Origin of the sequence: Rhodanobacter sp. 7MK24, assembly GCF_014842995.1 — a bacterium.
In the GTDB taxonomy this organism is placed as follows: Bacteria; Pseudomonadota; Gammaproteobacteria; order Xanthomonadales; family Rhodanobacteraceae; genus Rhodanobacter_A.
Window position 1 is genome coordinate 1 of record NZ_JACYXL010000006.1, and the last position, 115343, is coordinate 115343.

Annotated in this window: 90 protein-coding genes, 1 other RNA gene and 1 pseudogene (1 of these 92 running past the window's edge); 53 read left to right on the forward strand and 39 right to left on the reverse strand. The window is 65.7% G+C overall.

Going from position 1 to position 115343, the window contains the following annotated elements; translation table 11 throughout:
- Positions 1-195, forward strand: a 195-nt coding sequence (locus IHE49_RS18485; protein ID WP_225578382.1) for a hypothetical protein, incomplete at its 5' end; no start/stop codon positions are given.
- Positions 196-492: 297 nt separating this feature from the next.
- Positions 493-1098, forward strand: coding sequence for a DUF6159 family protein (locus tag IHE49_RS11120; RefSeq protein ID WP_343227572.1), 606 nt, complete (start codon positions 493-495; stop codon positions 1096-1098).
- Between the two features lies 1 nt (position 1099).
- Here IHE49_RS11120 and IHE49_RS11125 read toward each other — a convergent pair whose 3' ends face one another.
- Together IHE49_RS11125 and IHE49_RS11130 are read right to left on the reverse strand one after the other, a co-directional pair.
- Positions 1100-1846, reverse strand: a complete 747-nt coding sequence (locus IHE49_RS11125) for a pteridine reductase (RefSeq protein ID WP_192157841.1) — start codon at positions 1844-1846, stop codon at positions 1100-1102.
- 62 nt (positions 1847-1908) lie between these two features.
- Positions 1909-2649, reverse strand: a complete 741-nt coding sequence (locus IHE49_RS11130) for a hypothetical protein (RefSeq protein WP_192157844.1) — start codon at positions 2647-2649, stop codon at positions 1909-1911.
- Between the two features lie 208 nt (positions 2650-2857).
- Here IHE49_RS11130 and IHE49_RS11135 point away from each other — a divergent pair, with 208 nt between their 5' ends.
- Together IHE49_RS11135 and IHE49_RS11140 are read left to right on the forward strand one after the other, a co-directional pair.
- Positions 2858-5086, forward strand: coding sequence for a TonB-dependent receptor (locus IHE49_RS11135; protein ID WP_192157846.1), 2229 nt, complete (start codon positions 2858-2860; stop codon positions 5084-5086).
- A 59-nt stretch (positions 5087-5145) separates the two neighbouring features.
- On the forward strand, positions 5146-6339 hold the full coding sequence (locus IHE49_RS11140; protein WP_192157848.1) for an SAM-dependent methyltransferase: 1194 nt from the start codon (positions 5146-5148) through the stop codon (positions 6337-6339).
- A gap of 39 nt (positions 6340-6378) precedes the next feature.
- Here the strand turns inward: IHE49_RS11140 and IHE49_RS11145 are convergent, their stop codons facing one another.
- From IHE49_RS11145 to IHE49_RS11165, 5 genes are all read right to left on the reverse strand, one after another.
- Entirely contained in the window at positions 6379-6867 is a 489-nt protein-coding gene (locus IHE49_RS11145; protein WP_192157850.1) for a hypothetical protein, read from the reverse strand.
- Positions 6868-6888: 21 nt separating this feature from the next.
- Entirely contained in the window at positions 6889-8259 is a 1371-nt protein-coding gene (locus IHE49_RS11150; RefSeq protein WP_192157852.1) for a S41 family peptidase, read from the reverse strand.
- Between the two features lie 106 nt (positions 8260-8365).
- The gene (locus IHE49_RS11155) at positions 8366-9571 is read right to left on the reverse strand and encodes a peptidoglycan DD-metalloendopeptidase family protein (protein ID WP_192157854.1); all 1206 of its coding nucleotides are present in this window, start codon (positions 9569-9571) and stop codon (positions 8366-8368) included.
- A 55-nt stretch (positions 9572-9626) separates the two neighbouring features.
- Positions 9627-10328 (reverse strand): phosphatase PAP2 family protein, encoded by a 702-nt coding sequence (locus tag IHE49_RS11160; RefSeq protein ID WP_192157856.1) that lies wholly within the window; start codon positions 10326-10328, stop codon positions 9627-9629.
- Positions 10328-12580 carry a TonB-dependent receptor gene (locus tag IHE49_RS11165; RefSeq protein ID WP_192157858.1) on the reverse strand — a complete coding sequence of 751 codons (2253 nt, stop codon included), beginning with the start codon at positions 12578-12580 and terminating at the stop codon, positions 10328-10330. Before IHE49_RS11165 ends, IHE49_RS11160 begins: the two co-directional genes overlap by 1 nt.
- Before the next feature lie 1046 nt (positions 12581-13626).
- Here IHE49_RS11165 and gltB point away from each other — a divergent pair.
- The 3 genes from gltB (at position 13627) to IHE49_RS11180 (ending at position 20638) form a co-directional block, all read left to right on the forward strand.
- Positions 13627-18072: a glutamate synthase large subunit gene (gltB, locus tag IHE49_RS11170; RefSeq protein ID WP_192157860.1), complete on the forward strand. Its 4446-nt coding sequence runs from the start codon at positions 13627-13629 to the stop codon at positions 18070-18072.
- Entirely contained in the window at positions 18069-19511 is a 1443-nt protein-coding gene (locus IHE49_RS11175) for an FAD-dependent oxidoreductase (protein WP_192157861.1), read from the forward strand. The genes gltB and IHE49_RS11175 overlap by 4 nt, the downstream gene beginning before the upstream one ends.
- 242 nt (positions 19512-19753) lie before the next feature.
- On the forward strand, positions 19754-20638 hold the full coding sequence (locus IHE49_RS11180) for a methylglyoxal synthase (RefSeq protein WP_192157863.1): 885 nt from the start codon (positions 19754-19756) through the stop codon (positions 20636-20638).
- 288 nt (positions 20639-20926) lie between these two features.
- Here IHE49_RS11180 and IHE49_RS11185 read toward each other — a convergent pair whose 3' ends face one another.
- Positions 20927-22165 (reverse strand): oxidoreductase, encoded by a 1239-nt coding sequence (locus IHE49_RS11185; protein WP_192157865.1) that lies wholly within the window; start codon positions 22163-22165, stop codon positions 20927-20929.
- A gap of 46 nt (positions 22166-22211) precedes the next feature.
- Here IHE49_RS11185 and IHE49_RS11190 point away from each other — a divergent pair.
- Positions 22212-22397, forward strand: a pseudogene (locus IHE49_RS11190) (methylglyoxal synthase); the annotation flags it as partial.
- A 179-nt stretch (positions 22398-22576) separates the two neighbouring features.
- Complete coding sequence (locus tag IHE49_RS11195; protein ID WP_192157869.1) at positions 22577-23050, forward strand: hypothetical protein; 474 nt, start codon at positions 22577-22579, stop codon at positions 23048-23050.
- Positions 23051-23178: 128 nt separating this feature from the next.
- On the opposite strand, the gene IHE49_RS11200 is transcribed toward IHE49_RS11195, so the two are convergent.
- From IHE49_RS11200 to IHE49_RS11210, 3 genes are all read right to left on the reverse strand, one after another.
- The gene (locus IHE49_RS11200) at positions 23179-23559 is read right to left on the reverse strand and encodes a hypothetical protein (RefSeq protein WP_192157871.1); all 381 of its coding nucleotides are present in this window, start codon (positions 23557-23559) and stop codon (positions 23179-23181) included.
- A gap of 139 nt (positions 23560-23698) precedes the next feature.
- A complete protein-coding gene (locus IHE49_RS11205; RefSeq protein ID WP_192157873.1) occupies positions 23699-24367 on the reverse strand; it encodes a MarC family protein in 669 nt (222 codons plus the stop codon).
- A gap of 241 nt (positions 24368-24608) precedes the next feature.
- Positions 24609-26738, reverse strand: coding sequence for a beta-galactosidase (locus IHE49_RS11210; protein WP_192157875.1), 2130 nt, complete (start codon positions 26736-26738; stop codon positions 24609-24611).
- Positions 26739-26809: 71 nt separating this feature from the next.
- On the opposite strand from IHE49_RS11210, the gene IHE49_RS11215 reads away from it, so the two are divergent.
- From IHE49_RS11215 to IHE49_RS11240, 6 genes are all read left to right on the forward strand, one after another.
- Complete coding sequence (locus IHE49_RS11215; RefSeq protein ID WP_192157877.1) at positions 26810-27832, forward strand: phosphotransferase; 1023 nt, start codon at positions 26810-26812, stop codon at positions 27830-27832.
- Complete coding sequence (locus IHE49_RS11220) at positions 27825-29159, forward strand: aminotransferase class III-fold pyridoxal phosphate-dependent enzyme (protein ID WP_192157879.1); 1335 nt, start codon at positions 27825-27827, stop codon at positions 29157-29159. Before IHE49_RS11215 ends, IHE49_RS11220 begins: the two co-directional genes overlap by 8 nt.
- A 335-nt stretch (positions 29160-29494) precedes the next feature.
- Positions 29495-32050 (forward strand): TonB-dependent receptor, encoded by a 2556-nt coding sequence (locus IHE49_RS11225; RefSeq protein WP_192157880.1) that lies wholly within the window; start codon positions 29495-29497, stop codon positions 32048-32050.
- A 137-nt stretch (positions 32051-32187) separates the two neighbouring features.
- The gene (locus IHE49_RS11230; RefSeq protein ID WP_192157883.1) at positions 32188-34188 is read left to right on the forward strand and encodes a trehalase family glycosidase; all 2001 of its coding nucleotides are present in this window, start codon (positions 32188-32190) and stop codon (positions 34186-34188) included.
- A gap of 239 nt (positions 34189-34427) precedes the next feature.
- A complete protein-coding gene (locus IHE49_RS11235; protein ID WP_192157885.1) occupies positions 34428-35729 on the forward strand; it encodes an amino acid permease in 1302 nt (433 codons plus the stop codon).
- A gap of 195 nt (positions 35730-35924) precedes the next feature.
- Positions 35925-37073, forward strand: coding sequence for an aldose epimerase family protein (locus IHE49_RS11240; RefSeq protein ID WP_225578383.1), 1149 nt, complete (start codon positions 35925-35927; stop codon positions 37071-37073).
- 96 nt (positions 37074-37169) lie between these two features.
- On the opposite strand, the gene IHE49_RS11245 is transcribed toward IHE49_RS11240, so the two are convergent.
- The 9 genes from IHE49_RS11245 to IHE49_RS11285 form a co-directional block, all read right to left on the reverse strand.
- Positions 37170-38561, reverse strand: coding sequence for a sugar porter family MFS transporter (locus IHE49_RS11245; protein WP_192157889.1), 1392 nt, complete (start codon positions 38559-38561; stop codon positions 37170-37172).
- A gap of 156 nt (positions 38562-38717) precedes the next feature.
- Positions 38718-39611 (reverse strand): SMP-30/gluconolactonase/LRE family protein, encoded by an 894-nt coding sequence (locus tag IHE49_RS11250; RefSeq protein WP_225578384.1) that lies wholly within the window; start codon positions 39609-39611, stop codon positions 38718-38720.
- Positions 39612-39631: 20 nt separating this feature from the next.
- Entirely contained in the window at positions 39632-40399 is a 768-nt protein-coding gene (locus IHE49_RS11255) for an SDR family oxidoreductase (protein ID WP_192157891.1), read from the reverse strand.
- A gap of 5 nt (positions 40400-40404) precedes the next feature.
- Entirely contained in the window at positions 40405-41553 is a 1149-nt protein-coding gene (gene dgoD / locus IHE49_RS11260; protein WP_192157892.1) for a galactonate dehydratase, read from the reverse strand.
- The gene (locus IHE49_RS11265; RefSeq protein WP_192157894.1) at positions 41550-42179 is read right to left on the reverse strand and encodes a 2-dehydro-3-deoxy-6-phosphogalactonate aldolase; all 630 of its coding nucleotides are present in this window, start codon (positions 42177-42179) and stop codon (positions 41550-41552) included. The genes dgoD and IHE49_RS11265 overlap by 4 nt, the downstream gene beginning before the upstream one ends.
- On the reverse strand, positions 42173-43105 hold the full coding sequence (locus IHE49_RS11270) for a 2-dehydro-3-deoxygalactonokinase (RefSeq protein ID WP_192157896.1): 933 nt from the start codon (positions 43103-43105) through the stop codon (positions 42173-42175). Before IHE49_RS11270 ends, IHE49_RS11265 begins: the two co-directional genes overlap by 7 nt.
- Complete coding sequence (locus tag IHE49_RS11275) at positions 43102-43809, reverse strand: FadR/GntR family transcriptional regulator (protein ID WP_192157898.1); 708 nt, start codon at positions 43807-43809, stop codon at positions 43102-43104. The genes IHE49_RS11270 and IHE49_RS11275 overlap by 4 nt, the downstream gene beginning before the upstream one ends.
- Before the next feature lie 205 nt (positions 43810-44014).
- Positions 44015-45415 (reverse strand): cytochrome c peroxidase, encoded by a 1401-nt coding sequence (locus IHE49_RS11280; protein ID WP_225578385.1) that lies wholly within the window; start codon positions 45413-45415, stop codon positions 44015-44017.
- 83 nt (positions 45416-45498) lie between these two features.
- Positions 45499-47241 carry an alkaline phosphatase family protein gene (locus IHE49_RS11285; RefSeq protein WP_192157900.1) on the reverse strand — a complete coding sequence of 581 codons (1743 nt, stop codon included), beginning with the start codon at positions 47239-47241 and terminating at the stop codon, positions 45499-45501.
- Between the two features lie 248 nt (positions 47242-47489).
- Here IHE49_RS11285 and IHE49_RS11290 point away from each other — a divergent pair, with 248 nt between their 5' ends.
- The 5 genes from IHE49_RS11290 to IHE49_RS11310 all read left to right on the forward strand — a co-directional run bounded on the left by IHE49_RS11290 (position 47490) and on the right by IHE49_RS11310 (position 56432).
- Positions 47490-47906, forward strand: a complete 417-nt coding sequence (locus IHE49_RS11290; protein ID WP_225578386.1) for a hypothetical protein — start codon at positions 47490-47492, stop codon at positions 47904-47906.
- A 173-nt stretch (positions 47907-48079) separates the two neighbouring features.
- Complete coding sequence (locus IHE49_RS11295; RefSeq protein ID WP_192157902.1) at positions 48080-49996, forward strand: chloride channel protein; 1917 nt, start codon at positions 48080-48082, stop codon at positions 49994-49996.
- A gap of 235 nt (positions 49997-50231) precedes the next feature.
- Positions 50232-53189 carry a TonB-dependent receptor gene (locus tag IHE49_RS11300; RefSeq protein ID WP_225578387.1) on the forward strand — a complete coding sequence of 986 codons (2958 nt, stop codon included), beginning with the start codon at positions 50232-50234 and terminating at the stop codon, positions 53187-53189.
- 260 nt (positions 53190-53449) lie between these two features.
- A complete protein-coding gene (locus IHE49_RS11305; protein WP_192157904.1) occupies positions 53450-55018 on the forward strand; it encodes a glycoside hydrolase family 30 beta sandwich domain-containing protein in 1569 nt (522 codons plus the stop codon).
- Between the two features lie 55 nt (positions 55019-55073).
- A complete protein-coding gene (locus IHE49_RS11310; protein ID WP_192157906.1) occupies positions 55074-56432 on the forward strand; it encodes an alkaline phosphatase family protein in 1359 nt (452 codons plus the stop codon).
- A gap of 485 nt (positions 56433-56917) precedes the next feature.
- On the opposite strand, the gene rpiA is transcribed toward IHE49_RS11310, so the two are convergent.
- From rpiA to IHE49_RS11340, 6 genes are all read right to left on the reverse strand, one after another.
- Positions 56918-57559 carry a ribose-5-phosphate isomerase RpiA gene (gene rpiA, locus IHE49_RS11315; protein ID WP_192157908.1) on the reverse strand — a complete coding sequence of 214 codons (642 nt, stop codon included), beginning with the start codon at positions 57557-57559 and terminating at the stop codon, positions 56918-56920.
- Between the two features lie 34 nt (positions 57560-57593).
- The gene (locus IHE49_RS11320) at positions 57594-58049 is read right to left on the reverse strand and encodes an EVE domain-containing protein (protein ID WP_192157909.1); all 456 of its coding nucleotides are present in this window, start codon (positions 58047-58049) and stop codon (positions 57594-57596) included.
- Positions 58046-58654 (reverse strand): 5-formyltetrahydrofolate cyclo-ligase, encoded by a 609-nt coding sequence (locus IHE49_RS11325; protein ID WP_192157911.1) that lies wholly within the window; start codon positions 58652-58654, stop codon positions 58046-58048. Before IHE49_RS11325 ends, IHE49_RS11320 begins: the two co-directional genes overlap by 4 nt.
- A 61-nt stretch (positions 58655-58715) precedes the next feature.
- Positions 58716-58902: non-coding RNA, 6S RNA (gene ssrS / locus IHE49_RS11330), on the reverse strand.
- Positions 58903-58914: 12 nt separating this feature from the next.
- Positions 58915-59265 (reverse strand): cell division protein ZapA, encoded by a 351-nt coding sequence (locus IHE49_RS11335; protein ID WP_192157913.1) that lies wholly within the window; start codon positions 59263-59265, stop codon positions 58915-58917.
- 4 nt (positions 59266-59269) lie between these two features.
- Entirely contained in the window at positions 59270-59509 is a 240-nt protein-coding gene (locus IHE49_RS11340; RefSeq protein WP_192157915.1) for a TIGR02449 family protein, read from the reverse strand.
- A gap of 77 nt (positions 59510-59586) precedes the next feature.
- On the opposite strand from IHE49_RS11340, the gene IHE49_RS11345 reads away from it, so the two are divergent.
- Positions 59587-60153: a UPF0149 family protein gene (locus IHE49_RS11345; protein ID WP_192157917.1), complete on the forward strand. Its 567-nt coding sequence runs from the start codon at positions 59587-59589 to the stop codon at positions 60151-60153.
- A gap of 20 nt (positions 60154-60173) precedes the next feature.
- Positions 60174-61490, forward strand: coding sequence for an aminopeptidase P N-terminal domain-containing protein (locus IHE49_RS11350; protein WP_343227573.1), 1317 nt, complete (start codon positions 60174-60176; stop codon positions 61488-61490).
- 37 nt (positions 61491-61527) lie between these two features.
- Here the strand turns inward: IHE49_RS11350 and IHE49_RS11355 are convergent, their stop codons facing one another.
- The 3 genes from IHE49_RS11355 to pepQ form a co-directional block, all read right to left on the reverse strand.
- Entirely contained in the window at positions 61528-67551 is a 6024-nt protein-coding gene (locus IHE49_RS11355; RefSeq protein WP_192157919.1) for an ESPR-type extended signal peptide-containing protein, read from the reverse strand.
- A gap of 238 nt (positions 67552-67789) precedes the next feature.
- Positions 67790-67987 carry a hypothetical protein gene (locus IHE49_RS11360; protein ID WP_192157921.1) on the reverse strand — a complete coding sequence of 66 codons (198 nt, stop codon included), beginning with the start codon at positions 67985-67987 and terminating at the stop codon, positions 67790-67792.
- A 92-nt stretch (positions 67988-68079) separates the two neighbouring features.
- Positions 68080-69399 (reverse strand): Xaa-Pro dipeptidase, encoded by a 1320-nt coding sequence (gene pepQ / locus IHE49_RS11365; protein ID WP_192157923.1) that lies wholly within the window; start codon positions 69397-69399, stop codon positions 68080-68082.
- Between the two features lie 153 nt (positions 69400-69552).
- On the opposite strand from pepQ, the gene IHE49_RS11370 reads away from it, so the two are divergent.
- Positions 69553-71175, forward strand: coding sequence for a tryptophan halogenase family protein (locus IHE49_RS11370; RefSeq protein WP_192157925.1), 1623 nt, complete (start codon positions 69553-69555; stop codon positions 71173-71175).
- Positions 71176-71209: 34 nt separating this feature from the next.
- On the opposite strand, the gene IHE49_RS11375 is transcribed toward IHE49_RS11370, so the two are convergent.
- The 6 genes from IHE49_RS11375 to rph form a co-directional block, all read right to left on the reverse strand.
- Positions 71210-71539 carry a PilZ domain-containing protein gene (locus tag IHE49_RS11375; protein ID WP_192157927.1) on the reverse strand — a complete coding sequence of 110 codons (330 nt, stop codon included), beginning with the start codon at positions 71537-71539 and terminating at the stop codon, positions 71210-71212.
- A complete protein-coding gene (locus IHE49_RS11380) occupies positions 71536-73932 on the reverse strand; it encodes a DUF1631 family protein (RefSeq protein WP_192157929.1) in 2397 nt (798 codons plus the stop codon). The genes IHE49_RS11375 and IHE49_RS11380 overlap by 4 nt, the downstream gene beginning before the upstream one ends.
- A 62-nt stretch (positions 73933-73994) precedes the next feature.
- The gene (gene hemW / locus IHE49_RS11385; protein WP_192157931.1) at positions 73995-75161 is read right to left on the reverse strand and encodes a radical SAM family heme chaperone HemW; all 1167 of its coding nucleotides are present in this window, start codon (positions 75159-75161) and stop codon (positions 73995-73997) included.
- The gene (rdgB, locus tag IHE49_RS11390; RefSeq protein ID WP_192157933.1) at positions 75158-75757 is read right to left on the reverse strand and encodes an RdgB/HAM1 family non-canonical purine NTP pyrophosphatase; all 600 of its coding nucleotides are present in this window, start codon (positions 75755-75757) and stop codon (positions 75158-75160) included. The genes hemW and rdgB overlap by 4 nt, the downstream gene beginning before the upstream one ends.
- Positions 75754-76143 carry a VOC family protein gene (locus IHE49_RS11395; protein ID WP_192157935.1) on the reverse strand — a complete coding sequence of 130 codons (390 nt, stop codon included), beginning with the start codon at positions 76141-76143 and terminating at the stop codon, positions 75754-75756. Before IHE49_RS11395 ends, rdgB begins: the two co-directional genes overlap by 4 nt.
- 21 nt (positions 76144-76164) lie before the next feature.
- Positions 76165-76905, reverse strand: a complete 741-nt coding sequence (gene rph, locus IHE49_RS11400; protein ID WP_192157937.1) for a ribonuclease PH — start codon at positions 76903-76905, stop codon at positions 76165-76167.
- 70 nt (positions 76906-76975) lie between these two features.
- On the opposite strand from rph, the gene IHE49_RS11405 reads away from it, so the two are divergent.
- The 8 genes from IHE49_RS11405 (at position 76976) to IHE49_RS11440 (ending at position 84436) form a co-directional block, all read left to right on the forward strand.
- The gene (locus tag IHE49_RS11405) at positions 76976-77836 is read left to right on the forward strand and encodes a YicC/YloC family endoribonuclease (protein ID WP_192157939.1); all 861 of its coding nucleotides are present in this window, start codon (positions 76976-76978) and stop codon (positions 77834-77836) included.
- Between the two features lie 298 nt (positions 77837-78134).
- Positions 78135-79820 (forward strand): hypothetical protein, encoded by a 1686-nt coding sequence (locus IHE49_RS11410; RefSeq protein ID WP_192157941.1) that lies wholly within the window; start codon positions 78135-78137, stop codon positions 79818-79820.
- 247 nt (positions 79821-80067) lie between these two features.
- Entirely contained in the window at positions 80068-80706 is a 639-nt protein-coding gene (gene gmk / locus IHE49_RS11415; protein ID WP_192157943.1) for a guanylate kinase, read from the forward strand.
- 70 nt (positions 80707-80776) lie between these two features.
- Positions 80777-81604: an ATP-binding cassette domain-containing protein gene (locus tag IHE49_RS11420; protein ID WP_192157944.1), complete on the forward strand. Its 828-nt coding sequence runs from the start codon at positions 80777-80779 to the stop codon at positions 81602-81604.
- Positions 81601-82374 carry a lipid asymmetry maintenance ABC transporter permease subunit MlaE gene (mlaE, locus tag IHE49_RS11425; protein ID WP_192157946.1) on the forward strand — a complete coding sequence of 258 codons (774 nt, stop codon included), beginning with the start codon at positions 81601-81603 and terminating at the stop codon, positions 82372-82374. The genes IHE49_RS11420 and mlaE overlap by 4 nt, the downstream gene beginning before the upstream one ends.
- A 180-nt stretch (positions 82375-82554) precedes the next feature.
- The gene (mlaD, locus tag IHE49_RS11430) at positions 82555-83424 is read left to right on the forward strand and encodes an outer membrane lipid asymmetry maintenance protein MlaD (RefSeq protein ID WP_192157948.1); all 870 of its coding nucleotides are present in this window, start codon (positions 82555-82557) and stop codon (positions 83422-83424) included.
- 33 nt (positions 83425-83457) lie between these two features.
- Entirely contained in the window at positions 83458-84144 is a 687-nt protein-coding gene (locus tag IHE49_RS11435) for an ABC transporter substrate-binding protein (protein WP_192157950.1), read from the forward strand.
- Positions 84134-84436, forward strand: coding sequence for an STAS domain-containing protein (locus IHE49_RS11440; protein WP_192157952.1), 303 nt, complete (start codon positions 84134-84136; stop codon positions 84434-84436). The genes IHE49_RS11435 and IHE49_RS11440 overlap by 11 nt, the downstream gene beginning before the upstream one ends.
- Before the next feature lie 72 nt (positions 84437-84508).
- On the opposite strand, the gene IHE49_RS11445 is transcribed toward IHE49_RS11440, so the two are convergent.
- Positions 84509-85366 (reverse strand): VacJ family lipoprotein, encoded by an 858-nt coding sequence (locus IHE49_RS11445; protein WP_192157954.1) that lies wholly within the window; start codon positions 85364-85366, stop codon positions 84509-84511.
- Positions 85367-85579: 213 nt separating this feature from the next.
- Between IHE49_RS11445 and rpoZ the strand changes: the two genes are divergently transcribed.
- From rpoZ to IHE49_RS11485, 8 genes are all read left to right on the forward strand, one after another.
- Positions 85580-85867, forward strand: coding sequence for a DNA-directed RNA polymerase subunit omega (rpoZ, locus tag IHE49_RS11450; RefSeq protein WP_192105389.1), 288 nt, complete (start codon positions 85580-85582; stop codon positions 85865-85867).
- Between the two features lie 127 nt (positions 85868-85994).
- Positions 85995-88163 (forward strand): bifunctional (p)ppGpp synthetase/guanosine-3',5'-bis(diphosphate) 3'-pyrophosphohydrolase, encoded by a 2169-nt coding sequence (locus IHE49_RS11455; RefSeq protein ID WP_192157956.1) that lies wholly within the window; start codon positions 85995-85997, stop codon positions 88161-88163.
- An 11-nt stretch (positions 88164-88174) separates the two neighbouring features.
- Positions 88175-88714, forward strand: a complete 540-nt coding sequence (locus IHE49_RS11460) for an isochorismatase family protein (protein WP_192157958.1) — start codon at positions 88175-88177, stop codon at positions 88712-88714.
- A gap of 65 nt (positions 88715-88779) precedes the next feature.
- A complete protein-coding gene (locus IHE49_RS11465; protein WP_192157960.1) occupies positions 88780-89166 on the forward strand; it encodes a RidA family protein in 387 nt (128 codons plus the stop codon).
- Positions 89167-89182: 16 nt separating this feature from the next.
- The gene (recG, locus tag IHE49_RS11470) at positions 89183-91282 is read left to right on the forward strand and encodes an ATP-dependent DNA helicase RecG (RefSeq protein ID WP_192157962.1); all 2100 of its coding nucleotides are present in this window, start codon (positions 89183-89185) and stop codon (positions 91280-91282) included.
- Positions 91283-91503: 221 nt separating this feature from the next.
- A complete protein-coding gene (locus IHE49_RS11475; protein ID WP_192157964.1) occupies positions 91504-92436 on the forward strand; it encodes a nucleoside hydrolase in 933 nt (310 codons plus the stop codon).
- 58 nt (positions 92437-92494) lie between these two features.
- Positions 92495-92740 (forward strand): type B 50S ribosomal protein L31, encoded by a 246-nt coding sequence (locus IHE49_RS11480; protein ID WP_192157966.1) that lies wholly within the window; start codon positions 92495-92497, stop codon positions 92738-92740.
- 311 nt (positions 92741-93051) lie between these two features.
- Positions 93052-94347, forward strand: coding sequence for a citrate synthase (locus tag IHE49_RS11485; RefSeq protein WP_192157968.1), 1296 nt, complete (start codon positions 93052-93054; stop codon positions 94345-94347).
- Between the two features lie 140 nt (positions 94348-94487).
- Here IHE49_RS11485 and IHE49_RS11490 read toward each other — a convergent pair whose 3' ends face one another.
- The gene (locus tag IHE49_RS11490) at positions 94488-95168 is read right to left on the reverse strand and encodes a hypothetical protein (protein WP_192157970.1); all 681 of its coding nucleotides are present in this window, start codon (positions 95166-95168) and stop codon (positions 94488-94490) included.
- A gap of 76 nt (positions 95169-95244) precedes the next feature.
- A complete protein-coding gene (locus IHE49_RS11495; RefSeq protein ID WP_192157972.1) occupies positions 95245-97764 on the reverse strand; it encodes a penicillin-binding protein 1A in 2520 nt (839 codons plus the stop codon).
- 296 nt (positions 97765-98060) lie between these two features.
- Between IHE49_RS11495 and IHE49_RS11500 the strand changes: the two genes are divergently transcribed.
- The 11 genes from IHE49_RS11500 to IHE49_RS11550 all read left to right on the forward strand — a co-directional run bounded on the left by IHE49_RS11500 (position 98061) and on the right by IHE49_RS11550 (position 110819).
- Complete coding sequence (locus tag IHE49_RS11500; RefSeq protein ID WP_343227574.1) at positions 98061-99119, forward strand: pilus assembly protein PilM; 1059 nt, start codon at positions 98061-98063, stop codon at positions 99117-99119.
- Positions 99119-99952: a PilN domain-containing protein gene (locus tag IHE49_RS11505; protein ID WP_192157974.1), complete on the forward strand. Its 834-nt coding sequence runs from the start codon at positions 99119-99121 to the stop codon at positions 99950-99952. Before IHE49_RS11500 ends, IHE49_RS11505 begins: the two co-directional genes overlap by 1 nt.
- Positions 99952-100614, forward strand: a complete 663-nt coding sequence (gene pilO / locus IHE49_RS11510; RefSeq protein ID WP_192157975.1) for a type 4a pilus biogenesis protein PilO — start codon at positions 99952-99954, stop codon at positions 100612-100614. The genes IHE49_RS11505 and pilO overlap by 1 nt, the downstream gene beginning before the upstream one ends.
- Entirely contained in the window at positions 100614-101153 is a 540-nt protein-coding gene (locus tag IHE49_RS11515) for a pilus assembly protein PilP (RefSeq protein ID WP_192157977.1), read from the forward strand. Before pilO ends, IHE49_RS11515 begins: the two co-directional genes overlap by 1 nt.
- Positions 101154-101173: 20 nt before the next feature.
- Entirely contained in the window at positions 101174-103435 is a 2262-nt protein-coding gene (gene pilQ / locus IHE49_RS11520) for a type IV pilus secretin PilQ (protein WP_225578389.1), read from the forward strand.
- A gap of 142 nt (positions 103436-103577) precedes the next feature.
- Complete coding sequence (locus IHE49_RS11525) at positions 103578-104573, forward strand: MoxR family ATPase (protein ID WP_192158209.1); 996 nt, start codon at positions 103578-103580, stop codon at positions 104571-104573.
- Positions 104570-105505, forward strand: a complete 936-nt coding sequence (locus IHE49_RS11530; RefSeq protein WP_192157979.1) for a DUF58 domain-containing protein — start codon at positions 104570-104572, stop codon at positions 105503-105505. Before IHE49_RS11525 ends, IHE49_RS11530 begins: the two co-directional genes overlap by 4 nt.
- A complete protein-coding gene (locus IHE49_RS11535; protein WP_225578390.1) occupies positions 105505-106020 on the forward strand; it encodes a DUF4381 domain-containing protein in 516 nt (171 codons plus the stop codon). The genes IHE49_RS11530 and IHE49_RS11535 overlap by 1 nt, the downstream gene beginning before the upstream one ends.
- A complete protein-coding gene (locus IHE49_RS11540) occupies positions 106013-106993 on the forward strand; it encodes a VWA domain-containing protein (RefSeq protein ID WP_192157983.1) in 981 nt (326 codons plus the stop codon). The genes IHE49_RS11535 and IHE49_RS11540 overlap by 8 nt, the downstream gene beginning before the upstream one ends.
- On the forward strand, positions 106990-109059 hold the full coding sequence (locus IHE49_RS11545) for a tetratricopeptide repeat protein (RefSeq protein WP_192157985.1): 2070 nt from the start codon (positions 106990-106992) through the stop codon (positions 109057-109059). The genes IHE49_RS11540 and IHE49_RS11545 overlap by 4 nt, the downstream gene beginning before the upstream one ends.
- A gap of 92 nt (positions 109060-109151) precedes the next feature.
- On the forward strand, positions 109152-110819 hold the full coding sequence (locus tag IHE49_RS11550) for a BatD family protein (RefSeq protein ID WP_343227575.1): 1668 nt from the start codon (positions 109152-109154) through the stop codon (positions 110817-110819).
- Here IHE49_RS11550 and IHE49_RS11555 read toward each other — a convergent pair.
- The gene (locus IHE49_RS11555) at positions 110806-111327 is read right to left on the reverse strand and encodes an O-acetyl-ADP-ribose deacetylase (RefSeq protein WP_192157989.1); all 522 of its coding nucleotides are present in this window, start codon (positions 111325-111327) and stop codon (positions 110806-110808) included. The genes IHE49_RS11550 and IHE49_RS11555 overlap by 14 nt on opposite strands.
- A gap of 40 nt (positions 111328-111367) precedes the next feature.
- On the opposite strand from IHE49_RS11555, the gene IHE49_RS11560 reads away from it, so the two are divergent.
- From IHE49_RS11560 to IHE49_RS11570, 3 genes are all read left to right on the forward strand, one after another.
- The gene (locus IHE49_RS11560) at positions 111368-111835 is read left to right on the forward strand and encodes a MarR family transcriptional regulator (protein WP_192157991.1); all 468 of its coding nucleotides are present in this window, start codon (positions 111368-111370) and stop codon (positions 111833-111835) included.
- A 174-nt stretch (positions 111836-112009) separates the two neighbouring features.
- Positions 112010-113116 carry an efflux RND transporter periplasmic adaptor subunit gene (locus IHE49_RS11565; RefSeq protein ID WP_225578391.1) on the forward strand — a complete coding sequence of 369 codons (1107 nt, stop codon included), beginning with the start codon at positions 112010-112012 and terminating at the stop codon, positions 113114-113116.
- A 124-nt stretch (positions 113117-113240) separates the two neighbouring features.
- Positions 113241-115343, forward strand: the 5' portion of a protein-coding gene (locus tag IHE49_RS11570; RefSeq protein ID WP_192157995.1) for an efflux RND transporter permease subunit. It continues 1002 nt past the right edge of the window; only the first 2103 of its 3105 coding nucleotides appear in the window; its start codon is at positions 113241-113243; its stop codon lies off the right edge, out of view.

Consider the following 115343-nt stretch of genomic DNA (forward strand, 5'->3'; position numbering starts at 1 on the left):
TCAGCCACCTTCGCGCCGGCCTCGACCTCCTTGAGGATCCGGACGATCTGTTCCTCGCTGAACTTCGACTTCTTCATGCAGAGCTCCTTGGTGGGGAAACTCTACTTCCGACTGGCTCGAATCAACGAGGACGCTTCAACTTCGTTCGGTGCTCCCGGCCCTTTGCGCTACCGGGCGCTTGGCTCTCCCGGATAGTACCGCACCGGTCGATATGCCCCTCGCGTTTGCGTCTCTGTTCGCTGGCGTCAACGGCTTCATGTTCCTTCTACGGGCGGGGGCGTCGACTTCGACGCCCTCCGCTTTCTGAATAAGCGTCGAATTGATCAATTCGTTGCCTCGGTCTCTGGGTCTTTGCCGTCGACCTTCGCCAAGATTACATATTGCGACGGGCGTCGGCAGCGTCCTGTGGAGATACAACGGAACGTGTATCGCCACGAGTGTTGGCTTACTATGAGCTGTCACTATATAAAAAGCATGTAATTAGACAGGATCGTGTTCTTCAACACCGCACTGGCTGGCGTGGCCCTGCAGCGCCTGCGTGGCGAACCGGCCGGACTGGCCGATGGCTTCGCGCTGGCGCGCTCGCGCTTGGGCAGCATTTTCGGCTACGCGCTGATCGCGGCCACCGTGGGCCTGTTCCTGCGCGCATTGCAGGAGCGACTGGGTCTGATCGGACGTTTCGTGGTGAGCCTGCTCGGCCTGGCATGGACGGTGGCCACCTTCCTGGTGGTGCCGGTGCTGGCCAGCGAAGGCATCGGCCCGGTCGATGCGGTGAAGCGCAGCGCGGAGCTGCTCAAGCGGACCTGGGGCGAGAACCTCATCGGCAACGCGGGCCTGGGCGCGGTGTTCGGCCTGGTATTCGTCCTCGCAGCCCTGCTTGCAGCCGTGCTGGTGTTCGGTGCGGTCGCTACCCAGTCCATCGCTGTCATCGCGCCGGTGCTCGTGCTGGTGGTGATCGCCTTCATCCTGCTTGGGCTGGCGCAATCCACGCTGCAGGGCATCTACGCCGCTGCGCTGTACCGCTACGCGGAAGCGGGCGAGGTGGGCGGCGGTTTCGACCAGGCGCTCCTGGAGTCGGCGTTCCGCCCCAAGCGTTGATTCACACCGCCAGGGTGCGGCCGCCGTCCACGCGGATGATCTGGCCGGTCACGTAAGGCGCATCGCGAAGCAACCACAGCACGGCGCCGGCCACGTCTTCGGGCGAGCCGGCACGTTGCAGCGGGGTGCGGGCGAGCATCGCCTGCTGGTCGTCGTAGGGCTTGCCGTCGCTGGGCCACAGCACGGCACCGGGCGCCACGCCGTTGACGCGGATGTCGGGAGCCAGGTCCAGCGCCAGTGCGCGCGTCATCGCCGCCAGTGCGGCCTTGGCCATGCAGTAGATCGGATGATCCGCCAGCGCGCGTTCGGCGTAGATGTCCACGAGATTGACGATGGCACCGTGCGCCGCGCGCAACGCAGGCGTGGCAGCTTGCGCGAGGAAGAACGGCGCCTGCGCATTTGATGCGAACAAGGCGTTCCACTGTTCGACGCTGGCTGTGCCGATGGGTGTGGGGAAGAAGGCCGAAGCGTTGTTGATCAATGCGTCGAGCCGGCCGAAGTGCGCAAGCGTGCCGTCCACCAGCGCATTCGGCGCCTGCGGATCGATCAGTTCGGCTTGCAGCACCAGGGTGCTGCCGGCGCGGGCATGTTCGAGTCCGGCTGCCAGCGCCTTGGCTTCTGCCACCGAATGGCGGCAGTGCAGGACGAGGTCGTGGCCGGCGGCGTGCAGGGTGCGCGCGATCACCGCGCCCACGCGTTTGCCGGCACCGGTGATCAGGGCGACGGGGCGTTCATGGGCGGCCGGCATGCGGTGATTCCTGCGCAATTCGTGATGGCGAGAGCTTGCCGGATCGGTGTGGGCGCGTCATCTCAAGCCTTGTCTGGCGGTGGTCGACGCTTGCGCGTGGCCACCTTGCGTGCGGCGCCAGCCAGCTTGCGCACGCGTGAAGTCGTGCGCGTCGTGGGCACTGCATCCGATGCCTCGCCGCCTTCGTGCTCGATGCCATGGCTGAACAGTTCGAGGGTGGTGGCGGCCACCTGTCCGGTGTCGTAGTAGGCGTAGGCGCCCACGCCCAATGCGCCGATCACCGGCAGCCAGCGCGACAGGCCTTCGCCCACTGCGCGCTGGCTGAGCTTCATGCCGAGCTGTTTGGCGATGCGCTCCACCACGGCGAACGACATGCGGCGGAACAGCAGACGGTCGCCCATGCGTACCACCAGGTCGCGGAAGGCCTGTGCCGCGGTATGGCGGAACAGGCAATACAACATCTGCTCGCGCCCAAGTTCGGCGTGGCGGCCGTAGGCGGCGGCGATGTCGCTGACCATCTGCGCCTGGATTTTCCAGATCGCCATCAGCTCCGGCAGCACGGTGAGCCAACCCAACGGCCCCGGCGGCAGTGCCAGCGTGCCGGAAGTCAGCGCCGCGCGCTGTGCGGCACGGCTGGCGATCTGGCGGGCCTTCGCCTGGGGATCGTCGGCGCCTTCCACCTTGCTGGCCGGGATGCGGCTGATGAAGTCGAGGATGGCCTGGGTGACCCGGTTCGTTTCCTCCTGTCCACCGATCACGGCGGGTACCTGGCGACTGCCGTTGGATGGGTCGGGCTGGCTCATGGCGGACTCCGCGGAATGCCGGCGAGGCATCTGGAATGGCCAGTCTAGAGCCGAGGTATGAAGCCCGGGTCAATGGCGGCGCGATCTCGCGACCATGACTTGTGGCCCGTGCCGGGTTGGGTTCAGTGAAGGTAATGTTATAACATTACAGTTCATGACCCGGTCGCTGCGCCGGATCGCTGTCTCCCAGGAATCGGAATCCCGACCCATGAAGCTTTCCCCGCTTGCCCTGAGTCTCGCCGCAGCGTTGTGCGCGGTCTCCGTCCATGCATATGCCGCCGACGTCACGCCTGTCCCTGCTTCTCCTTCGACCGGGGCGGCGAGCACCGGCGGCGGGACCACGGATGGCGATGACAGCCAGCCGGCCTCGCGCAACAAGCGCTCGCCGAATGTGAAGGACCTCGGCGGGGTCAGCGTTACGGCAGCGCTGGATCAGGCGCGCAACGCGCTGTCGCCAGACACGGGCTCCAGCCAGTACGTGATCGACTCGAAGGACATCCAGGCCTTGCCGCTGGGCGCCTCCACGCCGCTGAACCAGGTCGTGCTGCAGGCGCCGGGCGTGGTACAGGATTCCTACGGCCAGCTGCACGTACGCGGCGACCACGCGAACCTGCAGTACCGCATCGACGGCGTGATCATTCCGGAGTCCATCTCCGGTTTCGGCCAGACACTGGACGCGCGCGCGATCCAGAGCGTGAGCCTGCTCGACGGCGCGCTGCCCGCGCAGTACGGCCTGCGCACCGCGGCGGTGGTGGACATCACCACCAAGACAGGCGCCGACCTCGGCAATGGCGGCAGCATCGGCGTCACCGGCGGTTCGTTCGGCAGCTTCAACCCGAACGTCTCGCTGTGGGGCAACAGCGGCAACTGGAGCGGTTTCTTCACCGCCAATTACCTGCAAAGCGACATTGGCATCGAAAACCCCACCGCCAGCCGCACGCCGATCCACGACCACACCAACCAGGTCAAGGGTTTTGGCGATATCACCTATCTGATCAACAACGACACGCGGCTGAGCTTCATGTTCGGCTTCACCAACAACCGTTTCGAGATCCCAGACCGGCAAGATGTTTCTCCGCAGTTCGGCTACCTCGACGTCACCCATTTCAACTCCGCCGACTTGAACGAGCAGCAGGACGAGCAGACCCGTTTCGGCGTGCTGTCGCTGCAGGGCAAGCTGGGCAGCACCGACTACCAGGTCTCGCTGGGCCAGCGTTACAGCGGCCTGCAATACCTGCCCGACGTGATCGGCGACCTGATGTTCAACGGCGTGGCCGGCACCATCAACCAGTCCGACCGCGCCAGCACGCTGCAGGCGGATTTCGCCATGCCGCTGGGCGACAGCAACACCCTGCGCTACGGCGTCTACGGCGAATTCGACCGCGCCGGCACCAATACCAACTCGCTGGTGTTTCCGGCCGATGCCGACGGCAGCCAGACCAGCACGGTGCCATTCAACATCTTCACCAGCGCGCCCGTGTTGGCCAAGACGTGGTCGGCCTACGTGCAGGACGAATGGAGCATCGGTGAAAACTGGACGGTGAACTACGGCCTGCGCGGCGACCAGTACTCCGCCTTCAACACCACCCAGAGCCAGCTCAGCCCGCGCATCGGCATGGTCTGGCAGGCCGGCGAGAACACCACCGTGCACGCCGGCTATTCGCGCTACTTCACGCCCCCGCAGACCGAGCTGATCTCCGACGCGGACATCGCGGCCTTCGCCAACACCACCAACGCGGTGAAGAACTACGGCAACAACACGCCGCTGGCCGAGCGCTCCAACTATTTCGACGCGGGCATCTCGCAGAACTTCGGCAGTTCGTGGACGCTGGGCCTGGACGGCTATTACCGCCAGGTGCACGACCTGCAGGACGAAGGCCAATTCGGCACCGCGCTGGTCTACTCCACCTTCAACTATCGCCAGGGCCGCGTAACCGGTACGGAGTTCACCGCCAACTTCAACAACGGCCCGTGGACCGCCTACTTCAACTTCGCCTGGAGCAAGGCGATGGGCAAGGACGTGGTCACCAGCCAGTACAACTTCGCTCCCGCCGAACTGGCGTACATTGCGAACAATTACATCTATCTCGACCACGACCAGAAATACACCTCCTCCGGCGGCATCAGCTATGCCCTGGACGACGGCACCAAGTTCGGCGCCGACTACCTGTTCGGCTCCGGCCTGCGTCGCGACTACGTGCTGCCGGACGGCAGCAACATCCCGAACGGCGCCAGCATGCCTGTCTACTTCCAGCTGAATCTCGACGTCTCGCACGACTTTACGTTCGATCATTTCGGCAAGCTGCATACCCAGCTCGCGCTGATCAACGCGCTGGATCGCACCTACGAGCTGCGCGACGGCACTGGCGTGGGCGTGGGCGCGCCGCAATACGGTCCGCGCCGCGGTTTGTATCTCAGCTTGCAGAAGGACTTCTGACGCGGCTGCGCGGCGGCATCCGTTATCCTTGCCGCGCTTCCACCTAACCGGCCGACGCCATGCATTCCCGCCTTCCAGAACCGAGCGCCGAAGAGCGTGCGCATTCCGATCTGTTGCTGCAGCACGTGCGGGAACACATCGCCGCGCACGGGCCGATGCCGTTCTCGCAATTCATGGAGCGCTGCCTGTATGCGCCGGGGTTGGGTTACTACAGCGCGGGCAAGACCAAGTTTGGCGAGGCGGGCGATTTCGTCACCGCGCCTGAACTGGGCGAACTGTTTGCGTGCTGCGTGGCGAACACAGTGGCGCCCGTGCTGGACATGCTGGGCGAGCAGGCGAATTTCCTCGAACTCGGCGGCGGCAGCGGCGCGTTCGCGGAAGTGGTGCTCAAGGCTCTCGCCGCGGCCGGCAGCCTGCCGCATCGTTATCTGATACTCGAGCCCAGCGCCGACCTGCGTGAACGCCAGCGCGAACGCCTGGCTGCCGCGCTGCCCGCCGAGATCAACGAGCGTGTCAGGTGGCTGGACGGGCCGCCCGACCACGGCTGGCGCGGCGTGCTGTTCGCCAACGAGGTGATCGACGCGTTGCCCAACACGCGCATCGCGATGAAGGGCGGCGAGGTCTATGAGGAATACGTGGCGCTGGACGGCGAAGGTCGGCTGATGCGCGTGGATCGCCCCGCCGATGCGCTGGTGGCCGGCGCGGTGCGCCACGTCGAGCGTGATCTCGGCGAGGAATTCGCCGACGGCTACCGCAGCGAGATCCTGCCGCAGTTGCCGTACTGGATGCAGGCGGTGGCCGGCACGCTGGAAGTCGGCATGCTGCTGTTCGTCGACTACGGTTACGTACGCCGCGAGTTCTATCAGCCCGAGCGCCGCGACGGCACGCTGATGGCGCACTACCGCCACCACGCGCACGGTGATCCGTTGTGGTTGCCCGGCCTCAACGACCTCACCGCCTCGGTGGATTTCACCGCGCTGGCCGAGGCGGGCAACAGTGCCGGTTTCGGCGTGGCCGCTTACCTTCCGCAGGCGCAGTTCCTGATCGCCAGCGGTTTGCAGGAAGCTTTCGGGAACGCCCACGCGCGGACCGACGACGAGGCGGTGCGTTATCGCCTGGCGCAGGAAGTGAAACGGCTCACCCTGCCGGACCGCATGGGTGAGCGTTTCCAGGCGATGCTGTTCGCACGCGGGCTGGACATGCTGCCGCTGCCGGCGGAATTGCTGGAAGCGGATCAAGGTGAGCGATTGTAAGAGCGGCGTTCAGTCGAGATGGTTTGTTGCGGAAATTTATTAGGCAGCTACTCGCTGAACCAGCACGACATGCTGTTTGGGTGAAGTTTGCGATTTTGAAAGCGTGGCAGCGTTCTGGAAATGAAGATACGACCGACTGCCGGCAGAAACTACATGCCGGGCGATCGATACACGACCGAGAGAGCCCAAGTAGGCGCGGTAAACCACAAACTGTTGCTGGCGGACAGCAAGGTGTGGCTCTTTGTCTATGGCTACGAACTCACTGATCGCGAATGAAAGGGCTGATTTGGCAACGGCGGGTGAGACGCTGATTGGCAGCGAGAGTACGGCCAGGTACGACATAGGCATGAATGTGCAGAGTTGATGCCCAAGACCACACTCCACATCGCAGTTCAGAAGTCGAACGGGAAGGCGGGAATCGTAGCTGTGCAAGGAAAACGGAAGATCGGCGACACGCGATGCCACCTCGGCAAATGGCAGAGGAAAGTACCGGCCGTTTGCTTCTTTTGATTCCAGATCCCGCGACATGGCTGCAAAAATTGTCTGTGGTTACTTCGCCACCGGCGCGCCGCGCCCCAGCGCCATGCCCTTCAGCACGTTCAACGCCTGCGCCAGCGCATAGTCGCTGGTGGCAAGCTTGGCTTCGGCGGCGCTGCCGTCGTTGTCGATATTGCCGCCGGCCTTGGTGTTCTCGTTCGCGAGGTGGTTGGGCAGGTCGGCTTCCGAGCTGATCAGTTCCGGCGCACTGTCGGCCTTCTGCACACTGAGGTCGGCCAGCGGGATGTCGGGCTTGATGCCCTCGGCCTGGATCGAGGTGCCGTTGGGCGTGTAGTAGCGCGCGGTGGTGAGCTTCACTGCGTGGTCGGCATCCAGCGGCAGCACGGTCTGCACCACGCCCTTGCCGAAGGTGCGCTGGCCCATCAGCAGGGCACGGTGGTTGTCCTTCAGCGCGCCGGAGACGATCTCGGCGGCGGAGGCGGTGCCATGGTTCACCAGCACCACCAGCGGTGCGCCCTTGAGCAGGTCGCCGTGGTGCGCGCTGAAGCTCATGTTGGAGTCGGGCAGGCGCCCGCGCGTGGTGACGATGGTGCCGGAGTCGAGGAGGTCGTCGCTCACGCCCACCGCGGCGGTCAGCAGGCCGCCAGGGTTGTTGCGCAGGTCGAGCACGGCGCCCTTGGGTGCACCGTTCTTGGCGATCAGGTCGCCGAGCTTGTGTTCGAGGTCGGGTGCGGTGTCGCTCTGGAACTGGGTGATGCGGATGTAGTCGTAGCCGGGCTCGAGCTGGCGCACCTTGATGCTGGTGACGTCGATGTTCTCGCGTACCAGGTGCATGTCCACCGGCTTGTCGCTGTCCTTGTGCAGGATGGTCAGCGTGATCTTGCTGCCGGGCTTGCCGCGCAGCTTGTTGAACATGTCGTCCACGTTCTGCCCGTCGACCAGCACGCCGTCGATCTTCACGATGCTGTCGCCGGGCTTGATGCCTGCGCGCGAAGCGGGCGTGTCGTCGATGGGCGTGACGATCAGCAGGCCGCCGTCCTGTTCCTCCACCTGGATGCCCAGCCCGCTGTACTGGCCGGTGGTGTCCTCGTTGAGCTGAGCCAGGCCGTCCTTGTCGAGGTATTCGCTGTGCGGATCGAGGCCGGCAAGCATGCCGGTGATTGCGTCGTTCATCAGTTCCTTGTTGCCCACCGGCTCGACGTAGGCCTGGCGCACGATGTCGTAGACGCGGCTGAAGCGGCGGATGTCGTCCAGGCTGGGCTGGCCGTCGGCAGCCTTGGCCGGGGCGTCGGCGCGCACGTGGGTGGGCGCCAGATCGGTGGGTGGTTCGGGCGCGCTCGTGGCGGGCGCTGGCACGTTCTGCGCATGCACGAACGGCGCCGCCAGCAGCAGGGCGCACAGGCTGTAGGTTGGAAACCGCATGGAACGACTCCGGGGAAGGGGGCGGAGCCGCCGAGCGGACGGCAAGCTCCAACGCTACCAGCCTGCGACGACAAGGCGTTGCCGTCAACGCCGGCGGATCGGGCGATCAGTGTGACTTCAGCCAACTGCGTGGATCCACGGGCTGGCCATTCTGGCGCAGCTCGAAATACACGCCGGTGTTGGTGCCGGTAGGGGCGCTGGCGGTGCCCACGGCCTGGCCGGCGGTCACCGCGTCGCCCACGCCGTGCAGCAGGGTCTCGTTGTTGCCGTACATGCTCATCCAGCCGTTGCCATGGTTGAGGATCAGCAGCATGCCGTAGCCGCGCAGGAAGCCGGCGTAGACCACGCGGCCGTTTGCCACGGCATGCACCTCGCTGCCGCCGGGCGCGCGGATCAGCACGCCGTTGCCGTAGCTGTGTACCTCGCCGGAGGCCGGCCAGGGCAGGTTGCCGCGGATGTCGGCGCCGGCGCCGCCCACTTCCAGCGGCGGCGGTGCCTTGCCGCCGTGCTTGCGCGCGGCGGCCTGCTGGGCGGCGGCGCGGGCGGCGGCCTCGCGCATGGCCTGGTCGATCTGTTTCTGCAGCCGATCCACCAGACTATTGAGCGATTGCTCGTCCTGTTTCAGCGCGGCCAGCCGCTGGGCCTGATCCTGATAGGTAGCGTCGGCTTCGGCGGCCAGCTTCTGCTGCGCGGTGCGCTGCTGCGCCAGTTGCCTGCTTTGCTTCTCGCGCTGGTCGCGCTGGACCTGCAAGGCTTGCTGTTCGGCGGTGATCTGTTGTTCCAGCGTTTGCAACTGGGCAAGGCCGGCCACCAGCTGCTGCACCTTCTGCAAGCGGTCCTGCTGGAAGTATTTCGAATAGACCAGGGCGCGCGCGATGCGATCCATGTCGTCGTTGTCCAGCAGCAGGCGCAGGTCGGAACCGTGGCCCAGCGCATAGCTGGCGCGCAGCAGGTCGGCGATGGCGGCACGCTGGCTGGCCAGTTTCTGCTTGAGATCGGCGCGTTGCTGCTGCAGCTGTTCAAGCTGCTGTTGCCTGGCGGCGATCTCGGCGTCGGTCTGGCGCAAGGCGCGCGCGGCCGCGTCCAGTGCGGCGGCCTGCTTCGCCAGTTCTGCGTTGAGCTGGTCGCGGTGCGCGGCGGTGGCGGCCTGCTGCTTGTCCAGCGCCTGCACTTCCTGGTGCACGTTGCTCAGTTTTTGCTTGGCCGCGGCCTGTTCGGACTGGCTCTTGTCCTGCGCGTGAGGGGACGCGGTGACGAGCGCGGCGGCGAGCGCGATGACGGACAGGGCAGGGACGCGGGCGAGGCTGGGCATCGACCGATTATCGCCGAGCCGGCGAACCGGAGCGAGCCGGCGGCGCGCCACCCGTTCACATGGCCGGCTCATCGGGCAAGGCGAGCGCCTTGCGCAGCTCCGTGCGCGCAGCCGCATAGTCGGCCTGCCAGGAAGGATCGTCCAGCAGCCGCTCGCCGAGCACGGTGCCGGCAAGCCGGCCGGCCTCCACGTCGCTGGGGAAATGCGCGCCCATCACGATACGGTGCCGGGCGTAGAGATCCGCACGGGCGAAGATCGCGGCGCGCTTCTCCGGCAGCATATTGGCCAGCAGTACCGCCGCGGTGTAGCCGAACGTGGCGTGCCCACTGGGGTAACTCCAGTCGTCGGGCTTTTCCGCCGCGAGCGGCTGCACCTGCGCGGATACCGCCGCCGGACGCGGATGACGCCAGTAATTCTTGGCCTGCTTCACTTCGGCCTTGTCCAGCGCGGCCACGCGTTTGAAAAAGGCGGCCGTGCTGGGCAGCCGCTCGGCTTGCAGGTTCACGCCCAGTGCGTCCGCAAAGCGGAACACGGATCGCTCCGCGTCCGCCTTGGCCGCCGCCGCTTCGGCGGCGGTTCGTGCGTGTTGCGTGGCCAGCACCACATCCAGGTCCTGCCGTGCTTCGGGCGAATCTGTTGCCGGTGGCGGCGGCAACAGGCGGGTCAGTTCGACCGGCAGGGCGGCAGCGTTGCCGTCGGCGGCCAGTACGTTCTGGCCGGCCAGCAGCAGCACCACCAGCAACAGCGCGTGCTTCATCAGAACAGGTCCGCGGAGAACGTGACGTTGTAGTTGCGCGACGGGATGGTGAAGTACAGCGGCGTGCCATCGGCCACGGTGGTGCCGGCCAGCGCATTGATGTTGGTGTTGTTGAACAGGTTGTTGATCTGGAAGCCGATCTTGATGTCCTTCACGTCCGTCCGGTGCAGGTCGAAGCGGTAGCTGGCGGCGAAGTTGGTCACCGCGTAGCCGCCGATCGGCGTGTCATCGTTGGCGTTGGCGGTGTAGTAGGTCTTGCCGACGAACTTGTCCATCAGCGACGCATACACCGGGCCGTTGCGGTAGATCAGGCCCAGCGCGGCGGTCTTGTGCGGCGTGTTCGGATTCCAGGTGTTGCTCTCGGTCTGGATCGCGCGGTTGAGCGAGCCGTTGGCGTAGATGCTGAAGCCGCCGCCGATCATGTAGGTGCCTTCCAGCTCGAGGCCGGTGTAGTGCACGCCGCCGCCGTTGTAGAAGTAGGTGACGCCGCCGATCTTCTGGCTCTGGATGAAGTTGTTGAAATTGATCTTGTAGACGTCGCCGGACAGCGTCAGGTCGTCGCTGTTCCAGGTGGTGCCGACCTGCCAGTTCGTGGTTTTTTCAGGCTGGAGGCTGCCGTCGGAGATGGCCGGGTCGGCTACGTAGAGCAGGTTGAGGTTGGGTGCCAGGAAGCCCTTGGCCCACTGCGCATAAGCCGTCCAGTCCGAAGTGAATGAATAGTGGAAGGCCGCCGAGGGCAGCGTAGCGTTCCATTTCGCCGAATAATCCAGTGGCGTACCCGTCTTCTGGTTGTACTCGGCGTCGAGGTTGCGCTTGAAGTCGTCATACTTCAGGCCGCCCACCAGCCACGCGTTGTCGGTGATGTTCCACTGGTATTCGAGGAACGGCTGGAAGGTGGTCAGCGAATCGGTCATCACGCGGTCGACCGGGCTGTCGCTGCCCTTGGTCGGCGCGCCGGTGGTGTTGATGGCCGGTACGTCCAGCGTGTCGTCGAACTCGTATTCCCAGCGCAGATTGTCCTGGTGGTCGAACCAGGCGCCGGTGCGGATTTCGCCCGGGCCCAGTTCCTTGCTCACGCGGAGAATGTCGCCGAACGAGCGGTACCAGTTGCGCATGTGCTGGCCGGGCACGTCGTCCGGATCGAGACAGTTGTTGCCCTTCTTGTCGCAGAACGTGCCGTTCGGCGTCTCACCGTTCGGGTCCAGGCCGTTGAAGCCGAAGTGGTTGTAAGCGTAGGTGTAAGCCTTGTTGTCGACCGTCCAGCCGTCGAACTCGGAGTGCAGGCCGATGTAGGCCATGTACGTGGTGATCTGGTCATTGTTGTAGCGGTAGTACGACTGGCTGGTCGGATCGTTGTTCAGGGCATAGTTCGGGCCGTACTCGGCGATCTGCGCCTTGCTGGCGCCGAATGGCACGTACTGGTTGATCTTGTTCCACATGCCGCCGAAGGTCAGCGTGGTGTTGTCGCCCAGCGGTTGCACGATCTTGGCGAAGATGTTCTGGCGGCGCTGGCCGGCGTAGGTGAGGTAGCCGTCCGAGCTGCCGTTCTGCACGTTGATCACGGCGGCGGTGCCGCTGTCGTTGAGCTTGCCGGTGTCGATGCGCGCACCTTCCACTGCCGTCGCCCAGCTGCCGTAGCTGAGGTAGGGGTGCAGGTTGAAGTCGGCCGAGGGATCGATGGATTCCACCGACACGGTGCCGCCGAAGGTGGCGTCGCCCAGCGTGCTGGCGGTGCCCGGGCCGCGGTCCACCGTGACGCTGCTGGTGTCCTGGTTGGTGAAGTACGACGTGGAGTGGTGCGTGAAGTCGTTCGAGTCGCCCCACGGAATGCCGTCGAAGGTGACGTTGTACTGGCCGTCCTGGAAACCGCGGATGCTGGCGACCGCCGTTTCCATCAGGCCCGAGCCGTTCGGTGCGATGGTGTAGGTGCTGGGCGAGATCGCGATGGCGTCGGTGTAGTCGCCGGTCGGAGCAATGTTTTCCTGCAGGAACAGGCTGCCGATGATCGACTGCGGCTCGACCGCCACCAAGGAGCCCTGCGTCGGCGCGGTACTGGTCGCGTTGACGGTGCTGGCATTCACCTGCACCTTCGCCAGCGTCTTGGGGTTGTTCGCCGTGGCTCCGATGGCGCTTGCATCCGCCGTCGGCGCGATGGGCGTGGTGTTCGTGTCATCCGCACGAGCCGGCGAGGCGATGGCGGCGGCGATGGCAAGCGCGAGCACGGCGCGCAGGACGGGCATGGATTGGGTCATGGGTGGGCACCGGAGAGGAAGGGGGTGTAGACAGCGGCGCGGATGCTGGCCCTTGCACATGACATTTGTGCTGCAAAAGGAAGATGCGATTTGCGCGGAAAATTGCGGCTCCCTGGCGCAATTTGCTTCTCTTAGTGTTCTCTTAGGCCTCTCTTAGATTTCTCTTAGTTCTCGATGCGGGAGAGCGGATCATTCGTCGACGACAGAACGGTTTCACCTGTCTTCCAGTGCGGTGACCGGGTCATTTCTCTTTTGTGTATCCATGTATCCAAAAGAGAAGCGGTCGAGAGAAAAGAGTGCTCGATGCGGCGTTTGGCCGCCTTCCTGTCCGACCAAAAGGACGCCGCCTTTCCCCCGCGCCCGCTGCGCGGTCTGATCGTCCCCGCCTCGTCAAGGCCAGAAGCCCGGGAAGCGGCGCTTCAAGTGCGCAAAAGCAGCGTCGACATCCAGAACCAGGACAGGGCCGATGCGGCACGAGGTACCGCGGGGCTTCGAACCTCGGTTTCCAGATGCGGCGCGGTATGGCCTCGCGTCTATCGCGCGGGCAGGAATGGCTCCCAAACCCCCAGACCCAGCTTGCTTGCAGTTCCGCCGCATCGAACCAGGCAGTTTCTCTGGTTCCTTGCTCATGACCTCGGGCATCCAGTCTTCCGCTCTTCGGGGCGATTTCGCCGTTCGCCGTCGTTCCTGCGGCGGCATGGCCAGCAAAGAGAAGAACCCGCACGCCTGCAGGCGACCGAAGCCGCCTTGTTCCTTGCAAGCAAATCCAGATGCCCAGCAAGCAAACCAAAACCCGCAAAGCGTAGTCCCACTCGCAAGTCTGCAATTCCGCCCCGCAGGGGAAGAAGCGAGGTCCCCGCTGGTCAGCTTTCTCTCGATACCTGCGCGGCTCCAAAGCCCCGAATCGCCAAATTCCATTTGGACGTATAGAAGTCTTTGACGCGACGCAACAAGTGTGTTGTAGTCGAACCGTAATCCACGAAATCCAGGACGGTGCTCCGGCAGCCGCTGGCTTTCCGTGCCCTGCCGTCCAGCGAGTGAGCAAGATGAAGCAGTCCGGTGGAACAAGCCTGTACGACGCAGCGTTCGAACACGACAGCTGCGGTTTCGGTCTGGTGGCGCAGATCGACGGCCGCGCCAGCGCGTGGGTAGTCGATACCGCATTCAACGCCTTGGCAAAACTTTCGCATCGCGGCGCGGTGAACGCGGACGGCGTGAGCGGCGACGGCTGCGGCGTGCTGATCCGGCGTCCGCAGGCCTGGTTGCGCGCCCTGGCCAGCGAAGCGGGCATCGCGATCGGCGAACGTTTCGCGGCAGGCGTGGTGTTCCTCGACACAAGCAGTGACACGGCCGCAAAAGTGCTGGAGCGGCATCTCACCGAAGAAGGCGTGCGCGTGGCGGGCTGGCGCGAGGTGGCGGTGAACGAGGAGGCCTGCGGTCCGCTTGCCGCCGCTGCGAGGCCGCGCGTGTGCCAGGTGTTCGTCGATGCCGGCGATGGCATGGATGACGAGGCGTTCGAGCTGGCGTTGTTCCGCGCGCGCCGTCGCGCCGAGGCCGCACTGGCGGAGGATCCGGCGTTCTACGTGGTGACGTTGTCGGCGGGACTGATCGGCTACAAGGCGATGGCCGCGCCGGGGCGCCTGCGCGAAGTGTTCGCCGACCTCACGCACCCGGCGCTGGTCGCCGACGCGGTGGTGTTCCACCAGCGCTTCTCCACCAACACCACGCCGCAGTGGCGGCTGGCGCAGCCGTTCCGCCTGCTGGCGCACAACGGCGAGATCAACACCATCCGCGCGAATCGCCGCTGGATGCAGGCACGCGAGACGATCTGGCGCTCGCCGCGCGTGGAACTGGGCGACCTTGGCCCGCTGGTGCGCCAGCAGGGCTCGGACTCGGAGAGCCTGGACAACGCGCTTGAGGTGCTGCTCGCCGGCGGCATCGATCTGCTCGCCGCAATGCGCATGCTGGTGCCGCCCGCATTCGCCGCGCGCGAGAACATCGACGAGGACCTCGCGGCGTTCTACGAGTACTACGCGCTGCACAGCGAGCCGTGGGACGGCCCCGCGGGCCTGGTGATGTGCGACGGCCGCTTCGCCGCCTGCACGCTGGACCGCAATGGCCTGCGTCCCGCGCGCTGGGCGCTGTCGGACGACAATCATTTCATCATCGCCTCCGAGGCGGGCCTGTGGGACATGCCCTCGGCGCGCGTGGTCGCCAAGGGCCGCCTCGCACCGGGCGAGATGATCGCGGTGGATTTTCGCGAACATCGCCTGCTGCGCGACGCCGACATCGACGATATCAACCGCAAGCGCGCGCCCTACCGCGACTGGTTGCGCGCCGGCGTGAGCTACCTGGAATCCGACCTGATCGACCCCTCGCTGGCCGCCGAGCCGTTGCCCGCGGATCAGCTGCGCTGCTATCAGAAGCTGTACGGCCTCTCGCGCGAGGAGCGCGAGACGGTGCTGAAGGTGATCGCCGAGCTGGAAGCCGAGGCCACCGGCTCGATGGGCGACGACACGCCGGTCGCCGCGCTGTCGCGGCAGGTACGCCCGCTGTTCGACCGCTTCCGCCAGGCCTTCGCGCAGGTCACCAATCCGCCGATCGATCCGCTGCGCGAAAAGCTGGTGATGTCGCTGGTCACGCAGGTGGGGCCGGAAGGCAACGTATTCGAGTTGAAGCCGGAGAACGCCAAGCAGATCCTGATCAACTCGCCCATCCTTTCGCAGCGCAAGTTGCGCCAGCTGCTGGCGTTGCCGCAGTACGCCGGGACGCCGCGCTTCGACCTGATGTACGACCCGGCGCAGACCAACCTCGAAGCCGCGCTGCGCCAGTTGTGCGAGGACGTGGCGAAGTCGGTGCGCGACGGCAACGCGCTGGTCTTCCTCAGCGACCGCTATCCCGAGCGCGACAAGTTGCCGGTGCACTCCCTGCTCGCTACGGGCGCCGTGCACGCACACCTGGTCGAGCAAGGCCTGCGCTGTCAGTGCAACCTCATCGTGGAAACCGCCACGCCGCGCGATGCGCACCAGTTCGCCTGCCTGCTGGGCTTCGGCGCCAGCGCGATCTATCCGTGGCTGGCCTACCAGAGCCTGTTCGAGCTGGGGCGCGAGGGGCACATCGACGGTGACCGGCTCGAGATCGGCCGCAGCTACCGCCGCGGCATCCGCAAGGGTCTGCTGAAGATCCTGTCGAAGATGGGCATCTCCACCATCGCCGGCTACCGCGGTGCGCAACTGTTCGAGATCGTGGGCCTCGCGCCGGAGGTCGTGGCACTGTGCTTCCCCGGAACGCCTTCGCGCATCGGTGGTGCCGGTTTCGCGGAACTCGAACGCGAGCAGCAGCTGCTTGCCGCCGAAGCGTGGAACGCCGCGCAGCCGCTGCGCGCGGGCGGCATCTACAAGTACATGCACGGCGGCGAGTACCACATGTACAACCCCGAGGTGATCGCCTCGCTGCAGCTGGCGGTGCGCTCGGGCGATCCCGCCGATTACCGTGCCTACGCCCACCATGTCGACCATCGCCCCGCATCGGCGCTGCGCGACCTGCTCGCGGTGCAGCCGCTGGGCGCGCCGGTGCCGCTGGATGAAGTGGAGCCGGTAGAGGCTATCCTGCGGCGCTTCGACTCCGCGGGCATGTCGTTGGGCGCGCTGTCGCCCGAGGCGCACGAGGCGCTGGCCACCGCGATGAATCGCCTCGGCGCGCGCAGCAATTCCGGCGAAGGCGGCGAAGACCCCGCGCGCTACGGCACCGAGAAGATGTCGAAGATCAAGCAGGTCGCCTCCGGCCGCTTCGGCGTCACGCCGCAGTACCTGGTCAACGCCGAGGTGCTGCAGATCAAGATCGCACAGGGCGCCAAGCCCGGCGAAGGCGGGCAGCTGCCCGGCCACAAGGTGGATGCCACCATCGCGCGGCTGCGCTACGCCAAGCCCGGCATCGGCCTGATCTCGCCGCCGCCGCACCACGACATCTACTCCATCGAAGACCTCGCCGAGCTGATCCACGACCTCAAGGAAGTGAACCCCGGTGCGCTGGTCTCGGTGAAGCTGGTGTCGCATGCCGGCGTGGGCACCGTGGCCGCGGGCGTGGTGAAGGCGGGCGCGGATCTGATCACCGTGAGCGGCCATGACGGCGGCACCGGCGCCAGCCCGCTCACCTCGATCAAATACGCCGGCACGCCGTGGGAGCTTGGCCTGGCCGAAACGCAGCAGACCCTGCGCCGCAATGAGCTGCGCGGCCGCGTGCGCCTGCAAACCGACGGCGGCCTGAAGACCGGCCTCGACGTGGTCAAGGCTGCGCTGCTCGGCGCCGAGAGTTTCGGTTTCGGCACTGGCCCGATGGTGGCGCTGGGCTGCAAGTACCTGCGTATCTGCCACTTGAACAACTGCGCCACCGGCGTGGCCACCCAGCATCCGGTGCTGCGCAAGGATCACTTCACCGGCCTGCCCGAGATGGTGATGAACTACTTCCGGTTCATCGCCAACGACGTGCGCGAACACCTCGCACGGCTGGGCGCGCGTTCGCTGGCCGAACTGATCGGCCACAGCGAACTGCTCGCGCAGCGCGACGACGCCACGCCCGTGCGGCACGGCCTGGACCTCGCGCCGTTGCTGGACGGCAGCAGCCTCGGCGCCGCCAGCGACAGCGCCTGTGCGATGGCGCGCAACCCGATGCGCGATCCTGCCGCGCTTGCCATGCGCATCGAGGCGGACACCTCGCCGCTGGTGGAACTGGGCGAAGGCGGCCACTTCAGCTATTCCATCGTTAACACCGACCGCGCCGTCGGCGCGCGCCTTTCCGGTGCCATCGCGCGCCGGCATGGCGATCACGGTATGGACGACAAGCCCATCGTGCTGCAGCTGGAAGGCGCGGCCGGCCAGAGCCTGGGCGCGTGGAACGCCGGCGGCGTGCACATCGAACTCACCGGCGAGGCGAACGACGGCGTGGGCAAGGGCATGGCCGGCGGCCGCATCGTGGTGCGTCCGCCCGCCGATTCGCCGTTCGCCACGCAGGATGCCTCCATCATCGGCAACACCTGCCTGTACGGCGCAACGGGCGGCGAATTGTTCGCTGCGGGCCGTGCGGGCGAGCGCTTCGCGGTGCGCAACTCCGGCGCGGTGGCCGTGGTGGAAGGCGCGGGCGACCACTGCTGTGAATACATGACCGGCGGCGCGGTGGCCGTGCTCGGCAAGGTCGGCCTCAACTTCGGCGCAGGCATGACCGGCGGCTTCGCCTACGTGCTCGACCTCGAGCGCGATTTCGTGGACTGCTACAACCACGAGCTGGTGGACATCCTGCGCATCTCGCCCGAAGGCATGGAGCACTACATGCAGCACCTGCGCAAGCTGGTGACGCGCCATGTGGAATACACCAATAGCGACTGGGGCCGGCAGGTGCTGCGCGATTTCCGCGGCCTGCAATACAAGTTCTGGCTGGTGAAGCCGAAGGCGGCCAGCCTGGCCGTGCTGGCGGAAGAATTGAGGAGCGCGGCATGAGCGAGCACAAGCTGTTCCAGTTTCTCGACCTGCCGCGGCAGACGCCGCGCACCGTGCCGGTGGCGATCCGTGTGCTGGGCTACGGCGAAATCGCGGGCGATTTCGGCGAAGCGAATGCGGGGGCGCAGTCGGGTCGTTGCCTGGATTGCGGCAACCCGTATTGCGAGCACGCCTGTCCGGTGCACAACTACATCCCGAACTGGCTGAAGCTGGTGGAGCAGGGGCGCATCGTCGAGGCGGCGACGCTGATGTACGAGACCAACCCGTTGCCGGAAATCTGCGGCCGCGTGTGCCCGCAGGATCGCCTGTGCGAAGGCGCCTGCACACTGGAGCAGACTGCGTTCGGTTCCGTGACCATCGGCAGCGTGGAGCGTTGGGTCACCGACGAGGCCCTGCGCCAGGGCTGGCGGCCGGATCTTTCCGCCGTGAAGGAGACCGGCAAGCGCGTGGCCATCATCGGCGCGGGTCCGGCGGGTCTCGCTTGTGCGGATCGCTTGCGCCACGCGGGCATCGCCGCCGACGTGTACGACCGCCAGCACGAAATCGGCGGCCTGCTGACCTTCGGCATTCCGCCGTTCAAGCTGGACAAGGCCGTGGTGCAGACGCGGCGTGCCTTCCTCGAGCAGTTGGGTGTGCGTTTCCTGCTCGGCCACGAAGTAGGTCGCGACATCGAGTTCGGTCAGTTGCTGGACGATTACGACGCGGTGTTCGTGGGCACCGGTGCCTACACTTATGTGGACGGCAAGCTGCCGGGCCGCGGGCTGCACGGTGTGCATGACGCGCTGCCGTTCCTGATCGCCAACACCGAGCGACTGTTGCGCGACGAGCCGCCTGCGCCGGCGTTCGACCTGCGCGGCAAGCACGTGGTGGTGCTGGGCGGCGGGGACACCGGCATGGACTGCAACCGCACCGCGATCCGCCTCGGCGCGGCCAGCGTCACCTGCGTCTATCGCCGCGACGAAACCAGCATGCCCGGCTCCGCGCGCGAAGTGGGCTACAGCCGCGAGGAAGGCGTGGAGTTCCTGTTCCATCGCCAGCCGCTGGAAATTCTCGGCGACGAGCACGGCCGCGCGCGTGCGGTGCGCGTGGTGCGAACCGAGCTTGTCACCGATGGCCACGGCCGTCCGCGTCCGCACAACGTCGAAGGCAGCGAAAGCGAGCTGCGCGCCGACGTGGTGATCCAGGCCTTCGGTTTCCTGCCCAGCCCGCCTGACTGGCTGGTGTCGCACGGCGTGAAGCTGGCGCACTCCGGTCGCGTCATCACCGGCGCCGACGGCGCGCTGCCGCAGCAGACCAGCCACCCGCGCATCTTCGCCGGCGGCGACGGCGTGCGCGGCGCCGACCTGGTGGTGCGCGCGGTGCACGACGGCCGCGAAGCCGCGGCTTCGATTGCGCAGATGTTGGCTACGCAGGTGGAGGCTGTCGCGGCGGTGGCTTGAAGGATGATGATTTTTGGCTGTTCACCCTGAGCGAAGCGCCGAATGGGCGAAGTCGAAGGGGTACTTCGACTGTGCTTGCTATTGCAAGCTACGCTCGGTGTGAACGGACGCTCTGTTCGTCATCCCGGCGGAGGCCGGAATCCAGTAGCGATTACGCCCATCCAGGCCACACACTTGCTGGATTCCGGCCTGCGCCGGAATGACAAGCCAAAAGCATCGCCATCACCCAAGAGGACACTCCCATGCGCCTGGGCCTTGCCGCCAACCAGCTGCACCACAGCCACGACGACGCGGCACTGTTCCGCTGGCTGGGGGCCTGCGAACAGGGCATCCGCGAACTGGGTCTCGAACTGCATGCGGTGGGCCGCACCCACGACGCCATCATGCGTGCCGGCCTGCTGGCGAACTACGCGACCTTGCGCCGCTACCCCTACGGCCGCGCCGGCGGACTGATGAAACTGGTGGCCGAAGTGGTAGGCATGGACGGCGATGCGCGCACGCTGGATGGTGCGATCTACTTCATCGATCCGGTCGATCCGTCCTCGATATTCCCCGAAGCGGTGGCGCTCAAGCGCCAGTGCGTGATCCACGCCAAGCCCTTCCTCTCCACCGTGGCCTCGGCGCGCGACTGGATCGAGCTGGAGCGCATGCATGCCGGGCTGGAACCCGATCCTGGCGCGGACGATCTGCACGCGCTGGAGTCGCAGACGCTCGCCCTGATCGCCCACGACGCCATGAAGCCCGCGATGCTGGCCTATGCGGCCGAGCACTTCGACACGCTCTCTCGCTTCGGCCGCCGCGTCGCCACCGGCACCACCGGCCAGCGCCTCAACGAACTGGCCTGGAGCCGCGGCTGGCCGCAGGGCAAGCCGTGGGCGGACCGCTACCAGAGCGGTCCGATGGGCGGCGATGCGCAGATCGCCGATCTGGTGCTTGAGCGCCGCTGCCATCGAGCGATCTTCTTCGAGGACCCGCACGTGGCGCGCCAGCATGAGGCCGACATCCAGCTGCTGGAGCGTGCGGTGACCACGCTCACCGACGTGGCGGTGTGCATCACCACCCCGCGTGTGGCGGCGCGCTGGGCCAAGGCGGCGGAGTTGCGGAGGAATCGGCGGGCAGCCGGTTGATTGCGTATTGGCTTGCGGCTGAATCGCGCAGGCTGAAAGCCAAGGGGAAGAAGGGATTTCCTGGTGAACTCTACTTTGCCGCCCTGTTTGGCGGCTTCTACCTCGCGTGCGTTGGCCATGCCGACGGAAGCGGCCACGGCGGTAGCTTGAGGAAAACCTGCACGGGCGAGTCCCTCTCCTTCCGGGAGAGGGTTCGGTCGAAGCGAGGCGCGACGACGTAACCGAACCATCACTCCCGTGTCGACTCTCCCTCGCACAAGTCCGGTCTTGCTTGGAACCTCCCAAAGTCTAGAAACTGATCTTCAGAATCTGTCCGTTGTTGCCGACGAACCATCCGGCTTTGGGATTCGCGAAGGCGACGGCCCAGTATCCGCTCACGGTAGGCAGCCAATACCAGTTCTGGCCTTCGTCGGGAGTCCAGGCCGCCGATCCCGAATTGAAGTCGGGTGCGGTTTCGGCGGTGATCACGACCGTGCGATCGAATCGGGGCCCATGGTCATGCTGGTCTTGACCCTGATCATCCTCGTCGTTGGACGATGCGGAAAAGTGACGGTCGCGCAGGCCTCGGGCGTACGCCACGCAGAAGACTGCTCCGGGGGTTGGCGGTGGGTTGGTCAGCGTCCAGGTCGCGCCACCATCGTGCGAGGTCGCTGCGTCGGCTGAGGTATTGCTCGACAAGTCGCCGCCGCCGACAAAGCCGTTGCGCGCATCGCGGAAAGCCACGCTCAAGCCGCCAGCACTGGCGTTGCTGATGAGCGGAGTGGCATAGGCGTTCCAGGTGCTGCCGCCATCGCGCGTTGCGAGAATGCGCGCGGTGGTCGAACCGCCGGTGGCGATCCACGCGTTTTGCGTTCCCTGCGTGGTGATGCAGGTTCCGCTGGCTGCGAACGAGGCTTCTCCCGGGAGTGCCGGCGGCATGCGGCCGGCGATCGACTGCCAATGGATGCCGTCGAAGGTGCGCAGATCGGGAAACACCCCATTCACTGAATCGCTGTGCGCGATGCCGCGGTCGGGGGACCAGAAGGCGAAACAGTCGTAGAACGCGTTGGTGAGCTGGTTGGTGAATTCGACTGTCCAGTGTGCGCCGCCGTCGACGGTCTTGTAGATCTTGAAGTCGGTGGTGTTGGCGCCGACCGACGACAGATAGGCGATCCGGTCGCTCACGGCATGGACATCGCGGAACTGCAGATTCTCCGCGCCGGGTACCACGCCGGACTTCCAGGTATTGCCGCCGTCGGTGGTCACCACGTAGGTTCCCCCGGCTCCCGAAGCCCAGACCACGCGCGAATTCACCGGGCTGACGGCGATCAGCAGCTGTGTGGTGCCGCTCGATTGCGGCGTGAGCGTAGGTTGACGAATCTTCGGAGGGCTGTCCGCAAAAGCAAGAGTAGCGAACGCAGCGAGCAGCAAAACGAGTACCGAATGCTTGAACATGGCAGCCCTCCCCGGGTAGTCGATCCAGAGCAGCGTAAAACTCTCAAGATGAGGGTTTCGCGAAATCGAGGGTTCGAGATCCGCCTTCTCCATGCATCGAAGGGTCGTGCGCAAGATCGCCGGCCTGGCGCTGGTGCGCCGCTGCCAGCGCGCGATCCTCTTCGAGGGCTCGCGCGTGGCGCGCCGGCAGGAGGCCGGTACCCGACTGTTCGAGCGTGCGGTGACCACGATCACCGATACGGCGGTATGCATCAACACGCCTTGCGCAGTGGCACGCCGGGCAGAAGCTGCGGAGTTGCGGCGGAATCGACGTGCGGTCGACTGATTGCGTACCCGCTTGCTGACCGAGCCGCGGGTCGTCTGTAATGGGAGCGGTCCTGAGGCTAATGTCCGGCCTGGGTCGGGACGGACCTGAGAGAAGATGCGGACAATGATCACGGAGAACGGAGGGAGGCTTGAATGGAAACGTGCACAGTCAGGTGGTCACTATGGCGCAATGGGGTCGTGGCGTTGCTCGGCTTGACTCTGGCTGTGCCTGCTCTGCTGGTTCTCTTCACAAGTGACAAGGATCAAGGTGCCCTTTTGCTAGGTGCGTTGCTTTTCGGTCTTGTCGCCCTGCTGTTCGGTCGTCGGGCGCTTTATCGAAAGCCGGTCCTGGTTGTCGATGCGCAGGGCATGACCTTGCCGAGCTATGGACTGGTCCCATGGGATGACATCGATAGGGTCGGTGTAGCGCCGGGGCAGGCGGTCCTGATTTTCCCCAAGCGACCGGAAGCTTGGCAATCCAGGCTGCCAACCTTCTATGCCCTGATGTGGCGGCTGTTTCCAAAGCGACGCTGCCTAGGCGTATCCCTGCAGAACGTAGATACGCTCACGCCGACCATCTATGACGCCATAAAGACGCATCTCGCAAGTGAGAGCACGGGAAGCGGCCTGCTGGTACTCAAGCGCGGGTACAGTGCGGTGCCTATCTCTTGAATGGGCATGCGTACTCGAGTACCGCTATGTAGCCAAAATGGGGTATCGGCCAATGGCCGCTTTCGACTGCGGAAGCGGAAATCAGGGCGCTGTATGAGAGCTGCTTCCACCGATGAGATCGAGGTGGTTCAAGGGCCGCCCCTTTCTTCGCGCAAAAACACGCCGTCGCGCGAATATCTGAAAAGATGGGCGCTGTCTGGTGCGCAGCACTGAGGATCCGCTTTCCCGAAATAGGGCCACGCGAAAACGATCCCCTGGTTGTCCATGAGCACTGCATCCAGCCTGCACCCGTCAACGGAATCATCCGACGGATGGCAGAAGGTTGACGAGTCCTTTTCCGCCAACGCAAGTATGTCCCGTTCGTTGGGCGGGTGAAGCATAGGAACGGCGCTCTTCGCACGAAGTGCTTCCGTTTCTCTTTCCAGAAATTCGGAATGCCGCCGTTCGCTCGTTCGCACGCATAAATGGATGGCGCCCATCACGAGGAGTATCGCGCCGACCTCGGCCACGACTACCTTCCAGTTCGTGGGCCATCCTTGGTTGTGTTCATCGAGCCAGCTGGACTCGCCATGTTTGCAAAGGTCCGCCTGGGTCGAAAATGGATCTCAAGTATTGCGTTGCAGGCACTCTGCCTTTGCAGGCAAGGCCTCAGGCAAACAGCGCCTTGAGACCAGCGACAGCGATCTGCAGGCCGATGCAGAAGATGAAGAACGCGATCAGCCGGTTGAAGATCTTCTCGCCCTGCGAGCCGAGGTAGCGCTCGATGCGTTGCGTGTTGAGGTAGAACACATACACCAGCGCGCACATCGCCACGATGGCGAGCAGGATCGCCGCCATGTTGAGCGCCAGTTGGCGCAGGTCGGCGTCGGCGCCATGCGCGCTCAGGGTCAGCAGCACCGAGATGGTGCCCGCGCCGGTGGTCAACGGGAACGTCAGGGGATAGAACAGCAGGTTGTCGATATTCTTGTGCCTGGGCTCCGCAACATCGCCGCTGCTGTTGCTGTCGGCGCTGTCGTCCTTGTCGGAGGTAAGGAAGCCCCAGCCCATCTTGCAGATCATGATGCCGCCGGCCAGCTGCACCACGGGAATCGACAGTCCGAACAGCTTCAGCACCCACTCGCCGGCGATCAGCGTGACGGTGCAGATGCAGAACGCGTACAGCGTGATCTTGCCTACCGCCTGCTTCTTGCTCGCCTTGTCCAGTTGCGAAAGGTAGGGCATCACCACGAAGGCGGTGCCGATGGGATTCACCACCGGGAACAGCGCCACCACGCCGATGAAAAGCAGGTGGATGAAAGTGTGGATTTCGGAGGCCATGCCCGGCGGATCCCCTGGCGAGAGTGGGTTGCGCGGCCCGGCGAGGTCGGCCATGCGCGGCGGATGTGCATGATACCGCCGTGCAGGTACAAGCTTTTTGAGAGACGTTTGGCTGCTGCTCGTCATCCCGGCGCAGGCCGGGATCCAGTGGCGATTACGCTTGTCCAAACCATGCGGTCGCTGGATTCCGGCCCGCGCCGGAATGACGAGAAAACGGCAGGGTGTGCTTACGGGACAGCGTCTACTTCGTGCCTTCCTTCCAGATCAGTACGCCGGCAGGCGCCAGCGGCACCTGGCCGTCCACGACATGCGCGGAAGCGGGCAGCTGCAGGTCGAACGGTCTGGGGTTGTAGCTCACCATGAAGTCGTAGCCGCCGCGCCAGTCGTGGAACACGCCAGCAGGCAAGTCTTCGATGGGCACGCCGGCATTCTGGTAGACGCCGCGCACGATCGCACGCTCCAGCTCGCCGTCGTCGGTGGAGACACCGATCATGGTGACCGTGCCCTTGCCCAGCTTGCGCGTGGTCGCCGCGGCCTTGCCGGCGTAGTAGTGGTCGGCATAGGTGGCGAGCACTTCGGTGCCGGGGCGTGGCGTGAGAATGTCGGCCCAGCGGTGCCAGGCGTGTGTCTTGCCGCTGGCTTTCACCTCGGCGTCGACGCTGGGCGGCAGCATGTCGAAGCCGTCCACGTCGTCGCCGATCAGGTCGAGGATGGGTGCGTACCACGGCCCTTCGGGAAACTGGCCCAGCTCGTTCTTCTGTCCGGTGCGGCTGGTGAGGATGAGGTGGCCGCCCTGTTCCACGTAGCGTTTCCACTTTGCCGCCAGCGCGGGGCTCACCATCTGGTAGGCCGGCGCGATGAGGAAGGGGTAGCGGCTGAAGTCGCTGTCCTCGGCGATGAAGTCCATCGGCGCGCCGGTGGTCTGTACCGCCAGCGTGTAGCCGTTGCGGTAGGCCCAGGTGTTCCACAGCGTGGTCTGCGGCTGGATTTCCAGGTCCCAGAACACGTCCTGGTTCCACAGGTAGCCGGTGTAGCGCGCGGCGAGGCGCTCCGGCAGCTTCGCTGACGGATCGAGCTTGCCCTCGAACGCCTTGATGTCGCGCAGGGTGTCGGTGAATTCGCGCCCGGTGCGCGAGAGCGTCACGCCGTCGGTGCCCACGATGCCCTCGTGGTACATCTCGCTGCCGCGCAACGGGTGGCGGTAGCGATAGGTGGCGAGCAGGGAGGCGCCGGAGGCGAAGGCATGCCACATCCACATACTGATTGCGCCAGGCATGGGTTGCGGGTTGATCGAAGCCCAGTTCACCTGGCCGGGCTGCAGCTCCATCACGCCGAAGGTGCCGTTGACGGGACGGAAATAGGCGGCGGCCTCCATCAGGTTCGCGGGCTTGCCGACGGCGTAGCTGTCGCCGCCCAGCACGTTGGTGCCGGCAACCGGGTAGAGCGTGAAGGTGGGGAAGTCGAGGTCGCGCGTGCGGCGCGGGTCGGTGTCGGTGCTGACGTTGGTGTAGTCGGTGGTCACCCACTGCCGATGGCCGGCGTACTTGTGGATGATGTCGGCCTGGTCGTCGAGGAATTGCGCCTGCGTATCGGCGCGGAAGCGTGCAAGGTCGAGCACGGCGTGCGGGCTCAGTTTGTCCTCGGCGGCCAGCGTGGTGTTGGGCAGCAGCACTTCGTCGAAGCTGCCGTAGCGCGTGCTCCAGAACGAGCCGGCCCATACCGCGTTCATCGCATCGACGGTGCCGTACTTCTTGCGCAGCCAGTCCTGGAAGGCCTTGCGTGCGCTGTCGCTGAAGTCGGGGAAGGTACTGGGCTCGTTGTCGATCTGCCAGCCCCACACGCGCGGATCGTGGCCGTAGCGCTGCGCCATCGCCGTGACGATCTTCGCCACGAAGGCTTTGTAGGTGGGATCGGTCAGCGACACTTCGGCGCGGATGCCGTGCTCGTGGCGCTGGCCGTGCTCGTCGACGCGATACACCTGCGGGTAGCGCTGGCCCATCCAGCTCGGTACCGCCGCCGAAGGCGTGCCCAGGATCACGCGCAGGCCCGCCGCGTGCGCCAGCGCGATGGCGTGGTCCAGCCAGGTGAAGTCGTACTGGCCTTCCTTCGGCTCCAGGTAGGTCCAGCTGAACTCGGCCATGTGCGTGAAATCGAAGCCCAGCTTGGCCATGCCGTCGAAGTCGCGCTGCCATTGTGCTTCTGGCCACTGCTTCGGGTAGTAGTAGACGCCGAAACTCATCTGCTCCCGCTGGTGCAGCAGCGCCGCGCCCTGCAGATGCGCGTGTTGCGGGTTGCCGGCATCAGCGGGAGCGGCAACAGCCGCGGTGGCGACGGCGGCGGCGAGCAGCGTGGCGAGCAGGGGTTTGAGCATGGATTTGCCTCGGGTCGAGGTTGTGTATATTTGTAATACTATATGCCTTTCCGTCACGAGGGTGCTCGCCCGTGTCCACCTTGTCCCCCGAAGCTGCGCTGGCGTTGGCCGACAGGTATTGGCGCGTGTGTGGCGAGGTGCGTGCGCTGCCATCGTATGCCGACCAGAATTTCCGCATCAGCGGCGAGCACGGCGACTACGTATTGAAGGTGGCGCACCCGTCGTGGGCCTACGCCGACCTGGATCTGGAAAACCAGGCCATGTTGACCCTGGCTGCGCGCGAACCCTCGCTGCAATGGCCGCGCGTGATGTCCAGCATCGATGGCGAGCACTTGCTGGCGTTGTTTATGGAAGATGGCGTGCAGCATGTGCGCATGCTGAGCTTCGTGCCTGGCATGACCTATGCCGAGGCTATCACCGCGGTGTCGCCCAATCGCCGCCCGGCATTGCACGAAAGCCTGGGCCGGGCCGTGGGCCTGCTGATCCGCGGTCTCGCGGATTTCCGGCACCCTGCTGCGGGCCGCGCGCAGGACTGGAACCTGATGAGTCTGCCTGCGGTACGCGGCGAGATCGCCCATATCGAGGACGCAGCGCTGCGCGCCATCGTGGCGGCGCAGGCGGAATCATTCTGCGCGAAGCTGCCGGTGTGGCGCGCACAATTGCCGATCACCGTGCTGCACAACGACGCCAACGACCTCAACGTGATCGTGGTGCTGGACGGGCAGGGTGGCGGCAAGGTCGACGCGATCATCGACTTCGGCGACATGTGCACCAGCTTCCGACTGTGCGAACTCGCCATCGCCTGCACCTATGCCATGCAGCACGAGGCCGATCCCGTGGCCTGCGCGCAGGCGATCGTGCGCGGCTGCCTCGACCTGTGCCCGCTGACGCGGGTCGAGCTGGAACAACTGTACGACTTCATCGTCGCGCGCCTCTGCCACAGTGTGCTGATGGCCACGCGTGCACACCGCCAGCAGCCGGACAATCCCTTCGTGCTGGTGTCGCAACAGGGCGTGCGCGCGTTGCTGCATACGCTTGCCGGCATCGACCCGAATGCCATCGTCGCCCCTTTCCTGGAAACCTGCCATGAGTGATCGCACCGTCGCCGAAACCGTCCTTGGCGGTGTACCCGCGCGCGGCAATGCCGAGCTGCTGGACCTGCGCAAGCGTTATCTCAACCCCACGCTCAGCGTGTCCTACCGCGAGCCGCTGAAGATTGTGCGTGGCGAAGGCGTATGGCTGTACGACCAGCATGGCGAGGCCTACCTCGACATGGTCAACAACGTCTGTCACGTCGGGCATTGCCATCCGCGCGTGGTGGCGGCCGGACAGGCGCAGATGGCGCGACTCAACACCAACACGCGCTACCTGCACGACAACATCGTCGAGTATGCGATGCGCCTTGTGGCGACGCTGCCGGCGCCGCTGTCGGTGGTATTCCTCACCAATTCGGGCACCGAGGCGAACGACCTTGCGCTGCGCCTCGCGCGCGCCCACACCAGAAAGCGCGGTGTGCTGGTGCTCGACCACGCCTACCACGGTCATTCGCCGTCGATGGTCGAGTTGAGCCCGTACAAGTTCAACGGCAAGGGCGGCGAGGGGCAGGTGGCGCACGTCGGCGTGGTCGGCATGCCGGACGTCTACCAGGGCGCGTTCCGCGATCCGGCCGCTGCAGGCAGGCGCTACGCCGATTTGCTGCCTGCCGAGATCGCGGGGTTGCGCGAACGTGGCTTCGATCCAGCGGTGTTCTATTGCGAATCGCTGCTCGGCTGCGGCGGTCAGATCGTGCTTCCCGACGGCTACCTGAGCGAAGCCTACGCCATCGTGCGCGCCGCCGGTGGTCTCTGCCTCGCGGACGAAGTGCAGGTGGGTTTCGGCCGCGCTGGCGACCACTTCTGGGCCTTCGAGCGGCAGGGCGTGGTGCCGGACATCCTCACCGTGGGCAAGCCCATCGGCAATGGCCACCCCATCGGCGCCGTGGTCACCACGCCGGAGATCGCCGCCAGCTTCGTCACCGGCATGGAGTACTTCAACACCTTCGGTGGCAATCCGGTGTCCTGCGCCATCGCGCTGGCCGTGCTCGACGTGATCCAGGAAGAGCGCCTGCAGGACAACGCGCAGGCGGTCGGCAACCTGCTGATGGACGGCCTGCGCGACCTGCAGCGCCGCCATGCCTGCATCGGCGACGTGCGCGGCTGCGGCCTGTTCATCGGCGCCGAACTGGTGAGCGATACCGCGGCGCGCACGCCCGACCGCGCCAAGGCCAGGCAGGTGGTCGAGGCGATGAAGGCGCGGCACGTGCTGCTTTCCACCGAAGGCCCTGCCGACAACGTGCTGAAGATCAAGCCGCCGGTGGTGTTCGGCCAACGCGACGCCGCGGAGTTCCTCGAAAAGCTCGATGCGGTGCTGCACGAAGGTTGAGCAGGCCGACTGTCGGTGAGAAAGGGCAACGGGGCCGCAAGGCCCCGTCTTTGTTTGCTGGGTGCGTCCGTTGGCGGCCGCTTGTTCGATTCAAACGACGCGAAACATGACCATCTGGTCTGCCGTTCGGCTGCGAATGGAGGCTTTGCGCGCAGGCGCCATGACTATTTTCATATTGTAGTATGAATAAACATTTTGTAATACGATGCATCCACAGGCGTGGACTTCGCGTCCAAGCCGGCCGCTCCTAAAGAGGCGACAAGCCCGGTGAGCTGGTCCGTGCGAAACGCCTGCGCAGCAGCCAAGGCCAACAACTACTCCGGGAGGGGACCAACATGAAGAATCAGCAGCGGATCAATCGACGACACGCACTGGCGGCGGCCATCAGCCTCATGCTGTTGTCGGGCGCGGCGTTTGCGCAGGACACCGCCACGCAGCCATCGACGCAGCAGGCCGCGCCGGCGAAGACCGGCAAGACGAAGCAGCAGTCGGCGGACTCGAAGTCCGCACAGACGCTGGACCAGGTGGTGGTCACCGGCACGCCCACGGTCGGCGGCATCCGCAAGATCGACGCCAGCTACTCGATCACCACGGCGACCAGCGAGCAGATCAGGGAACTCAACCCGGTCAGCACGGCCGATCTGCTGAAGCTCTCGCCGGGCGTTTACCCCGAATCGTCAGGCGGCGAAACCGGCGCGAACATCGAGGTGGCCGGCTTCCCGTCGGACAGCGGCGCGCCCTTCGTGACGCTGCAGATGAACGGCTCGCCGCTGTTCCCGAAGTGGGATTACTTCACCGACGCGATGTTCCGCCTCGACGACACCATCGACCGCGTGGAAGCGGTGCAGGGCGGCACCTCGGTGCTGTACGGCAACGGCCAGCCCGGCCTGATCGCCAACTTCATCATGCGGGAAGGCTCTTCCAAGCCCGGCGGCGACATCGGCATCACCTACGGATCGGAAGGCAGCGAGCGGCTGGACGGCTTCTACGGTTTCCCGCTGGGCGCGAACAGCGGGTGGTACGCCAGCGTGGGCGGTTTCTGGCGCAAGTCGGACGGCGTGCGCGATCCGCAGTTCCCCTCGGACAAGGGCGGCCAGCTCAGCGCCACGCTCAGCCACGATCTCGAGCACGGCTCGCTGATGTTCTACGCGCGCGACCTCAAGGACAAGAACCAGTGGGTCACCGACACGCCGATCTACAACCCGTCTGCGGGCAAGTTCACGCCGTATCCCGGGTTCAATCCGCTCACCGGCACCTTCGGCAGCAACGCTGACCGTTACCAGTTCCTGCAGACCACGCCGTGCTTCACCAACGGCTGCACGCCCACCGGCCAGAACATCGACATGGCCAACGGCCAGGGCGGCGACATGCACGTGGTCGGCGCCAACCTCGACCTGGATTTCGACAACGGCTGGTCGCTCTCCGACAAGGCGCTGCTGGTCGGCGGCAACATGGACACCACGGCGTTCTTCAGCACCGGCGCCAACCCGAGCTCGCTGGGCGACTTCATCGCCGGTTCCGTCGCCGGTTTCGGCCTGCCCGCCGGTGGCACCGCCACCGCGGTCTACACCAACAACGGCCAGGCGGCGGACCTGAACCAGAACGTCACGGTGCAGAACCCGGAGTACATCCACAAGCGCATCCACTCGATCAGCAACGAGTTCCAGCTGAGCAAGGAAATCTTCGAAGGCAACACGCTGACCTTCGGCAACTACACCGCGGTGTACGGCATGGACCACTCCGAGGACGACGGCCTCAACATGCTGCTGCAGGCGAAGACCAACCCGACCCCGATCGCGGTGAACTACAACGTCGGTGGCACCGTCTACCAGCTCACCGACCAGCAGGGCCTGTTCTGGGCGCCCGGCCCGGCCTCGTGGATGGCGTTCAACGAGCACTGGCACGCCACCACCACGGCGTTCTACCTCGCCGACAACTGGACCGTGGGCCAGTGGCGCTTCGACGGCGGCATGCGCTGGCAGCACGACAACATCGGCGGCAACTTCCAGAACACCGCGTCGGGCGACCTCGACGCCAACCCCCTCACCGTCTACAACAATCAGGCCGAGTACCTGATCGACAGCTGGACCCACTACGGCCAGAACCGCGGCGCGGCTTCCTGGACGCTGGGCGCCAACTACGAGCTGGCCAGCAACATGAGCCTGTACGGCCGCGTCAACAACGGCGCGTTCCTGCCCAGCTTCGACGACATCGTGAACCTCGGCAACCCGCCCACCGAGCACATCCACAACTACGAGATGGGCTTCAAGTACCAGGCATCGTGGATCTACGCGGACGTCGGCGTGTACCACCGCCAGTTCATCGGCGTGCCGTATTCGATCCAGTTGAGCACGGGGCTGGTCAGCCTGGTCTACGGTTCGATGACCAATGGCGTCAACGCGCAGGTGATGCTCAAGCCGTTCGAGAACTTCTCCCTCGCGCTCAGCGGCAACTACATGCATGGCCACTACAACCGCTACTCGGGCTGCGTGACGTACCAGGCGCAGGACGGCAGCTACCAGTGCAGCAGCATCAACGGCATGCAGGTGGATCGCCAGCCGGAAATCCAGTACCGCGTGACGCCGGCCTACGAAGTGCCGACCAGTTGGGGCAGCCTGAAGTTCTGGGCCACCTACGAACACATCGGCGATCGTTTCAGCGACCAGCTGCAGCAGCAGCCGATGGGCAGCTACTACGACTTGAGCTTCGGCGCCAACGCCAACATCGGCGAGCAGTGGGTGCTGAGCCTGCGCGGCACCAACATGACCAACCAGATCGGCATCACGGAGGGCAACGCGCGCTTGTTCGGCTTCGCCAGCAGCGGCGGCGTGATCCTGGCTCGCTCCATCGAGGGTCGCGAGGTGAACTTCCAGGTCAAGTACAAGTTCTGATGTCCGCCCGCTGAAGCTCGTCGGCCTGCATGGCACCGGTCGCATTCGCGGCGGGTGCGATGCGGGCCGGCGGCCTTTTCCGGAAGGCCGTGAGGCAGACTGGCCACGCGCGCAGGTTCATACGGAGACACGATTCCATGCATCCACTCGCCAGGCCCCTGATCTTCGTCGTCGCCGCCTTCGTGGCCGCTGGCGCGAACGCTGCGCAGATGCAACAGCCTGTCGCGCACTATCAGGATCTGCTGGATTTCCACGGTACGCCGCGCACGGCGGCAGATCGCAGTTTCAACATCTTCTTCGACATGGGTGCGTGGCAGGGCTACAGCCTGCCGCGCGCCGGTGACAGGGGCGCGGGCTTCTCCGGCCCCTTCGTGCACAGCCTCGGCACGGGACAGTGGACGGGCACGCGCTTCGCCGCGCTGGCGTTGCGCGATACGGGCGGGAAGAGCGACATCGCGCTCAAGGAAGTGGCCAGCCATGCCGTGCCGGGCGCACTGGAGCGCACGTTCTCGGCAAGCGACCTCAGCGTGCGGCAGGCGCTGTTCTTCGCGGATTCGTGGCACGCCCTGGTGCGCCTCGAGTTGAGCGCGGGAAAGACTCGCGATATCGAGCTGGCGATCGAAGGGCGCGCGCTGCCGTTGCCGGGCAGCCATCTCGCCAGCGATGGCGACGCGGTGGTGCAAGGGTTTGCCGACTCGCCTTCCACGCTCGTCACGCAATTGCATGCCGATGGCCTGGTCGCGGACCATGCCGTCGTGTCGGGCAACAGCTATCGCATCGCGCTGGACAAGCCGTTGCATCTTGCGGCCGGTCAATCCGTCACGCTCTACGTGGTGCAGACGCTGCGTTACGACGCCCGTGCGGAGCCGCCTGCCATCGACTATGCCCACACCTGGGACGCCAACCGCACGCGCTGGGCCGGTTACCTGAAATCCGTAGCGGCCAGCCATCTTTCCGGCCTGCCCGACGACGTGGCGCAACGCGTGGCCGCGAAGGCCGTCGTCACCCTGATCGGCAACTGGCGTGCGGCACGCGGCGACGTGCATCACGATGGCGTGATCCCCTCCTATTCCAACCCCGACTTCAACGGCTTCTGGGCCTGGGATTCGTGGAAACACGCGGCGGCGCTGGCGTGGTTCGCGCCGGATCTCGCGCGCGAGCAGATCCGCGCCATGTTCGACTACCAGGGCGCCGACGGCATGGTGCCCGACTGCGTCTTCATCCATCGCGCCGACGACAACTGGCGCGACAGCAAGCCGCCGCTGGCGACCTGGGCGGTGATGGAGGTGTATCGGGCCACCGGCGACCGCACCTTCCTCGCCGAGATGTACGACAAGCTGGTGCGCTACCACCGCTGGTGGTTCGCGGATCGCGACCACGATCGCAACGGCCTCGCCGAATTCGGTTCCACCGACGGTACGCGCATCGCCGCGGCGTGGGAAAGCGGCATGGACAACGCCGTGCGTTTCGACGGCGCGAAGATGCTCAAGAACGGCGAGCACGCGTGGTCGCTGGATCAGGAGTCGGTCGATCTCAATGCCTATCTCTACCGCGAGGCGACGGAGCTGGCGCAGATTGCCGGCGTGCTGGGCAAGACGCAGGAGCAGCAGCAGTGGCAGGCGCAGGGCGGCGCGATGAAGCGCGCGATCCAGTCGCGCATGTACGACGCGAAGCTGGGCTGGTTCTTCGATGCGAAACTCGGCGAGCCAGCTCTCGTGCGTGTGTACGGCTCGGAAGGCTGGACGCCGTTGTGGGCCGGCGTGGCAACGGCGGCGCAGGCTGCAGCGGTCGAGAAGACGATGATGGATCCGCGCAAGTTCGCCACGACCATGCCGTTTCCCACGCTGGCTGCTGACGATCCGCGCTTCTCGCCGATCAAGGGCTACTGGCGCGGGCCGGTGTGGATGGACCAGTCGCTGTTCGGCGTCGAGGCGCTGCGGCGTTACGGCTACCGCACCGAGGCCGATGCGATGGCGCGCCGGCTGGTGCTCGACGCGAAGGGGCTGGCGGCGGGGCAGGCAACGTTCCGCGAGAACTACGATCCGCTGACGGGGGACGGCTACCAGTCGCAGAACTTCAGCTGGTCGGCGGCGAGCTTCCTGCTCCTGCTTGGGCATGGAGGCAACATCAAGCAATAAACCCATCGACTGGTCGTACCGATCAGCTCAACCCTCGTCATTCCGACGCAGACAAGCACGAAGCGCGCAGAACGCCCGCAGGCGGTCCCGAAAGGGCGAGCGCAGCGAGTCATCCAGGAACCACGTGGCTTGAACAGGCATGGTCGTTACTGGACGAGCAACTGCGCTGTCGTGAAGCGCTTCTGGCCTGCATCGGGATGACGGGCAAAGTCAGACTCTCCATCGGGTGACCAGCGAACATGAGTGCAAGCAAGCGGCAGATCGGATTGGCTACAGCCACAGCGCTGGTGCTGGGCAACATGATCGGGTCGGGTGTATTCATGCTGCCCGCGACGCTGGCGCCCTACGGCGGCTACAGCCTGGTGGGCTGGCTGGTGAGTGCCGTGGGCGCACTGTTGCTGGCAGGCGTGTTCTATCGCCTCGCCAGGCGCGCGCCGCGCGCCGGCGGTCCCTATGCGTACAGTCGCGAGGCCTTCGGTGACTGCATCGGCTTCCTCGTGGCCTGGATTTACTGGTTCTCGTCGATCGGCGGCAACGCGGCGATTGCGGTGGCCTTCGCCAGCTATCTCTCGGCCTTCGTGCCGGCAGTGGGCGCCAGTCCGCTGTTCGGTGCCTTGACCGCGCTGGCGGCGATCTGGGCGGCCACCTTCGTGAACATGGCCGGCGTGCGCAGCGCGGGCGTGGTGCAGGTGGTGACCACGGTGCTGAAGATTGCGCCCTTGCTGGCCCTGGTGCTGTTCGGGCTGGCGCATTTCAATCCGCACCTGCTGAAGCCAGGAACGGATGCGGGATCGCCGTGGAGCGCCATCAACATCAGCATGACGGCGACGCTGTTCGCATTCGTGGGCGTGGAGTGCGCAACCATCCCGGCGGGGCATGTGCGTGATCCGGAGAAAACCATTCCGCGCGCGACCCTGCTGGGAACTCTGATCGCGGCGCTGGTCTATGTGGCCTGCACCGCGGCGGTGATGGGCATGCTGCCCGCGCCGGTGCTGGCGAAATCGCAGGCGCCGTTCGCGGATGCGGGGCAGATCCTGTGGGGCGGATGGGCGAGCTATCTCATCGCGGGAGCCGCCGCCGTATCCTGTTTCGGCGCACTCAACGGTTGGACGCTGATCGCCGGGCAGTTCCCGCAGGCGGTGGCGCAGGACGGCCTGTTTCCGAGGTTCTTCGCGCGCGAATCCAGGCGTGGCGCACCCGTACCGGCCTTGCTGGTCGCAGCCGTGGTCAACAGCCTGCTGGTGCTGGCGAACTACAGCCGCGGCATGGTCGGCATGTTCACCTTCGTGGTGCTGCTGACCACCTTGAGCAACGTGGTTGCCTATCTGTTCTGCGCCATGGCGGACGTGGTGTTGGCATATCGGGAAGGGCGCCCGGTGCCGTTGCGCGATCCGCTGCTTGCCTGTGCCGCGTTCGGCTTTTCGATCTGGGCCGTGATTGGTGCGGGCGCGGATGCGGCGTACTGGAATCTCATTTTGCTGGCGCTGGGGTTGCCGGTCTACGTGTGGCAGACGCGGCGCGCTGCCATCGCCATTGCGTGACGACAGCCGTCGCGGCGTCTGTCGGAGTGAACATGATTACCCGCCGATGCGGAGCAGTGACACGGCGGCAATGGCGAGCCGAAGTGCTTCCGCCTGAAATACCGAGGTGGTGTACAGGGGGGGCTCGCCAGACGTCTTATTATTTATGGGTGATCGGGCTTGCCCGATGCCATTCCATGAAGCGGGGACTGCATGATGAACAGGCACCTGGCCGTTTGCGCTTTCTTCCTGCCGGGACTGGCTGCACCATGGCTGTGCACCGCGGCCGATGTCAGCCGGGCCACCTTTGGCACGCTGCCCGACGGGCGCAAGGTGGAGGTGCTGACGCTGGACGACGGCCATGGCTTCACTGCCCGCGTGATCAGCCTGGGTGCGAGCCTGCAGTCGCTCATGCTGCCGGATCGCCATGGCAAGCTCGCCGACGTGGTGCTGGCCTATCCCGACCTGCACGACTACCTGGCCAAGCCGCAGTACTTCGGCGCCACGGTGGGGCGCTTCGCCAACCGTATTGCCAAGGGCCGCTTCACGCTGGACGGCAAGAGCTACCAGCTCACCATCAACGACGGGCCGAACTCGCTGCATGGCGGCACGAAGGGTTTCGACAAAGTGGTGTGGCAGGTGGTGAAGGTGGTGAAGTCGCCCGAACCCAGCGTGACCTTGCAGTACGTCAGCCCCGACGGCGACCAGGGCTACCCCGGCACGCTCACCGCTACCGCCACCTACACGCTCAAGGCCGGCCACGAGCTGGACATCGACTACAGCGCCACCACCGACAAGCCCACCATCGTCAACCTCAGCAACCATACCTACTGGAACCTGGGCGGCGAAGGCTCGGGCAGCGTGTACGACGACATCGTCACCATTCCGGGCGACAGCATCACGCCGGTGGACGACACGCTGATCCCCACCGGCGAGTTCCGCGCCGTGGCCGGTACCGACTACGACTTTCGCCAGGGCAAGCCGATCGGCCGCGACATCCGTGACGGCAAGGAGCCGCAGCTTCTGCTCGGCCACGGCTACGACATGAACTGGGTGATCAGCCGCACGGAGGCGTCCGCGCCGCGGCGGGTGGCGAAGGTGGAGGATCCGCGCAGCGGCCGCGTGCTGGAGCTCTACTCCGCACAGCCGGGCCTGCAGTTCTATTCGGGCAACTTCCTCGACGGCACCAGCCTGGGCAAGTCGGGCCGCATCTACCGCCAGGGCGATGCCTTCGTGCTGGAGCCGCAGCGGTTCCCCGACACGCCCAATCATCCCGACTTCGGTCCGGCCCGGCTGGCGCCTGGGCAGATCTATCGGAACCGCATCGTTTACCGCTTCTCGGTCGACGGTGGCGCAGCTCGCTAGGCGCCGCGCCGCCGCGCATTCAGAGGTGCGGACAGGTCGATTCCACCAACCGCGGCGCTCATAAGGGCCGCGGGGCTGGATGCCATGGGTTTCGCCTCAGCGCCCGATCTGCCGCAGCGCCTTGCCGGCCATCAGGTTGCGCTCGATCTGTTCCAGCGTGACGCCCTTGGTTTCCGGCACCAGCCAAACCGTGAGCGCGATGAACACCACGTTGAAGGCGCCGTAGAGCCAGAACGTCTCGGCCTGGCCAATGCCGTTGAGCAGCGGCAGGAACGAGAGGCCGACCAGCCAGTTGGCTGCCCAGTTGGTGAAGGTGGAACAGCCGATGCCGAAGTCGCGGCCCTTGAGCGGCTGGATTTCCGAGCACAGCGTCCAGATCAGCGGGCCGGCCGACATCGCGAAGCCCACGATGAACACCAGCAGCATGCCCACGGTGAAATACTGCTGGCCGTGCGTATGGATGCCCAGCTTCATCATGGCGCCGACCACGCCGAGGCCGATCGCCATCACCACGAAGCCGACGTAGAGGATGGGCTTGCGGCCCAGCTTGTCCACCAGGCCGATGGCGATGAAGGTGGCCAGCACGTTCACCAGGCCGACGATGGCGGTAAACCACATCTGCGATTCGGTGTCGTAGCCCATGCCCTGGAAGATGCGCGGGGCGTAGTACATCACCACGTTCATGCCGGTGAGCTGCTGCATCACCTGCAGCAGCACGCCCAATCCCACCGAGCGGCGGAAGTTGGTGTTCTGCAGGAACATCTGCAGGCCGCGCTGCGGCGTCTTGAGCTGTTCGCGGATTTCGCTGACTTCCTTGGCGATGGCGTCGCGGTCGCCGAGCAGCCTTTGCAGCACCTGTTCCGCCTCCGCTTGGCGGCCCTTCATCAACAGCCAGCGCGGGCTTTCCGGCAGGAATGCAACGCCCAGCAGGAACAATGCGCCGGGGACGGCGATGATGCCCAGCATCCAGCGCCAATTGCCCGAGTAGCTGAGGGCGGTATCGGAAAGGAAGGCGACCAGGATGCCGATCGTGATCATCAGCTGATACATCGAGATCATCGCGCCGCGGATCGATTCCGGCGCGACTTCGGCGAGATAGAGCGGCGCGGTGAAACTGGCCAGGCCGATGGCGACACCCAGCACGAGGCGACCCGCGATCAGCACTTCCGGCGTCGGCGCCAGGCCGCACAGCACGGAGCCACCGACGAACAGTACGGCGCCGAGGATCATCGTGCGCTTGCGGCCCAACTGGCTGGACAGCCAGCCTGCCACCAGCGCGCCCAGCGCGGCGCCGAGCATCATCACGCTGACGATCCAGCCGAGGGTGTCGTCGCCGATGCCGAAGTCCTTCTGCAGGAACTGCTGCGCGCCGGAAATCACGCCGATGTCCAGGCCGAACATCAGGCCAGCCAGTGCGGCGAGGATGCAGACGAAGATAGCGGTGGCCTTGCTGTGCCTGGCGGCGGGTGCTGCGCTGGTGATGCTCATCAATCTCTCCCCGTGGGATGGCGTGCGTGCGGCTTGTTTCTTGCCGTCATTCCGGCGAAAGCCGGAATCCAGCACCTTTCGGCATGAAGTGCGAAGTCACTGGATCCCGGCTTTCGCCGGAATGACGAGCTGAGGCATTCCCAGACATTGCCGTAGTCATGGAGTGTCGCCCACTGGCGGCCTGCCTGCAAAGCGAGGCTCAGGCAGGCCGTGCAGGCCGACCTGCGCGGCGAACAGCGCGCCGGCCAGTGGCTCGCTGGCTAGCGAGGTATCGTCGAGGCCGTCGCGGGCGCTGGTGACGTAGAGCGTGTCCAGTGCGGCGCCGCCGAAAGCGGGCCGCGTGGGCTGACGCGCGTCCAGCGGCAGGATGCGGTCCACGCTGCCGTCGGTGCGGTAGCGCACCACGCGGCCCAGGCCCCATTGCGCGTTCCACAGGCCGCCATCGGCGTCGACACAGGAGCCATCCGGCTCGCCCGCGGTGTCGCGCAGATTGGCGAACAGACGCGTGTCGCCCAGCGTGTCGCCGTAGTCGCAGCAACGGATCGTGCGCGCCAATGAGTCGCAGTAGTACAGCGTGCGGCCGTCGGGACTGAAGGCGAGGCTATTGCTGATCGCCACGCCTTCCAGCGGCAGCTTTTCCAGCGTGAGGTCGGCGTGCAGGCGCCAGAAACCGGCGATGGGCTGCTTCGCGCCGCTGTCGGCGGGTTCGTGCAATGTGCCGAACACGAAGCGGCCCTGCCGGTCGCAGGCGCCGTCGTTGCAGCGCGTGGGCAGCTGCGGTTCCACTTCGTGCAGCGTGTGCAGCGCACCGTCTTCGAGGCGGAAGAACGCCAGCCGCGAGGCCAGCGCCAGCAGCAACCAGCCGTCCGCCTCGCACAGCGCGAACGAGGCGAGGCGCTCGGGCAGGTGCCACTGCTTCGTCTCGCCGCTGGATGGCGCGTAGCGCCAGAGTGTCGATGCGTGGATGTCGGTCCAGTACAGCGCCTGCGCACGATCGCACCACGTGATGCCTTCGCCCAGTGTGTTGCGCGCTTCGAGTACTGCTTGCATGGCCGCCTGCATCGGCGCGCTCATACCCAGCCGCCGTCTACGATGAAGTCCTGGCCGGTGCACATGCGGCTGTCGTCGGCGGCGAGGAACAGCGCCATGCGCGCCAGGTCCTCCGCCATCAGGTAGCCGGGCATGCACTGCACGCGCGCGATCTCCGCTTCGCCCTCGGCGTCCAGCCACAGCGCGCGCTGCTTCTCGGTGATCGCCCAGCCGGGCACCAGCGCGTTGATGCGGATGTTCTGTTGGCCCAGCTCGCGCGCCATGCCGTTGACGAAGCCGTGCACGGCGGCCTTGGCCATCGCGTACAGCGGGTAGCCGGCGTTCTTCTTCATCCAGCCGGTGGAGCCGAGGCAGATGATGGAGCCGCCACCGAGCTGCTGCATGTCGGGGATCACCGCCTGCGTGGCGAACACCTGGTGGCGCAGGTTCACCGCCACGTTGCGTTCGAACACGGCGGCGTCAACCTTGGCCAGCGCATGGCGCACGTCGTTGGCGGCGTTGTTGACCAGCACGGCGATCGCGCCGATGTGCGCACGCGCGGTGGCGATGGCGGCGTGCAGGGCCTCGAGATCGGTGAGGTCGCAGCGCAGGAACAGCGGCGGGTGCGCCACGTCCTGCAAGGTTTCGAGCAGGGACTTCGCGCCGGTTTCGTCCACGTCGAGGAAGGCCACCTTCGCGCCCTGCCGTGCGAAGTGTTCGACGAAGGACGCGCCGATGCCGCTGGCGCCGCCCGTGATCAGCACGCTGCGGTCGCGCAGACTGGGATAGCTGGCGTAGCGGTCGGCCATCGCGCTCACCACTCCGCCACGCTGCCGTCGGCGTGGCGCCAGACCGGGTTGTGCCACTGGTGGCCCACCTTGGCGCGCTCGGCCACATAGGCCTCATTCACCTCGATGCCCAGACCCGGGCCTTTCGGCATGCTCACGAAGCCATCGGCATAGGCAAAAACGTTGCGGTCGGTGACGTAGTCGAGCAGGTCGTTGCTGGCGTTGTAGTGGATGCCCAGGCTCTGCTCCTGGATGAAAGCGTTGTGGCACACCGCGTCCAGCTGCAGGTTGGCGGCCAGCGCGATCGGCCCCAGCGGGCAGTGCAGCGCCAGCCCCACGTCGTAGGCCTCGGCCATCGCGGCGATCTTGCGCGTTTCGGTGATGCCGCCCGCATGCGAGGGATCGGGCTGGATGATGTCCACGCCGCCGATCTGCAGCACGCGCTTGAAGTCGTAGCGCGAGTACAGGCGTTCGCCCAGCGCGATGGGCGCGGGCGAGATCGCGGCCAGCTCGGGGATGCACTCCAGGTATTCGGAGAGCACCGGCTCCTCGATGAACATCAGCTTGAACGGTGCGAGCTCGCGCATCAGCACCTTGGCCATCGGCTTGTGCACGCGGCCGTGGAAATCCACGCCGATGCCGATGTTGCCACCCACCGCGTCGCGGATGGCCTGCACGTTTTCCAGCACGCGCTCGACCTTGTCGTAGGTATCGATGTACTGCAGTTCCTCGGTGGCGTTCATCTTCACCGCGGTGAAGCCGCGTGCCACGGCGTCCTGCGCCGCCTTGGCTGTATCGGCCGGCCGGTCGCCGCCGATCCACGAGTACACGCGGATGCGGTCGCGCACCGGGCCGCCGAGCAGTTCGTGCACGGGCTTGCCGAGGTCCTTGCCCTTGATGTCCCACAGCGCCTGGTCGATGCCGGCAATGGCGCTCATCAGCACCGGGCCGCCGCGGTAGAAGCCGCCGCGGTAGAGCACGCTCCAGTGGTCCTCGATGTGGCGCGGATCCTTGCCGACCAGGTAATCGGACAACTCCTCCACGGCGGCGGCCACGGTGTGTGCGCGGCCTTCCACCACCGGCTCGCCCCAGCCGCTGATGCCGGCGTCGGTGTCGATGCGCAGGAACAGCCAGCGCGGCGGCACCTTGTAGACGGTGAGCTTGGTGATCTTCATGCGTGTGTTTCCAGGGAATGCCAGGCCTGCGCGAAGGCGCTGGCGCGTTGTGCAGTGTCGTCGAGGGTGCGACCGGGGGCGTACAGCGCCGAGCCGATGCCGAAACCGGCAGCACCCGCGGCCACCCACGGCGCCATGTTGTCGGGTGCGATGCCGCCCACCGGCAGTACCGGCACCTCGCGCGGCAGTACCGCGCGCCAGGCCTTGAGCACGGCCGGCGAGGATTGCTCGGCGGGGAACAGCTTCAATCCGTCGGCACCGGCGGCGAGTGCGGCGAAAGCTTCGGTAGGCGTCGCCACGCCGGGCACGCAGAGCAGGCCGGCGGCCTTGGCGGTGCGGATCACCGTGGTGTCGGCATGAGGCATCACGATCAGGCGGCCGCCCGCGTTCGCCACGGCTTCGACCTGTGCCGGGGTCATCACGGTGCCCGCGCCCACCAGTACATCGCTGCCCAGCGCATCGGCGAGCAAGGCGATGCTGTCGAACGGTTGCGGCGAGTTCAGTGGCACTTCGAGCACGCGGAAGCCGGCGTCGACGATGGCGCGGCCGGTGGCTACGGCTTCGCCGGGCGCGAGGCCGCGCAGTATCGCCACCAGCGGCAAAGGTTTGAGCCAGGGCGTCAGCATGCGCGGGATTCCTCGTGATGGACGGGAACAAGGCCGGCCTGCATCGCCAATTGCCACAGGCCACGCGCGGCGGCATCGGCGATGGGCGGCGGCAGCGTGATGTCGAACTGCGCGGCGGCGCGGCGATAGCGCTCGCACAGCGCGGCTTCGCCAATCAATTGCAGCGGCGTGTCGCGGCAAGCGAGGCCGTCAGCCAGCGCGGCGCGGAATTCCTCGCCAATCAGCAGGCCGGAGAGATAGTCGGGCACGGACGCGGGCGCCAAAGCGCCATCGAGCATCAGCGCGCGCGCGGAGAACAGACGGCTCAGCGCGCCGGCCGCGCCGCTGTCACGTGCCATGCCGACACCGCGCTCGAAGGCTTCGGCATCGTTCGCCGCCTCGGCTCCGGTGGCGCCGAGGATGGAATGCTGCCGCAGCATGGCGAACAACTCGCCGGTCATCTGGGTGCGGAAGCCGGTTACCGCGCCGTCGCGCACCGCCGCCCATTTGCTGTGCGTGCCGGGCAGGATGACGGTGGAGGTCGCGGCCAATTCGGGGTGCAGCTCCAGTGCACCGATCAATTGCGTTTCCTCGCCGCGCATCACGTCGGGCCCGTGCGGGTCGCGCAGGCCGGGAATCAGATGGACGTCCATGCCGTCGGCTGCGCGCACGGCACCGATCGCCTTGGCGAGCTGCGATGCGCTCGCGGGCAGGTCGAGATAAGGCATCTCGCGCCAGCCGTTGCGGCTGCCGACCATGCCGCAGGCCAGGCGTGGCAACACGGGCCAGCCTGCGGTGATGTCGGCCAGCGCGGTGTCGTAGCCGCCTTCCGGCAGGTGGCGGATGCCCCAGGGGCGCATCCGCGTTTCGTCAAGCTGGCCCATTCCGTCGAAACGGAACGCACGCAGGCTGCTGGTACCCCAGTCGAGTGCGATCAGTCCGCTCATGCCTTCTTCGCGTGACGGCGGATGTTGCTGCGCGAGTCGGCCACCATCTTGTGCATTGCTTCGCGCGCCACTTCGGGTTGCCGGCGGCGGATGGCGTCCAGCACCTTCTTGTGGTGCGGCAGCGAATACTTGAAGTCGCTGGCTTTGCGCGCCGACAGGGCCAGGTAGCTGCCCAGCGCCGTCTCGATCACCGAGAACAGCGAGATCATCAGTTCGTTGTGCGTGGCATGCAGCACGGCCTCGTGGAAGGCCAGGTCCGCCACGGACCATTCCTCGCGGTCGGTCGAGGCGGCCATGGCTTCGTAGGCGGCCTCGATGCGGCCGAGCTGGTCGGCGGTGCGGCGGCGTGCGGCGGCGGCGGCCGCCGCCGGTTCGATGATTTCGCGCATTTCCGCCAGCTTTTCGACGAAGTCGTCGGTGGGCATGGAGGCGCAGCGCCAGGCCAGCACGTCAGCGTCGAGCTGGCTCCAGTGGACGGTGTCGCGCACGCGGGTGCCGGTTTTCTGGCGCGATTCGATCAAGCCCTTGGCGGACAGGACCTTCATTGCCTCGCGCAGAGCGGTGCGGCTCACCTTCATGTGCTCGGCCAGCAGCTCCTCGCGTGGCAGGTTCACGCCGGGCGCGATCTCGCCACTGACGATCAGCCGGCCCAGCTCCTGCACCACCTGGCCATGCAGGTTGCGCACCACGACGGGTTTCACCATGCCTGTTCTCCCTGCCGCGGCCGCGCTTTGCGGTCTCGGGCATTATTTGTACTACATAATATTACAGCAAGTCGTGAAGCCGCGTTAACTTGTCGGCCCCAACCAGCATGCCGGTCCTTAAGGCGAAAATGCATAAGGCCGGACCGGCGGACACAAGACGGCCCGCACCGGCAAGCGGTGCGAAAGAGCGGAATGCCGTTGCAGCTTACCTGTCCGGCGCGCCGTGCGCCTGCGCTGCGTCGCCGTCGTCCAGCGTGTGCAGGAAGGCGATGACATCCCGGATGTCTTGCGCGGTAAGCGGGGCCGGGTCGCCCTCGTGGTGGTTGAACGGCGCGTCGGCGGTGTCGACGTTGGCCTGGTAGGCGGCCGGCAGGTCGTCGTAGAGCTGCGGTTGGCCATGCGCATCGCGCGGGTAGATCTTCCCCGGCGCGACGCTGCGCAGGTTGTAGAAGTCGAGCACCTGCACCAGCGAGTGGTAGACGCCGTTGTGGAAGAACACGGCGCGCCGGTCCACATTGCGCAGAGTAGGCGTGAGGAACATGCCGCAGTATTGCGTCTGCGCAGCGAGATCCTTGCGGAACGGCCCGCAGATGCCGAGGTCGTGGAAATGCGGGTCGCGGTTGACTGCCAGCGCGGTGTTGCGTGGCACGCCCAGTGCCTCGTACTGGGTGTCGGTGAACAGCGGCGGCAGGCCGTCGCGCGTGGGCTGGCTGAGGTGGCAGGCGGCGCAATTGCCTTTCGCGGGGTCGTCGAACAGGCGCAGGCCGCGCATTTCGGCGGGCGTCAGGCGGGCCCGCCCTTGCAGCCATGCATCGTACTTGCTGGTGAAGGGATGAAAGGACGGGTCTTCGGTCTCGAAGCGACCGATGGCGAACATGGCTTCGTCGATGAGTTGTCGCGGATCGTTGGCGATGCCTTGCCCGAACAATTGGGTGAAGGCCCGGCGATAGCGGCTGTGCTGCAGCTTCGCGGCCACCCTGTCCATGTTGGGGTTGGCCATTTCCACCGGATTGAGGAGGGGCAGATAGGCCTGCCGTTGCAGCGAATCGGCGCGGCCATCCCAGAACAGGCCGCCCTGCGGCACCATCGCCGGGCTGGCGGGCGTGGCGTCGGCCTGTTTGGTGGCGCGGGAGTCGCTGCGCGCGGAAGCGGCCAGCGCGTTGAGGTTGGGTGCCACGTCGTCGCCCGAGGTATCCGGGCCGATGCTGAAAGGTCGTTGCCGATACAGGTAGGCCAGCGAAGGCGGCGGCCGGTAGCCGACCTTGCGCAGATCCACGCCGCCCGGTTGCACGGCGAGGGCATTGGGCGGGTTGTAGCTGTACGCGGGGCTGTGGCACGACGCGCAGGACTGCCTGCCCGAGCCCGACAGCATGGGATCGAAGAACAGTGCCTTGCCGAGTTGCGCGACGGCGCTCAGCGGCTGGGCTTTTGGCAGGCGCAGGTGGACGGGGTGCGGATTGCTGCCGTCGCCGCCCTGTGGTCTGGTTGTCTGGTTGAGGAAGGCATAGCTGGTCAGGCAGCCGAAGGTGGCCGCCATGCCCAGCATCAGCCTAGTCAGACGATGCGATTTGCGCGTGGTGCCGGGAGTGGTTGGGTCGACCTGCATCGTGGTGCGCGTTCTCTGATTTCCCGAAGAAGCTGAAGTTGGCCCCTCTCCCGCTTGCAGGAGAGGGGCCGGGATGGCTCCCGTCAGGAATGCCAGCGCCAGCGCTTGTCCACCGGCAAGCCGGTCTCGGGATCCAGGATCAGGCGCGGCGTCAGGTCGAACGCACGGCGGCGGAAATCGAACATGCCCATGATGCTGCCGGTGGTGGCATCGTTCGAGCCCTGGCCGATGCGCTGGCCGTGCAGCCAGTTGTCCTCGATGAAGCGCACCACCGAGGCCTGCGTGACCTGCGTGTCGTCCACGTAGTTGCTGCGCGCCCACGGCGAGATCACCAGGAACGGCACGCGCGTGCCGGGGCCGCAACGGCCGTTGACCGTGCCGCCGTTCACGCCCACGCCCTGCTTGGCGCCTTCGGCATTGCACACGCCCGCTGCGTTGAGCTGGTCGGCACCGATGACCGAGCCTTCCCTGGTGGCGGCGTCGAAGGACGACGTCGTGGGCGCGGCGTAGCGGTGGTCGTACCAGCCGTCGGAGTCGTCGTAGGTGATGATGACGGCGGTGCTGTCCCAGTCGGGCTGGTGCTGCAGGAAGTTGAGCACCTTCACCACGAAGGCCTGCTCGTCCAGCGGATCCGAATTGCCCGGATGCGCGTCGCCCACGGCGGGCGGCTTGATGTAGCTCACCGACGGGAAGTTGCCGGCCGACACAGCCCTGAAGAAGTCGTTGGCGTCGTACTCGTGGTGCACCGGCGTGGCGGTACCGTCCTTGTCGTCGGTGCGTCCGATTTCCTCCAGCGAGGTCGGGCGCGTGTGCGCCGGATTGGACGTGCTGGCGTAGTACTGGAACCAGTTGTGGTGCGGCACATAGTCGGAGACGGTGGCATCCAGCACGCTGGAATAGGTGCTGCGCGTGCAGCCGGTGCTGCCGTTCTCGTTGGTGGCGGCCAGGTCGAAGCCGCCCATGAAGCCGCCCCAGGTGATGTGCCCGGCGTTGAGCAGGTCGCCGATGTTCTTCGACGTCATCTGCACGGTGTTGCTGGTGGACGAGCAGGTGTCGTAAGCCGGGTCGGTGTCGCCGATCAGGCTGAGGCCACCCTGCGTGTCGGGCACGGTGGCGGCCGAGCCCAGCACCACTTTGGCGCCGTTGTTGGTGCCCGATACCACGGCGATCGCGCCCGGCGTCGAGGGGCCGTAGGTGTCGGTGTAGGCGTTGTCGTCCATCGCGAAGTTCTGCGCATAGTTCCACATCGCGGTGACCGTGTTGCCGTCGAAGTAACCCATCACCAGGCCGTGCGTGCCGAACGCGCCGGTGGTGGTCACCGTGTTGTTGCCGGTGTAGGCGGGGAAGCGGTCGGCGGCGCCGTTGTCGTAGGCAAGCTGTTCCGGCGTGTAGCTGTGGTTCTGGCCTTCGGTATTGGCCTGCGTGCGATCGAGGCGGAACGGGTTCACCGCGTTGACGCCGTTGGCCAGATTGGACTTGTTCGGGTTGTCGTTGAGCAGCGCCGGCGTGAGGCCCTGCACCTGCGGAGTGAAGGGCCGAGCCTTGAAGGCAGGTTCGCCGGACGGGTTCGCGGCCACCGGGTAGGTGCCGAAGTAATGGTCGAACGAGCGGTTCTCGTCGAAGATCACCACCAGGTGCTTGATCGGCGTGGCGGTGGGGATTTCGTCCTGCGGCGAGCGTTGCTGGCCCGGCCAGGAGGAATGCGGAAAGTCGCCCGCATCCCGGTTCGTGGCGGGATCGACCTGTGCATGAGCGGCGAGCGCGAATCCCATGATGGCGATCGACGCAGGCAGCAGGGCCTTGCGGAACAAGCGAAGACTGGACATCTGGCAACTCCCGGAGTGGATGCGGCGGCACGAGGCGGATAGGGCGCCTCCCCCGTGTGGATTTCCCCCTGCAGCAAGCCCTGCGGCACGCTGCGCGCGTCACCGGGCATGTGCGGGATTGCACCACTCTTGTATGAAGATTCCGGGACAGCAAAAGCCTGCGACACCGGCTGAACCATCGGTTACGCTTGCGCTGGCGCCGTGCCAGAGGGGCCGCGGCGGTTCACGGGATAACAGGGGAGAAAGCCATGTTGGGGATGTCGATGTTCGGCGCGTTTGCGGGCGTGGGATTGCTGATGGGCTTGGTGGGACTTGTGGTCGTGGTAGTGGTTTCCGCGTTGCTGCTGAGCCTGGCGTATCGGCTGGTGGTCGGACACATGCCGTCCTTCGCGCGGGCGCTGGGCACGGTGCTGGCATCCTGGCTGGCTTCGGTGGTCGTATCGCTGATCCTGCATGGCGGCGCGGGCCACCTGCTGTCGTTCGTGGCGCAGTTCCTGGTGGGTGCGCTGGTCATCAACCTGCTGTTGCCGGGACAGGACGGCAGTCAGGTCGGCTATGGCAAGGCCTGCGTGGTGCAACTGGTCTACATGGTGATCTTCTTCGTGCTGGCCTTCGTGCTGGCGCTGCTGTTCGGAGGCATGATGCTGGCCATGCTGCATCACTGATGCTTTGATGTTCTGCACGGCAATAAGGAGGGCAGGCGTGAGCCTGCCCTCCTTTTGTTTGACGCGCACGGCTGAAGCGCGTTCCGACACGCTGGGTCGCAAGAACACGCGGCTTCGGTTTGTACGGGCCGCGGCGTAGAATTCCCGCCTTTGAGTCCTGACGGATCCTTCCAATGACCTCCCCGGCTGACCAGTCCCTCGGCCACACAGACGTGCGCACCCAGGGCAGCACCGACGCGTTGCCGTTGTCGCCCGCGCTGGGCGTGACGCTGGATGCGGCGAAGATGCCGCGCCGCTCCACTCTGGTGGATCGCCGCGTGTTGCGCATTACTGCGGTGTCGGTGGTGCTGGGTATCGGCGCCGCGCTGATCGCGAAGACCCTCACGATGCTGATCGGCCTGATCACCAACCTGGTGTTCTATGGCCGCGTCTCCACGGCATTCTCCTCGCCTGCTGACGCGGTGCCGCACCTGGGTTGGTGGGTGGTGCTGATCCCCGCGCTGGGTGGCGTGGTCGTGGGCTTCATGGCGCGCTGGGGTTCGCGGGCGATCCGCGGCCACGGCATTCCCGAGGCGATGGAGCAGGTGCTGCTCAACGAATCGAAGATCCCGCCGCGCATCACCTTCCTCAAGCCGATTTCCTCGGCCATCGCCATCGGTACCGGCGGCCCGTTCGGCGCGGAAGGCCCGATCATCGCCACCGGTGGCGCGCTGGGCTCCTTCGTCGGCCAGGTGATGAAGGTCACCGGCAGCGAACGCAAGGTGCTGCTGGCGGCAGGTGCGGCGGCGGGCATGTCGGCGATCTTCTCTTCGCCCATCGCGGCCGTGGTGCTGGCGGTGGAGTTGCTGTTGTTCGAACTGCGCCCGCGCTCGCTGATCCCGGTGTCGCTGGCCTGCGTGACCGCCACCGGCATGCGCTATGTGCTGATGGGCACCGCGCCGGTGTTCGCGATGCCGGTGCTGGCCTCGCCCGGCGGCTGGGCACTGGCGACCTACGTGCTGGTCGGCGCGGTGGTCGGCCTGATCAGCGTGTGGACCACGCGCATCGTCTACGGCATCGAAGACTGGTTCGAGAAGCTGCCGATCCATTGGATGTGGTGGCCTGCGCTGGGCGGCCTGGCGGTGGGTGTGATCGGCTACTTCGCGCCGCTGACCCTGGGCGTGGGCTATACCAACATCGAGGACATCGTGAACGGCAGGCTGACGCTGGCGGCGCTGGCCTTCCTGTGCGTGATGAAGTTCCTGTCCTGGTCGATTTCGCTGGGCAGCGGTACGTCCGGTGGAACGCTGGCGCCGCTGTTCACCATCGGTGGCGCGCTGGGCGCGATGATGGGCATCGGCGTGGCCGCGCTGGCACCGCACTTCGGCGTCGACCCGCGCATCGCCGCGCTGGTGGGCATGGCAGCGATCTTCGCCGGTGCCTCGCGTGCGCTGCTTACCGCGGTGGTGTTCGCGTTCGAGACCACCGCGCAGCCCGCGGGTCTGCTGCCGCTGCTGGGCGGTTGTGCCGCGGCCTACCTGATCTCCGCGCTGATGATGCGCAACACCATCATGACCGAGAAGATCGCGCGCCGCGGCGTGCGTGTACCTGCCGAATACGCGGCCGACTACCTCGACCAGGTGGCGGTGGGCGATGCCTGCGCGCGTGACGTGGTGACGCTGAAGACGACTCAGGCGCTGGCCGAAGTGCGCCACTGGTTCATCGAGGGCACGCCGGAAACCCAGCACCAGGGTTATCCGGTGGTGGACGAGCAAGGCCTTGTGAAGGGCGTGCTCACGCGTCGCAGCCTGCTCGATCCGCAATGGCATTACACCTTGACCCTGGGCGAGCTGGTCACGCGTCCTCCGGTAGCGGTGACCGAGGATCACTCGCTGCGCGAAGCCGCCGACCATATGGTGGCCGAGGACGTGGGCCGATTGCTCGTGGTCAGCAAGGACGATCCGCACAAGCTGGTCGGCTTCCTCACTCGCGGCGACATCCTTGCCGCGCACGGGCGCCGCCTGCGCGAGGCGCGCCACTCCTCGCGCTACCTGCGCTTCCGCGACGGCCTCAGGCCGCGGCCGGAAGAAGCGGTGGCCTCCCGCCACTGAGCACGAAGCACGACGTTCAACGGCCCGCGAGGGCCGTTTTTCGTGATGCGCGTCCGCTACGGCGTGAGCGCCGGTTTGCGCATGCGGACAAAGATCGTGGATGCTCAGGGGGCAACGTCGCGTGGATCGCGGCCCGGAATAGGGGCGGGTCACTTTCTTCACGGCGCTGTGAACGTCGCGAGGCGTTAACTAGGGATGACCACACGACAAGAATCACTTTGGGGAGGCAAAGCGGATGAATCGTCGCGAAAATCAGGGATCTATGGAGAAGGGTGCCGCGTTGCAGCGGCGCAGGCTGGTCGTGGCATGCACAAGCGCGTGGCTGTTGGTCGCGCCAGGCACCGCAGTGCTGGCGCAGGATGCCTCGGGGCAGTCGTCGTCGACTCAGGCCCAGCCGAATCAAGCCCAGTCGGGCCAGGCTACACAGCAGCCGAAGAATACGAAGCCGCAATCCAAGGCGGAGAAGCAGAAGAAGGTCGAAGCCAGCCAGCTCGGTGCCGTGGTGGTGAACGGCATCAGCAACAGCATCCAGAGTGCGTTGGACACCAAGCAGAACTCCGACGACATCGTCGAAGCGATCTCCGCCGAAGACATCGGCAAGCTGCCGGACGTGAGCATCGCCGACAGTCTGGCACGCTTGCCGGGCCTGGCCACGCAGCGCGTGGATGGGCAAGCCAGTGCGATCTCGATCCGCGGCCTGTCTCCCGATTTCGCGGGCACCACGCTGAATGGCCGCGAGCAGGCGACGATTGGCGAGAACCGCGGCGTGGAGTACGACCAGTACCCCTCCGAACTCATCAACGGCGCCACGGTGTACAAGACGCCCGACGCCAGCGTGATCGGCCAGGGCCTGGCCGGCACGGTGGACCTGCAGACCATCAATCCGCTGGACCTGTCCAAGCGCACCATGGTGTTCAACCTGCGCGGGGAGCACGACAGCGACGGCAACCTCAATCCCGGCACCGGCACGGGCACCACCGGCCATCGTGCGAGCTTCTCCTACATCGACCAGTTCTTCGACCACACGTTCGGTGTGGCCATCGGCTTCGCGCAGCTCGACCAGCCGATCCAGGAGAAGCAGTACCAGGCCTGGTGGTGGGGTGCCGACAACGGTAGCGCGGGCATGGACCAGAACTGGGGCGCGCGTACCATGCCGGGCATGCCGGACAACGTGAACGCGCAACAGGGCATGCAGTTGCGCGCGCAGTCGCAGGACGAGAAGCGCAACGGCCTGATGGCCGTGCTGGAGTGGGCGCCCAACGAGACCTACTACTCGAAGCTGGACATGTACTACTCCACCTTCAACAAGAGCGAGTTCACCAACGGCCTGCAGTGGTCCAGCAGTCCCTACGGCCAACCCTACGACAACCTTTCCTACGCGAACGTCGGCACCTCGCCGGGTTCGCCGCTGCCGATCGTGACCTCGGGCACCATGCTCGGCCTGGCGCCGATCATGCAGAACGAATACACCAAGGAGCACGACAAGCTGTATTCGATCGGCTGGAACAACAAACTCTACCTGGGCGACTGGACGACCTCGCTGGACCTGTCCTCGTCCTCGGCGCGGGTGAAGTTGCACGACGCTTACCTGTTCACCGGGCTCGCCAATGGCGGCCTGGCCAACGTGGGCTTCAATACGCCGACGGGCGAGGGTTACCCGGATTTCAGTCCGAACGTGAACTTCGCCGATCCTTCCAGCGTGGTCTTCACCGATCCGGACAACTACGGCTACAACGGCCGCGAGGAGTTCGACCGCCAGGACGACCGCATCGACGCGTTCCGCCTGCAGGCGAGCCGCACCCTGGACTGGTGGATCTTCAGCAGCATGGACCTGGGCTTCGATTACTCGGACCGCACCAAGACCAAGCATGCCGACGTGGACTTCGCGTGGTTGAACGGCAACGGCGATACCGACGGCACCTACCAGTACGGCTACAGCGCACCGATCAACCCGGCCTTCCTCTACAACCCGACCTCGCTCGGTTACGGCGGCATCCCCGGCATCATCAACTACAACGTGCTGGGCGCCATGTACAGCCAGTTCTACCTCACGCCGGAGAACGGGGCGGGCGACTGGAGCCGCAACTACACGATTGAAGAAAAGGTCCCGCTGGCCTACGCCAAGTTCAACATCGACACGGACGTGGCCGGCATTCCGGTGCGCGGCAACATGGGTGTGCAGTTCGTGCATACCGACCAGTCGTCCACGGCGCTGCAGACCAACGGCAACACATTGGTGGGCCAGATCAACGGCGGCACCTCGTACAACAACGTGCTGCCCAGCCTCAATCTGGTCGCCAAGCTGAGCGACACCCAGTACCTGCGCTTCGGACTGGCCAAGACCATGACGCGCGGCCGCATCGACGACGAGAAGGTGTCCTCTTCCGCCGGCGTGTCGAAGATCACCGACGGTCCGCAGGCAGGACAGGTCGTGTGGTCTGGCAGCGGCGGCAATCCCTTGCTGAAACCGTACGTGGCGGTAGGCACCGACATCTCGTGGGAGAAGTATTTCGGCAAGGCCAGCTACGTGTCCGTGGCGGTGTTCCGCAAGAACCTCCTCAACTACATCTACAACAAGACCATCCTGAACTACGACTTCTCCCACTACATCAACAACACGCCGACGCTGACGCCGACCAGCAACTACGGCGCCTTCACCCTGCCGGAAAACGGCACGGGCGGTTCGATGGACGGCCTGGAGCTAGCCGGTTCGTTCGAAGGCGGCTTGCTGGCGGAGGCGTTGGAAGGCTTCGGCATACAGGCCAACTATTCGCTGACCAACAGCACCATCCCGACCAGTTCCATCTCCGCGATTCCCGGCGGACCCAAGACGTTGCCCGGTCTGTCGCACAAGGTGGGAAACATCACCCTGTATTACGAGCGCAACGGGTTCTCGGCACGCATCGCGCAGCGCTACCGTTCCTCGTTCACCGGCGAGGCGGTGGCATTGTTCGACCAGCTCGGGTACACCAAGATCCTGGCGAACCGGCAGACCGACCTGCAGCTGGAATACGACTTCAGCCAGGGGCCGATGAATGGCCTGTCGATCCTGTTGCAGGTGAACAATCTGTTCAACTCGCCGGACGAGACGGTGCAGTACGCCACGCTCGCAAACAATGTGCCGATGACCATGCCGCTGGAATACGACACCTGGGGGCGCACCGTATTGCTCGGTTTCAGTTACAAACTGTGAGCAGTGCGGCCAGGGAGGGCCGTCTGCTGAATCTTCGCGATCAGGGACGATCGCAGGAGACCTCGGATAGTGTGGCCTGGGATGGCCTTCCATTTGATTTGGGCGATCATGGGGGATCGCAAGAACCTGGCCGAACGGCGGCTTGCCGCACGGCGCGAAATCGGGGCAAGCTTCGGCGATTCGTCGCCAGGCATTGCGGTGCGGTCGCAGCAGAGAAATTTTCTTGATTCACAAGGTCAACCGCGTGGCGAGTGTCGCCCATGAGTGAACCGCAGGGCATCTCCGGCCGGGTGGCGGTCGTGCTGTTTGCCCTGCTCACCGCGTGTGCACTGGGCGCGTTGCGCGTGCCCTTGCGCCTGCCGCCCGCGCCCGTGCTGCTGGTGCCGGCGATGCCGGACGGTTCGGAAGTCCAGCTGTGGCTGAGCACCCAGGACCGCAGGCTGCGTCTGGTACGGCAACCGGATATCCCGTTGACCGTGTCGGCCGCGCGCGCGGAACCGCCTGCAGCCGACATCAATATCGATACCAGCCGGACCTTCCAGGCCATCACGGGTTTCGGTGCGGCGATGACGGAGTCGTCGGCGTGGCTGCTGGACCATGCGATGGACGACGACCAGCGCTTCGCCTTCCTGGAAGAGATGTTCGGGCCGCCGCCTGGCCTCAATCTCGACATGACGCGCGTGAGCATCGGCGCCTCGGACTTTTCACTCAAGCCCTACACGCTGGACGACATGCCCGAGGGCCAGACCGACCCCGGACTGACGCACTTCAACCTTGCCGCCAGCCCGCGTGACGTGGTGCCAGCGCTGCGCGAAATGATGGAGATCAATCCGCAACTGCACATCATCGCCGCACCGTGGAGTGCGCCGGCATGGATGAAGACTATCGACGCGCTGAACGGCGGCTCGCTGCAGCCGCAGTACGAGGCTGCCTATGCGCGGTACCTGGTGAAGTACATCGATGCCATGCAGGCGCAGGGTGTCCCGATCTGGGCGTTGACCGTGCAGAACGAGCCGGGTTTCGAACCACTGACCTACCCGGGCATGTTGCTGCCCGGCGACGCCCGCGCACGCATCATCGGGCAACACCTCGGCCCCGCGCTGGCGAGCCGCGATCCGCGGCCGCTGATCCTCGACTGGGACCACAACTGGGATGCACCGGAGCAGCCGCTGACCGTGCTGGCTGACGCGGATGCGCGGCGCTACGTCGACGGCGTCGCCTGGCACTGCTACGCGGGTAGCGTGAGCGAACAGAGTCGCGTGCATAAGTCGTATCCGGACAAGGACGCGTACCTGACCGAGTGCTCGGGTGGCGACTGGGCCTCGGCAAAGAACGGCGAGCTGCTGCTCTTCGCGCGCGACGTGCTGCTGCTGAGCCTGCGCAACTGGGCGCGCGGCGCGGTGTACTGGAACATCGCGCTGGACGAGAAGCATGGACCGCATTCCGGCGGCTGCATCGATTGCAAGGGCATGGTGACGATCGACTCCAAAACCGGCGAGATCCAGCGCAACGACGAGTACTACGCCTTCGCCCACTACAGCCGTTTTGTACTGCCCGGTGCCGTGCGCGTGTGGTCGGACGACACCGGTCCGGACATCCATAACGTGGCGTTCCGCAATACCGACGATGGCTCCATCGTGCTGGTGGTGACCAACAGTTTGAACAAGCCGCGCCATGTCAGCGTGGTGCAGGACCGGTTGTCGTTCGGATACACGATGCCGCCCGAAAGCGTGGCGACGTTTACCTGGAACCCGGGCCTTGCCGCGCACTCGTGGGAGCGTCGCGTACGCGATCTGTTCAACAAGGCGTTGGGCGTCGTCACTCCGTGAATGCGATGGTCGTATTCCGACGGGCCGTGGTTCCTTAATGTAAGGAGGTTGGAATATGAGTTCAGACATCACCGGGTGGCGCCTCCTGGCTGCGGCGACGCTGGCGGCAGGCATCGCCGCCTTGTCGCCAAGCGTGCACGCGACGGATACGCCGCGACCCAAGGTGGTGGTGATCAGCCTCGATGCCTTCGGGGCGCAGAGCCTGCGCGAACCCGAGCTGCCGGCGCCCACCCTGCATGCATTGATGCAACAGGGTGTGCACGCCGCTTCGATGCAGCCGATCAACCCAACCATCACCTGGCCCAACCACACCGCCATGGTCACCGGCGACAACGCCAGCCTGCACCATGTGCTGGTCAACGGCCTGATCGTGGGGCAGCGCGAAAGCACGCCGCCGCACATCGACATGAATGCGGCCAAGTCGAAACTGGTTGCCGTGCCCACCGTGTACGACGCCGCGCACGCAGCCGGCCTGGTCACGGCCGAGGTGGACTGGGTGGCCATCATGGACGCCCCCACCATCGACTGGCGATTCCCGGAAAAGCCGAATCCCGATGGTGCGATCGAGCAGGATCTGGTGAAGCAGGGGATCGTCACGCGCGCCCAGCTGATGCAGTTCGGCGAACCCTCGCAGGCCTGGCGCGACCGCATGTACACGAATGCGGCGGTGGACATCATCCGCAGGCATCATCCCGACCTGCTGCTGTTGCACCTGCTTGCGCTGGACAGCATCGAGCATGAGACCGGCTACGGCAACAACGCGGGGCGCAACACCATCGCCTTTCTCGACGACCGCGTGAAGGAAGTGATCGACGCCGTGCGCGCGGCGGGCGAGCTCGACAACACCACCTTCGTCATCGTCTCGGACCACGGCCAGGAGAGCGTGCACCACCTGCTGAATCCCAATGTGCCGCTGCGCGAGGCCGGCTTGCAGGCCAGTACGGCAAACCGGCCGGCATTTGCCATACCTGAGGGAGGTTTTGCCTTGGTGTTCCAGAAGAACGCCACCGATGACTCGCGGCAGGCATTGAAGAAACTGTTCGCGGGCAAGGCCGGCATCCGCGCGGCGCTGACGCCCGACGCGGCGGCGAAGATGGGTTGGCCGGTGCCGGCGACGAGCGATCAGGCGCCCGATCTCCTGCTCTACCCGGCGAACGATTACGAATTCGACGACAAATACGCCACGCAATACGACGCGCCCACGCTGCAGCGGGGCGCGCACGGTTATCCGAATTCGGAGCCGCTGATGCAAGCCATCTTCATTGCCGCAGGGACGGGTATTCAGGGCAAGGGCGTGGAGATTCCCGCGTTCCACAATGTGGATGTGGCGCCCACCATCGCGCGCTTGCTGCACATCCGGTTTGATGATGCGGAGGGGAAACCTTTGACGGGGATTCTGGCGCCTGGTTACTGAGGTTGCTGGCAGTCCTCTCCCTTCCCGAAAAGGCTCGGGTGAGAGTCCGGACTTGCCTCGGCGTTTCGTTTTGCCTGAATCCTCGGCTCTTGCGGAGCGACGGGCTTTGCACTGCCGCAAGTTTCAAAGCGGTCTCTGTCGCCTGCCGGCGCTCGCTCCAGCCACCTCTCATGGCTGGCCAACGCCACCGCAGCAGCGATGGCGAACGGCAGTCGGTCCGAGAGGCGAGATGCGCGAAAGCTAAAGAGAAGTAGCCAGAGAAGTGACCAAGAGAAATGGCCGGGTTCCATCCGCCGGAACTACGAGCGAGCGGCGTCGAGGACGTTGGATTGACTCCAGCCGACACGGGCCGCAATGCGGTCACGCGGCACCGCCTCTGGAAACTGTGGGCTACCGCGCTCCTCATCCCAGCGAAGGCCGGGATCCGGCGGCGGTGCGGCTTGGGCAAACGTCGTCGCTGCGGTGCGGGATGGGTAGAGGCCGCTTCAGATTTCCTTGTCACCCACCAGCACCACATCCGCCGGCCGCTGCGCGAACAGACCCACGGTGACAACGCCGGCGAGCTGGTTGAGTTGTTGCTCCAGTCCCACCGGGTCGGTGATGCGCCAGCCGTGCACGTCGATGATCCAGTTGCCGTTGTCGGTGGTCACGCCGTCGCGCCACACCGGCTGACCGCCCAGCTTCACGATCTCGCGGCTGACCAGACTGCGCGCCATCGGGATCACCTCGATCGGCAGCGGGAACTTGCCCAGCACGTCCACGCGCTTGCTGGAATCGATGATGCAGACGAACTTCTGCGCCGCCGCCGCCACGATCTTCTCGCGGGTCAGCGCCGCGCCGCCGCCCTTGATCAGGCGCTTGTGCGGATCGCACTCGTCGGCGCCGTCGATGTAGATGCCGATCGGGCCAGTGGCGTTGAGGTCGAACACTTCGATGCCGTGCTGCTTCATGCGCGCGGTGGACTGCTCGGAGCTGGACACCGCACCTTTGATACGGTCCTTCATGCCGGCCAGCGCATCGATGAAGAACGCCACCGTGCTGCCGGTGCCTACGCCCACGATGGCGCCGTCTTCCACGTAGCGCAGCGCGGCTTCGCCGGCCAGTTGTTTTTCGTTCGGGTTGTTCATGCGGGTGTTCCGGCAAGGATGAAAAGGTCGGGGCTCATTCGAGCGTGAGGATGTGCTGCCAATGCGCGGCTTCGACCGGCTGCACCGACAGACGGCTGCCCTTGCGTACCAGCACCATGCCGTCCAGCTCGGGGTCGGCCTGCAGCTCCTTCAGCGTGATGGTGCGCTTGAGCTTCTTCACGAACTTCACGTCAACCAGCATCCAGCGCGGGTTGTCGCGCGAGCTGCCGGCATCGAAATACTTGCTCTTTGGGTCGAACTGGCTGGGGTCTGGGTAGGCGTCGGTGGCGACTTCGGCGATGCCCACGATGCCGGGTTCGGCGCAGTTGGAGTGGTAGAAGAACACCTTGTCGCCCACGCGCATGCCGTCGCGCATGTAGTTGCGCGCCTGGTAGTTGCGCACACCGTCCCAGGCTTCGTGCTTCTTGCGCTTGAGGTCGTCGATGGAGAAGGCGTCCGGCTCGGACTTCATCAGCCAGTGGTTCTTCATGCGGCGGGCTCCGTGGCATGGCAGTCGATCAGTTCGCGGTCGGTGGCGATGTAGTCCAGCGGCACGTCCCACGGTTCCGCATCGAGCTGTTCGACTTCCTGGAAGTCGTAGGCCACGCCCACCAGCAGCGGCTCGGTGGGACGCGCCTGGTCCTTGAGGAAGGCGAAGCTGCGGTCGTAGTAGCCGCCGCCGTGGCCGAGACGGTGGCCGCGGCGGTCGAAGGCCAGCAGCGGCACCAGCACCAGGTCGAGCTGGAACGGCGCGAACCATTCGCGCGGCGCCACCGGCTCGGGGATGCCGTAGCGGTTCGGCGCCACCGCATCGCCATCGCGCCACGGCGCGAAGTGCAGTTCCTTGCCCTTGGCGAGTAGAGGCAACAGGAAGCGCTGGCCGCGTGCGGCCAGCGGCGGGATGACCAGATTCAGCGGCAACTCGCCGCCGGTAGCCCAGTAGCCGGCTACGCGCACGTCGGTAAGGTATTCGGGCAGCTGCTCCAGCGAGCGGCGCAGCCCCTGCGCGGCGGCCATGCGCGCCGGCGGCGGCAAGGCGCGGCGACGTTCGGCCAGTTGCTGGCGCAGTTCGTGGCGACGGGCGGCGGAGTCCACGGGGCTTCTCCATCGAAAAACGCCCCGTCCATCGAACGACGAACGGGGCGTGGAAGAGGTGGCGTCAACCGCGATGCCGCTGCCCACCAAACGACCTTGATCCACGATGGATCAGGTGGGAGGGCGACATGGCCTCAAGGCTTTCCGCACGCGGCGGACATGCACAACGACCGATGAAAAGCCGACCCGGGGCCGTATTTAGGAACAAGGCAAATGTAAGAGTGTGCCGGCGCACACCGCAGAAAACGCCGGAACCGATTTTAGGCTTTCGGGAACAAATCCGCCACCGTTTCACGGTGCAGCGTGTCGGTATTTTCCAGCGCGAACTCCAGTCGCTGCCGCATCGCGGCAAGGCGGTGCGCTGTCTGCTGGCCGTCGCCGCCCTGCTGTTTGCGCAGCGCCAGCAGTTCGTGGGTCATGCTCACCGCAGCAAGTACGGCGAGGCGCTCGAAGCTGGGCGCACGGGCATTGGCGCGCAATTCGCGCATCTTGCGGTCGAGCAGGGCGGCGGCTTCGATCAGTCCCTCGCGCTCTTCCGGCGCGCAGGCGATCAGGAATTCGCGGTCGATCAGCCGCAGTGCGACCGGGTCATTGCTGCCGGGTGTAGTCATTGCTTCAGCCATTGCTTTCGAGCGACTTCAGTCGCTGGATCATTGCCTCGACGCGGCTGCGCGCCTGTTCGTTGCGGGCGAGCAGGCTGGCACGTTCACCCGACAACTGTTCCTGGCTGTGCCGCAGGCTGCGGTTCTCCTCGCTGAGCCGGCGCACGGTGTCGAGCAGACGATCGACCTGGCGGCCAAGCGCTTCCAGTTCAATCTGCACGGGATCGGGCGAGGTGGATTCGGCGGGGTTCATGCGCCGAACTATAACAGTACGCCGTCGCCGAAACGGGCGTGGCGTAGAATGAACATTCGCTCCCAGGGAACCCTGCCATGTCGGCCAATGAACCGCTCAGCCATGACCAGTTGGATGCGCTGATCGTACGCCTGCGGCTGGGCGTGGACGCCAGCGAACTGCACGGCTCGCTGTGCGGTTACCTCGCCGGCGGCGCCAGTTCCAACGGCGGCAAGCTGCTCGCCGCGCTGGAGCTGGAAGGCGTCGAAGATGTCGCGCCATCGCCCGCCGACCAGGCCACGTTGGACGCCTTGCTGCGGCAGTGCCGCGAGGCGCTGGCCGATCCCGACCTCGGTTTCGAACCGCTGCTGCCGGACGGGGACCGCCCGCTGGACGAGCGCGCCGAGGCGGTGGTGGACTGGTGTCGCGGCTTCCTCGGCGGCTTCGGCCTTGCCGGCACCGGGCCGCACGCGAAGCTGTCGGACGACGCGCAGGAAGTGCTGCGCGATTTCGGCACCGTCGCCGCTTCGTCCTTCGATTTCGGTGACAGCGCGGAGGACGAGGATGCACTGATCGAAGTGCAGGAATTCCTGCGCGTGGGCGCGCTGTTGCTGTACACCGAATCCGCTGGCCGCGGCCAGTCCGGCAGCGATCGGTTGCATTGAACGCTGCGCCTGATCGCGGCGTGCCTTCCGCCATCGCGGGCGAGGAGTTCGCGCGTCGCCGCCGCCAGTTGATGGCGATGGCGGGCGAGGAGGCGGTGCTGCTGGTGGCCGCCGCCCCCGAGCGCTTGCGCAACGCCGACGCCACCTGGCCGTACCGGCAGGACTCGGACTTCCATTACCTCGCCGGCTTCCCCGAGCCCGACGCGGTGCTGGCGTTGTTGCCCGGCCGCCTGCACGGCGAGGCGGTGTTGTTCTGCCGCGAGCCCGATGCCGAGCAGGCGCGCTGGCATGGCCCGTCCATCGGCACCGAACGTGCAGTGGCCGACTACGGCATGGACGACGCCTTTCCCATCGAAGACATCGACGACATCCTGCCCGGCATGATCGAGGGCAGAGCGCGCGTGTACTGCCATTTCGGCCGCGAGCCCCTGTTCGACGCGCAGCTGCTGGGCTGGATGCGCCGCTTGCGCCAATTGCGCGGCGGCGGCGTGGTGCCCAAGGAATTCGTGGCGCTGGGCCATCTGCTGCACGACCTGCGCCTGTACAAGTCGCGCGCCGAACTCAAGCTGATGCGCGCCGCCGCCGGCATCGCCGGCGAAGCGCATCTCGCCGCGTGGCGTTGCGCCTTGCAGGGACGCCACGAATACGAAGTGGAAGCCGAGTTGCTGCACGCCATGCGCAGCCGCAGTGCGGTGCCTGCGTTCACGCCCATCGTCGCGGCCGGCAGCAACGCTTGCGTGATGCACTATCAGCACAACCGTGCGCGGCTGGCCGGCGGCGACCTGCTGCTGATCGATGCCGGTGCCGAGCTGGACTGCTATGCCAGCGACATAAGTCGCACCATTCCGGTCAACAGTCGCTACAGCCGCGAGCAGCGTGCGCTGTACGAAGTGGTGCTGGCCGCGCAACTCGCCGCCATCGATGAAGTGCGACCCGGCCGGCCGTTCGACGCCGCGCACCATGCCGCGGTGCGGGTGATCGCCGAAGGCCTCTGTGCACTTGGGTTGTTGCGCGACGATGCGGATGCGGCGATTGCCACTGGCAGCTACCAGCGCTACTTCCCGGCCAAGACCGGGCACTGGCTGGGCCTCGACGTGCACGACGTGGGCGACTACCGCATTGACGGCGCCTCGCGCCTGCTGGAGCCGGGCATGGTGGTGACGGTGGAACCCGGCATCTACGTGCCGCCCGACGAGGCCGGCGTGGACGAACGCTGGCGCGGCATCGGCATCCGCATCGAAGACGACGTGGCGGTGACGCGCGACGGGCACGAGGTGCTCAGCGCCGGTGTGCCCAAGGAACCGGTGGAGATCGAGGCGTTGCTGGCCCGACGCTGAGGTGAAAGCGGCCATCCGTGGCTTTCCGCTTTCGATGTCAGAATTTCCAGTCGAGGCTGATGCGGCCGGATTGGTCGCGCGACTGCTTGCCGAACTGGCCCTGATAGGTGCCATCCACCGTCACGTTGGGCGCGATGGTGAAGCTGACGCCCACGTTGGCCACGCCGGCATTGCGCAGCACCGGTGTGCCGGCGATGTCGAAGCTGTCGCCGCCGCTGGCGAAGCGCATCGTATCCACCGGCAACACGTCGCCCCAGGCATGTTGCCAACCGAGGCTGGCGTGGGCATGCAGGCCGTGGTTCGCCGCGCCAAGGTCGAAGCTGGCGCGCAGGCCCAGCGTGCCGTAGCCCACGGTGCTGTCCTGACCCGCCACATCGAGCGCGGCCGGCGTGCCGTTCTCCTGCACGCTCGGCGTGCTCAGGCGTTCCACTGCCAGGTTGGCGAACGGCGCCAACGTGGTGTTGCCCTGCACGAACGGCAGGCTGCCATCGAGGTACGCCTGTGCGGTGTGCGCGTGGTAGCTGCTGTCGGCGACGCCGTCGAACGAGCCAAAGTCGATGGCGCGATGGGTGTCCACCTTCTGCCAGCCGTAGATCGCCGCGCCCTGCCACAGCAGGGCACCGGTCTGCGCGCTGCCGTAGACGCCGAGGTGCTGGTCGAGGGTGTGTGCGGCCGAGCCCTGCGCGTCGATGCGCGTGCTGCCTTCGCCCGTGCTCATCACTGCGCCGAGACGTGCCGTGCCCAGCGGCAGATCGGCGCCGAACAGCAGGCCGCTGCCGTTGGAATTCATGGTCGAGGCGTTGTTGTTGCCGTCGTGGCTGCCCCAGTGGCCCCACGTGGACGTCCAGGCCGTGACGCCGTCGGCATCGGTGACGTTGAGGCCGTTGGCGTCGTTGCTCTGACCGGCGATGTGCTGGTTGATCGCGTCGCGCACGTAGTGGTCGTCGTCCATGATCGCGGTGCGGGTGGAGGCAAGGATTTCGCCGCCGAGCTGGTCGAAGGCGTGGCGTGCGGTGGCCGCGTCCAGCATCAGCACGGCGTCGTAGACGGAGGTGCCGTAGCCCAGCGAGGCGACGCCCGAGGCAGCGGCACGCTGGTTGGGCGTTTGCGCCACGTTGCCGAAGCCGACGTCGTTGCGTTCCAGCGACAGCTTTACGTCGTTCGCGTCGTAGCTCAGCACCGGCGTGAGGAAGGCGAAGTTGACGGTGGGCGTGGCGAAGGTGCCGCTCACACCGCCCGTGGCGGTGAGGATGGTGTAGCTGGTGATCGGCGCCCAATTGCCCGCATCCGCCAGTACCAGCGCACTGCCGGCCAGGGTGGCCGTGCCCTTGACGGCGAGTAGGCTGGCCTGGCCCGTCGGCGTGGCTTCGACCTCGTACACGCCTTCGGCGGTCTGGGTGTAGTTGCCGTCGATGGTCAGCGTGCCGATGGAGCCACCGGCCCACACGTTGCCACCGTTGGTGACGTTGCCACCGATAGTGCCGTGGCCGCGCAGTGTGCCGCCCGCGTCCACGGCGACGCCGCCGCCGAGCATTGTCGACGGCGTGGATGCATCACCCACTTCCAGCGTGCCCGCGGCGACTGTCCACGCGGCAGTGGAGGCCGTGCTGCCGGTGACGACCAGCGTACCCGAGCCGGTCTTGGTGAGGTTGGCGAAACCGTAGTACTGCACCGTGCCGGTCCATGACGTGGGAGCTGTGGCCACGATTTGCGAGAGGTCGAAGCTGTTGCTCGCACTGCCGCCCAGCACCAGCGTGTCGCCGCCATTCTTCGTGCCGCTGGTGGACACCACGTTGCCGGTGAAGCCGTAGCCGCTCGCCAGGGTCAGCGTGTTGCCGCCGCCGGAGAAATCCACAGCGTCGGCCTGCGCGCCGGTGCCGTTATCGCCGAGGCCGCCCTTGATGATGCCCGCGTTGATCACGCTGGCGCCGCCGGTGGCGACCACGCCGGCACCGCCAAGGCCGCCCGTGCCGATGCCGCCGTTGCTGCCGCCGCTGTACCCCAGGCCACCGCTGCCGCCTGCACCACCGTTGCCGCCGGTGATGGTGCCGATGTTGGTCAAGGTGGTGTCGCTGCCGAGACTGACGCCCACGCCACCACTGCCGCCTGCGCCGCCATTGGCGCCGTTGCCGCCGCGACCATTGCCCATGGCATTCCCACCATAACCGCCTGCGCCGCCGGTACCGCCCTTGCCACCGCTGATGCTGCCGTCGTTGGTCAGGCTGGCACCGCTGCCGCTGAGGCTTGCGCCGGCGCCAGCCTCACCACCGATGCCACCCACGCCTCCGGCGCCGCTGTTGTCGGCGACGGTAGCGCCCATGCCGCCGTAGCCGCCGCTGCCACCGGCGCCGCCATTTCCGCCGGTGAGGGTGCCTTCGTTGGCAAGGCTGGCACTGCTGCCACTGAGATTTGCGCCGGCGCCGCCGTTGCCGCCGGCGCCACCACCGCCACCAGCACCACCGTTGCCACTGGTTGCATAGCCACCGGTACCGCCACCACCGCCGGCGCCACCAGCACCACCGGTGACGCCGCTGCCGGACTGGATCGACAACGTGCTGTTGGCCATCCCGGTGACAGCATCGCCACCGTTGCCGCCGACCGTGCCATTGCCACCGGCGCCGCCGTTGGTGCCATTGCTGCCACCGCTGCCATTGCCGCCGTCGTAACTCGTTACGGCCGCCGTCGCTCCGCTGTTGCCTATCTGCAGGGAGCTTCCAGTGCCTGCCGTCCACGTCACACCAGTGCTGGTGCCCGTGTAGGTGAGCGTGCCCGTGCCTTGCTGCATCACCGCCCCGTTGCCGAAACCAGTGATGTTGTTCGTGACCGTGGTGGTGGCGGCGTTGTCGAACACCAGCGTGCCGTAGTCGATGACCTGACCTGTACCGAGCGAACCATCGCTGCTGCCATTGCCGATCTGCAAGGTGCCTTGCGGGTTGATGAAGGTGAAGCCGTCGTAGGTGTTGGCGCCGGTGAGGGTGAGCGTGCCTGTGCCGAGCTGGCCCAGTTCGCCGGTGCCGGAAATCACGCCGGCGAATGTCACGTCGTCGCTGCGATCAAAACCCAGTGCGCCGTAGTCGAGGATGACGTCGCCGAGGACCGAACCGCTGGTGCCGCCGTTGCCGATCTGCAGCACGCCGCCCGCGATGGTGGTGCCGCCGGTGTAGGTGTTGGTGCCTGTCACCACCAGCGTGTTGCTGCCGGTTTTGCCCAGCGCGCCCACCGTGCTGCCGTTGTCGGTGATGTTGCCGCTGATTGTTTCGGTGTAGCCATTGCCAACGTCGAACGTCGAGTCGCCGCTCAACGTGAAGTTGTTCGCCAACGTCAGACTGTTCGCGGCAAAGCCCAGCGTGGTGCCCGCTCCCATCGCCACTGCACCGGTGCCGAGGGCCGAGCCGCTGCCCACATCGAGCGTGCCGCCGGTGATTGTCCAGTTCTGGCCGCCGCTGTTCGTGCCGGTGATCGTCCACGTGCTGGTGCCAGTCTTGGCGAGATTGACGAAGCCCACGTACTGCGTGCCGCTGTAGCTGCCGGGCAAGGCGGTCACGACATCGCTCATGTCGAACGTGGCATTGCTGCTGCCGCCCAGCGTCAACGTGTCGCCGCCATTCGTGCTGCCGCTGCTGCTGATCACGTTGCCGGTGAAGCTGTAGCCGCCTTCCAGCACCAGCGTGTTGCCGCCGCCGGAGAAATCGACCGCGTCCGCACCCGAGCCACCTGCAATGCTGTCGGCGTTGGTCACCGTGCTGTTGCCGGTGGACACGACGCCCACGCCACCGATACGGCCGCTGCCACCGGTGATCGTGCCTTCGTTGGTCAGCGTGAAACCGCTGCCCGACACACCGGCGCCGCCATCGCCGCTATTGCCGCTGTAGCCGTTGACATTGCCGCCGCCGCTGCCACCCTCGGCGCTGCCGCCCGCACCGCCCGCGCCACCGTTGATCGTGCCCGTGTTGGTCAGGGCGAAGCCGGTACCGCTGACCGCTGCCCCGCCGTTGCCCCCGTTGCCCCCGTAGCGGCCGCTGCCACCAAAGCCGCCGCCGTTGCCTGGGACGGTGATGCTGCCCCCGTTGCCGCCGTCCGCATTGCCGCCGGCGCCGCCCGCACCGCCGTCGATCGTGCCCGTGTTGGTCAGAGTGAAACCGTTGCCGCTGACCGCCGATCCGCCGTTGCCGCCGTTGCCGCCATAGCCGCCGCTACCGCCGTAGCCGCTGCTGCCGTGGCCACCGGTGCCGCTGCCGCCTGCGCCGCCCTCGGCGCTACCGCCGGCACCGCCTGCGCCACCGTTGATCGTGCCCGCGTTGGTCAGGGTGAAACCGTTGCCGCTGACTGCCGACCCACCGTGGCCACCGCTTCCGCCGCGGCCGCCGTTGCCGCCATAGCCACCGTAGCCGCCGTTGCCACCGCTGCCACCGTCGGCGCTGCCGCCCGTGCCGCCTGCGCCACCGGTGAGCATGCTTCCCGTTGCAACGCTCAGCGTTGTGCCGCTGCTGCCCGTGACGGCGGTTCCGCCGTAGCCGCCCGCGCTGCCGGCGCCACCGTTGCCGCCGTAGCCGCCATTGCTCCCCGCCCTGCCGTTGCTGTCGGTGCCATTGCTGCCGCTGCTGCCGGTAACGGAGCCGGGTGTGGTGCCATCGCTGCTGCCGATTTGCAGGGTGCCGTCCTGCAATTGCCAGTCCTCGCCGGTGCCTGTGCCGGTGAGCGTCCAGGTACTGCTGCCGGTCTTGGCGAAATTGGCGAAGCCGATGTATTGCGTGCCGTTGTAGCTGCCGGGCACGGTGGCGACGACGTCGGACAGGTCGAACGTGGTGCTTGGCGAGGTATTGCCGCCCAGCGTCAACGTGTCGCCGCCGTTGGTGCTGCCGCTGCTGCTGACCACGTTGCCGGCGAAGCCGTAGCCGCTTTCCAGCACCAGCGTGTTGCCGCCGCCGGAAAAATCCACCGCGTCGGCTTGCGTGGTGCCATTGCCCGCGAGGCCGCCGCTGATGTTGCCGCTGGTGGTGATCGTGGAGTCGCCCGTGCTGACCACGCCGACGCCGCCCAGCCCATAAGTACTGCTGCCGCCTTTGCCACCGTTGCCGCCAGCAATGCTGCCGGTGTTGTCCAAGGTGAAAGCCGAGCCGGCGACACCGGTGCCGCCATTGCCGCCGTGGCCAGGGCTGCTCGGACTAATATCGGCATAGCCACTGCCGCCGTTGCCACCTCGGACGACAGCGCTGTTGAGCAAGGTCGTGCTGGATGCCATCAGCACGCCACCACCGCCACCGCCACCGCCGCCGGCGAAGCCGTCGCCACCGCCATTGCCGCCATTGCCACCTGCGATGCCACCCTGATTGGTCAGGGTGCCGCTGCCGAGCAGCACGCCTGCGCCGCCACCGCCGCCGCCGCCGCCGTAGCCACCCTGATAGGTGCCACCATTGCCGCCGTTGCCGCCTTGCAAGGCACTGACCGATGTGATGGTGGTGGACACGGTATAGCTGCCGCCGACATGACCGCCGCCGCCGCCACCACCGCCGCCACCGCCGCCAACAACGGGAATCGCGGCGCCACCACCGCCGCCTGCGCCATAACCATCATTGTTCAGTCCGCCACCCGCGCCGCCGCCGCCGCCGCCGTTGTAGAGTTCGAAGCCGCTGCCACCGCTGCCACCACCATCGCCCGTGCCGCCCGCACCAGCCGCGGACGTCAAGCTACCGGCACCGGCACCCGTGCCCTGCCCATTGGAACCAGCACTGTTGTAGCCACCCGCCCCGCCGGCATTGGGCGCGCCTGTACCGCCCGCACCGCTGGCGGTGAGCGTGCCATTGCCGCCGGCACCGCCCGCCGCACCCTGCGTACAGTTGGTGTAGGTGGTGCCGTTGACCGTGCAGGTGCTCGCCGCCCGTGCCGGTGCCGTGAATGCCGTCATCGCCAGCGCTGCCACGCAGGCCATCGCCAGGGGTTGCCTGCGCAGCGGCGATGCGCCTTCACCCGTGGCCGCGCCACCTTGCGAGTGTGCGAATTCCGAAGTGACTTGCAGTACGTGCAACGCGCGGTTCCATACCAGGCGGTAGATGCGGTTCATGGGTTCCCCTGTGGTGTACGTGATGTGGCGAGGTATTGCCCGCCATGCGCTGAAACGAACGTTGGACCGCCGGGATGACGAGCGTGAAGCGATTGAACCAGGTTCCCCGGCAGGCGAAAAACGGCGCGGGTACATTAGTGCGCGCGTGCGTGTGTTGGCATCCCCGAAATTGGGGGGTGTGGGAAGCAGGGTGGGCGCGTACCGCGCGCTGACGCATGGCGGGCGGACGGTATCCGTCCTATGTGTTCGCTAGCGGCACATCCAACCGAAGCACAGCCCCTCGGCCGAGGCTGCTTTCGATCACGAGTTCACCGCCCATGCGCGCAGCGCGGTCGCGCAGGCTGGCCATGTCTGCATCAATGGCGTGGATGGCGGGGTCGAAGCCTTGGCCGTTGTCGTGCACTTCGGCATGCAGGCGGTTGTCGATGCGTTGCACGACATCGACGCGGCGTGCGGCGCTATGCGTGGACCGCGTTGCAGCTTCATGCGGCCGGCGTGGTATTCACCTGCGCCGCTGCGGCCGGGCGTTTAGCCGAGCCGGGCGAACGCGTCGCGCGTGAGATTCTCCGGCGCACCGTCGGTGCAGGCCACGTCGTCCTCGATGCGGATGCCGCCATAGGGGCGGAAGGCGTCCACCGTGGCCCAGTCGATGTCGGCGGCAACGGGCTTGTCGCGCAGCTCGGCCAGCAGCATGTCGATGAAGTACAGACCGGGTTCGATGGTCACCACCATGCCCGGCTCCAGCGTGCGCGTCATGCGCAGATACGGATGGCCGTCCGGGCGCGGGATATTGCCGCCGCGTTCGTCTTGCTGGAAGCCGGCCACGTCGTGCACCTGCAAGCCGATGGAATGGCCAAGCCCGTGCGGGAAGAATGCGCTGGTGACGCCGGATTCCACCGCGCTTCCCGCGCTCATGCGGATGAAGCCGTGCTCGCGCAGCACGTCGGCGATGGCATGGTGGGCATGGAGGTGCAGTTCGGGATAACTCTGGCCCGGGCGCACCTTGGCCGCGAAGCTTTGCTGAGCGGCGTCCATGCTGTCGATCAGCGCCTGGAAGCCGCCATGGCCAGCAGCGGCATAGGTGCGCGTGATGTCACTGGCGTAGCCGGCGCAACTGGCGCCGGCATCGATCAGGAAGGAGCGGTGCTCGGCCGGCGGCGTGCGGTCGAAGTGCATGTAGTGCAGTACCGCGCCGTGTTCGTTGAGGCCGACGATGCTGGCATAGGGCAGCTCGGCATCGATCTGCCGCGCGGCGGCGAGGTAGGCCAGGTGGATGCCGAACTCGCTTTCGCCCGCGCGGAACGCGGCCTCCGCCGCGCGGTGCGCGCGGGCGCCGATGCGGCTGGACTCGCGCATCAGCGCCAGTTCGTAGGGCGTCTTGTACGAGCGATGCCAGTGCAGGTAGTCGAGCACGGGCTGCGGATTGTTGATCGTCACGCCATCGATGGCGGGGCAAGCGGACGCGATCACCGCGTTGCGATCTTTCGGCAGTTGGGCCACGGCCTCCCCGGCGCTGCGCACGGTGGTGATGTCGAAGTGCTCCACCCAGTAACCGTGCGGCGTCTGCGGCGCCACGTGCCAGTAGTCGCGAGGTTGTACGAAGACCAGTTTCGGTTTCATGCCCGGCGTGTAGGCGATCCAACTACCCGGCGCATCGGTGAGCGGCAGCCAATGCTTGAAATGCGGGTTGGCGACGAATGGGTAGTCCTGGTCGTCGAGGAATTTGCCGGGTGGCGTGCCCGCGGCGATCAGCAGGTGGTCGAAGCCGCCCAACTCAAGCGCCCGGTCGGCGCGCGTGCGCAAGGTGGCGAGGTGCGCTGGGTAAAGGGAGGCGAGCGGCGCGTTCATGCGGATTCCGGCGTGGGGATGGCGGCGTGCGAGTGTAGCGCGCGACGGAATCGCTGCCGGCCGCTGCACTGGGCATGCGCAGGCCTTACGCTAAGGGGGTTGTTCAGGCTTCCTCCGACGCTTCACCTTGCCCATTCCGCCGGTAACCCGCCCATGGCCGACGTCGCCACCGTCTTCAACGAGAACATCACGCCTTATGCTCCTGGCCCGCGCACGGAGGCCGAGCCGCCAGTGAAGCGCATCGTGGTGGTCGGCGGCGGCACGGCCGGCTGGATGGCGGCACTGCTGCTCGCCAACTCCGACTACGGCCCGCGGCTGCAGGTGACGGTGCTGGAATCGCCGCAGGTGGGCATCATCGGCGTGGGCGAAGGCTCGACGCCGTGGTTGCGTGGTTTCTTCGACGGGCTGGGTATCGAGGAGTCGGAATGGATGCCCGCCTGCAACGCGACCTACAAAGCCGGTATCCGCTTCGACGGCTGGAGCACCAAACCGGGCTACGAAAGCTACTTCCACCCGTTCGCGTCGATGCTCGACAACATGACGATGACGCAGTTCATCGACAACGTGCATCGCCGGCTGGAAGGCGAGGATGTGGAAGCCCATCCCGACCGCTACTTCATCGCCAACCGGCTGGCGAGCAAGGGACTGGGGCCGCGGCCGCGGCACGATTTCCCGTTCGATGTGTGGTACGCCTACCACTTCGACTCGACCATGCTCGGCGCCTTCCTCGGCAAGAAGGCGGTGGAACGCGGCGTGCGCCATCTCACCCGCCACGTGCACGACGTGCGCCTGAACGAGCAGGGCGACATCGCTGCATTGCAATTGGACGGCGACGAGACGCTGGAAGCGGATTTCTTCGTGGACTGCACCGGCTTCGCCTCGCTGCTGATCGGCAAGGCGTTGAAGACGCCGTACGTGTCGTTCGCGGAAAATCTGTTCAACGACGCGGCGGTCGCCATGCCTTCGCCTGCCGATGGCTACCGCGAGCGCCCGCTGATGGGCGAAACCGTGTCCACCGCGCTGCGCCACGGCTGGATATGGAAGATCCCGCTCGCGCATCGCCAGGGCAATGGTTATGTGTACAGCACCGCACATTGCTCGCCGGACGAAGCGGAAACCGAGATGCGCAAGCACCTGGGCCTGCTCGACGACCCTACGCCGGCGCGCCACCTGCGCATGCGCGTGGGACGCGTCACCAAACACTGGAACCGCAACTGTGTGGCGATCGGCTTGTCGCAGGGCTTCATCGAACCGCTGGAAGCCACCGCCCTGCTGTTCGTGCAGCGCACGGCATCCATGCTGGTGAAGGCACTGGAGCAGGGCGACCTGAGCGAGCATGCGCAAGATGCCTTCAACGACGCGATCAATGACCGCTTCGAAGGCACGCGCGACTACGTCGTCACGCACTACAAGACCAACACGCGCACGGACACCGACTACTGGCGCGCCAACGCCGCCAACATCAACCTGTCGCAACCGCTGCAGCGCCTGCTGCGCACGTGGCTGTCCAGCCGTCCCATCGCGGGCGGCCTGCAGCAGGGCAGCTATGGCCGTGGCTATCCGGTCATGTCGTGGTACTGCCTGCTCGCCGGCGTGGGGCTGTTCCCGGGCATGCGGGGAACGGAGGCCACGTCCCGAGGCAAGTTGCGGCACAACCTCGCGGCCATCGATAACCTGCTGGAACGCAGCGCCGCGAATTTCCCCGAACACCGAGCCCTGCTCGCGAACATTCCGCCCCGGCCTACGGAGTCTTCGCTGCAGTTGTATCTATGGTGACGGAGGCCGGCCAGGGCAGGGTGAAGCTGAAGTCTCAGGCCTGCTTCAGCCAGCGTCCCAGCAGTTCGCTGTGGCTGTTGCCGACCGCGATGATGCGGTAGCCGGCCCAGAACTGGCCGGGACTGGCGGCAGGTTCGTGCCATTGTTCCTGCAGGCCGAGTTCAACGTGGCCGCCGGCATGGGGCAGCGCGATGCGCACCTGGTAGATGCCTTCGCTGCGCGGCTCGCGGCTGCCGATCAACAGCAGGCCGCTGGCGGAGACGTTGCACAGATTGCCAAGCGGCTGTTCGGCGATCATGTCGATGGCCACGATGCCGGCATCGACCGGCTTGCGCGGCGCGCGGCGCTGGTCGCGCGTGCTCATGGGCGGGCTCCGGGCGTCTTGGCCGATGAAGGTTTGGCGTTGCGCAGCAGGCTGCCGGTGAGCGAGTGCCAGGCACGATCAAGCAGGCCGTCGGATTGCTGCGGCAGCTCGCGTACCGCGCCACTGGTCATGGCACGCGCCAGCTCGCGCAGGTTCATTTCCTCGCTGCGCTGGCCGCGGCGGGTGATGAACAGACTCTTGCCAGTGACCGGCGAAAACCAGGCCAGCTTGCGCCGGCTGGTCTTGCCGGTGTCCAGGTCGGTGAATTCGAACCAGCTGCCGTAGGGCAGCTGGCGCAGGCGGTTGTGGATGCGTGCTTCCTGCGGGCCCAGCGGCGGCTCCTTGTCATCGTCGTGCGCCGGAGCCGGTTTGCCCTGCGGCGATTCGCCCAGCCGCTGGCGTTGCTTGAGGCGCAGCGCGAGGTCGGTGGCGCTGGGCAATTCCGCGGCGGCGGGCGGGGCTGCTGTCACGACAGGCGCGACGGCGGCGGGAGCAGGGGCCTCCGCGATGGGGGCGCTCCCGGCGGCGGCAACGCCATCCGGCGATGACGGTATGACGGCAGACGGCATGGCGGCAGACGCTGCCGTAGTTGTAGGCGGCGTGGATCGAGGCGGCGCGGCAATCGGCTCGATCTCGCCTTCGCCGATCAGGCGCAGCGCCACCTGGCTGGCTTCCTCGGCGTGCATGCCGATCTGTTGCAGGCCGGCTTGCACCTCGAGGCGCAGCAGGCCGGGGTCGTCCGTGGGCAGGCGACCCAGCAGTTCGTCGGTGACACGCAGGCGTTGCGCGAAGGCGGGACTGTCTTCGCCGTGTTGCAACACGGCGAGTGCCAGCACGTCGGACCAGGCGCGGTCTAGCAGGGTACGCAGCAGGCCGCGCGGCGGATTCTGGGCGTAGCGTTCGGCCAGCAGTTCGTTGGCGCGATGGCGAGCGAGATCCAGCCGCTCGCGACCTTGCATGGCTTCGACGTGGCGGCGTTCGGAGGCTTGCGCGCGGCGATTCAACTGGGCCAGGTGGTGCTCGATGTCGGCCAGCAGGCTGGTGTAGAGGCCGGCACTGGGCGGTTCCTTGCGCGCGCGTTCGACCAGTTGGTTGAGCCGCACGGTGAGCTGCTGGTCGGCATCGCCGTCGGTGCCGTCGAGCCAGTCGTTGGCGGCGTCGGCCACCACGCCTAGCAGGCGCCGCGCGGGGTGTTCGCGCTTGTCGAAGAAGTCGCGGTCGGTGACGGCGAGGCGCAGCATCGGCAGTTGCAGATCCCCGAGCACGGAGTGTGCGTGCTGGCCTTCGTGCAACTGCTTGCCGATCTGTTCGAACAGCATCGCCACCAGCTCCACGGTGTCGTCCTGCTCGGGGCTGAGCTGGGTGGGCGCGGCACCTGCGGGCTTGCCGGCATTGAGCTGCAGCAGGAGTTCTTCGCGCAGGCGCTGGGCGCTGCGCAATTCGCGGCTGGCGTTGTCGGTGACCTGGGCGAGATGCTGCTGCAAGGCGCCCAGCGCGGTCTGCAGCTCCTCCGGCGAAGCAGCCTGTCCCGCGACGACGCCACCGCCGCCAGCGGTGCGGCGCTGGGAAAGCAGGTCGCGCAGGGTCTCCAGCACGGTGATGGGCGCCTGCGGTGCGCCAGGGCTTTCCGATCCCGCGACGGCGGCGGCAGCAGGTGTTTCGGCTGCCGCGGAGCGCGCGCCGGGCGTGGTGCGAGGGGGCGCGTACGGGCGCAGTTGCGGCAGCAGGCCGTCGTCCAGCAGCAGCGCATTGACCACCGTGTACAGCGGTTCCGCTGCAACGATGAGCGCCTGCTCGAAGTTCTGCAGCAGCAGTTGCCGGTGCTCCGACGGCAGATCCAGCGTGCCGATGGCGATACGCAATGCATCGGCGAGGCCGGCCGGCCCGATCGGCAAGGCCTTCCCTTCCAGCGGCGCGGCGCCGACCAGCACGGCAAAACGATAGGAGAGCTCGGTCAGCAGCTGGCCATGGTGCGCTTCGCCGCGGGCGGCGAGTTTTTCCAGTGCAGCAACCAATTCGTGTTCGCTGCGTTCAAGCAACCGCAGTGGCTGGTGCACGCTGCTCGCGCCCGCGCCTTCCTCGACTTCGCCCAGATGTGCGAAGCCGTCGCGCAGATGGTTGGCATAGGCCTGCATGAACGCCGGGCGTTGCATCTGCAACTGCGCACGGCTGTCGATGTACTGCTGCTGGGAAGCATGGCTGCGCGCATGCTCGGCCATCTGGTAGAGCTCCTTGTCGAAGCGATCCAGGCACTGTTGCAGTGCGGGTTCCAGCCATTGCGCGCATTGCGGGCCGATCACGTTGAGCAGTCGCTGGGTGCGCGCGGGCCAACGAGGGCGGACAGGACCGTCCGTCGCGTTGGTGGCTTGCGGTTTGCGATGCTCTGCGTCCATGACGCCTTCCCGGTGATTCCCCTGAGTGGAAGTGTAGGCGGGTTGCCGCGGGGCCGCTACGGTCAGGGAAGGAAGCTTGCGATCACATCGTTGAGGAAACGCTGGCCCAACGCCGTGGTGCGCAGGTGCCGGGTATCGTGAGTCAGCCAGCCGCGCCGGCGGCCCTCGGTCAGCGGGGCGGCGATGCGCTCCAGCGGCAGGCCGGTGCGCGCGGCGAAATCCGCCACGGGCACCCCGTCGATCAGGCGCAGCGCGTTGAGCATGTACTCGAACGGCAGCTCGTCGGCGGCCACTATGCCGTCGCCACCGATGCGTGCCGGGCCGCCCGCAGCATCCATGTACGCACGCGGATGGCGGGTCTTCCAGCGGCGGTACACCGTGCCTGCTGCGGCGTCGCTGAGCTTGCCGTGCGCGCCGGCGCCGATGCCGAAGTAGTCACCAAACTGCCAGTAATTGAGGTTGTGCGTGCAGCGCCGGCCCGGTTGCGCGTAGGCGGAGATCTCGTACTGCCCGTAGCCGGCTTGCGCGAGGCGTGCCTCGCAGGCTTCCTGCATCGCCCAAGCGTGGTCGTCGTCGGGCAGCGGCGGCGGGTTGGCGGCGAAGGCGGTGTTCGGCTCCAGGGTGAGCTGGTAGTGCGAGATGTGCGTGGGCGAAAGCGCCACTGCGCGCTCCACGTCGGCCAGCGCGCCGTCCAGTGTCTGCGTGGGCAGCGCGTACATCAGGTCGAGGTTGAGGTTGCTGTACCCGGCGTCTTGCGCCGACTTCACCGCGGCTTCGGCTTCGGCGGCGGAATGGATGCGGCCCAGGCGCTTCAGCTTGTCGTCGTCGAAGCTCTGGATGCCGAAGGAGAGCCGGTTGACGCCTGCCTTGAGATAGCCGTCGAAACGGCCGTGCTCCACCGTGCCCGGATTGGTTTCCAGCGTGACTTCGCAATCGGTCGCGAACGGCAGCCGCTCACGCGCGCCATCGAGAAAGCGGGCGATCAGCTCCGGCGCAAACAGGCTGGGCGTGCCGCCGCCGAAGAACACGCTGACGATCCCGCGGTCGTGGACGGCCGCATCGAAGTCGCGCAGGTCAGCATCGAGATCGGCCAGCAGCAGGTCGACATAGGCGGCATAGGGTGGCGGTTCGCCGCGCAGGCCGTGCGAGTTGAAGTCGCAGTACGGGCACTTCTTCACGCACCAGGGCATGTGCACGTACAGCGAAAGCGGTGGTGCGGCGAGGCTCATTGCCAGTGCTGTTCGCGCAGCCGTTCGCGCAGCAGGACCAGCGCCTGGCCGCGGTGGCTGAGCCGGTTCTTCAGTGCGTCGTCCATCTCGGCCACGCTCTGCGTGTAGCCGTCCGGCAGGAACACCGGGTTGTAGCCGAAGCCGCCGCTGCCGCGCCCCTCGGCGAGGATGCGGCCATACCAGCGGCCTTCGGCGATCAGCGGGGCAGGATCCTCGGCGTGGCGCAGCAGTACCAGCACGCCGATGAAGAAGGCGCCGCGCTGCTTGTCCGGCACGCCTTCCAGGGCGTGCAGCAGTTTGGCGTTGTTGGCCACGGCATCGCCGTGGCCGCCGCTGTAGCGCGCCGAATACAGGCCGGGTTCGCCGCCGAGATGGTCCACGCACAGGCCGGAGTCGTCGGCCAGCGCGGGCAGGCCAGTGGCGCGTGCGGCATGGCGTGCCTTGATCAGCGCGTTTTCGACGAAGGTGAGGCCGGTTTCCTCGGCATCGTCCACGCCGAGGCTGGCCTGCGTCACGACCTCGAATCCGCTGTCGGCGAGCAGGGCGCCGAATTCCTTGAGCTTGCCGGGATTGCTGCTGGCGAGTACGAGTTTCATGGCTTGAGCTGCAACAGGTCCCAACGATTGCCGTAGATATCCTCGAAGACGGCAACAGTGCCGTAGTCCTCGTGGCGCGGAGCTTCGGCAAAACGCACGCCGCGCGATTTCATCGCGGCGAAGTCATGCTCGAAGTTGTCAGTGTGGAGGAAGAACCCCACGCGTCCGCCGGTCTGGTTGCCGATGCGCGTGGCTTGAAGGTCGGTCGTCGCCTTCGCCAGCAGGATGCTGGTTGCGGCTCCGGGCGGCGCCACCAGCACCCAGCGCTTGCCGTTTTCGCGCGGCGAATCCTCGCGCAGCTCGAAGCCGAGCACCCGGGTGTAGTACGCGACCGCTTCGTCGTAGTCCGCCACCACGAGCGCGAAACTGGCGATGTATTGAGTCATGCGTGCGGGCCGTGCGAGCGCTCAGAGCGCCAGCGCGGCGCGTTGCGCGGCGACCAGTTCGGCTATGCCCTTTTCGGCCAGCGCCAGCAGGGCATCCATTTCGTCGCGGCGGAAGGCATGTCCTTCGGCGGTGCCCTGCACCTCGATGAAGCCGCCGCCGTCGTTCATCACCACATTCATGTCGGTATCGCAGTCGGAATCCTCGGCGTAATCGAGGTCGAGCACGGGCACGCCCTTGTAGATGCCAACCGACACGGCGGCCACGGCGCCTACGATGGGGTTGCGCTTGAGGTTCTCGCGCTGCACCAGGTCGTTCACTGCGTCGACCAGGGCCACGTAGGCGCCGGTGATCGCGGCGGTGCGCGTGCCGCCGTCGGCCTGCAGCACGTCGCAGTCCAGCGTGATCACGCGCTCCCCCAAGGCCTGGCGGTTTACGCAGGCACGCAGGCTGCGGCCGATCAGGCGCTGGATCTCCAGCGTGCGCCCGCCCTGCTTGCCGCGCGCTGCCTCGCGGTCGCTGCGGGTGTGGGTGGCGCGCGGCAGCATGCCGTATTCGGCGGTGACCCAACCCTCGCCCTTGCCGCGCAGGAAGCCGGGCACCTTGTTCTCCACGCTGGCGGTGCACAGCACGCGGGTGTCGCCGAAGCTCACCAGCACCGAGCCTTCGGCGTGACGGGTGTAGTGGCGCTCGATGGTGACGGCGCGCAACTGGTCGCTGGCGCGACCGCTGGGGCGGCTGCCTGCAGGGGATGGCTGGTTCATGGGGGCGATTGGGCAAGGCTGGGTGGGAAAGTTTACCATTGCGGCCTTTCCCGCCGTCCGCAGGCCACCAATGATCCGCAGCATGACCGCCTACGCTTCCGCCGAATCCGGCGGCTCCTCTGGCGCGTTGAGCTGCGAGCTGCGCACGGTCAACCACCGTTACCTGGAACTCTCGCCGCGCCTACCGGACGAGTTGCGCAGCCTTGAATCCGCGTTGCGCGAACGCATCGCGGCGAAGCTCTCGCGCGGCAAGGTCGACGTGACAGTGCGCAGCCGCAGCGATTCGCGTAGCGAATCGCTGCAGGTCAACAATACCCTGCTGAATCAGCTCTCCGAATTGAACCTCGACCTGGTCTCACGCTTCCCAGGCATGCAGGTGCAGTTCACCGAATTGCTGCGTTTCCCGGGTGTTCTGCAGCAAGATTCCACTGATCCTGAGACCCAGCAGGCCGCATTGTTCGAGGTACTCGACCGCGCGCTGGATGTGTTGACCGCCACCCGCGAGCGCGAAGGCGCCAAGCTGGCGCAGATCCTGCGCGAGCGGCTGGACGCGATCGAGCGCATCGTGGCCCAAGCGCGCGAGTGGATGCCGGAAATCCGCGCTGCATTGCGCGCCCGGCTGGAGGCGCGGCTGGCCGATCTCAAGCAACCCGCCGATCCCGGCCGGCTGGAGCAGGAACTGGTGTTGCAGATCACCCGCAGCGACGTGGACGAGGAACTCGACCGCCTCGCCACGCACATCGCCGAGACGCGCCGTGTGCTGGGCCTGCAGGAACCGGTTGGGCGCCGTCTCGACTTCCTGATGCAGGAATTCAACCGCGAGGCGAACACGCTGGGCTCCAAGTCGGTGGATGCGCGCAGCACCAATGCCGCGGTGGAGCTAAAGGTGCTGATCGAGCAGATGCGCGAGCAGGTGCAGAACATCGAATAGCGTCCGATGCCGTGTAACGGCATCTGATTTTCCTCATTAGAAAATCGAACCCGCAAGAGAGCACGCCCTGCGCGCTTTCGGAATCGACGGGTTCACCGCACATGCGCCGCAGCCGCATCGCAGTTTCGCTCTCGGTTCGAGATCGCTGAAAGCGGTATGCGCGCGTGCTTTGGGCATGGCGTCGGCCCCAGCCTGCGCTAAGCAAACGCAAAGCGTTTCGTCAAAGACCCTTCATCAATCGCGAATAACGTGATCCGGCACGCCTATCTCGGGCGACGCACGAACTCACGGAGGCTCTATGACTTACCCCCTGTATCACCGTCTTGACCGGCGGCGCATCGGCGTGGCTCTGATGTTGGCTTTGTTGGGTGGTGCTGCAGTCGCGCACGCAGACGATGACTGGCATTCTCGCGATTTCCATTTCTGGCCGGGCAATCTGGTCGTCAGCCGCAGCGTGTATGACAACAAGGCCGGCAATGTCCAGGTCGGCATGATCCTGCCGGTGAATTGTGCGAATACGACGGGTGGCTGCGGCGCCGCGAGCGGCGCGCCGTACGACGGCATCTACCCGTACGTATGGAACAACGATATCTACGACGGCAGTTTCGGCATCACGGCACGCATCTATCTGGATCAACTGACGACGGACGGCCGTCTGGTCAATTCCTTGCAGGTACCGAACAGCTTGTTGCCGGCCGCGCTCGAAGGCGAGCTGGTGACCAGCTTCAGTTCGAAGTCGGAACTGGGGTTGCACCTGTCGCAGGATCGCAAGTACCTGAGCTTCATGGGCTATGTCGCACCCGTGAACGCGCTGGACGTTTCCAACTCGAACACTCCGGGCGCAGTCGATCCGACCAACCCGGACGGCCAGAATTTCTATCGCGCAGCTGCCACGGTCGATCGTGCGGGCCACTTCCATTTCACCGAAACCAACGCCTACAGCGGCAACAACGGCCGCGCCGCGATCCTGCTCGGTCGCCATGGTGCGGACTATTTCTTCACGGTCGGCAATGCCGGCAACGGCAGCAATCCACAACCGAGTGGCGTCGTGCTTGGCGCGGGCGCGCAATTCATTCCGCGCTCGTGGTTGCCGGAGATCAGCCAGCATCCAGGGGCCAGCACGCCGCTGGGCAGCTTCTCGGTCACCGCGCTGGGCCTGAAGGCCGACAAGATCGGCAAAGACGACAACTTCCGCGGCGTCACCGTGCACGACAACGTGGTGTATGTCACCAAGGGCAGCGGCGGCAACGGCGTGAACACGGTGTACTTCATCGACACCACTGGCACGGCCTGCCCGAACGGCGTGGGTGTGCCGGTCGCGGGCGCACCGCTGCCCAGCGCGCCGCTGGCCTACAACCCGGTCACGTTGCAGAGCGATGGCCTGCCCACCAACATGTGCATACTCGCCGGCTTCCCGACCACGCCCGCGAAGACTGCGAAGACCCTGACCTATCCGTTCGCGTTGTGGTTCGCCGACGACCATACGGTGTACGTGGCCGACGAGGGCGACGGCTATACCGGCGGCACGGATCTGTATGCGCACGCAGCCGCGCAAACCACCGCGGGCCTGCAGAAGTGGGTGTACAACAGCGCGAGCAAGAGCTGGTCCCTCGCCTATACCCTGCAGGGCGGCCTGCAACTGGGTCAGGCCTATACGGTGAGCGGCTACCCCACCGGCAGCAATGCCGCGACCGGCCTGCCATGGGCACCGGCCACCGATGGCCTGCGCAACCTGGTGGGGCAGCTCGACCGCGACGGCCGAGTGACGATCTGGGCGACGACCTCCACGATCAGCGGCAACGGCGATATCGGGGCCGACCCGAACCGCCTGGTCGCGATCCGCGACGTGCTGAAGAACACCAGTGCCGCCACGGCCGCCAAGGAGAGTTTCGTGACCTTGCGTGACGCAGGCTTTGCCGAGGTGCTGCGTGGCGTGTCGTTCACGCCGGATGAGGACGGCAGTGGGCGGGACAATCAGCGTTAAGCCAGGTTCGAACTTTCAGGGCTCGACGGAAATGCCGGCGCTCCTGCGTCGGCATTTTCGCTGGTCGCGCGTACAGCAAAGCCATGGCGCTTGCCGGGTAGGTGTGCCGAGAGCGTGCTCGCATCTATACTTTTTCGATGTGCGTCCATTCTTGCCCATCCTCGTTGCCGCTTTGCGCCGACTCCCTCCCGAAGCGGGAGCCATGCGCCACGACCACGCGTGCAAATCCGCCATGTAGGGGTGGGGAGTGAGCTACGGCCCGCCAGACCTTGCACGGCAAGGCACCTTGTTCGTGGTCGCCGCGCCATCGGGCGCCGGCAAGTCCACCCTGGTCAACGCCTTGCTAGAGCGCGAGCCGGCCATCTCCCTGTCGATCTCGCACACCACGCGGCCGCCGCGGCCGGGCGAGCTGTACGGACGCCATTACTATTTCACCGAGCGCGCGGAGTTCGAGCGCGAGATCGCCGAAGGCATCTTTCTCGAACACGCCGAGGTTCACGGCAACCTGTACGGCACTTCGCGCGACAGGGTGGATGCGCTGTTGGAACAGGGTCGCGACGTGCTGTTGGAAATCGACTGGCAGGGCGCTGCACAGATCCGCAAAAGCAAGCCTGACTGCGTGAGCGTGTTCATCCTGCCGCCGTCGCGTGCGGAACTCGAACGCCGTTTGCGCGGTCGAGGTTCGGACGCGCCGGAAGTGATCGAGCGTCGCCTCGCCAATTCGCGCGGCGAGATCGCCCATGCCCACGAGTTCGACTACATCATCGTCAACGATCGCTTCGAGGATGCGCTGGATGAATTGCAGGCCATCGTGCGAGCGGTGCGCCTGCGTGGTGCGCCGCAATGCCGACGGCACGAGGCTTTGATCGCCGAGCTGCTGGCCTGAACGCCACACCGCCGCCCGGGGCGCCTCCCGGCTTGGCGCCCTTCCGCCGCTCCGCTACCGTAGTCCACTTATGAATGCTGCCGCCTCTCCCGACGACACGCTGATCCGCATCCGCGGCCTCACCACGGTGCTGAACGGCAAGAAGGTCTTCGACGCGCTGGACATGGACATCCCTCGTGGCAGGGTCACCGCGATCATGGGGCCCAGCGGCACCGGCAAGACCACCCTGCTCAAGCACATCACCGGGCAGATGCATGGCGACGCCGGGCAGATCCTGGTGGACGGCCGGAACGTGCCGGATCTCAGTCGCGAGGCGCTGTACGCGTTGCGCGAGAAGATCGGCTATCTGTTCCAGAACTCGGCCCTGCTCACCGACTTCGACGTGTTCGAAAACGTGGCTTTCCCGTTGCGCCAGCACACCAAGTTGCCGGAGGTGCTGATCCGCAACCTGGTGCTGACCAAGCTGCAGGCGGTGGGCCTGCGCGGGGCCGCGCAGCTGATGCCCAGCGAGCTTTCCGGCGGCATGGCGCGGCGCGTGGCGCTGGCGCGGGCGATCGTGTTCGACCCGATGCTGATCCTCTACGACGAGCCATTCGTGGGCCTCGACCCGATCGCGCTGAACCAGGTGCTGAAACTGATCCGCACGCTCAACGAGACGTTGGGCATCACCAGCGTGCTGGTGGCGCACGAGCTGGAGGCGATCAAGCAGGTGGCTGATCACATCTTTCTCATCGCCAACGGCAAGGTGGTGGCGCAGGGCGATCCCAGGACCATCGCCGACGACGGCTCGCCGTGGACGCGGCAGTTCTTCGGTGGCGACGCGGACGGCCCAGTGCCGTTCCAGTACCCGGCCGGCGATTACGCCGAGGCGTTGGGCTTCCCGCGGAGCGGCGCATGAACGCACGTATCGAACGCGACAACGTGGTGACGCAGGCGCTTGGCCAGATCGGCAATTGCGGGGTGTTCCTGCTGCAGATTCTCGCGGCGATCCCACGCAGCCTGCGCTATGGGCGCGAGACGGTGCGCCAGCTGTGGTTCGTGGGGGCGATGAGCCTCACCATCATCATGACCTGCGGTCTGTTCGTGGGCATGGTGCTGGAGCTGCAGCTCTACCATGTGCTGTCGATGTTCGGCAGCACGTCGATGAGCGGCACGGTGGTGGCCATCGCGACCTACCGCGAATTGGGGCCGGTGGTCACCGCGCTGCTGTTCGCCGGGCGCGCCGGCACCGCGATCACCGCCGAGATCGGCCTGATGCGCGCGACCGATCAGATCTCCGCGATGGAACTGATGGCGGTCGATCCGCTGGCCTACGTGGCTGCGCCGCGCTTCCTCGCCGGACTGGTCGCGATGCCGCTGCTGTGCTGCGTATTCTGCGCGCTGGCGGTGTTCGGCGGCCACCTGGTGGGCGTGTCATGGCTGGGCATCGACAACGGCACGTTCTGGTCGAACATGACCGCCACCGTGGATGTGTGGCAGGACATCGTCAGCGGCGTGATCTGGAAAAGCCTCGCCTTCGGCGCGGTGGTGGCGCTGATCGCGGTCTATCAGGGCTATACCGCGCCGCCTACCAGCGAGGGCGTGGCCTACGCCACGACCCGCACCGTGGTCGCCTCGTCCATCGCCATCCTGGCGCTGGATTTCGTGCTGACAGCCTTCCTGATGTGATGCCATGACGACGCACGTAAGCATTGCGGTGCCCGCGGCACATGGATGTGCCGCCCGCGATCAAGCGCGCGAGTGCCTGATCGGCGGAGCCAAGCCCGGACATGCGCCGGGCTTGGCGACGCGAAAAGCCGCCAGGAAGGCGGCTTTTCGAGATTCCAAAAAACCTTCGAGGATGTCGCCGTGAGCCAGAGAAAATCCTACGCCGTCGGCACCGGCCTGTTCATCGTGCTCGGCTTCGCCGCGCTGGCCTATCTCGCCACCCAGACCAGTTCGGTGGCGAACCGCCAGCAGGGCGCCAGCTACACGGTGGATGCGCAGTTCGAGAACATCGGCCAGTTGAAGGAGCGTGCCCCAGTGAAGATCGCCGGCGTGCGCGTGGGCCAGGTACAGTCGATCGGGCTGGAGCCGGGCAAGTCGGTGGCCGATGTGAAGCTGGCGATCGACAAGCGCTATGCCGACATTCCCGCCGATTCGGTGGCCACGATCTTCACCAGCGGCCTGCTCGGCGACCAGTACGTGGGCATCGAGTACGGCCACTCCAAGGATCGTGTCGCCGATGGCAGCAAGCTGGCGCTAACCCGTTCCAGTGAGCCGCTGGAGGAGATGCTCGGCAAGTTCTTCGGCGCCGGCGGCGCGGCCGACAACATCGGCGGCAGCTACAGGGTGACCGCGCGCTTCAGCAACGTGGGTTCGCTGTCGGCGGGCTCCCCGGTGAAGATGGCGGGCGTGCCGATCGGCCAGGTGGTGTCGGTGCAGGCCGAGCCGGCCAAACTCGATGCGCTGGTGACGCTGGCCATCGACAATCGCTACAACCAGATCCCAGACGACTCCGCCGCCGCGGTGTTCACCAGCGGTTTGATCGGCAGTCAGTACGTTGCGATCCAGCCCGGCGGCTCGCCGGACATGCTGAAGAACGGCGACGAGATGATCCTCACGCAGTCGGCGATGCAACTGGAAGACCTGATCGGCAAGTTCCTGGTCAACGGCTCCGGTAGCAGCGACGGCAAGCAGGGCGCCAACCCGCCAACGCCCCCCGCCGGCAAGCACTGAACCGGCAGCGCAACTAAATAAAGGAGTTTCCGCATGATGCGTCATCTGGCACTCGCCGTCGCCGTCGCTCTTGGCAGCGCATTCGTCGCACCGGTTTTCGCCCAGCAGGCCGCCCAGCAGCCCGCCGCCCAGCAGACCCCGACCCAGGTGGTGCAGGGCATTGCCCAGCAGCTCGATACCGCCGTGGCCGGCCACAAGGCCGAGCTGAAGCAGAACCGGGAGAAGCTGATCGGCGTCATCAACAGCGTGTTCCTGCCGCACTTCGACGTCGACTACGCGGCGATCCTGGTGCTTGGCCAGCACGCACGCGAGGCCACGCCTGAGCAGCGCTCGCAGTTCTCCAAGGCGTTCTACAACTCGATCACCCGCCGCTATGCGGAAGGCTTGCTCGACTACACCTCGGGCGCGGTGAAGGTGTTGCCTACTGCCGCCGGCGACGACCTCAACGACAAGCGCAGCGTAGTGCGCACCCAGGTGGCCACCGGCGACGGCAAGACGGTCTCGGTGGATTTCGCGTTCCGCAAGACCGCCAGCGGCGAGTGGAAAGCCTACGACGTGTCGATCGAAGGCATCTCCTACATCACCAACTACCGCAACCAGGTCGATGCGGAGATTCGCAAGGTCGGCCTCGACCAGCTCATCAAGAATCTGCAGACCCAGGGCGACCAGGCGCTGAAGTCGATGGAACAGCAGGCTGGTGGCAAGCCCAATGGTGGCTGACGACGCGTTCACGCTGAGTCGCAGCACGCCCGCTACCTTGGCGGTGTCGGGGGTCCTGGGCTTCGCCACTGCGGCGTCGGCTTTGCTCGACTTGAACGAAGCGTTGCGCGCGGGTGATCGTTCGCAGATCGACCTTGCTGGCGTGCGCGCTTCCGACAGCGCGGGCTTGGCCTGCGTGTTGGCCGTGCTGGCCGAGGCGCGTGGGCGAGGCCAGGCAGTGAGCCTGCTGCACGTGCCTGAGGGTATGCGCACACTGGCGCAGGTCAGTGGTGTGGAGGTCTTGCTGACCTGAGCGGATTCCGGCAGCGCATACACAAAACGGGGCCAATCGGCCCCGTTTTGCGTATGCGTGAAGTGGCGTGCCTCAGTTCTTCGAGGGTGCTGGCGCCTGCGCTGGCGCAGGTTGCGAGGAGCCATGCTGCTTCTCCCATTGCTTCTGCTGCTCCAGCAATTCGTCGGGATCGAAGCCCTGCTGGTCGACGCCCTGCAGCTTGTCGACGACCGCGGCCGGCGGGTTGCCGTCGTAGAGCAGGTACAACCGGCGCTGGCGGTAGGCGTCGCGCATGAATGCGTACGGATCGTAGGCCGTCTGCAGGAAGCCTTCCGCATCGATCAATTGCGCGCGCATCGACACCACGTACAGCACCTGCGGCAGGTAGTACTCGCCGAAATTGAAGCCGTGATTTTTCGCGATCAGGCTCAGCGGATCGAAGAAATAGCCGTCCACCGGATAGCGCCACATGTCGCGCAGCGTGCTCGGACCGAGCAGGGGCAGCATCACGAAATCGCCGTCGGGCATGCCCCAACGCGCGAGGGTGATGCCGAAGTCGGTGGTCTGCAGCGGCAGGCCCAGCTTGGAAGCGGGGTCGAACAAGCCGCCCACGCCCACGGTGAGGTTGATGAAGAAGCGCCCGGTGTTGCCCAGCGCCTGCGAGGGGCGTGCCTGCAGCAAGTCGTTGGCCACCGTGACCGGCAGTTCGATATTGGTGAAGAAGTTGTCCACCGATCGTCGCACGCCCGGCGTGGTCACCTTGCGATAACCCACGGCAGCGGGGCGCAGCACGGCCTTGTCCAGCGTGTCGTTGAATGCGTAGACCTTGCGATTGACCTTCTGCAAGGGATCGTCGGTGCGCGGTGGCGCGATCGCGCAGCCAGCTAGCAGCGCCACGGCGAGAAGGATCAGGCCGCGGTGCAGTGAAAGGAGTCGAGGTAGCGGAAGCATGGGCATGCGATCAGTCGCGGCCGGGGTGGGGAAGTGGCTGGTAGCGCTCGGGGGCAATAGTGTACCGACTGGTTTTATATCCTGCACGCGTTTCGTTCCGCTTTCGCATCGCGGTGGCGAAGCGTCCTCGTCATGCGCTGCTTGCGTTGCCAGCCCAGGGCGGGCTGCACTAAACTGCATTCTGTATAAGTCTCTATTCCCTAAGGATTTGGCATGGCACGCATTACCGTGGAAGACTGCCTCGAGGTGGTCGACAACCGATTCGAACTGGTGCTGATGGCGACCAAGCGCGCCCGCCAGCTCGCCAAGGGTGCCGAACCGGCGGTCAACCCGAACAACGACAAGCCGTCCGTGCTCGCGTTGCGCGAAATCGCTGGCCGTCGCATCGACCAGGCCACGATCGATGAGATCGACAAGGCCGAGCGCGAGCGCGCCGAGCGCGAGGCGCTGGAGTGGGCCGCCGCCGAGGTGGACGACGACCTCAAAGGTGGTGATGATTGATGGAGTGCAGCTGTAGACCGTGCATGCATCGCATCGGGGCAGCCGATGCGTACGCACGCGGGGCCGGTTGCGCTCCCTTGTATTGCGGTGCCGCTCCCCCGGCGCGGTGCCCCTGGCGAGTCCAGCGATGACCGCCGCCAGCACGCCAGTCGCCATCGATCCCGCCGTGCTGCCGCCCTATGTGCTGGTACTCAAAGGCCAGCTCGGTTACCTGCCGGAATCGCAAATCGAGCGCGTGCTGCGCGCGTTCCATATCGGCGCGCAGGCGCACGAAGGGCAAACCCGCAAGAGCGGTGAGCCCTACATCACCCATCCGGTGGCCGTGGCCGGCATTCTTGCCGAGCTGGGCATGGATGCCGAGACCATCATCGCGGCAATCCTGCACGATACGCTGGAAGACACCGCGCTCAGCCGCAGTGCGCTGGCCAGTGAGTTCGGCGAGACCGTGGCCGAGCTGGTGGATGGCGTCACCAAGCTGGACAAGATGCGCTTCGGCAGCCGCCAGGAGGCGGATGCGGAAAGCTTCCGCAAGATGCTGCTGGCGATGGCGCGCGATCTGCGCGTGATCCTCATAAAGCTTGCCGATCGTCTGCACAACATGCGCACGCTGGGCGCGAAAGATTCCGCCTCGCGTCGCCGCATTGCGCGCGAAACGCTGGAAATCTACGCACCCATCGCCCAGCGCCTGGGCATGAATGCGATCAAGGCCGAGCTGCAGGATCTGGGCTTCCGCGCGCTGCATCCGGATCGCTACCGTGTCATCAGCGAGCGCATCCGTGCCGCGCTGGGCAATCGGCGCGAGGCCATGGGCAAGATCGAGGCTGCGCTGTCGCAACGGCTGGCTACCGAACATTTGCCTTCGCGCGTGGTGGGCCGTATCAAGTCGCCGTGGAGCATCTATTCGAAGATGCGCCACGAGCACAAGAGCTTCGCCCAGCTGATGGACGTGTACGGCTTTCGCGTGGTGGTCGAAAGCGCATTGAACTGCTACATGGCGCTGGGCGTGGTGCACGGGCTGTACAAGCCGGTGGATCGGCGCTTCAAGGATTTCATCGCCATCCCCAAGGCGAACGGCTACCAGTCGCTGCACACCGTGCTGCTGGGGCCGTTCGGTGCGCCGATCGAGGTGCAGATCCGCACTGCCGAGATGGATTCGGTGGCCGAGCGCGGCGTGGCCGCGCATTGGGCCTACAAGACCGATTCCGGCCCGGCGAACAGTGCGCAGGCGCGCGCGCGCGAGTGGTTGTCCTCGCTGGCCGACAGCCAGGTCAATACGGCTTCGTCCAGCGAGTTCATCGAGAACGTCAAGATCGACCTGTTCCCCGACGAGGTCTATCTGTTCACGCCGCGCGGCGACATCCTCGCCTTGCCGCGCAATGCCACCGCGCTGGACTTCGCCTATGCCGTGCATACCGACGTGGGCGACCATGCGGTGGCCGCGCGCGTGGACAAGAAGCTGTTGCCGTTGCGCACGCGGTTGGAGTCGGGACAACTGGTGGAAATCATTACCGCGCCGTCGGCGGTGCCGAATCCGGCGTGGCTGGAGTCGGTGGTCACTGGCAAGGCGCGTACCGCGATCCGCCAATACCTGAAGCATCTGCAGCATGAGGACGCGGTGGACTTCGGCCATCGCATGCTCGACCGGGCGCTGGATGCGCGCGGCAGCAGTCTGGATGCGATCCCTTCCGACGTGCTCGATCGCTTCCTGCACGAAGCCCGGTTGAAGCGCCTGGAAGAGCTGTTGGCCGAAATCGCGCTGGGCAATCGCATGCCCGACGTGGTGGCGCGCCACCTGCTGGCATTGCGCGACGGGCAGTCCGATGACGCGACGCCGGGCGCCGGCATGGTGCTCGAGAAGATCCGTATCACCGGCGCCGAACGGGGTGTGCTCAGCTTTGCCAACTGCTGCCATCCGTTGCCGGGCGATGCGATCGTTGGCTATGTGTCGCCGGGCAAGGGCATCGTGGTGCATCGCGAGGAATGCCCGAACGTGGTCGAGTTGCGCAAGTCGCCCGAGCGCTGCGTGGATATCGAATGGGATCGCGACGTGCAGGGCGACTACCGTGCGGAGCTGCGCATCGAGGTCATCAACCGCCCCGGCGTGCTTGCCACCATCGCCGCGGCGATCGCCGCGGCCGACTCCAACATCGAGAACGTGGAATACGTCGAGCGCGATCTTGCCGCAGCCACCCTGCTGTTCGCCATCGAGGTGAAGAACCGCAAGCACCTCGCCGAGGTGATCCGTCGCGTGCGCCGCACCGGCGTGGTGAGCGGCGTCTACCGCTACCCGCTGTGATCGGCGGAGCCGTGACGCGTTCTGACTCCGTCGTACTGGTGATCGACCTGCAGCTTGGCGTGCTGGACGGCTGTTTCGACGTTGCCGGCGTGGTCGCGCATGCCGGAGCTCTCGTGGCGCGGGCGCGCCGCGAAGGCGTGCCGCTGCTGTGGGTGCAGCATGAAGAAGCGGAAATGCCGTACGGTAGCGCGGGATGGCAACTCATGCCGGGCCTTGTGCCAGCGCCTGGCGAGGCGATCATCCGCAAGACCTGCTGCGATGCCTTCGTCGATACGCCGTTGCACGATGTGCTTAAGAGCCTGGACGCGAAGCGGCTGGTGCTCGCCGGTGCGCAGAGCGATTACTGCATCCGGACCACGGCGCAACGCGCCGTTATCGAAGGCTATCCCGTCGTGCTGGTCAGCGATGCGCATACCGCGGCCGATGCCGTCTTCGGCGGCGTGGCGATCAGTGGCGAGCAGATTGTGGCGCACACCAATCGATCCATCGGTGGCCTGGCGTGTCCGCAGGTCACCGTCGACCTCGCCACGCACGATGCCGTGATGCTCTGAAGCCTGCGGCGAGCGGCAGGCTCGTTTAGACTGGCAGGCCTGAGTGCAGTTGCGAGGTGTCCGTCATGTCGTCCCGCCAGATCATTGCCACCACCCATGCCCCCGCCGCAATCGGCCCGTATTCGCAGGCTGTGTGTGCCGGCAACACCGTATATTTCTCCGGGCAGATTCCGCTCGACCCGGCCACCGGCAGCCTGGTCGGCGGCGATATCACGGCGCAGGCTCGACGCGTATTCGACAACCTGCTGGCGGTGGCGCAGGCAGCCGGCGGCTCGCTGGAGCAGATCGTGCGCGTGGGGATCTATGTTACCGACCTTGCCAACTTCGCCGAAGTGAATGCGGTGATGGCCGAGTATTTTCAGCAGCCGTATCCGGCGCGTTCCACCATCGAGGTTTCGGCGTTGCCAAAGGGCGCGCAGGTGGAAGTGGACGCGATCATGGTGCTGGGCTGATTCGCTTCCATCGACGATGAGTCTCGCCGCCGCAACGGATGCAGGCGCACAGCCTGTGACCAGGCTGACAGGCGTGGGGCCGGCGCTTGAAGCCCTGCTGCACAGGCTGGGGCTGGAGTGCCTGCAGGATCTGTGGTTCCACCTGCCGCTGCGCTACGAGGACCGTACACGCGTCACCGCAATCGCTGATTTGCGCGCAGGCCAAAGTGCGCAAGTGGTGGGCGTGGTCGAGGCGGTGGAGCGAGGCTTTCGTTATCGCCCGCAGTTGAAGGTGGCGATCTGCGATGACTCGCGGCAGACCCTGCAGCTGCGCTTCTTCCATTTCAACCGTGCGCAGGCCGAACAGCTTGCGCCAGGTGCGCGTTTGCTGTGTTTCGGTGAGGTGCGCCAGTCGGCGCAAGGCCTGGAGATGGTGCATCCCCAGTATCGTCGGCTCGGCGCCGCCGAGGCTGTTGCGGTGGAGGACAGGCTGAGCCCGGTCTATCCGGCCACCGAAGGATTGGGACAGCAGCGGCTGGCCGGCGTGATCGCCAAGGCGCTTGCCCTGTTGCCATCGGATTCGGCGCTGGAGCTGATTCCCCGCGACTTGTGCGCAACGCATGGCCTGGCCTCGTTGCGCGATGCGTTGCTCACCGTGCATCGGCCGCCGCCTGACGCCCGGCTGGACTTGCTGCTGGGTGGTCGCCATCCCGCGCAGCAGCGGTTGGCCTTCGAAGAATTGTTGACCCAGCACCTGAGTCTGAAACGTATGCGTGCGGCCGTGCAGAAGCGCAAAGCACCGCGACTGGCAGAGGCTGGCGGCCTGCGCGAGCAAATGCTCGAATCCTTGCCGTTCGCTCTCACGGCCGCCCAGCAGCGCGTGGATGCGGAAGTGCGGCGCGATCTTGCGCAGGCGCACCCGATGTTGCGCTTGGTGCAAGGCGACGTGGGCTCGGGAAAAACGGTAGTTGCCGCCTTTGCTGCCTTGGCTGCCGTGGAGTCCGGGCACCAAGTGGCGCTGATGGCGCCTACCGAACTGTTGGCCGAGCAACACCTGCGCAACTTTCGCCACTGGCTGACGCCCCTGGGCGTGGAGGTGGAATGGCTGGCCGGCAAGCAGCAGGGCAGGGCGCGCGATGCGGCGATGCGTCGCGTGGCCGATGGCGTTCCGATCACCGTGGGTACGCATGCGTTGATGCAGGAAGGCGTGCGCTTCGCGCGGCTGGGCCTGGTGATCGTGGACGAGCAGCACCGCTTCGGCGTGCAACAGCGGCTCGCGCTGCACGACAAAGGCGCCGACCACGCGCGCGGCGAGGTGCCGCACCAGCTGGTACTCACCGCCACGCCGATTCCTCGGACGCTGGCGATGAGTGCCTATGCCGATCTCGACGTTTCCACCATCGACGAATTGCCGCCCGGCCGCACACCGGTGCAGACGGTTGCGGTGTCCAACGCGCGCCGCGCCGAAGTGGTCGAGCGCATCCGCGTCGCCTGCGCGGAAGGCAGGCAGGCGTACTGGGTCTGCACGTTGATCGAGGAATCCGAGCAGTTGCGCGCGCAGGCCGCCGAGGTGGCGCACGCGGAACTCTCTGCCGCACTTGCAGACTGCAGGGTGGGCCTGGTCCACGGCCGCCTGAAGCCCAAGGACAAGCAGGCGGTAATGGATGCCTTCAAGGCCGGTGAGCTTGTCGCTCTGGTTGCCACCACGGTGATCGAGGTGGGCGTGGACGTGCCGAACGCCAGCCTGATGGTGATCGAGAACTCCGAGCGCCTTGGACTGGCCCAGTTGCATCAATTGCGCGGACGCGTGGGGCGCGGCGCCGTGGCTTCGAACTGTGTGCTGCTGTACCAGCCGCCGCTGGGTCAGCTTGCGCGCGAGCGTTTGGCCGTGATGCGTGAAACCAACGACGGTTTCCGCATCGCCGAAAAGGATCTGGAACTGCGTGGCCCGGGGGAAGTGCTAGGTACGCGGCAGACCGGCCAGCTTGGCTTTCGCATCGCCGACCTGGCGCGCGACGCGCATTTGCTGCCTGCCGTGCAACAGGTGGGCGAGCGCCTGCTGGCCGAACATCCGCGCGAAGCGGATCTGCTGATCGCGCGGTGGATCGGCGGCGCGGCGCGCTACGCACGGGCGTGATTTTTGCGATCATCCCTGACCGCGGAAAAATCGCCCGGAGCGATTTTTGGCATCGCGCGAGCGATGGCCTAAAGGGCGGCCGCCAAGGATGGTGGTGGCAGGACCAACGGGTGGCTGTCCCTGGTCCCGCTTTTCCACACCTTTGCGCTCATCCTTGATCGCGAAGATCAAACAAGCAGCCATCCTTGGCTGCACTTTTCAATTCTTGTGAATATCCATCTATGAGCAAGCCGCTACTGCTGATCGACACTGACCCCGGCGTGGACGATGCGCTGGCCATCCTGATGGCGCACGCGCATGCCGACATCGTGGCGTTGAGCGTCGCCGCCGGAAACGTTGGCCTGGCCCATACCGTGCGCAATGCACGCACTTTGCGAGACCTGCTTGGTGCCACGTTCCCGGTGTTCCCCGGTTGTGCCACGCCCCTGGTGCGCACGCCGGACGAGGACGCCGCCTTCGTGCACGGCGTGGACGGTCTTGGCGACGTGGGTTTTCCCGAGCCGAAGGCGGCGGCGGAAGGCGAGGCCGCCGCGCTGGCCTTGCTGCGACTCACCCGCGAGCTTCCCGGCCAGCTGACCCTGGTCGCGCTGGCGCCGCTGACCAACCTCGCGTTGGCGTTGAGGCTCGACCCAACCTTGCCGCAACGAGTGAAACGGCTGGTGGTGATGGGCGGCGCGGTGACCGGCCACGGCAACACCGGCAAAGTACCCGCCGAGTTCAACGTGGGCTTCGATCCCGAGGCTGCACACGTGGTGTTCGAGGCTTTTCCCGCGTTCGACCTGGTCGACTGGGAGGCCACGTTGCGCCACGGTTTCGATGACGCCGAGTTCGATGATTGGATCGCAGCCGGCGACCATCGCGCAAGGTTTTTCGAGCAGGTATTCCGCACCGCGCGCGACTACAACGCCACGCATGATCGCAACGGCGTGGTTGCCGCCGATGCGCTGGCGATGGCGGTCGCGATCGATCCCTCCATCGTCGTGCGCAGCGAGACGCGTGCGGTGGCCGTCGAGCTGGATGGTCGCCTCACCCGCGGCGCCACCGTGGTGGATTGGGCCAAGCGGTTAGGGCGGCCCGCGCAAGCGCGCATCGTACTGGAGGTGGATCAGGCGCGGTTCGCGGCGATGGTGCGCAAGGCCGTTGGCGCGGCTTGACGCACTGCCGCGTAGCTCGTTACACTTGCTCTCTTTTCACGTTGCAATAGAGCCCGTCATGAAGCCCGATATCCATCCGAATTACCGCCAGGTGGTGTTCCAGGATCTGTCGTCCGACTTCGCGTTCCTGACGCGTTCGACGATTGCCGCCAAGGACACTGTCAAGTGGGAAGATGGCAACGAGTATCCGCTGATCAAGGTGGATATCTCCAGCCATTCGCATCCGTTCTATACCGGCAAGCAGAAGACGCTGGACGTCGGCGGCCGCGTCGACAAGTTCCGCAAGCGTTACGCGCAGAAGTAAGCGCGTTTCGCGGCTGCCGCATCGCGGCGGCTTGAAGCATTCATGCACGGGGCAGGCAATGGCCTGCCCCGTGTGTTTTTGCGTCTGTCATTCCAGATCAGCGCCCTTCGGCCTTCGCCGGCGTGGTATCAGCCGCCCCAGGCGATTTTTGCATTCGTCGTACGACCATCCGCGAACGCATGGCTATTGGCCGTTGTGTGATAATGCGTGGATTGCATCGCGACATTCCCTGGCCGCGATGCCTGTTCCCCCTCGTCAATCGGTGATGCCACGCGCCTCCGGTTGGCGCGACCCACGCTAAGGAGGTTCCCGTGTCCGATCCCAAGACTGTCAAGCTGGTGGACGAGTCGACCCAGCGCAGCAGCACCATGCCGCTGGTTTCCGGCACCCTTGGTCCGGCCTGCATCGACATCAGCACGCTGTACAAGGACACCGGTCACTTCACCTACGACGTCGGCTACGGCTCGACCGCGAGCACCAAGAGCGCGATCACCTACATCGACGGCGACCAGGGCGTATTGCTGTATCGCGGCTACCCCATCGAGCAACTGGCCGAGAAATCCAACTTCCTCGAAGTGGCTTACCTGCTGCTCAACGGCGAGCTGCCGAAGCAGGACGAGTTCGCCGCTTTCGAAAACCAGATCACGCATCACACGATGATGCACGAGTCCCTGAAGAACTTCTTCCAGGGCTTCCACCACGACGCGCACCCGATGGCGATGCTGGCCGCCGCGGTGGCTTCGCTGTCGGCGTTCTACCATGACGATCTCGACGTCGAGGATCCGGCCGACCGCAAGCTGGCCGCAATCCGCCTGATCGCGAAGATGCCGACCATCGCGGCAGCCTGCTACCGTTATTCCATCGGTTGGCCGTTCCGCTACCCGCGCAACAATCTCGAATACGTCGATCGCTTCCTGCACATGATGTTCGAAGTGCCGAGCGAACCGCTGACGATGAGTCCGGTGGCTGCCAAGGCGCTGGATCTGCTGTTCATCCTGCACGCCGACCACGAGCAGAACGCCTCGACCTCGACCGTGCGCCTGGTCGGCTCCACCGGCGCCAACCCGTACGCCTCCATCGCCGCGGGCATCACCGCGCTGTGGGGTCCGGCGCACGGCGGCGCCAACGAGGCGGTGCTGAAGATGCTGGAAGAGATCGGCACGCCGGACAAGGTGGAAACTGCGGTCAAGCGCGCTAAGGACAAGAACGACAGCTTCCGCCTGATGGGCTTCGGTCACCGCGTCTACAAGAACTTCGATCCGCGCGCGAAGATCATCCGCGAGATGTGCCACAAGGTGCTGGCCGAGCTGGGAGTCAACGACCCGCTGCTGGACGTTGCGATGAAGCTGGAAGAGGCGGCGCTGAAGGACGAGTACTTCGTCGAGCGCAAGCTGTACCCCAACGTGGATTTCTACTCCGGCATCATCTACAAGGCACTGGGGATCCCCACCGAGATGTTCACCGTGATGTTCGCCATCGCGCGCACCGCCGGCTGGATCTCGCACTGGATCGAGCAGCATGAGACCCCCGGCTCGCGCATCGGCCGTCCGCGCCAGATCTACACCGGTGCAGGCGTGCGCGACTACCTGGCTTCCGGCAATCGTTGATCCACGCTGGCAACGCTACGCGAAATGCCCCGGCATGCCGGGGCGTTTTTTTGTATGGGTGATCATGGGCTTCTTTGAAAGGGCAGCCATGAATGGCTGCCCGTTTGACTCCCGCGATCAGGGATGGTCGCAAACCATGCCTACGCGCGGCGTGTCGCGTTCGCCAGCATGCGTTCCAACTCGTCCATGCCGTCGCCTTCGGCCAACAGTTCTTCCACGGCGGCCAAGGCGGCGCGACGCATCGGCTTCTCGTCGATCCGGTTCAATGGTGCCTGGCGCAGTGCATTGTGCGGCAGAACGGTGAGGTCAAACGGCAGTGCGTCGGCGGCGAACAGCAGCACCGGGAATTCGGCTTGTTCTTCGCGGCTGGTGCGCAGGCGACGCGTCTGCATCTCGAACGGCACGCCGTGTTCGTGCAGGTGACGAGGCACGGCGTCGGGATCGTCGCTGAACACGTGGAGACAGACTGCTGAATGGGCGTCGGCGGTGCCATCGAGCACGGCGCCGACGAGGCGCGGCTCAAAGCGGGCAAGGAAACGCATCGCTTCCACGGCCGCTTCTCGCCGCTCCTGCAGCAATCGTGGCTGGCTGCTGGCCTGGAACAGGCGCTGGTGCTCGCGTAGCGCCTGCTCGATTTCCTGGTTGCGGGGCAGCGCCTGCTCGTCGAGGATGCCCAGCCGTTCGGCGGCCTTGAGCTTGGCGCGATGGAAATCGCGGATGCCGTGCTCGCTCATCAGGCGGGCGGCCTCCTGTGCCACGCGCAACCGGTTGCGCTGCTGGCGGTCGCTAGCATGGATGCGGTGGTGTTCGCCTCGTGCCATGTCTGATCCTCCGCCGCTTGCGCCGTCAGACTAGCGCAAGCAATGGAGAGTGCAAAACTGCAGTGGGCTATCAGGATCAGAAGATGTTGTAGGGATTCTGCTGTTCCTGCTGCTGGGTTGCCTGGTTGCGCAGGCGATCCACGTCCTCGACCTTGAAGAATTCGTTCATGCTGTTCGGATCGTCCGGCGTGGTGGGCAGGCCACTGTCACGATTGATCGGCACGGTGGCAATGCCGGGCGGCATCGGCAGCGAGTTCAACGGCTGGCCCTTGAGTGCCGTGCCCATGTAATCCATCCAGATCGGCAGTGCCGCTTTGGCGCCGAACTCGCCATGGCCCAGCGAGCCGTAGTTGTCGAAGCCCACCCACACCGCGGTGGAGACATCACCGTTGAAGCCCAGGAACCAGGCGTCGCGGAAGTCGTTGCTGGTGCCGGTCTTGCCGGCAAGGTCCGCCCGATCCAGCGACTTGGCCGCAAAGCCGGTGCCGCGCAGAATCACGTCCTTCATCAGCGAGGTGACCAGGAAGTCGGTGCGCGGACCGAGCACGTGCGGCGCAAGTACGGGGGCCTGTGCGTCGCCAGCGTTGGCCGGCAGAGTGTCCACGCCGGAATCGTCGCTGCTCGCTGCGCTGGCGGGAGTTGCAGCGCTGGCGTTGTCGGCGATCTGGTTGATCGTGTGTTTGCCCATGTCCGCAGGCGGAGGGCCGGGCGGAGCGTTTTCCAGCAGGCGCGCCTGGCATTCGCGGCAAGCGCGTGCAGGGTTCGCGATGTAGATCGCCTTGCCGTCGCGATCGTCGATTTCGCTGATGAAATACGGCGTGACCAGGTAGCCGCCATTGGCAAACACCGCGTAGCCGCGCGCCATGTTGATCGGCGATGTCGAGGCGGTGCCAAGCGCCATCGACAGGTTGGCCGGCAGTGCATCGAGCGGAAAGCCAAAGCGCGTGATGAAATCACGCGCGTAGCGGATGCCGATGGCATCGAGCAGCCGGATCGAGACAAGGTTTTTCGACTGTACCAATGCTTCGCGCAGGCGCATCGGGCCGGCGAACTTGTCGTCGTCGTTGCTTGGCGTCCACAGGCCGCCGGGTTTTGAGGGATCAGGCAGCGCCAGTGGCGCGTCGTTGATGATCGAGGCCGGCGTGAAGCCATGGTCGAACGCCGCCGAGTACAGATAGGGCTTGAAGCTGGAGCCTGGCTGTCGGGCTGCCATCACCGCGCGATTGAACTTGCTGCGGGTGAAGTTGAAGCCGCCCACCAGAGCCTCGATCGCGCCGTCTTCCGGGCGGATCGAAGCCAGTGCGCCCTGTACGGCTGGAATCTGCGCGAGTTGCCAGGCCCCCTTGTCGTCCCGCGACACGCGGACGATGTCGCCGCGCTTGAGTACGGCGTCCACTTGTGCGGGTGCCGCCCCGGAGCGGCTCTCGTTGATATACGGATGTGCCCATGCGATGGCGGCGCGGTCCAGGCTTACGCTCTGGCCGTCGACGGTGACAACGGTGGCGGAGTCGGTGGAGCTGGCGGAGACGATGCCCGGTTCGAGGCCGGAAACGTTGGTGTAGCCGGCGAGCGCGTGCACGCAGTCCTGGGTGCTGGCGTCGGCGGCCAGGTCCTGATGCGCTTCCGGGCCGCGCCAACCATGGCGCATGTCGTAGTCGATCAGCCCTTTGCGCACCGCATCCGTCGCGGCCAGCTGATCGGCGGCCTGGATGGTGGTCTTTACCACGTATCCTTCGGTAAGCGCATCGTTGCCGAGGCGGTCAAGCACCTGTCGGCGCACCATCTCGGCGAGGTAGGGTGCGTCCACCTGGATCGGCACTTCGTGCGGTGCGGCATCGTTCGGTTCGGCGAGCGCCGCCTGGTATTGCGCGTCGGTGATATAGCGATGCCGCAGCATCTCGCCCAGCACCCAATTGCGCCGCGCCAGCAGGCGTGCCTGATTGTTCAGCGGATTCACCACCGAAGGCGACTGGAAAGTGGAGGCGATGGCCGCGCTCTGCGCGATGGTGAGCTGATCCAGCGTCTTGCCGTAATAATACGAACTGGCTGCGGCCACGCCGTATGACCGGTGGCCCAGGAACATCTTGTTGAGGTAGAGCTCCAGGATCTGGTCCTTGCTCAGTTCCTGCTCTATGCGCAGCGCGGTGAATATCTCGATCAACTTCCGCGAATAGAGTTTTTGCGGACTGAGGAAGAAGTTGCGCGCCACTTGCTGGGTAATGGTGGAGCCGCCTTGCACCTTGTCGCCACCGGCAAGGATCACGTGCCATCCCGCGCGCGCTATGCCGCGCCAATCGACGCCAGGGTGGTGGTAGAAGTCGGCATCTTCCGCGGACAGCACGGCATGCTTGAGGTTGTCGGGCACATTGGCGATGGCCACCGGGATGCGCCGCGTCTCCCCGAAGCTGGCGATCAGCTTGCCGTCGGCGCTTTCCACGCGCAGCGGCACCTGCATGTGGTAATCCTTCAGCTGTGCCACCTGGGGCAGCCGGGGAGCCACCAGCCAGTACGCCACGCCCACTGCGAGCACCGCCAACAGAAAACCCGAAAACGCCAGGATCAGTGCCCAGCGAAGCAGACGCTTGAGAATACGCATGTTTGGCGGATGGCCCATGTCGAGACCCGGCAGAGTATAGAGGTTGTGTCGCAAGCCACCCCGGACCAGCATATCTTTGGGTGCAGGGCGATCCGGGACGCAACATCGTGCGTTCGGCGCGGAATGGGGCCCCAGTCACACCCCAAAAAGGGCGTTGACCTAAATGTGGGCGCCATCACGGGAAATACTTGAAAAAAATGCGGCAGGCCATTGCGGGGGCGTTAATTTTTCGATCTAATGCCGTCGCGGATCGGCCGGAAATCCGGTCTGCCGCCCAGGGGCAAAGGGGGAACACCGTGGGGCTCTTCACACCCAAGAAGCCGGCGCTGATCGGCGTCGATATCAGCTCGACCGCCGTCAAGTTGCTGGAACTAAGCCAGTCGGGCGGCCGCTACCGCGTGGAGCACTACGCGGTCGAACCGTTGCCGCCGAACGCCGTGGTCGAAAAGAACATTGTCGAGGTCGAGGCGGTAGGCGAAGCAATCCGCCGTGCGCTCGCGCGTTCTGGTTCCAAGATCAAGCACGCGTCCGCCGCGGTGGCTGGCTCGGCAGTGATCACCCGTATCATCCCGATGCCGAGCGAACTGACCGAGGATGATCTGGAAGGCCAGATCCAGGTCGAGGCGAACCAATACATCCCCTACCCGATCGAGGAAGTGAGCCTCGATTTCGAAGTGTTGGGCCCGGTGCGCGACAACCCCGAGATGAACAGCGTCCTGCTCGCGGCCTCACGCACGGAAAATGTGGACATGCGCGTGGCCGCGCTGGAGCTGGGTGGCCTGACCGCCAAGGTGGTTGACGTGGAGGCTTTCGCGATGGAGAACGCCTTCGCGCTGCTCACCGATCAGCTCAACGTGGGTCGCGATGCGCTGGTGGCGGTGGTGGACGTGGGTGCAACCATGACCACGCTGTCGGTGCTGCGCAACCAGCGCACGATCTATTCGCGCGAACAGGTGTTCGGCGGCAAGCAGCTCACCGACGAAATCATGCGCCGCTACGGGCTCTCCTACGAGGAGGCCGGCCGTGCCAAGCGTAAGGGTGGCCTGCCGGAGTCCTACCAGAGCGAGGCGCTCGAGCCGTTCAAGGAATCGCTGGTGCAGCAGGTCAGCCGCCTGTTGCAGTTCTTCTTCGCTGGCAGCGAATACAGCAAGGTCGATCAGGTGGTCCTGGCCGGCGGTTGCGCGACCATCGACGGCATCGCCCGGATGCTGGAGGAACACATCGGCGTGCCTTGCGTGGTGGCAAACCCGCTGGCGCGCATGTCGATGTCGCCCAAGGTGCAGGGGCAGTCGTTGTCCCAGGATGCGCCGGCGCTGATGGTCGCGGTCGGCTTGGCACTGAGGAGTTTCGACTGATGGCACACGTCAACCTCCTTCCGTGGCGCGCCGAGCGCCGCAAGCTGCGCGAGCGCGAATTCTATGGGCAGCTTGGTGCTGCCTTCGTGGCCGGCCTCGGCTTCGTATTGTTGTGGGCGCTCTGGATGGGCGCGCGCATCGACAACCAGAACGACCGCAACACGATCCTGCAGGGAGAGATCAAGCAGCTCGATGTGAAGATCGACAAGATCAAGGAGCTGGACAAGGTGCGCGACCACCTCCTTGCGCGCAAGCAGATCATCGAGCAGTTGCAGGCTGATCGTTCGAAGATGGTGCATCTGTTCGACGAGTTGGTGAAGACGATACCCAATAGTGTGCGTCTCACCGCGTTGAAGCAGGCCGGTGACACTATGTCGCTGGATGGTGTGGCGCAATCCAACGCCAACGTCGCCGAATACATGCGCAACATCGAGGTTTCGCCGTGGATGGGGCACGTGGATCTGCGCAGTACCGTCAACACCCACGACTCCTCTCGCACACCCTATAGTTTTGGCCTGAGCGTAGGTTTGGGCAAGCCGAAGGTCGACGATGCTAGTTCTCCGGCTGGCGCCAGTTCGGTTGCGGAACCGGCCCATGCGGGCAGCGCAGCAGCGTTAGCTCCGGTATCCACACCTGCTATGCCAAAACCCCCTGTTGCCAAGACGCAGGCAGAGCGTGCGCAAGTTGAAGTAGAAGTAAAGGCGTTAGATGCTGGGTCCAAGAACCCAAATAACTCTCCCGCTGAACGCGCCAGACTCAGTGCCATGGCCAGAGCACTAGAAGACGCACAGACGTTACCGAACCCCGGGACGATTACAGGAGGGAACAAGTAATGAAGTTCCTCCAAGATTTGAAGAGTCTCGATCGCAACAACGTCGGAGGCTGGCCTAACTCGGTGAAGACTTTCTTCACTGTGCTGCTGTTTCTGTTGGTGGTGCTTGTGGGTTGGTACTCCTACGTCAGCGGTCAGCAGGACGAGTTGACTTCGCTGGCTGGGAAGGAAGACCAACTCAAGCAGGAATTCAGCACCAAGCAGGCCAAGGCGGTGAATCTCGACGCGTTGCAGCACCAGCTCGACGAGATGAAGGACATGTTGCGCCAACTGCTGCGTCAGTTACCCAGCCGGACCGAAATGCCGGAGTTACTGATTGACGTTTCGCAAACCGCATTGGCCGCAGGCCTTCAAGTGGATTCCTTTACTCCCCAACCCGAGGTGCCGAAGGACTTCTACGCTGAGAAGCCTATCGAGCTGAGGATGGTAGGTACCTACCATCAGTTTGGCACCTTCATCAGCGGCGTGGCCTCGCTGCCCCGTGTGGTGATCCTGACCATGCACGACGTGGCGCTTACGCCCGAGCACGGCTCCAAGAACGGCACCTCCCAGGACGGCGTGCTGGTGTTGCAGGGAACGGTGAAGACATATCGTTATCTGGATGAGGACGAGGCCGCTGCAGCCGCAAAGGGTTCAAATAATAAAGCGGGAGGGCGCAACTGATGAAGCTGTCCACCGCCATGAAACCGGTCACGTTGTTGCAGATCTCGCTACTGTTGGCCGCCGCGCTGATGCTGGGGGGGTGTACTCGCGGTACTTCCGATCTGCGCGAATGGATTTCTCAGCAGAAAGCCAAGAAAGGCGAACCGATTCCGCCACTGCCGGTCATCAAGACCTTCGAGACTTTCACTTACGCAGACCAAGACCAACGCGATCCGTTCGGTCCTAGCGCTATCGAGCAGGACTCGGCCGCAACCAACGGGCCACGGCCGGACAAGGATCGCCCCAAGCAGCCGTTGGAATTTTTCGCACTGGACAGCCTGAAAATGGTTGGCACCATTGGTGCAGGCGTAGGCACCGTGGCGTTAGTGAAAGACCCTGGTGGTGTAATCCATCAAGTGCACAACGGCGAATACATAGGCCAGAACTACGGTCGCGTCACTGCGGTCAGCGACGACCACATCGACCTGACCGAACTGGTATCCAACGGCAATGGCGGCTGGATGGAGCGTTCGGCCAGCCTCGCGCTCGGCGATAAATAGGGGACACAGGGGCTGATGCAATGAGCAACCACATTCAATCCGTCCGGGGCCGGGTCATGCGCCACGCCATTCGTAGTCTCCTTTCGCTGCTGCTGCTCGCCGGTGTAGGCTTCAGCCAGTCGGTACTGGCTGCCGACACCAACACGCTGAAGGACATCAGCTACACTGCGCAAGCCGGCGGCAGCGTGCAATTGCACCTGAACTTCACCGGAGCGGTGCCGCAGCCGCGCATCTTCACCACGGACAACCCCGCGCGTATCGCCATTGATTTTGCCGACACCGGTACCACTGCACAGCGGCATACGGACATCGGTCAAGGGGCAACTTCGGGCGTGTCCGCGGTGTCTGTGGCAGGCCGTACTCGCGTGATCGTGGAACTGATGCGTCCGGCGTCCTATCAGTCGGCGGTCGAAGGCGACAGCCTGGTGTTGACTGTGGCAGGCAGCAGCGGTAGATCGCAGGCGACATCTGTGCCAGCGCAGCGCAATGTTACCACCGCAGCGATCATCGACCCCTCCAAGCACCTGCCAGCTGCAATCGATGGCGCCATTAGCGTCACCAATATCGATTTTCGTCGCGGTTCCAACGGTCAGGGTCGAGTGCTGATCAATTTCAATGGTCCGGGAGCCGATGCGCAGATGCGCACGATCGGCGATAAGGTCATGGTTACCATCCCTAATGCCAATGTGCCTGCCAACCTTACACAGCGGCTTGACACGATGGACTTCGCCACGCCGGTACAGTCCATCACCACTCGTGTCGGTGCTGGTGGAGGAGTCCAGATAACGATCTCTACCAAGGGCGTGGTTGATAATTCGGCCTATCAGGAAGGCAACCAGTACGTAGTGGAAGTGGCTTCGAAGAAAGGCAGCGCCGTTGCTGTGGGCGCAAGCTTGGCTGCGTTAGATCAGCACCCTGCCTACAATGGCAAGCGTGCCACCTTCAACTTCCAAGACATCCCGGTGCGCTCGGTGCTGCAGCTGATTGCCGACACCTCGGGCCTCAATATTGTGGCTGCGGACAGTGTCACAGGTAACATTACCCTGCGCTTGGTGAACGTGCCGTGGGATCAGGCGTTGGATGTGATTCTGCGCGCTAAGGGACTCGACAAGCGTCAGGATGGCAACGTGATCTGGGTGGCTCCCCAGGAGGAGCTTGCTAAGTACGAGGAAGATGTCGCTACGGCACGCATGAAAGCTGAGGACAATGCGCCGCTAGTCACCACCTACATTCCGATCAGCTATGGGAAGGCGGCTGACATCGCCAAGCTGCTGACTACGGGCAGCTTGCAGGGCATGGGCGGCGGTTCGTCTGGCAACAATACAGCCCACGGCTTCTTGTCCGCACGCGGCAGCGTTTCCTCCGACGACCGCACAAATACTCTGTTGCTCAACGACACCGCTGACAAAACAGAGCAGATTCGCAAGCTGGTCGCCGTGCTGGACAGGCCGGTGCAGCAGGTGTTGATCGAATCGCGTATCGTGATCGCCACTGACAGCTTTACCCGCCAGTTGGGTGTGCAGTGGGGTGCGTATGCGCAGCGTGTCAATCCCAGTGGGCAGGTCATTCAAACGGGCGGTGGCGCAGGTGGCACTACTTTAGGTTGGACCACGCCCGGCAGTACCACCAGCGGCTCCGCTAGCACAACGGGTGCATCTACCAACCCTGGCCTCAACGTAAATCTCCCGCAATCCACTTCATCCCCTGCCGGTACGCTGGGCTTCGCCATCCTCGGCAAGAACTACGCGCTGGATCTGGAGCTGTCGGCGGCGCAGACCGAAGGCAACAGCGAAACCATCGCCAGTCCGCGCGTGATTACCGCGAACCAGCAGGAGGCTGTGATCCGCCAGGGCCAGGAAATCGGCTACGTCACCTATCAGGGCGGCGCCGGTTCCAGCGCGAGTACCGGCACGGCCACGGTGCAGTTCAAGGACGCCGTGCTGCAGCTCAAGGTGACGCCCACCATTACTGCGGATAACCGCGTGTACCTCGCGATCAATGTCAACAAGGATACGCTTGCCCAGTTCCTGCAGACGCCGCAGGGCCAGGTGCCGGAAATCAACACCCAGTCGGTGAACACCTCGGTCCTGGTGGACAACGGTCAGACGGTGGTGCTCGGCGGCATCTACGAAGTCGACAAGAGCAACACGGTGACCAAGGTGCCAGGCCTCGGCGACATCCCTGTCCTCGGCATTCTGTTCCGTACCACCAGCCGCAACGACAGCAAGGCGGAACTGCTGATCTTCGTGACTCCGCGCATCCTCAACGATTCGCTGCAATAAGGGGTTGCGCATCGAGCGATGCGGAAAGAGGCGGCCTTGGCCGCCTCTTTCCTTTTGTGCGCCTGAACGCTGCTTAGGGGGGATTAAACTTGTACGCCTGGCTGCGGTCGATAGCGGCGTCTTTATTGCAGGAAACACCATGATGGACATGCCTGAAACCTCGCCTCGAAGCCGCTTGCATCAGGCTTTCGTGCAACTTCGCGACGAGCTGCAGGGTTGCATCATCGGCCAGCCGAAGCTGGTGGACTGCTTGCTGGTGGCGTTGCTTGCTGATGGTCATCTGTTGGTGGAGGGAGCGCCGGGCCTGGCCAAGACCACGGCGGTGAAGGCGCTGGCCGCGCGCATCGAAGCGGATTTCCACCGCGTGCAATTCACGCCTGATTTGCTGCCAGCCGACCTCACCGGCACCGACGTCTTCCGTCCGCAGAGCGGCAGCTTCGAATTCGAGCAGGGACCGTTGTTCCACAACATCGTATTGGCGGACGAGATCAATCGCGCGCCGGCCAAGGTGCAGTCGGCGTTGCTGGAGGCGATGGCCGAACGGCAGATCACCGTGGGCCGTGCCACCAGGCCTTTGCCGGAACTGTTCATGGTGATGGCCACGCAGAACCCGATCGAGCAGGAGGGCACGTTTACGCTGCCCGAGGCACAGCTCGACCGCTTCCTGCTGCACGTGACCATCGGTTACCCCGACGCCGGAGCCGAGCTGGCGATCTTGCGTCTCGCTCGCGAACAGGCCAGTCGCCGGGCGCATGCGGTTGCTGCTCCGGTGTCCTTGCTGAGTCAGTCCGACGTGCTCGCTGCTCGCGATGTGGCGATGGCGGTGCACATGGCATCTGCACTGGAGGAATACCTTGCCCAGCTCGTGCTGGCCACGCGCGATGCGGGGCGCTACGGGCCGGAACTGAAACGCTGGATTGCCTGGGGCGCCAGCCCGCGGGCCACCATTGCACTGGATCGCTGCGCGCGCGCGCAGGCGTGGCTGGCGGGGCGCGACTACGTATTGCCTGATGATGTGCATGCCATCGTGCACGAAGTGCTCCGCCATCGAGTATTGCTGAGCTACGAGGCAGAAGCCGAAGGAGTTCGCAGCGACCAGGTGATCGCGCGGCTGCTGGATCTCGTGCCGCTGCCGTGAGCGCCGTCTTGCCGAACCGTGCCGATGGCGACGGCCGCGTGCGCGTGTCGCTGGCCGAACTGGTCGCATTGGGCACGCGAATAGGTCGCGCGAAATTGTCGCCAGCCGACAGCCGCGCAGCGCGCAGTGGCCAGCACTCCAGTCGCCTCTACGGCCGCGGCATGGATTACGCCGAGTCGCGTATTTATCAGGCGGGCGACGACGTGCGTCGGCTCGATTGGCGGCTCACCGCGCGAAGCGGCAGGTTGCACACCAAGCTGTTCCAGGAGGAACGCGAGGGTCGTCTGTTGATCCTGCTGGATACCCACTCGAGCATGCGCTTCGGTACCCGCGTCCGCTTCAAGTCGGTGCAAGCCGCGCGTGCCGCGGCCTTCGCTGCATGGCTGGCCGTGCGCGCGGGCGAACGCGTCGGCATGCTGGCTTTTGGCGAGCAGGATCGCTTGCTGCGTCCACAAGGCTCCGCCCGTGGCGCGCTCGCCGCATGCGGTGCGCTGGCCGAGTGGGACGCGATGCCGTCAATGGCACGCTCCGAGCCGCTATCCACAGCCTTGCTGCGCGCGCGGCGCTTGCAGCATGGTGCCAGTCGCGTGCTGCTTATCAGTGACGGTTTCAGTGCGGACGACGAAACGCGGCAGCATTTGTTCGAACTGAAGGCGCGCGCCGAAGCCGGTGTGCTGGTGGTAGCCGACGCGTTGGAGCGCGAACCGCCGCCGCCCGGTCGTTATCCACTGGAACATGGCGGGGAGCGTCGCGACGTGGTGCTGTTTGGCGAGCGTCAGCGTCGCGAGTTCCAGCAGGCGCTGGGCACCGGTCCGGCGCGATTGGAAACGCTGGCACACGGCGCAGGCGTGCGCTGCCGCGTCATTGACACGCGCAACGACCCGCTCGCAGCCGTCAGCGAATTGCTGGGTGCAACCGGGGTGTGCCGATGATGCCGCAGTCGCTACCGCAAAATGGCCCCGAGCTGCGCGACATCCACTTGCCGCCTGCCCCCTCATGGTGGCCGCTGGCGCCGGGCTGGTGGGCAATGATAGTGCTGGTGCTGCTGGCAGTGATCGTGGCGGCGTGGTTCCTGCTGCATCGCCACCGCCAGCACAAGCAACAGCGCCTGTTGCTGGGCGAACTGGAAGAACTGGCGGCACGTCACGCGCGCGTCGGTGACGATGCTGCGCTGGCGGCCGCACTCCATCAACTGCTGCGTCGCGTGGCCCGTAGCCACGATGAGGCTGCGACGAGGCAACGCGGCGACAGTTGGCGACGGACGCTGGCACGCGTGCCGGTTGCGATACCCGTGCTCGATCGCCTGATGGCATTGGAGCAGGCGATCTACCGGCCGCAAGCGAAGCTCGACGCGCCCGCCACCTTGGCCGCTGCCCGCAGCTGGTTGCGAGCAGCGGCAAGCCCTCGTGCTTGGAAGCCACTTGCGGTGGAGCAGGGCCATGTTTGAGTTCGCATGGCCCTGGCTGTTCCTGCTGTTGCCCTTGCCTTGGTTGTTGCGGCGCATGCTGCCGCAGGTGTCGCCAGGGCAGGCATTGCATCTGCCGCAACCGGGTCTGCGACTCGCCGCGACGGGCGGCAATGCAGTCCGCAGTGTCGCGCCGTGGCTGCTTGCGTTGGCCTGGTCGTGCCTGGTGGCCGCTGCTGCCCGCCCACAATGGGTGGGCCCCCCGCAGGCACAGCAGCGCAGCGGTCGCGCGCTGCTGTTGGCGGTGGATCTGTCCGGCAGTATGCGCACGCCCGACATGGAACTGGCCGGCCAGCCGGTGAGTCGCTTCGGTGCGGTGAAGGCCATTGCAGGCAATTTCATCGATCGCCGTCGTGGCGATGAGATGGGGTTAATCCTGTTCGGTAGCCAGGCATTTCTCGTGACGCCGCTCACCTACGATCTCGACGCGGTACGCGCACAATTGCAGGGTGCCGAGGTAGGTCTGGCCGGCACCGAGACCGCCATCGGCGATGCCATCGCCATTGCGGTGCGGCGCTTGTCCGAACTGCCCGAACAGGCGCGCGTGCTGGTACTGCTCACCGACGGCGTCAACAACGCCGGCAGCATCACGCCGTTGGAGGCCGCGCGCGCCGCACAGGCGGCTGGCGTACGCATCTACACGGTGGGCATAGGTGCCGAGCGTATGCGCGTACCCGGTTTCTTCGGGGCACAGGTCATCAATCCGTCCGCCGAGCTGGACGCGGCGATGTTGACGAAGATCGCCGACGACACAGGCGGCCGCTTTTTCCGCGCCACGGACAGCGCCCAACTGGCTGATGCCTACCGCGCCATCAACGCGCTGGAACCGATGCAGCAGCATGGCCCCAGCCTCCGGCCACGTAAGGAATGGTTCACCTGGCCGCTGGCAGCAGCCCTGCTGTTGTGGCTGTTGGCCACCGTGCCGCGTGGACGGGTGCGTGGAGCAGTGGCATGAGCGCGATGCTGGCGCAGTTCCATTTCCTGCGGCCATGGTGGTTGTGCGCGCTTATTGCGTTGCCATGGTTGCTGTGGCAAATCTCGCGGCGTTCGCGTGGGCTGCAGGCTCTGTCGCGGCTGGTCGATGCGGAATTGTTGCCGCATTTGCTGCACGGTCGCGCCGCGCGGCAGCGTCTGCCTTCGGGATTGCTCGTGATTGCCTGGATGCTGGCGACGCTGGCATTGGCCGGGCCGACCTGGAGCCGTGTCGAGCAGCCGTTGTACGCGCGCCGCGCGGCACAGGTAGTGGCGATTTCGTTGTCGCAGCGCATGCTGTCACGGGACGTGGCGCCAAGCCGCATCGATCGCGCGCGCTACAAGGCGCACGAATTGCTGGCGGCCAACCAAGACGGCCTCAATGCACTGATCGGCTATGCCGGCGAAGCCTTTGTAGTGGCACCGCTGACCTCCGATGCGCATAGTCTTGGAACCCTGCTCGATGCGATGGCGCCCGATACGATGCCGGTGGATGGCGACGACATGGCGGCGGCAATAGAGCGCGGCGCTGCATTGATCAACGACGCGAAGGTCGGCGGCGGTTCGCTGGTACTGATCGCGGATACGGCGGATGCCGCGGCACAGTCGGCCGCGCGCAAAGCGCTTGCAGAAGGCGTGCATGTCTCGGTGTTGGGCATAGGCACGACGCAGGGCGCACCGGTGCCGTCAGGGGGTGGCGGCTTCCTGCACGACGCGCAGGGCAACCTGCAACTCGCCGCCCGCGATGACGGTGCGCTGGCCGCGGTCGCGGCAGCAGGGGACGGACGCTACGTGCCGATGAGCGCAGATGACGGCGACATCGCTACGCTCAAGGATGCATTGCGTGCGGGGAACGTCCAATCGGCACAAGGCCAGTTTGGCGACCAGTGGCAGGATCGCGGCCCATGGTTGCTGCTTCTTCTTCTTCCATTGGCCGCGCTGGCATTTCGTCGTGGCTGGCTGATGTTGTTGCCGCTGGTGTTGCTGCCGATGTGGCCGGGCACCGCACATGCCGCGAGCTGGCGCGACCTGTGGCAGAACAAGAACCAGCAGGCGGCTGCGGCGCTCAAGCAGGGCGACGCGAAGCAGGCGATGCAGCTGGCGAAGGATCCCTCCCTGCGTGGTGCAGCGGCCTATCGTGCTGGCGACTATGCGGCCGCCGCGCAGGCGCTGCGCGAGGCGAAAGGTGGCGACGCGAACTACAACCGCGGCAATGCATTGGCGCGCGAGGGCAAGTACGAGGAGGCAATCCACGCCTACGACGAGGCCCTGCGGCACGATCCCGCGAACGCGGACGCAAAGGCGAACAAGCAAGCAGTTGAGGACTGGCTGCGCAAGCAGCAGAAGCCGCCGCAGAATTCTTCTTCCTCGCAGCAGCAAAAGCAGCAACAGAAGCAGGAGGGTTCGTCCTCGTCGCAGGGACAGAGCGGCAGTGGGCAAGGCAACGGTCAGCAGGACAAGAGCGGCAAAGATGACAGCGGCCAGGACAAGGATGGACAAAGCCGGCAAGCCCAGGGCGACGCGAACAAGAGCGACAAGCAACCCGGCAAGCAGCCGCAGCAAGGCCAGGACTCCAAGTCGCAGGATCGGCAGAATCCATCCAACGGCCCCGGCCAGTCGCAGCAGGCCCAATCGCCAACGGATCAGGCTGGGCAAAGCGACAGGAAATCCGGCACGCAACAAGACGAGCAGCAAGACAAACAGCAAGACAAACAGCAAGACAAACAGCAAGACAAACAGCAAGACAAGCAACCGCCATCGACGCCCGAACAGCAGGCTGCACAGCAAGCGCAAGCCGCAAGGGCACAGCAGGCGCTGAAACAGCAACTCGACAAGCAGTTGGGTACACCCGGTAAGCCCGAGGCCAAACAACCGCCGGCACATCAACTCGGCGCGGTCGGCGTCGACGACCTGCAGACGAAGCTTCCGGCGGATCTGCGTCAGGCCCTGCAGCGCGTGCCCGACGATCCGGGCGCGCTGTTGCGCCGCAAGTTCGAGCTCGAATACCAGCGTCGCCACGGCGATGCGCCCGACGAGGATGGGCAGTGATGTTTCGACGACAGCACCTGTTCTTGCGTTCGTTTCTGACCGCGAAGATCAAATGGGCGCAAATCCCAGGTCGCACTATGCAAAGCATTTGCGTGCTCCTGTTCCTCGTTTTGCCGTTCGCCGCACATGCCACCGACGTGCAGGCCACGCTGGATCGCAGCACCGTACAGCTGGGCGAGACGGTGACCTTGAACCTGCACATCAAGGACGGCACAAGTGCGGCGATGCCCGACCTGAGTCCGCTCGAACAGGACTTCGACATTCTCGGCAGCTCGCAGAGCAGTGATCTCAGCATCGTCAACGGCCAGCGCAGCGCCGAGCTGGTGATCGGCGTGGTACTGCGACCGAAGCATGTGGGCACGCTCGTCGTGCCGCCGCTCGGCGTGGCCGGCGGGCAGACGGCGCCATTGCAACTCGTGGTAAGCCAACCCGATCCGTCGTCGGCTGCGGCGGCGGACAAGAATGTCTTCATGGAGTCCGAGCTGGCGCCGCAACACGCCTGGGTAGGCCAGCAGCTCAGCTATGTGGTGCGGCTCTACATCAGCGGCGATGTCACCAACGGCACGTTGGATGCGCCGCTGGTCGATGGCGTGCAGCTCAACCAGGTCGGTGGCGACCTGCGTTACGACAAGGTGCGCGGCAACCGCGAATACCGTGTGATCGAGCGGCGCTATGCGGTGGTACCGCAGCACGCCGGCACGCTCACGGTTCCCGCATTGAACTTCAGGGGCGTGGCGGTGGATCCCAACGATCCCGACAGCTTCTTCGGTGGGGGTACTCAGGTCGCTGCCAGTGCTCCCGCACAGACGGTGCAGGTGCAGGCTGCGCCCGCAAACTGGGGGCAGTCGGCATGGCTGCCCGCGCGCGCGCTCAGCCTTTCGCTCTCGGGCTGGCCCGACGCCGGCACGCCCGTGCGCGTGGGCCAGCCGATCAACCTCACCATGACGCTCAGCGCGACCGGCCTGCCAGCCGAGGCGCTGCCGCAGCTCAGCCTGCCTTCGATATCCGGCGCCACGGTGTATCCCGACCAGCCGAAGACCGCCACCGCAAACGACGACGCATGGCTGCAAGGCAGCAGCGAACGCCGCTTCGCGGTGGTGCCGGAACGTGCCGGCACGCTGACCTTGCCGGCCACCACCTTGCGCTGGTTCGATGTGACTTCGGGACAGGAGCAAACCGCCGAAATCCCTGCGCACAGCGTCACCGTGTTGCCGGCAGCGGGTGCGGCATCCGCATCGCCGACCGCTGCGTCGACTCCGGAGCCAGTTACGGTAACCGTTGCCGCGTCGGCGCCGTCCAGCGCGACGTCGCACGGCGTTCCATGGCGGTGGATCGCGCTTGGCAGCCTGCTGTTGTGGTTGTGCACGATGTTGGCGTGGTGGCTTTTTCGACGACGCGTGCCGCGAGGCGTCGTCGCGGCCACGGCGAAGCATGCATCTACCGATGGCGTGCGCCAGCAGAGGCTGGCCTTCCTGGCCGTGGCGCGCGGTGGCGATGCAATGGCGCAGTTGCGCAGCCTGCTGGCTTGGGCACGGGCGGAACGCCCGGCCATCCGCAATGCGGGCGAGTTGGAAACCGCGCTGGCAGACGTGACGCAGCGGCGCGCCATCGCCGACCTGCAACGCTGTTGCTACGGCAATGCCGCGCCGGCGGCGGCTGTCGATCTGGCGGGTGCCTTCGAACGCGGTTTCATTTGGCGCAATGACGAAAGCAGGGAAGATGACGGCTTGCCGCCGCTCTACCCCTTCAAGCTGGAATGAGCGCGTGCCGGAACACCGCGTGCATCGGCTCGCTGTAGCAGCAAAGGATGAGGTCCAGCCCGGGATCGCGCGCCAGCTCTTCGTGCAGCGCGCCGGCGACAACCTCGGCGGCAAGCGGAGCGGGATAACCGAACACGCCGCAACTGATCGCGGGAAAGGCGATGCTGCGCAAGCCGTGTTCGCGTGCGAGGCGCAGCGCGTTGCGGTGGCAATCCGCCAGCAACAGCGCCTCGGCACGGTCGCCGCCGTGCCATACCGGGCCCACCGTATGGATCACCCAGCGCGCTGGCAGGTCGAAGCCGGGCGTGATGCGCGCTTCGCCGGTGGGGCAGCGTATGCCTGGCGCGACCTGTGCCAACGCCCGGCATGCGGCGAGCAATGCCGGGCCGGCGGCGCGATGGATGGCGCCATCGACGCCACCGCCGCCAAGCAACGTCTCGTTCGCCGCGTTGACGATGGCATCCACGGCCAGCGTGGTGATGTCGGCGATGACGACGGTAAGGGGCATGCGGGCTTATGCTTGGCCTGTTGACGGCGAGGTTGCAACGATGACGGCGAAAACGGAAGAACTTTCCTTCGGCTATCTGCTGAACGACGTGACCTTGCTGTTCCGCAAGCACTTCGACCGGCGCGCCGTTAAGTACGGCCTCACGCGCGCGCAGTGGCGCGCCACCAAGATGCTCTATCACCGCGAGGGCATGCGGCAGAACGAACTGGCCGAGGCGCTGGAGATGGAGCCCATTGCGGTGGGCCGGGTGATCGACCGGCTGCAGGCCGCCGGTTTCGTGGAACGCCGTCCCGATCCGCGCGACCGTCGCGCCTGGCGGCTGTATGTCACCGCACAGGCGCACGAGGTGGTGGACGATATGGAACAGGTGGCGCGTGAGCTGCGCCGCGAGTCCACCGTGGGCATCGAATACGATGAGCTGAAGCGCGCGCTCGACGTGATCGAACGGATCAAGGCGAACCTGCAGGCACTGGACGCAACAGAGGCGCAAGCTCCCCTCGAAGAGTAGGCGCTAGTCGCATCGGACGCATTTGCCAAGTGCCGGGCGTCGTTGTCGTTGATGCATCGACGTGTGGTGCGATGCGCGGTACTTTTGGAATCCGCCGACCATCCCGGTGTGTGATTCCCGGATGGTGAAATTCCGTATCGCATCAGCGGGGAGCCCATGCCGCAGCGCATTTCCTTGAAGAAACCAGTGGCATTGCTGGCCGTGGTAGCAGTGGCCGCGCTGGTCGCGCACGCATGGTCTAGCCACGGCAAGGCCGGTTCGGACAAGCCCAAGGCCACACAGGCGGTGCCGGTGAAAGTGGCAACGGCCGTGCGCGGCGACCTTGACCTCTCGCTCAAGGTGAACGGATATGCCGAGGCATATTCCACCGTGACCGTGCAGTCGCGCGTCAGCGGCCAGCTCGAATCCATCGCGTTCGCGCTGGGCGGCCGCGTGCGCGAGGGCGAGGTGATCGCGCGCATCGATCCCAGCCTGTTGCAGGCGCAACTGGATCAGGCGCGCGGCAATCTCGCCAAGGACCAGGCGCAGCTCGTGAATGCCCAGCAGGTGCTGCGACGCTATACGCCGATGCTGGCCAAGGGCTACGTCGCGCAGACCGACTACGACGGCTACAAGGCGAACGTGGGCATCTACGCCGCCTCGGTGAAAGCGGACCAGGCCGCCGTGGAAATGGCGCAGACGCAGCTTGGTTACGCACAGATCAGCGCGCCGGTGGACAGCATCGCCGGTGCGCCGCTGGCCTATCCCGGCGCGCAGGTGAGCGCGAACAGCACCAACCTCGTCGTGCTCAACCAGGTGCGGCCGATCCACGTGACGTTTTCGGTACCGGAATCCGCGCTGGGCGACATCCGGGCGGCGGAGGCGCGCGGCAAGCTGGCGGTGAACGTGCAGGTGCCGGGCGCATCCGCGCCGCTGCAGGCCACGCTGGATTTCGTCAACAACGCGGTGGACACCGGCACCGGCACGATCCAGCTGAAGGCGAGCTATGCCAATGCGGACGATCGCCTCACTCCCGGCCAGTTCGTGCAGGTGACCCTGCCTACCGCGCGCCTGCACGACGTGGTGACGGTGCCGGTGACGGCCCTGCAGAACTCGCCGAACGGGGCTTTCGTGTTCGTGTTGGATGCGGAAGGCAAGGCTAGTCAGCGCATGGTGACCGCGGGAGCGAATGACGGCGCAAGCATCGTGATCGGGAAAGGCCTGGACGGCGGCGAGAAGGTGGTCACCGACGGGCAGATGCTGTTGACGAACGGCACGAAGGTGCAGGTGGTGACGGAATGACGGGGACTGCGGCGAGATTGGCCCTTCTTCCCGGCAGAGAGAGGGCTCAAGCGGGTGTTGCGGGTTCGCCTGCCGGGCTGAGCGGTGATCCGGCGCCACGCCGCCTGCAGGGGGGGCGCATCCTTTGAACCTGCCAGCCCTGTGCATCCGCCGCCCGGTGATGACCGCGCTGTTGATGATCGCGCTGATCGTGTTCGGCGTGGCCGCGTATCCCAACCTGGCGGTGAACGAGTTGCCGAACGTGGATTTTCCCACTATCTCGGTGAGCGCGAGCCTGCCCGGCGCCTCGCCGGAGACGATGGCGACGGCGGTGGCCACGCCGCTGGAGAACCAGTTCTCCACCATCGCCGGCATCAGCCAGATGACTTCGACCAGCGCGCTGGGTTCGACGTCGATCACACTGAGCTTCGACCTGAGCCGCAACATCGACGGCGCCGCACAGGACGTGCAGGCGGCGATCTCGGCGGCGATGCGCCAGTTGCCCACCAACATGCCCACGCCGCCCACCTTCCGCAAGGTGAACCCGGCGGACAAGGCCATCCTTTACCTCACGCTCAGTTCCGACACGCTGCCGCTGTCCACCGTGGATGAATACGCTGAAACGCAGCTGGCGCAGGAGCTGTCGATGATCGAAGGCGTGGCGCAGGTGGGCGTGTTCGGCTCGCAGAAATACGCCGTGCGCATCAGCGTCGATCCCGCCAAGCTGGCCGCCAACGGCGTTGGCATCGACGTGCTGGAGCAGGCCGTCGCGAACGCCAACGTCAACCTTGCCACCGGTTCGCTCAACGGCTCGCGCCAGCTGGTACAGGTGAGTTCGGACGGCCAACTGCAGAAGGCGGCGCCGTACAACGACATCATCGTGGCCTGGCGCAACGGCGCGCCGATCATGTTGTCGCAGCTCGGCAAGGCCGAGGACAGCGTGCAGAACGACCAGGTGGCGAGCTGGTACAACGGCAAGCGCGCGATCGTGCTGGCGATCGACCGCCAGCCCGGCTCCAACACCGTGGCCACCATCGACCGCATCCGCGCGGTGCTGCCGCAGTTCCTGGCCACGCTGCCGCCGTCGATCAAGCTGGAGACGCTGTACGACCGTTCCGTCTCGATCCGCGCCTCGGTGGACGACGTGCAGTACACCCTGCTGCTGGCGGGCGTGCTGGTGGTGCTGGTGATCTACCTGTTCCTCGGCAACGCCTCGGCCACCCTGATCCCCGCGCTGGCGCTGCCGGTGTCCATCATCGGTACCTTCGGCGCAATGTACGCGCTGGGCTACAGTCTGGACAACCTCTCGCTGCTGGCGCTGACCCTGGTGGTCGGCTTCGTGGTGGACGACGCCATCGTGATGCTGGAGAACATCGTGCGCCACATCGAGACGGGCACGGACCCGTACGAGGCGGCCATGGTCGGCGCCAGCGAGATCGGCTTCACCATCTTCTCGATGACGCTGTCGCTGGTGGCGGTATTCCTGCCGGTGATGTTCATGGGCGGCATCGTGGGGCGTCTGTTCCACGAGTTCGCGGTGACGCTGAGCGTGGCGATCCTGATCTCGGGTTTCGTCTCCATCACGCTGACGCCGATGCTTTGCAGCCGCTTCGTGAAGCATGCCGAGCACGAGAAGAAAGCACGCGTGGTGCTGTGGTTCGACCGCTGCTTCGACGCCGTGCGGCGCGGCTACGCGCGCTCGCTGGACTGGTCGGTGGCGCATCCGCGGACCATCCTCGGCGTGTTCTTCGCCAGTCTGGTCGCCACGGCGGTGCTGTTCGTGGTGGTGGACAAGGACTTCATCCCCGCCGGGGACACTGGCCAGCTGCAGGTCAATACCGAAGGCCCTGACGACATTTCCATCAGCGGCATGGCCGCGCGCCAGCAGCGGCTGGCGGAGATCGTGGCGGACGATCCGAACATCGACGCTTACATGTCCTCGGTGGGTTCGGGCGGCTCGCGCACCACCACCAACAACGGTTCGATCTTCATGCGGCTCAAGCCCGCGGACGAACGCGCGCTGACACCCGACCAGATCATCCAGGAGCTGCGGCCGAAGTTCGCCAGGGTGCCGGGCATCCGCGCCTATATCCAGAACCCGCCGCAGATCCAGGTGGGTGGCCGTGCTTCCAAGGCCGAATACCAGTACACGCTGCAGTCCACCGACCTCGATGCGTTGTACGCGGAGTCCGGCAAGGTGCTGGCCGCGTTCGCCAAGCTGCAAGGCTTTCAGGACGTCACCAGCGAC

Bases quoted from the DNA above. Each gene is read 5' to 3' on its own strand.
- pilO (WP_192157975.1), top strand. From the start codon at position 99,952: ATGAAGTTCCTCCAAGATTTGAAGAGTCTCGATCGCAACAACGTCGGA.
- IHE49_RS11410 (WP_192157941.1), top strand. From the start codon at position 78,135: ATGACTTACCCCCTGTATCACCGTCTTGACCGGCGGCGCATCGGCGTG.
- IHE49_RS11180 (WP_192157863.1), top strand. From the start codon at position 19,754: ATGCGCCTGGGCCTTGCCGCCAACCAGCTGCACCACAGCCACGACGAC.
- IHE49_RS11275 (WP_192157898.1), bottom strand. From the start codon at position 43,809: ATGGTGAAACCCGTCGTGGTGCGCAACCTGCATGGCCAGGTGGTGCAG.
- IHE49_RS11250 (WP_225578384.1), bottom strand. From the start codon at position 39,611: ATGCAAGCAGTACTCGAAGCGCGCAACACACTGGGCGAAGGCATCACG.
- IHE49_RS11555 (WP_192157989.1), bottom strand. From the start codon at position 111,327: ATGCCCCTTACCGTCGTCATCGCCGACATCACCACGCTGGCCGTGGAT.
- IHE49_RS11545 (WP_192157985.1), top strand. From the start codon at position 106,990: ATGAGCGCGATGCTGGCGCAGTTCCATTTCCTGCGGCCATGGTGGTTG.
- IHE49_RS11290 (WP_225578386.1), top strand. From the start codon at position 47,490: ATGTTGGGGATGTCGATGTTCGGCGCGTTTGCGGGCGTGGGATTGCTG.
- IHE49_RS11435 (WP_192157950.1), top strand. From the start codon at position 83,458: ATGATGCGTCATCTGGCACTCGCCGTCGCCGTCGCTCTTGGCAGCGCA.
- IHE49_RS11305 (WP_192157904.1), top strand. From the start codon at position 53,450: ATGAGTGAACCGCAGGGCATCTCCGGCCGGGTGGCGGTCGTGCTGTTT.
- IHE49_RS11335 (WP_192157913.1), bottom strand. From the start codon at position 59,265: ATGACTACACCCGGCAGCAATGACCCGGTCGCACTGCGGCTGATCGAC.
- gltB (WP_192157860.1), top strand. From the start codon at position 13,627: ATGAAGCAGTCCGGTGGAACAAGCCTGTACGACGCAGCGTTCGAACAC.
- IHE49_RS11455 (WP_192157956.1), top strand. From the start codon at position 85,995: ATGACCGCCGCCAGCACGCCAGTCGCCATCGATCCCGCCGTGCTGCCG.
- IHE49_RS11280 (WP_225578385.1), bottom strand. From the start codon at position 45,415: ATGCAGGTCGACCCAACCACTCCCGGCACCACGCGCAAATCGCATCGT.
- IHE49_RS11145 (WP_192157850.1), bottom strand. From the start codon at position 6,867: ATGTCGCGGGATCTGGAATCAAAAGAAGCAAACGGCCGGTACTTTCCT.
- IHE49_RS11165 (WP_192157858.1), bottom strand. From the start codon at position 12,580: ATGACCCAATCCATGCCCGTCCTGCGCGCCGTGCTCGCGCTTGCCATC.
- IHE49_RS11220 (WP_192157879.1), top strand. From the start codon at position 27,825: ATGAGTGATCGCACCGTCGCCGAAACCGTCCTTGGCGGTGTACCCGCG.
- IHE49_RS11560 (WP_192157991.1), top strand. From the start codon at position 111,368: ATGACGGCGAAAACGGAAGAACTTTCCTTCGGCTATCTGCTGAACGAC.
- IHE49_RS11355 (WP_192157919.1), bottom strand. From the start codon at position 67,551: ATGAACCGCATCTACCGCCTGGTATGGAACCGCGCGTTGCACGTACTG.
- IHE49_RS11370 (WP_192157925.1), top strand. From the start codon at position 69,553: ATGGCCGACGTCGCCACCGTCTTCAACGAGAACATCACGCCTTATGCT.
- mlaE (WP_192157946.1), top strand. From the start codon at position 81,601: ATGAACGCACGTATCGAACGCGACAACGTGGTGACGCAGGCGCTTGGC.
- IHE49_RS11245 (WP_192157889.1), bottom strand. From the start codon at position 38,561: ATGAGCATCACCAGCGCAGCACCCGCCGCCAGGCACAGCAAGGCCACC.
- IHE49_RS11140 (WP_192157848.1), top strand. From the start codon at position 5,146: ATGCATTCCCGCCTTCCAGAACCGAGCGCCGAAGAGCGTGCGCATTCC.
- IHE49_RS11295 (WP_192157902.1), top strand. From the start codon at position 48,080: ATGACCTCCCCGGCTGACCAGTCCCTCGGCCACACAGACGTGCGCACC.
- IHE49_RS11265 (WP_192157894.1), bottom strand. From the start codon at position 42,179: ATGCTGACGCCCTGGCTCAAACCTTTGCCGCTGGTGGCGATACTGCGC.
- IHE49_RS11270 (WP_192157896.1), bottom strand. From the start codon at position 43,105: ATGAGCGGACTGATCGCACTCGACTGGGGTACCAGCAGCCTGCGTGCG.
- IHE49_RS11160 (WP_192157856.1), bottom strand. From the start codon at position 10,328: ATGAAGCACGCGCTGTTGCTGGTGGTGCTGCTGCTGGCCGGCCAGAAC.
- IHE49_RS11230 (WP_192157883.1), top strand. From the start codon at position 32,188: ATGCATCCACTCGCCAGGCCCCTGATCTTCGTCGTCGCCGCCTTCGTG.
- dgoD (WP_192157892.1), bottom strand. From the start codon at position 41,553: ATGAAGATCACCAAGCTCACCGTCTACAAGGTGCCGCCGCGCTGGCTG.
- recG (WP_192157962.1), top strand. From the start codon at position 89,183: ATGAGTCTCGCCGCCGCAACGGATGCAGGCGCACAGCCTGTGACCAGG.
- IHE49_RS11205 (WP_192157873.1), bottom strand. From the start codon at position 24,367: ATGGCCTCCGAAATCCACACTTTCATCCACCTGCTTTTCATCGGCGTG.
- rpiA (WP_192157908.1), bottom strand. From the start codon at position 57,559: ATGAACAACCCGAACGAAAAACAACTGGCCGGCGAAGCCGCGCTGCGC.
- rph (WP_192157937.1), bottom strand. From the start codon at position 76,905: ATGAACCAGCCATCCCCTGCAGGCAGCCGCCCCAGCGGTCGCGCCAGC.
- IHE49_RS11130 (WP_192157844.1), bottom strand. From the start codon at position 2,649: ATGAGCCAGCCCGACCCATCCAACGGCAGTCGCCAGGTACCCGCCGTG.
- IHE49_RS11515 (WP_192157977.1), top strand. From the start codon at position 100,614: ATGAAGCTGTCCACCGCCATGAAACCGGTCACGTTGTTGCAGATCTCG.
- IHE49_RS11445 (WP_192157954.1), bottom strand. From the start codon at position 85,366: ATGCTTCCGCTACCTCGACTCCTTTCACTGCACCGCGGCCTGATCCTT.
- IHE49_RS11285 (WP_192157900.1), bottom strand. From the start codon at position 47,241: ATGTCCAGTCTTCGCTTGTTCCGCAAGGCCCTGCTGCCTGCGTCGATC.
- pilQ (WP_225578389.1), top strand. From the start codon at position 101,174: ATGAGCAACCACATTCAATCCGTCCGGGGCCGGGTCATGCGCCACGCC.
- IHE49_RS11225 (WP_192157880.1), top strand. From the start codon at position 29,495: ATGAAGAATCAGCAGCGGATCAATCGACGACACGCACTGGCGGCGGCC.
- IHE49_RS11135 (WP_192157846.1), top strand. From the start codon at position 2,858: ATGAAGCTTTCCCCGCTTGCCCTGAGTCTCGCCGCAGCGTTGTGCGCG.
- IHE49_RS11525 (WP_192158209.1), top strand. From the start codon at position 103,578: ATGGACATGCCTGAAACCTCGCCTCGAAGCCGCTTGCATCAGGCTTTC.
- IHE49_RS11375 (WP_192157927.1), bottom strand. From the start codon at position 71,539: ATGAGCACGCGCGACCAGCGCCGCGCGCCGCGCAAGCCGGTCGATGCC.
- IHE49_RS11535 (WP_225578390.1), top strand. From the start codon at position 105,505: ATGCCGCAGTCGCTACCGCAAAATGGCCCCGAGCTGCGCGACATCCAC.
- IHE49_RS11340 (WP_192157915.1), bottom strand. From the start codon at position 59,509: ATGAACCCCGCCGAATCCACCTCGCCCGATCCCGTGCAGATTGAACTG.
- IHE49_RS11235 (WP_192157885.1), top strand. From the start codon at position 34,428: ATGAGTGCAAGCAAGCGGCAGATCGGATTGGCTACAGCCACAGCGCTG.
- IHE49_RS11440 (WP_192157952.1), top strand. From the start codon at position 84,134: ATGGTGGCTGACGACGCGTTCACGCTGAGTCGCAGCACGCCCGCTACC.
- IHE49_RS11320 (WP_192157909.1), bottom strand. From the start codon at position 58,049: ATGAAGAACCACTGGCTGATGAAGTCCGAGCCGGACGCCTTCTCCATC.
- IHE49_RS11405 (WP_192157939.1), top strand. From the start codon at position 76,976: ATGATCCGCAGCATGACCGCCTACGCTTCCGCCGAATCCGGCGGCTCC.
- IHE49_RS11310 (WP_192157906.1), top strand. From the start codon at position 55,074: ATGAGTTCAGACATCACCGGGTGGCGCCTCCTGGCTGCGGCGACGCTG.
- IHE49_RS11175 (WP_192157861.1), top strand. From the start codon at position 18,069: ATGAGCGAGCACAAGCTGTTCCAGTTTCTCGACCTGCCGCGGCAGACG.
- IHE49_RS11125 (WP_192157841.1), bottom strand. From the start codon at position 1,846: ATGCCGGCCGCCCATGAACGCCCCGTCGCCCTGATCACCGGTGCCGGC.
- IHE49_RS11480 (WP_192157966.1), top strand. From the start codon at position 92,495: ATGAAGCCCGATATCCATCCGAATTACCGCCAGGTGGTGTTCCAGGAT.
- IHE49_RS11465 (WP_192157960.1), top strand. From the start codon at position 88,780: ATGTCGTCCCGCCAGATCATTGCCACCACCCATGCCCCCGCCGCAATC.
- pepQ (WP_192157923.1), bottom strand. From the start codon at position 69,399: ATGAACGCGCCGCTCGCCTCCCTTTACCCAGCGCACCTCGCCACCTTG.
- hemW (WP_192157931.1), bottom strand. From the start codon at position 75,161: ATGAGCCTCGCCGCACCACCGCTTTCGCTGTACGTGCACATGCCCTGG.
- IHE49_RS11150 (WP_192157852.1), bottom strand. From the start codon at position 8,259: ATGCGGTTTCCAACCTACAGCCTGTGCGCCCTGCTGCTGGCGGCGCCG.
- IHE49_RS11255 (WP_192157891.1), bottom strand. From the start codon at position 40,399: ATGGCCGACCGCTACGCCAGCTATCCCAGTCTGCGCGACCGCAGCGTG.
- IHE49_RS11300 (WP_225578387.1), top strand. From the start codon at position 50,232: ATGAATCGTCGCGAAAATCAGGGATCTATGGAGAAGGGTGCCGCGTTG.
- IHE49_RS11395 (WP_192157935.1), bottom strand. From the start codon at position 76,143: ATGACTCAATACATCGCCAGTTTCGCGCTCGTGGTGGCGGACTACGAC.
- IHE49_RS11345 (WP_192157917.1), top strand. From the start codon at position 59,587: ATGTCGGCCAATGAACCGCTCAGCCATGACCAGTTGGATGCGCTGATC.
- IHE49_RS11490 (WP_192157970.1), bottom strand. From the start codon at position 95,168: ATGGCACGAGGCGAACACCACCGCATCCATGCTAGCGACCGCCAGCAG.
- IHE49_RS11155 (WP_192157854.1), bottom strand. From the start codon at position 9,571: ATGCCCAGCCTCGCCCGCGTCCCTGCCCTGTCCGTCATCGCGCTCGCC.
- IHE49_RS11475 (WP_192157964.1), top strand. From the start codon at position 91,504: ATGAGCAAGCCGCTACTGCTGATCGACACTGACCCCGGCGTGGACGAT.
- IHE49_RS11185 (WP_192157865.1), bottom strand. From the start codon at position 22,165: ATGGAGAAGGCGGATCTCGAACCCTCGATTTCGCGAAACCCTCATCTT.
- IHE49_RS11540 (WP_192157983.1), top strand. From the start codon at position 106,013: ATGTTTGAGTTCGCATGGCCCTGGCTGTTCCTGCTGTTGCCCTTGCCT.
- rdgB (WP_192157933.1), bottom strand. From the start codon at position 75,757: ATGAAACTCGTACTCGCCAGCAGCAATCCCGGCAAGCTCAAGGAATTC.
- IHE49_RS11495 (WP_192157972.1), bottom strand. From the start codon at position 97,764: ATGCGTATTCTCAAGCGTCTGCTTCGCTGGGCACTGATCCTGGCGTTT.
- IHE49_RS11380 (WP_192157929.1), bottom strand. From the start codon at position 73,932: ATGGACGCAGAGCATCGCAAACCGCAAGCCACCAACGCGACGGACGGT.
- rpoZ (WP_192105389.1), top strand. From the start codon at position 85,580: ATGGCACGCATTACCGTGGAAGACTGCCTCGAGGTGGTCGACAACCGA.
- IHE49_RS11240 (WP_225578383.1), top strand. From the start codon at position 35,925: ATGAACAGGCACCTGGCCGTTTGCGCTTTCTTCCTGCCGGGACTGGCT.
- IHE49_RS11210 (WP_192157875.1), bottom strand. From the start codon at position 26,738: ATGCTCAAACCCCTGCTCGCCACGCTGCTCGCCGCCGCCGTCGCCACC.
- IHE49_RS11420 (WP_192157944.1), top strand. From the start codon at position 80,777: ATGAATGCTGCCGCCTCTCCCGACGACACGCTGATCCGCATCCGCGGC.
- IHE49_RS11505 (WP_192157974.1), top strand. From the start codon at position 99,119: ATGGCACACGTCAACCTCCTTCCGTGGCGCGCCGAGCGCCGCAAGCTG.